We start from the raw sequence: 95,671 nt of genomic DNA, 5'->3' as shown, positions 1-95,671 counted from the left end.
TCTTCGGTGCTGACGCCGCGCTGTATTCGAAGATCACGCAATTCGGCACCGTGTACCACGTGGTTGATAGCGCGACTGTCGTCACGGCGTCGGCCAGGCTGGTTGACCTGAAGACTGGTGATGTGCTATGGCAGGGTAGTGCGAGCGCCAACAGCAATGAGGGCAACAACAATGCTGGCGGTGGCCTGATCGGCATGCTGGTCATGGCAGCGATCAAGCAGGTCGCGAATTCGCTGACGGACAGGGGGCACGATATTGCCGGAGTGACGAGCTATCGGCTTCTGCATGCCGGGCCGCCGAACGGGCTGCTTTACGGGCCACGGTCACCTCAATACGGCACTGATTGAACAATCCTCGATCAGCAGGGACTGGCTGTGGCGGCAGATGGCTCGTACGGTACTGGGTTGTCGACGGCACCGCATTTGTATTCCTGACGCAAAAGCTGCCGGTCCCTATGCAGGAGCTCTTCAATCGAGGGTTTTATGGTGCGTGTGGCTTTCTTGCGCGATCTTTCTCTGGAAGGCCATCTTGCTCTGGCAGTCTTTCGATCCGGGCACGGGACGGCAGAGACGATCGTGAGTCTGCTGCGGATGCTCTATATGACGTACTTCATGCTCGGAACCGCTTGCCCGGAAGCAGACGTCGCGCTTTTTCGCGAAGCGGAGACCGTGCTGGACAACAGTATCTCCGCTGCCGCACAGGGGCATGGCTGGCAGTGTCGACGGAACAAACCGTCACTGTCGGACAGGTCGCGTCGCGTTACGACGAGGTGCTTGGCAGTGTGCCGAAATATCGTTATATCGAATCGTGCGACCGGCTGTGCCGGTTTGTCCATTCGGCTGCACATCGCCGTTGCCGGGTAGTCAGTTGCCGCGTAGAAAGTAGGACCTGGTCGGACAGACGATGTCAGATCGTCGGTCTCAGTGCGGCCATGAAGGGTCATTTGATAGCGCCGCTACTAGGACATTCAGACGTCGGCTCCAGTCAAAAAAGCGGCCTTATTGCGCCCTCGTCCTCCTCGCTTTACACAAGCCTTCGATAGTACTGACCGACGCAGCCCGAAAGCCGGAGTGATGCAGGTCCGACCCGATATTGTCTGAGCGGCTGCGATTGCCTGTCTGTTGTCAGCAAAGGGTTAGGCGGTAAGACGCTCTATTTGGTCCAGACCGCTGTCGGAGCTTGCATTAGTTAATAATCTTTAGCGATCAAACGCGCTAGGCAAGCAGAACACACAAAATAAAACAACGCCCAAGCAAATGAAGGTGCTGGTTTTTCTACCCAGATTATCAAGGTTGGAAACACAAGGAATATTCCATGCGCTAGAGCTTCGAAAAGAAAAACTAGCTAGTCGTCCGAGCTTCTGCTCGACCCACGCGGGCCAATTCCGCGCTCCATGCCACACTGGTGAAGTTTCTTTGTTTGCGAGAGCGAGCACCTCCGCTTCAACGTATCGGAGTTGCTCCAAATAGAATCGATGCAAACGAGACTGATCGTTCGCATTTTTAAATAATGTGCTCTACAACCCCGCATTGGACGGGGTCGATAGCACGGGATTCGCGTTCAAACGTCTCATTATATTTTTCGTTTTTAATCGGCGGCGGCGCGCAGTTGCCGCCAAGGTCGAGCCCGTCTAGCACTACCGAGTCGCTGAGCGCGCGAAGCGCGCTCAGCTGGTTCATCTGGCCATATACGAACAGGTCATGTCGAGCGAGTGGCCGAAACGCATGGAACGCTGGATCTTCTCCCTTATCCGAACGTCCGTTTCAAGGTCGCTACCGAAACATGCGGCCATGCGAATTGTGGCTCTCCGGGAATATTGCGGGCGGGGAAGTTGAGCATGACCATCTGCGCGTACTGGAGTTGGATGATCGTGGGAAGCGTCGGGTGTGTGAGTCTTTCAATCCAGAACGTCGCGTAGACTAGGGTCGTCGTCGCATTTTGTTGCAGGAACGACAGATTCTCGGCCCCGCCGCCTGCTTGCACGAGACTGACGACAGAAGTGCTGGGAAGCGGAGAACCGAAGATTACAGGCGCGTCAAAGAACGAAATTTCCGGCGCAGTAGAAATATTCAGGGCCACGCCGCTGAACGAGTATCCTTGCTCAAGTTGCTTGGCGACTTTGTGCTGCAAGAAAATCACCGGATCATTCACCATATGTTGGTGAACATTCGGGATATCTGCTGACGGAGTTCTCGTATTCGTCGGGCTCACTGGGTTTGTGAGCGTATATTCGGGGAATCCCCCTCCAGGCTTCGACTGCGCCTCTGACGTGCCCGCCGAAAAGACAGGGGCTCCCAGAGGAACACCTGCCGCTAACGCAGGTGCTAGATCCATGGCAGTAGTGTTAAAGGAGGGGAAAAGCGAGAACGCCGGATTGCCTCCGGACTTCGATTCAGTTCCCGGAGAAAGAGTTGGCGGTCCATTAAAACGGGTCGCAACTCCTTGAGCCAGCAACGAATTACCGTGCGGAATATTTGCCATCCTGCTGACAAGCAGACCATTTGCCGGTGGGATCAAAGGCGGATCTGACGTCTGAGGTTGATTAATCCAGATCCCGGGTTCGATATGTAAGGCGCCGCCTGTCTCGGCGTCCTGTATCTTCTGCAAATAGGTCAGACCGAAAAGATTGATGTCAACTTGTCCGAAACCGCGATTCGGCACTGGCGATGAGATCGGTTCGAACTTCGTTGTTTCACTGGTGAGATTGAGTTCGAGAAATACGTTTGAGGTATCTTCGAAGTCCGGTCGGGCGACCAGATTGAACCCCTCTCCCTGCCAATTTCCAGCAAGGTCCGCCAACAGCCCGAGGTTTTCTAAAACCTCCTCGTTGCTGGGGCTGAAGCGTTCCGATGGGATTCGCTTCATTCCTTCACGTTTGTCATCCATGACTTACTCCTATGAGGCGCGTCTGCGCCCCCTCGAATTTAGGCGAAATCTAGGGGCATACCGCGACCGTTGACGTTACGTTGTTTCATTCGAATAACACTACACAATGTTTACAGGTGCGTTTGCGAAGCAAGCGATGAGAAAACGAGAGGCCGCCAGTACGGCCGGCTGTTCCGGTGTGTGAGGCGAGAAAGCCCACGCGTGGGCCAAAGTAATGAATGGAATTGCGATACGCTTCACCAAGCAGTCAATTTTCGCCTGGTGTCGGCAGGCACGTGCAGAAGGGATGCACGGAAGTCCGCACAATTGTGACTTCGTGAGTCAGCCATGCATTAAAGTCGCATAGCAAACAGTAGCGTAAACCACAATATTCGCAGATGCCAGATGAATATCGGACAAAAGGCAGGCGCACTCTGCACTCAAAGTCGCGCTCTGCGAATAATGCAGTATCGCTGGGGGAGAACAACTGCGAAGGCTTCGCAAATCGGCCAGCGCGTAGATGCGAATGACCGACGCACCCAGGAAAGCTGCCGTTGGCGTGGCCTCCCGGTCATTGTCCGAAACGGGTCGTGTGCTGACCCATAGCTGCGATGCAGGTCCAGGCGCGTATGCTCCTTGCATGAGGCAGTGACCGGCCAGCAGCGGCACTTCGCGATTCGCCCATGGATGTCTGTTTTGTGCAATGCACGTAAGCCGCCTCTCGACAGCCGCGTCTCATAATGGACGACGTTGCCCGAGAGGGCGAGTGGCTTTGCCTATTTGCTCGATATCCTTGTAGCCCGTTTCAACCTCACGATTTATGTGGTGGACATATCGCGCTTTAGAAGCCTGTGGGTAGAAGTCAAGATGGAACTGCGCTAAACGACGACGCCGCCCGACGACTTTGTTCACCGGCGCCCTCGCCGTTCTGTCCGGACGCGCCTAGATCCGCCAGCGCCGCTGTCCGCTTACCAAATCAATTTGATCTGACATAATCGCGAACAAAAATAAGCAGTCGCTTCCAACCAAACAAGAACTATTCATAAAGAGAGCAGACACTATTATGACGGATTCGTTACGCCGCAACTACAATGCGAAAACAACGGGGGTTTCACCTGTATCACTAACGAAACGCTTCGCCTGCATCGCGGCTGGCGCTTTGCTGCTGACACTGGCTGCCTGCGGCGGCGACGTTACGCCGAGTAGTCAATCGGCCACATCTCCAACGACGCCCCAGACATCACCAACGTCACCACTGGCGGCACCCAGCAACCCAGCGGCGCCGTCCACCCCTTCAGCGTCAACCTTCACAGTCGGCGGCACAGTGGCAGGCATGCCGAGCGGCGTAACGCTCCAACTTAGTAATGGCAGCAGCGATGCCGTAACGATTTCCGCCAATGGGTCATTTGCGTTTCCAACAGCACTGTCCAGCGGTGCCACGTATTCGGTAACGGTCGCAGTTCAGCCCGTTGGCGAGACGTGCGTCGTGACGAGCGGTGGGGGCGTGGTCGCGGCATCCAACGTCACAACGATTGCGGTCAACTGCGAGCAGACGGAATTTGCACTTGTGCCGAACCGCGCGGACGGGACGACGTCGGTCTATCGAATCGACCCCACGACCGGTGCGCTCAATCCGGTGCCGGATAGCCCGTTTCCCACCGGATCGGAGCCCAACGACATCACGGTCTCCGGGAACATTGCATATATCGCGCAACTTGGGTCAAACACGGTACAAGGTTTCGCCATTAATCCGTCTACCGGCTCGCTCACTGCTCTTGCCGGCGCCGTCGCAGTGGGGCTAGCTCCGGCATCGATCGTCAGTGATCTATCTGGTAGGTTCGTCTACGTGGCGGACACGGGAAGTGACACAGTGACCACGTTGAGCATCGATCCAACAACTCATGCGCTCACAACAATCGGTACCACCACAATCGGAGACGTACCGACAGCCCTGGCCATCTCTCCTACCGGGCAGTCACTGTATGTTGCAGACTGGAACAGCAACTTCGTTTCGAGTTTCACGATCAATACGGCGACCGGTGCACTGACGGCGACGTCCGGCAGCAGCTTTAGCTTTGTAGGTTTTCAGCCATTCGCAATCACCGTCGCACCATCAGGGGAGCAGATCTATACACTCTGTAACGGCGGCAATGACATTTTTTTCCAGAGTGTGGACCCGTCGACGGGTCAATTGGGCGTGGGCGCCTCCTATGTAAGCCCCGGCTCACACTCCATAGCCATTGCACCGTCTGGAAAGGTAGCTTATGTGGGCAACACAAGCAGCAGCACGATTCAGACCTATGACATCATCGCAACGAGCGGTTTTGACAACATCTTTCCACGCGGCACAGGCGGGCAGATATCGTCAGGCTCCGCAGCAGCGCACGTCACCATCGATCCGACCGGACGATGGCTGTACGCGCCAACAGTTTCAGGGACGATTGCCGCATTTACGATTGACGCAAACACGGGAGCATTGACGGCGGTCCCGGGCAGCCAGGTTCCAACCGGCAACGGGCCGACAACGCTTGTAATCGCGCGACCGGGGCCTTGAAAGCCTTGAACCTACTGGCGGCGATCGACGCCGCCAGCGGTCCCACATCAGTGCCTTCTGGCTTTCGGAGTAATAGATCCTCGGTCGCTGTTTCATTTGCAACACCTCCGCTGCTCACGCAGGTTCTAGTGTGTTGCATCGACCGGTTGAATCCACAGTCGGCTGCCGCCCTGCCTCGAACATGGCCGCTGGCGGCCGGATCGGACTGTGACTGTCAGGTCGCGTCTGGAGTTATGCATATAACGCCCATTCCATCCACGTGCTGCCCGAGCACGCCAGTATTGCTCCCGATATGCGAGTGTCGGTTTGTTCGGTCGCGTCCGAGGTAAGAGAACGTGATGCAATCAGCCATAGACGCCATGCTCAGCGCATGCGGCGGCGCGCCGAGCATCATTCCCGAGGTCATCGACGCGTGGAGGCATCGAAGCGATCCGGCCAACACGCTGGAACCTGCGAGACTCGACCTCGAGAAGACAAGGATCGAACTGGAAGGCCGGGTGGATTTCGACGCACCACGCGCCGACTATTTAGACGCACCAGCGAAACCCCTTGCGAACATCGGTCCAGCTGGTATCGCGCCGCTCGATGGCGTGAACCTTATGGTGCCCGTTATGACGCTCCGGTTACTCGCGCTATATTCGCTCGACAAGGCGCTCACGGTCTATATCGCACTCTCGCAGCACGCATCGCTTGCGGATGCGACGAATCTCATCTGGACGTCAAGTGACATGGAAATTTTTAGCGGGACGGTGACCTTCTGGTTCATCGACCGGGCATTCGCGGCGACGGTGCCGCGCGCGAACGTACTGGTATGCGAGGACCCGATAACAGCTCATTCGCCCGCCCCGCTCAATGCGATTCGATCGAGCCGTCGCTGTGCGGATACGTGACGATGCCCCACGCGAGCGGCAGCTCGCCGATCTGCTTGAGCGGCTGATAGCTCTTCGCATCGAGCACGTAGACCGCGTCGGAGCGACCACAAGCGACCATCAGCTTCGAGCCGTCCGGCGTGAAGCTGAAATGCCAGCAGCGCTGGCCGACCGGCACATCGGCGACATGTTCGTACGTGTGGCCGTCGAACACCTGCACCACCCTGTCGCGCGCGGCGGCCACGAAGAGCCGCTGACCGTTGGGACCGAACGCGACGCCATAGGGCCCGAGTTTGGTGTCGACGGTCTTGACTACCTCGAACGTGTGCGCGTCGATCACGACGAACTTGCTGAGCGACTCCAGCGTGACAACATAATGCTTGCCGTCAGGCGACAGCCGGATGCCGCGCGGCCGGCCGCCCGCCGCGAGCTTCACGGTTCGGATCGGCGCGCCGGTTCGAGCGTGATAGATCGACACCGTATCGTCGCCTTCGTTGGTGACCAGCATCATCTGGCCGTCGCGCGAGAATTCGATGCCTTCGGTTTCGTGGCCGCTCGTGACCGAACGGATCACGTGCCAGTTTTTCATATCGATGATCGCGATTTCGGCGGGCGGCTTGTTCGCGTCGTCGTCGTCGGCGCCGGGCTTGTTGCCCGCGTTCGCTTCGGGCTTATTGTCCCCCTTCGCGTCGGGTTTGGCTCCCGGCGGCCCGCCGTCCTCGCCGGGCTCGTAGGTCACGTACGCGTAGCCGTTGCGCACCCGCACATATTCAGGGTTTTTGCCGATCTTCACGCGCTGGACGACCTTGCCCGTGGCGGTGTCGATCACCGCGAGATCGTTCGTGTTCTTGTTGGCGACCAGCAGACGCGTGCCGTCGGCGTTCAGGCTCAGGCCGCGCGGGCCACCGGCGCCGACCGGAAAGGTCTGCGTGAGCGTCATCTGGTCGAGATCTATCACGCCGACGCCGGCCTTCTCGCTCGTCACGTAGGCGAGCGGCGCGGCCGCGGCATGCGCGGCGCTCGCGGCCAGCAGGAGCGCGCAGGCCAGCGCGAGGGAACGGCGTGGTGGTCGGGGGAAAATCCGTGTCTCCAGCATCGTTGTACTCCGGGTTGATATCGCGGCGCCGCGATGGTTCGCGTCATCGTTTCAAGGTAGCCCACCGGGCGATTGTTTGACAACGCGGATCGGCGGGAGATTTTCCCGAATTGTTTCGCACCGGCCGTCGCGGGTTTGAAAAGCGGGGTCGGCGGGGGACAATGAGCGCGGAGGTGGCGATGATGCTGCAAGTTGCCATGGTGAACCCGGGAAGTCCTACGAATGCCGCGGCCGGTTACCGTCGCGCGGCCATCGTGCTGGGCGCCGTGATCGTCGCGCATCTGATGCTGCTCGCCATCGCGTTGAGCGCGCGTAACCGGATCGTCGAGCGTCCGGTCGAGCCGCGCACGATCACCGCGTCGCTGCTGAGCCCCGAGCCTCCCGCTCCGGTGGTTTCACCTCCCGCGCCGCCCCCACCCGCCGCTGTCGTTCCGACGGCGCCAACGCCGCCGGTCACACACCCCGCCGGGCGCGTCAAACCGGCGCCGCAGTCTCGCGTGCAGGTGCCGCGCAGGGTGGAAAAACCTCTGCCGACACCGTCTCCGACACGCGAAAGCACCGCGCAGCCCGTCACGCAAGCCGCCGCGCCATCGGCGGCACCGCAGGCCGCCGTGCCAACAGCCGCCGCGCCGTCGGCGGCATCGGCTTCCGCCGTCCGTCCGGCGGTGCCCGCGTCGACCGAGCCGCGCAACGTGTCGCACGTCGACTGCTCGATTCCGAAGCCCGACTATCCCGACATCGCGAAGCGGCGCGGCGAGCATGGCACGGCGATCGTGCGTTTCGTCGTCGGGCTGAGCGGGCATATCGAAACGGCGCAGCTGCAAACCAGCAGCGGCTCCGCGCGGCTCGACGACGCGGCGCTCGCCGCCGTCCATGCGGGCGCCTGCCAGCCGTACACCGAAAACGGCACGCCGGTGCGCGCTGCGTACTCGCAGTCGTTCGTGTTCGGACTGACCGAGTGACGCGACAGGTTGAGCGCACCGCCAAACAGACCAGGGACACCAAACGAAGGAACTCGCCATGCAACACTACGGACTCGCAAACGTCTGGGATTCAGGTGATATCGTCACGCGCGGCATTCTGAGCGTGCTCGTGATCATGTCGGTGCTGTCGTGGACGGTGATCATCGTGAAGCTGTGGCAACTGATCCGCCTCAGGCGCGCAACCCGGAGCGACGCGCGCTTCTGGAGCGCGGACCGCTTCGACGACGGGCTGCGCAGCCTCGGTCATCCGGAATCGGGCGCGCACGACAACCCGCTGCTCGCGCTCGCGCTGGCGGGCCATGAAGCCGCGACGCACCATCGGCAGACGCAGCAGCATCTGCACGACCGCATCGACGTGTCCGACTGGATCACCCGGCGTCTGCAGGACACGATGGACGAGACGATCGCGCGCCTGCAAAGCGGCCTCGCGATTCTCGCGTCGATCGGCAGCACCGCGCCTTTCGTCGGGCTGTTCGGCACCGTGTGGGGCATCTACCATGCGCTGATCGTGATCGGCGAGACCGGTCAGACCTCGATCGACCATGTCGCCGGCCCGGTCGGCGAGTCGCTGATCATGACGGCGTTCGGGCTCTTCGTCGCGATTCCCGCCGTGCTCGGCTACAACGGCCTGACGCGCGCGAACCGCTCGATCGTCGCGCGCCTGAAGCGCTTCGCGCACGGCTTGCACGCGTACTTCGTGACCGGCTCGCAGTTGCCGTCGAGCGCCGGGCCGCAGATGCGCGTGGTGCCGCGCGGCACCAACGCGACGAACGCAAACCGCGACGGAGACCTCGAATGGCAATGAGCCCTTTCTCCGACGACGACGATCAAGGTTTGATGAACGAGATCAACATGACGCCGCTCGTCGACGTGATGCTGGTACTGCTGATCATTTTTCTCGTCACCATTCCGGCGCTGCAACACGCGGTCAGGATCGATCTGCCGCACGCGAGCAGTCAGCCGGAAGCGCTCAAGCCCGCGCACGTGGACGTCGCGGTGCAGGCGGACGGTACGGTGCTGTGGGACGGTCAGCCCGTGACCGACGACGCCTTGCGCGCGCGCATCGCGCAAGCCGCCCTCGCGACGCCGCAGCCGGAGCTGCATTTGCGCGCCGATCGCAAGGTGCCGTACGAGCGGGTGGCGATCGTGATGTCGGCGGCGCAGCGTGGCGGGCTGACGAAGCTGGGCTTCGTGACCGATCCGCAGTTGGGCAAATGACACGGCGCGGCGTGCGTGTTCGGTGCGTGCCGGCACACAAAGTCCCGCTTATCGGCGGCGAAAGAATCTCTGAATTTGAATCGGCGGACGGCTCGGCTATCGTGGTGCGTGTCTGAACGGCACCCCACCCTTGCGAGGACCGCCCGATGCAAGCCCTCATCTTCGACGTCGACGGCACGCTCGCCGACACCGAGACTGCTCATCTGCACGCATTCAACGCCGCGTTCGCGGAAGCAGGCCTCGACTGGTTCTGGGACGAAGCGCTCTATTCCAGCTTGCTGAAAGTGGCGGGCGGCAAGGAGCGTCTGCTGCATTACTGGCGCACGCTCGAGTGCGAGGAAGCCGGGGGCCCGCGAGCGCGAGAGGCCGTCGACGCGCTGCACGCGCTGAAAACGCGCCACTACACCGAGCGCATGCGCGAGCGCGGCGTGCCGCTACGACCCGGCATCGCGCGTCTGATCGACGAGGCGAACGAGGCCGGTCTACGCGTGGCGATCGCGACGACCACGACTCCCGCCAACCTTGACGCGCTGCTGCAAGCGCATTTCGGCGCCAGTTGGCGCCATCGCTTCGCGGCAATCGGCGACGCCGGCACCACGCCGGCGAAAAAGCCCGCCCCCGACGTCTATCGCCACGTGCTCGAACAGCTCGGCTTGCAGCCCGCGGCCTGTCTCGCCTTCGAGGACTCGCGCAACGGCCTGCTGGCAGCGCGCGCCGCGCGCGTGCCCGTCATCGTCACGCCGAGCGCTTTTACCGCGCGCGAGGACTTCGATGGCGCGCTGGCCGTGCTGCCTCATCTCGGCGATCCGCACGCGCCGATCGTTCCGATGGTGCGCGGCGAATGGCATCGCTGGGTGGATCTGGCGACACTGCGCCGCTGGCATCAAGACGCCACGCGTCGTCCCGATTCGGCCGCGCACGGCGCACTGAACGCGGACCAGGCGAAACCGAGCGCGTCATGGCAATGAACCGCGACTACCACGCTGTCCTGATCGATCTCGACGGTACGATGGTCGATACCGCGCCGGACATCGTCGCGGCTGCCGGCCTGATGCTGACGGACTTCGGCGCCACGCCGCTGCCGTACGACAGGGTGACCGGCTTCATCGGCAACGGCCTGCGCAAGCTCGTGCAACGCTCGCTGGATGCGGCGGGCCTCGGCGAGCACGTCGAACTGGAGCACGCGCAGGCCGTGTTCGAGCGGCACTACACGGCGACCAACGCGGCGCTGGGTCGGATTTTTCCTGGCGTGATGGCCGGGCTGCGCGCGTTGCAGCAGCACGGGTACCGCTGCGCGTGCGTGACCAACAAGCCGCAGGCGCTGGCGGCGGCGCTGCTCGACAAAACTGGGCTTGCCGCTTTTCTTGACGTGCTGGTCGGGGGCGACACCGTGGCGAGCATGAAGCCGTCGCCCGAGCCGCTTTGGCACGCGTGCCGGCTGCTCGACGTCGAGCCCGAACGTTGCGTGCTGGTCGGCGATTCATCGGTCGATGTCGCGGCGGCGCGCGCGGCCGGTCTGCCGGTCTTCATCGTCAGCTACGGCTATGGCAGCGCGAGCGGCGCCGACCTGCCGCCCTGCGACGCGCTGATCGATTCGTTCGAGGCATTGCCGGCGATTCTGGCGCAAGCGCGGCCGGCATTGCGTGCGTGATTCGAGCCGCTAACCCGCCGACAACAACCCCGCGACGCGCTCCGACTTCGTCTGCACCGCGATATCTTTCGCCGTCATCCCGCGATTGTCCTTCAACGACCGGTTCGCGCCGCGCGCGAGCAACAGCTGGGCGGTCTCCGCGCGATCGTATCCCGCCGCCCACATCAGCGCGGTCAGATCGTTCTTGTAGGTCCGGTTCACGTCGACGCCCGCATCGAGCAACTGACCGACGACCTTCGTTTGTCCCTGGCCCGCTGCGTATTCCATCGCGGTCTTGCCCACGCGATCGGTCGCGAGCGGCTCGGCGCCATGCGCGAGCAGCAGCGCGACGATCTCGTCGAAGCCGCCGTAGGCAGCGGCCATCAGCGGTGTATCGCCCGGCGCGTTCGCATGCTGCACGTTCGCGCCGCGCTCGATCAGCGTGCGCGCCATCGCCGTATCGCCCTTCTTGCACGCGGTGACGAGCGCGGTGTCGCCGATCCGGTTCATCGCATCGACCGACGCGCCGTGCTGCAGCGCCGCGACGACCGACTGCTGATCGTCGTCCTTCGCGGCCGCGAGCAGTTGGCGGTTGATTTCTCCCTGGTCCTGGGCGAGCGCCGGCACCCATGCGCCGAATGCGCTGGCGAGCAGAACGGCGGCGGCAAGCGGCCGAGCGAGCATGTCTGTCATGGTGTCTTCCCCGTGCTACTGCAGATTGTTGATATAAGCGGCCAGATGATGGATGTCGTCGTCGGTCAGATTACGCGTCACGCTGGTCATGTTGCCCGCATCGTTGGTGCGCGTGTGCGAGCGAAAGTCCTGCAACTGCTTGACGATGTACTGATAGTGCTGGCCCGCGACGCGCGGAATCTCGTTCTGCCCGGAAAAGCCACCCAGGTGGCACATCGTGCACAGCACCTCGGCGGCCTTCTTGCTGCCCGCCTGGATGCTCGCGCCATCCGCGTTGAACGGCACCGATACGGGCTTCTGCGCGGCGAAGTAGTCGGCGAGGTCCTGCATGTCCTCGCTCGACAGGTTCGCCGCCATCGGCGACATGCGCGGATCGCTGCGCCGTCCCTGCTTGAAGTCCTTCAGCTCCAGATACAGGTAGCGCGCGGTTTGCCCGGCCAGAATCGGATAGTCCGGACTGGTCGAATTGCCCATCGGCCCGTGACAGGCCACGCACACCTGCGCTTTCGCCTTGCCCGCCTCGGCGTCGGCGCGCGCGCCCGACGGCAGCCATGCGGCGATCAATCCGCCGCACAGCAGCGCCACCCATCCAGCGCGCGCCCCACCCGGCGCTCCCCGCAGCGCCGGCCGCCTCATGGCACCGCGAACACGACGACGCTATTGCCGCGCTTGAAGTCGATCTGGGTATTGCCGCCCGCCGCGACCGCGATGTACTGCTTGCCGTTGACCGTGTACGACACGGCCGGCGCGTTGACGCCCGCGCCGCACTGGAACTCCCACAGCTTCTTGCCGCTGGCGGCATCGAACGCGCGGAACAGGCCGTTGCCCTCGCCGTTGAACACGAGACCGCCCGCCGTTGCAAGTACGCCGCCGATCAGCGGCTGGTCGGTCTTGTAGTCCCACGCGATCTTGCCGGTGTCGACGTTGACGGCCGACAGCTTGCCCCATTGCGCCTCGGACGGAATCACCTTGAAGGCGCCGCCGAGCCACAGCTTGCTGCCGCCCGGATAGGCGGCGTCCTCGACCTGGTACGTCATCGGCTGATGCAGGTTGGCCGCGTAGACGAGGCGCGTTTGCGGATCGAACGCGATCGGCGACCACTCGACGCCGCCGTTCGCGCCCGGCAGCATGCGCGCGCCGGCTGCTGTCGGCAGGGTCCACATGTTTTCCTGCGGAATCATCGCCTGCGAGAAGCGGATCAGACGGCCGGTCGCACGATCATGCACGTACACGTGACCGGTCTTGCCCGCATGCACGATGCCGGGGATCATCTTGCCGTCGTTGTCGCGCACGTCGATCAGGATCGGCGGGCTCACCGCGTCGAGGTCCCAGACGTCGTGCGGCACGTACTGGTAGTGCCATTTGTACTTGCCGGTGTCGAGATCGATCGCGACGAGCGAATCCGTATAGAGGTTGTCTCCCGGCCGGATCGCGCCATACAGGTCCGGCGACGGGTTGCCGACCACGAAGTACACCGTGTGCGTTTTCCGGTCGACCGCCGGCGTCATCCACACACCGCCGCCGAGCGTCTTGTAGAAGTCGCCGCCCTTGTCGGCCAACTGCTTCTTCTCCGCGTCGATGTCGCGCTTCTCGTCGCGGCCGGTCGCGTCTTTGGTGGCCCACACGCCTTCCTGGCCGGTTTCCGGAATCGTGTAGAAGGTCCACAGCAACTGGCCGGAATTCGCGTCGTACGCCTTCACGAAACCGCGAATGCCGTACTCGCCGCCGTTCGTGCCGATCAGCACCTTGCCGTCGACGACCGTCGGCGCCATCGTTTCCGAGTAGCCCTCGTCGGGATTGGCAATCTGGCTTTGCCACAGCACGTTGCCGGTTTTGGCGTCGAGCGCGACGAGCTTGGAGTCGAGCGTGCCCATATAGAGCCGGTCACCCGAAATCGCGACGCCACGATTGTTCGGCCCGCAACAGAACGTCGTGACCGGACCCATCTTGTGCTTGTAATGCCAGAACTCTTTGCCCGTCGTCGCGTCGATCGCGTATACGTGATCGAACGACGTGGTCAGGAACATCACGCCGTCCTTCACGATCGGCGCCGTTTCCATCGACTCGTTGACGGCCGTCTGGAAGATGAACGCCGGCCTGAGCTTCGCGACGTTCGTCCGGTTGATCTGCGCGCCGGGGTAATAGCGCGTCTGCGCGTACGAGCCGTTCGGATGGAGCCAGACCGCCGTCATGCTGCCGGCGCGATCGAGCTGATCCTGGGTCACGGGCTGAAGCCTCGATGGCACCGGCGCGGCGGTGGTGGTCGAGCTGTTCTGTACTTCGTCGGCGGCATGAGCCGCGGGCAAGCCGAAGGCAATGGCGAGCAGTGGCAGGCCGACAATTCCCTGAATACGGTTGAATGGCATGAGCGTCTCCTAGCTTTTTATTGTTCCTATGAATTGCAGCGCAGGAGTGCGACATGGATCCACGCGGACGACAGCGTGAAAGAGCACGATGGCGCAACCCTCGCAGACAACAAAAGCGTACGACTTCGAATCGTTGTTAGCTTTGTCAGGACGGGTCGGCTTCGCAGAGAGGGGAGAAGTGATGCACGGGTCCGCGGAAAACCGGCTCGTTTAAGGGTAGGCGATGTGTTGTGGATTTTCTAGATTAAATCGTTAAGGAGTGGCGAGCGATCAGCGTGCACCGTTGTGGTCGCTGACCGCCGCCCTGGTCGTGGCGTTTTCACCTGGGTCGCTTCGCGTTGCCGCCGCTCGTTGAGCCGATCAGAACCGGCCGCCGCGCGAATCGGCCCCCTGCTGATAGTTCCGGTTGGTCTGTTCCGGATTCCGGTTCACCAGCGGGCGCGCGTAAAGTGGGTGATGCAGGCTCCGTACTTCGTGTTCGAGCCGGAAGCAACGCTCTCCGGATGACAGATCGAGCAGGTCGGCAAACCGGTATTGATGCGGCTCTTCTCCATATACCAGACCTTTTTCGGCGAGCCGTGTGAACGGCCCCGAAAAAGCAGCGGTGTAAATGGCGATGTGGTGTCCGTCGTATTCAGGAATGGGCTCGGTCGTTTCCGCGTACAGCAGTTGCTGATGCGTGCCGATATCGATCACCGCGCGGTGCAATCCATGCTTCTCTTCGATGTCGACGGTCGCATCGAACATATCGCGGTAGAAGCGCGCGATAGGCAACGCGCTGCCGACCGGCACGTCCATCTTCACGAACGCGAGGCCCAGATCGATTTCCGACCACGGAGCCGACGCGGATCGATTGAGAGGATCGAGGCACTCGTAGCGGTTGCCCCACGGACAGGTCACTTCGACACTGCCTGCGCGCTCCGTCCAGCCGAACGCGGTGCCGGCGAGCAGCGGTTCGACCGAGCGCAGCCGCCTCACCAGCGCTTCGAGCTCGCCGACCACGAGACCGACACTGCCGCGCAGACGTTGCGCCGCCCCGTGCGGCAAGTGAATCTGCGACCGGCCGACGTTGATCCACATATTCTCGACCCCGGTCATCACGAACGGATCGCGCGTGAGCCCAAGGCCGGTGACGTAGAAGGCGGTCGCGAGAATCTGGTTGGGGATTTTCAGGTTGACGTGTTCGAGCAGGACCAGATTGCCGGTATCGTCGTTAGCGTAAGAGTGTTCCATGTGTTTGCCTTGTGCATGAGCCGCGAAACGCTGGACAAATTATGCATCAACAGGGCAAATGGTTCGTGCTCGTGCAACTCGGGCGGCGTGGCGGCGCCGCCATGTTCAGAGGCGTATGAAGCGGCACGCATGTGCTTATTGCCGCAGAATCTTCCACGGCCCATTGCCGGTTTTGCAGACGATCGGCGTCCACGTTTGGGTCTGTCCTTTCGCGACCGCGGTCAGCGTCGCGGTCCGGCAGGTTCGATCGCCGTCCTTCGTCGTGTCCTGCGGCGTCACCGTGCCCTTGATCGACACGGAATTGCCGGTGCCCGCATTGCTCCACTCGTACGATTCGCCATCCTTTTTTGTATCGAGCGCCTTTTGCGCCGCGTCGTTGAGCGCTTTACGGTCGGCCTCGCGCATGTAAGTAACGGGCGTGTCTTTCAGAAAGTTCAGGTTCGCTGCGTAACACAACATTGGGCTGGCGAGCAGCGCCGCTGCCGCAAGCCACTGCCGGATCGTGTGGGCGTACGCGGCGTCGAGTGCGGGCGCGCCTGCGCCAGGACGAAATTGACGTGACATGGGTTTCTCCTCGAGTTCATCCGCGATTCGCGTCGTCCGCGAAATCGCCGTTTTGCTGGAATGCGTCGACGACGTCGGCCACCGAGCCGCGTCGGCCGATGTGGCCGACACGAACTTCGAGCCCCTCGGCGCGCAGCATGTCGCGCACGTCCGCGTGCGCGCCGACGACCTTCATCGCGGCGCCCGCGGCCTCCAGCGCGCCGTGCATCGCTTCGAGCATGCGCGCGCCCGCCAGATCGACGACCGCCGATGCGGACAGGTCGCAAATCACGAGCCGGACCGGTTCGGGTGCGGTGTGGATCATGCGCCAGATCGTCTCGCGCACGTGCTCGACGTTGAAGTACAGCAACGACGCCTCGACACGCACCGCCAGCACATGCGCAATCGTCTCGTTCTCGGCATGACGTTCGAGATCCGAGAAATAGCGCGTGCCGGGAATACGCCCGAGCATCGCGACATGCGGATGCGCGGCGCGGTGGATGATCAGCAGCATCGACACGAGCACCGCGACGATGACGCCCTTCAGGATGCCCAACAACAGCACCGCCGCGAACGCCACCATCGAAATCGCGAATTCGAAGCGGCTCACGCGCCACACATGACGCAGTTCGCCGACGTCGACGAGGCCCTTCACGGCCACGAGCACGATCGCCGCCAGCACGACGTTGGGCAGATTCGCGAGCAGTCCGGTGAGGAACATCAGACAGAAGCCGATCGCGAGCGACGCGAATACCAGCGCAAGCGCGCTTTTCGCGCCGGCCTTGTCGTTCACCGACGATTGCGAAAGCCCTCCCGCAACCGGGAAGGCCTGGAACAATCCCGCGGCCAGATTGGCTGCGCCAAGACCCAGCAATTCCTGGCGGGCGTCGATCTCGTCACCATGTGCCCGCGCGAGCGCGCGCGCGGCCGAAACGCTCTCGACGTATGCCAGCAACAGGCACGCGAACGCCAGCGGAACGATGCCGTCGACATCGCGCAGCCGCAGCCCTGGCAGACGGAATTCAGGCAAGCCTTGAGGCAGCGCGCCCACGAGCGTGAAGCCGCGGCTGGCCAGCGGCGTGACGGACAACACGACGATCGAGGCCGCGACGACGGCGAGCGCCACCGGACGCCCCGGCAAAAACTTTTCGCCGAGCAGCAGCAACGCGATGCAAACCAGGCCGAAACCGAGCACGCCGAGGTTGGTCAGCGGAAGCTGCCCCCACAGCACGGCGATCCGTTCGAAGAAGAATTCGCCCCCGCCTTTCACCCCGAACAGCTTCGGTAGCTGGGTCATCGCGATCGTCAGCGCGGCGCCCGCCTTGAAGCCGAGCAGGATCGTCTCGCTGATGAAGCTGACGAGCGAACTCAGACGCAGCAGCCAGCCGATCACGCACATGCACGCGATCAGCACGGACGTGAGCGCCGCGATCGAAGCCCAGCGCGACGGGTCGCCCCCGGCCATCGGCACGAGCGTCACGCCGACGAGCATCGAGATCGCCGAGGTCGGGCCGATCGCGAGCTGGCGCGACGAGCCGAACAGCGCATAACAGAGGCCGCCGACCAGATAGCCGTAGATGCCGTATTGCGGCGGCAAGCCGGCCAGCGACGCATAGGCGAGCGATACCGGAATGCCATAAGCCGCGAGCGTCACGCCGGCGACCGCGTCCTTCGCGAGCCATTGAGGCTGATAGTTTCGCAGCCACTGCGCGGGAGGAAACGCGGAGCGCCACCCGCGCGCGGGTGGCGTGGAAGACGCGCGGCCGGTGACGCTGGGTGGATGGTTCAACTTAGCGCCTCGAGTACGGAAGCGGACCTGACGGAAGCACGGGCGCGCTGTACGGCCATCGCCTCAGCCAACCCGGAGCGGCTCAGAGCGAATCCTTGACCCGCTGCCACGTGTGATCCGGATTGAACTCGGTCACAGGCGGCGCGTGCGCGCCACGGTCCTTCTGGTAGATGACGCCGTTGTTGCTGACCACGAAGGTCATCACGCCGCTCGTGCCGTACTGCGCCGGATAAGCGACCATCGCGAAACCCGCGATCATGTGGCCGTTGATCACGTAGCTGAACGCGCCGCCCGGCGCGTTCTTGCCCTGCCGCGTCAGGATGTGGAAATGGTAGCCCCGGTAAGGATCGCCCGCCGCGTGGCCTTTCAGATATTCGGAACTCGCGGCGACGAGCGGGCCGAACGGACTCTCTTCTTCGTCGCTGTTTTCGTCGGAGCGCCAGTAGAGACCGTCCTGCTTGCCGGGTGTGCTGGCCAGCTTCTGCGCGTATTCGAGCAGGCCGTCGTGGTTGCGGTCGCGCGACGCGTATTGACGCTGCGCGTCGATATAAGCGTGCAGCACCTTGATCGCTTCGAGTTCGTTGGCGCCGATCCGTCGATTGATCAGTTCTTCTTCGCCCTGCTCGGTGGCGAAGCGCCAGGTGCCGTCCTCTTTGACGATCGGTATCGGCATCGGCCACGCCTCGTCGCCGACCAGCAGAATCCGCCGGTTCGGTCCCCTGTCGTCGAGCACGTGATAGGCCTCGAGCTCCTTGCTCGCCTTGGCCCAGTTCGCCTCGTTCTCCGCCTGATCCGGCGATACCACGAGGCTCTTGTGCGCTTCGCCGAAGATCGCGACGAGCGACGCTTCGTCGTCGGTCTTCAGTGCGCTGGACAGCGCGGCGACCGCGTCCTCCGGGGTGGCGAAAGTGCGCTGCCCCGCGGCGAGCGCGGCCAACGGAATCGACAGCGCGAGCACCATCGCGCACAGCCGGCGCGATGTGGCCACACGTCGCCGCGAATCGTCGCGTGCGCGCTTTCCGGTGATGCTTTGCCCGCTCATGGCTGCTCCTTATCGCCGTCCGCCGCCGCGGCCGCCACCGCCACCGCCGCCCCGCGGCGAGACTCCGCCGCCGCCACCGCCACGGCCGCCACCGCCGGAGTATCCGCCGCCACGCGTCGATTGACGGCTCGCCGCGCCGCGCGCGCTGTTGGCTTGCGCGTCGCGCGCCGAGCCGTAGCCGCTGAACGCATCGCCGCCGCCCCCAGGCGCCGCGCGCTGATTCGCCTCGCGTGTGCCCGCCGACGCCGTCGGACGCTGGGACGGCTGCGGCCGCCCTTGCGCGCCAGTACCGCCGCCTGCGAAGTTTGCGCCGGCGCCCCCACCCGCGCCGCCACCTGCATAGTTTGCGCCGCCGCGGTTGCCGCCCGCCAACCCACCGCCCGCGCCCGCGCCTGCACCCGCGCCGCCGCCGCGCGACGGCGGATCGCCGACCCGTTGCGTGCGCGCCGAGCGATCCGAGATACCGCTGACCTGGCCCGGCTTCTTGTCCGAGGTCCACGCGGAGGTGCCCCCTCCCTGCCCGCGACCACCGCCGCGGTTGATGTCGCCCGTGTTGATATTGCCGCGCTCGACGTTCCTATCTCCGCGCTCGACGGTTCTATCGCCGCGTTCGACGTTTCTTTCGCGGTTGATGTTGATGTTGTTGTTGCCGCCGCCTCCGTAATGCGTTTCATAGTGCCCGCCGTTCCAGGCGGCGGTAATCGCCGCGCCCCAGATCAGCCCCGTCGCGAGCGCGGCGCCGGGCGCGTACGGATAGTAGTAGGCCGGATAGGGCGTGGGCGCGTAGGCGTAGGTCACGGGCGCACTGGCCACCACGATGGTCTGCGGGTTGTACTGCGGCACGTAGATCACCTGCGGATCGGCCGGCTGGATCTTGATCACTTCCTTCTCGACGACCACGACCTGCTTGTCGTCGGATTTCAGATGCCCCGCCGACTGCGTTTGCCGCCGAAAGCGCTGAATCGCTTCGAGCACCGAGCCCTGGTCGGCAACGACGGCCTCGCCGAGATTGATCGTCCAGTCGAGATCGGTGCTCATGTTCTTGACGATGCTGGGGTAATTCAGCAGCGCCTTCACCGGATCGTGCCACGCGTCGTTGAGCTTCAGCGACTTATCGTTTTTGTACTGGTCGAGAAAGCGATCAGCCTGCACGATTTCCACGGGATAGGTGGAGGCAGGAAGAATGATCGCGATCAGATCGTCCGGATATAGCGCGATCGGTCCGACGAGCTTGTCGAGCGTCGCCGCGGAAACGGGTGCGTTCGGGGCCGCGTTCGCCGGGGCGTTCGCGGCCGGCGCCTGCGCCAGCGACACCGCAGTGGAGAACGCGCCGCAGCACGCCAGAAGCGCGGCGCCCAGTACATGGCTGATGCGTCGCGCGCGCTTCGCCTCGTCGTCGAGCGCCGTTGCAAACGGGATGATGCGTGTACGAGCACGCGAATCGCGGTCCATCGATGCTTCCCCTTGCGCTTCGTCAGCGGCCCCGGGCTGCATGGCCAGGCGGCAGTCCACGGCCATGATCTTTGACAGACAGTTGTCCGAAGCAATGAAAACGACCTGCACCTGTTGCATGAATACAGTTTGGAAACCATGGACGAAATTGCAAATACGACCTTGGTCCGATTGCGCGCGACAGGCCCGCGACACCATGATGAAAGCGAACCTGCCATTGCTGCGCATCCACCGCGCGGCAACCGGTCCCACCGGAATTCCCATTCACGGGTGCCGGTGGCGCCCTCACGCCTGAGCAAACAGGCAGCCGGCGACTCGCACCCGCGTGTACCCACGCAAGGAGCTGTCGTGAACAAGTCTACGAAATATGCCGTGATCGCCGCGTTGAGCGCGTCGCTATCGCTGGAAGGCCTGGCGCAATCGAGGCCGATTGCCTATCCGGCCCGAGGGCAAAGCCCGCAGCAACAGCAGCAGGACGAAGGCGCCTGCTATTCGTGGGCGAAGAGCAATACCGGCATCGACCCGACCATGGTCGCCAATGCCCCGCCCCCGCCTTCCGGCCCCGCGGTGGGCGGTGGCGAGCGCGTGCAGGGCGCGGCGCGCGGCGCGGCCGGCGGCGCGATCATCGGCGCGATTGCGGGCGACGCCGGCAAGGGCGCGGCGATCGGCGCGGCGACCGGCACGATGGTCGGCGGGTCGCGCGCGCGGCAGAACCGGCGCGCCGCCGCGACACAATCGCAGGCGCAAACGCAGGGCTCGATGGACACGTTCAATCGCGCTTTCGCCGCCTGCATGTCGGGGCGGGGTTACACGGTCAATTGATCGCGCAAGGAGAGCAGCATGATTAACCGCAAACTGATCATCGCGGCGGCGCTCGTGTGTCTCGCGAATACGGGGTTCGCTCAGACGGAGGCACCCGTCACGGTCAAGAGCGAGCCCGGCAAAGTCACCGTGTCGGGCACGGTCAAAACGACCGCGACGGTCGTCGGCATCGAGCCGGCAACGCGCACCGTCTTGCTCAAGGACCCGAAGGGCAAGGTCGTGCAGGTCGTGGTCGGCGAGGAAGCGCGCAACTTCGATCAGATCAAGGTCGGCGACGTGGTCAAGGCCGAGTATTCGCAGGCTCTGACCATCATGCTGAAAAAAGGCAACGCGCCGCTGACCGCCAACGAAACGCAGACGCTCGCTCGCACACCGGCGGGCGCGAAACCCGGCGGCTCGGCCTCGCGCGAAGTCACGATCATGGCTAACGTCATCGCGGTCAATCACCAGAGCGGCGTGGTCACGCTGAAAGGCCCGCAAGGCAATACGGTGGATCTGGTCGTGCAGGATCCCGAACAGCTCAAGCGGATCAAAAAAGGCGACCAGATGCAAGCGGTCTATACCGAGGCCGTGGCCATCTCCGTGGAGCCGGTCGCCGGCAAATAGCGAGCATGGCTCGCGTCAGATCAGGCGGTGCGCTTGCGCGAGGCCGCTGAGGGGAGGCGTAAAGTCCGCGCGTCGAAAACGCACCGTCGAGAAAACCCGTATCGCATTGGGACTCGCCGGCAGACGCGCAAGGCGAAACTCGATTTCGTGCGCGGGCCGCGTATCTCCCTCTTCCAGGACGACGTTCATCCGGTCGAGCCGGTACATGCTTTTGCGCACGTAGAAATGCGCATCCGGCGCCCCCAGTACACCGCACATCACGTCGAGATGCCGCTCCAGCGCCTCTGTCTTCAGGCCCAACTGCGCCAGAGCCTGATCGTTCTCTTCGATCTGCGCCTGCAGCTTCGCCACTTCCGCGTAATTCGACGTCGCGTCGCTACCAAGCAGCGAGCGCACGCCCGCCCCTTGCCGTTCGAGAATCGTCAGGCGCGTTTTCAGCAGCGCCCTTTCGCGTTGCAATTCGTCCTGCCGCGAGGTGTCGGCCTCGATCTTGCCGAGGGCTTCGAGCACGAGCTGATCGACGATCCGCAACACGATTTGGCGCCGCAACGCGGCTTCGGATTCTTCGCACACGCGCACCTGGTGATCGCTGAAGTTGATGGTCGTCTGCACGAGATCGGTTTGCGTCGTTTCGCCGTGTTGCCCGACGCCGAAAATACGCCGCTCGTCCATGGCCATGCCGAGCACCGCGAATACCTGATCGGCAGCGGGATGGTCGCTGAAGAACGTGTTCAGCTCGTGTGAGCGGTTGAAGACCGGGCAGACGTCGTCGGGTGTGGCGAAAAAGGCGTGGATATACGGGTCTGTCGCCCACGCCGCCGCGTTCGCTTCGCGCGCCGGCGGCACTTCATCGGCGAGCCGGAGCAGATAGGCGGTCGTGTGTTGCACGGCGGGCCGCAGGCGCGACGCATAATTGCGCGCGAGCCGCAACGACGGACAGAGCCCGACGATCCGCTCGACGATTTCCTTCGTCTGCTGATCGTCGCTCTCTTCGGAAGCGTTGCGCCTGGTCAGCCACCGCGACAGCAGACCCATGCCCGGCTCCCGTCGCCCGTCACGATTCGTCGCGCTCCGGCAGCAGCTGCGCGACGATCGTGTGGTTCTTCCAGAACAGGTTATGGACGCGGTTTTGCAGTATGCGCAGCCCGTCCGTGGGCACGTCGTCGAAGACGACCACCGCGCCTGGCCGCGAGCCCGTGCCGTGCACCCGCTGGATCGAGCTGAAGCGCGGGAACCCGTAGCGAATCAGGAACTCGCCGATCTCTTCGTCGGAGACGCTTTCCTCGACGTTTCCAAGAAACAGTTCAGCCATGATGCTTACTCCTCCAGACCATAGGGCCTGTTCACGCTAATAACGGGCTTGCGAACGTGCCTTTGCGCGCGTAGTGCAAGGAGAGAGGAGCGCCGTTTGGCCGAGCCAAACAAGCGACGACCGACGCCGCAATACGGGCGGAAAGGCACGTTCCCCTGTTTTAAAAAAACCTTCAAGGGGCTGGCCGCCAGAAGGGCCGATCGCCGCGTCATGCTCCTTGCGAATACGTCGAGTATTCGTTGCGTCGCAATCCTCGCGCTCGGCCCTTCTGGCGGCCAGCGCAAGCCCGTTATTAGCGTGAACAGGCCCTATGCCACGATGTTCAATCCGCCGTCGATATACAAGGTAGAACCGGACACCCGCCGCGCATACGGCGTGGCCAGAAACGCACAGGTATAGCCGACATCCATGATGTCGACGAGTTCGCCGAGCGGCGCGCGCTGCACCGCTTCGTTGAGCAGCAGCTCGAAATCCTTCAGGCCCGAAGCGGCGCGGGTCTGCAGCGGCCCGGGAGAAATCGCGTGCACGCGGATGCCCCTCGGTCCCAGCTCGAACGCCAGATAGCGCGCGCAGGCTTCGAGCGCCGCCTTGACGGGGCCCATCAGGTTGTAGTTCGGCACGACCTTGTTCGCGCCGTAGTAGCTCATCGTCAGCATGGTGCCGCCGTCTTTCATTAGCGGCGCGGCGAGGCGCGCCATCCGCACGAACGAATGGCAGGAGATGTCCATCGCGCTCAGGAAGCCCTCACGCGACGATTGCAGCAAGCCGCCCTGCAGATCCGCTTTCGGCGCCCATGCAACGGCGTGAACGAGAATATCGAGGCTTCCCCATGTCTTCTCGATCCGCTCGAACACGGCCTCCATTTCGTCCTCGCCCGTTACGTCGAGCGGCATGAAGATCTCGGCATCGAGTGCTTTGGCGATCGGTTCCACATATGGAGCCGCCTTGGCGTTCGCATAGGTGAGCGCAACGCTCGCGCCGAGGTCGTGAAACGCCTTCGCGCATCCGTACGCAATCGAATGCTCGTTGGCGACGCCGGTCACGAGGGCCTTCGCTCCTCGCAGAATCAAACCCGGTTGCTCGACAGACATGGTCAAACTCCTCTATGGGGCGACAGCGCGCGTATGGCGGGCGATCATCAGTTCCTCGTTGGTGGGCACGACCCAGACCGGCAGCCTGCTCGAGGCGCGGGTGATCAGCGGGCCGCCCGCCCGATTGGCCGCTTCGTCGAGTTCGGTGCCGAGCCACGCGGCATCGCGCACGATGCGCTCGCGGATCGCGACGGCGTGCTCGCCGATGCCGGCCGTCAGCACCAGTGCGTCGAGACCTTGCATCGCCGCGGCGAGACTGCCGAGTTCGCGCCCGATGCGGTAGGCGTAGACGTCGATCGCAAAGCGGGCACGCGGGTCGTCGCTGTCGAGCAGCACGCGCATGTCGCCCGAGATGCCCGACATGCCGAGCAGCCCCGAGCCCTTGTAAATGAGGTCCGCGATCGACTGCGTATCCATCTTCAGCTCGTCGAGCAGATAGAGCATCACGCCGGGGTCGAGGCTGCCGCAACGCGTGCCCATCGGCAGGCCTTCCACCGCCGTGAAGCCCATCGTGCTCGCCACGCTCTTGCCCGCGACCATCGCACACATGCTCGCGCCGTTGCCCAGATGCGCGACGACGGTGCGCCCCGCCGCCGCGGCCGGTGCGATCTCCGGCAGCACGCTCGCGATGTATTCGTACGAGAGCCCGTGAAAACCGTAGCGCCGCACGCCGTGGTCGGTAATCGAGGGGGGCAGCGCATAGGCCTGCGCGGTCTCGGTCTGCGTGCGATGAAACGTGGTGTCGAAGCACGCGACCTGTGGAAGGTCGGGACGCAGCTGCGCGAGGATGCGGATCGGGGTCAGGTTATGCGGCTGATGCAGCGGCGCGAGCGGGCTCAGGCTGTCCAGCTGGTCGATCACCTCGGAGGTCGCGAGGACGGGACCGGCAAAGCGCTGCCCGCCGTGCACGACGCGATGCCCGACCGCCTTCAGTTGATTGCCGCCACCGTGGTCGTGCAAAAAGCCGCCCAGATATTCGATCGCGCCCTGATGGCCGAGCCGATGGCCATCGCCCCATTCGTGCGAGCTGGCATTACCGTCGCGGTCCGTCACGCGAAAACGCGGGCTCGTGTAGAGCGCTTCGATCTGACCGCGCAAAATGAGCTCGAGTTGCGCTGGTTGCGCGTCGAAGGCGCTGAACTTGAGGCTCGACGAACCTGCGTTCAATACGAGGATCACATCCGCCATGACGTCACCCGACCACCTTGCCGGCCTCGCGCCGTGCCTTGGCCACCAACGCGGCGACCGCGCACGACGCGAGACGCGTCGATAGGGAATCCGCGCGGCTCGTCAGAATGATCGGCACGCGCGCGCCGAGCACGATGCCCGCCGCGTCCGCGCCGGCGAGAAACGACAGGCTTTTCGCGAGCATGTTGCCCGCTTCGAGGTCCGGCACCATCAATACATTGGCGCGACCGGCCACCCTCGACTCGATCTGCTTGATGCGCATGGCTTCGATGCTGATCGCGTTGTCGAGTGCGAGCGGACCGTCGACGAGCCCCCCGGTGATCTGCCCGCGGTCCACCATCTTGCACAGCGCCGCCGCTTCCACCGTCGATGGAATTTTCGGATTGACGCTCTCGGTCGCGGACAGGATCGCCACGCGGACTTCGTCAAGTTTCAGCGCGTGCCCGAGATCGATCGCGTTCTGCAGGATGTCGACCTTCTCTTCGAGCGTCGGCAAGATGTTGATCGCGGCGTCGGTGATAATCAGCGCGTTCTCGTACCCGGGCACGTCCATCACGAAGCAATGGCTGATGCGCCGCTCGGTGCGCAGGCCGGTGTCACGGCGAATCACCTCGGCCATCAGCTCGTCCGTATGCAGGCTGCCTTTCATCAGGGCCTCCGCCTTGCCTTCGCGCACCAGTTGCACGGCTGCTGCCGCGGCGGCATGGCTATGCGGCGCATCGACGATCGTGAAGTTCGAAATGTCGATGCCGTGTTCGGCGGCAATCGCTTCGATGCGCGCGCGCGGCCCGACCAGCAGCGGCGCGATCAGTCCCATCCCGGCTGCTTCGACCGCGCCATTGAGCGAACTCTGGTCGCACGGATGCGCGACCGCTGTCGGCATCGCCGGCAGCGTCCGGCAGAAATCGATCAGACGCTGATACTTCGCGTGCTTTTCCATCTGCGTATTCCTCGTGTGTACGGTGCGTTGGATTCGTGACGCGTGGCACGCCATGCTGACGGGCGCCGTGCATACGGGCGCCGTGCGCACGGTTCCGTCACGCTTGCGTCCTGCCGCGCATCGCGCCAGTTGCTCACGTGCGAGTAGAGTCAGGCAAACGTGCGTTGCGCTTGCGGCTCTCGCCCGAACCCAGCACCGCGCGGATGCGTTCGAACGCCTCCTTTTGCGCGGCGTCGGGCGCGGTGTTCAACACGCGCTCGTCGCTCGCCAGCTTGTCGAGCAGTTGTAGAAAGCGCTCGCGGTCCTCGCTGTGGGAAAGCAGCTTCGGCAGCGTGGCTATCGCCTCGTCCGGTTCGAAGCTGACGATGATTTCCTGCTCGCCCCGGATCCGCCGCCAGTGATCGGGGCTGATGTCGGGCAGGTACTCCGCGTAACTTTCGACGATCTCCTTGCGCATCTCCAGGCGCGCGAGCGGCAACGACCCGCCCTTGCGCGACAACAGATAGGCCGCGCGCGCGAGCGCCTCCGTGTAGCCGCCGTCGCCGATCGCCTGCAACGCCGTGCGCACGAACGGCAGCTCGCGCGGATCGATCGCGCCGGCTTGCGCGGCCACGCCATCGGCGGCCGGCTTGCTCAGATACGTCGCATACAGATTCGCGTACACGCTGAAGAAGCTGGCCTCGGTCCCCGCGTCGCGCATCGCGCGGTAATAGTCCAGCGACGCGCTGATCATTTGCGAGCCGTTGTGTTCGAGCTTGCTCCACGGGTTATCGGCGGCGGCCCGCTGGCGATTCTCACGAACCGACTGCGCGGCCACCGGCAGCCAGCCAAGCCACGGGTTCATCGCGGACACGGCCCAGCGCTGCCAGCGCAGCGGATGAAACTGGCGCAGCAGGCGGGCGCTCGTTTCGTTCGACATCGCCTGCACGAACGGCTGCGCGAGCAGTTCATACATGCGCTGATTCAGATTGGACACCGCGGCGACTGCTTCGAACGGCTTTTCGTCGATGCGGCCGAAGCGGTTCAGACGCGCGGCTATCTCCTCGAGCCGCCGCTCATGAAATTCGACTGCGTATTCGATCTCCCCGGCCGCGTTCCTGGCCTCGTTGATGGTCATGCCGTAGAGTCCCGGCGGGAAGGTTTCGATGGTCTCGAGCACGGACATGATCTGCTTGTGCTCCTTCTTCGCGACTTTCCCGGACACGAAAATGCCCAGATGCCCGATGTTCTGGTGCGTCAGACCGACGATCACCTGGCCGCGCGACTTGATCTCCTCGGTGCTGCCGTACAGGTCCGCCACCCAGTTGAACGCCTGTTGAGGCGGCGTGATGTTGTCCCCCATCGACGCGAACAGGATGATCGGCGAGCGGATTTCACGCAGATCGAAAGCCTGGCCGCTGCTGTTCGTCACTCCGCCCGACCACAGCTTGTTGCCGACGAACAGGTTGCGCGTGATCCATTCGATCTCCTCGCGATTCATCAGGTAGTAGCTGCCCCACCAGCGCTCGAATTCCAGAAAGCGTGGCGGCTCGGTATCGACGTTCGAGAACAGGTGGTAGTACTTGTCCCAGAACGTGTTGGCGGGATTCAGGTTCTCGAAGTTCTCCACCAGATACGCGCCGTCGAACTTGCCGTTGCCGAGATCCGCCGCGTACGACGCGAGCCAGGCGCCGCCCAGCATGCCGCCCGCGTAACGCATCGGGTTGTCGCCCTCGCCTTCGCTCCAGGCCGCGCTCCAGTACGACATCGGCGCACCGTTGATGACGATCGGGCCGGTCTCCTCGGGGTCGGAGCTGGCGAGCATCATCGCCGCCCAGCCGCCCTGGCAATTGCCGATGATCGCGGGCTTCGGACTGTCGGGATGCAGCGCGCGCACCTTGCGCACGAATAGCTGCTCGGCGTTGCACACGTCGAGCAGGGTCTGACCGGGCTCTGGGTCGCGAAAGAACACCACGAAGTAGACGGGATAGCCCGCGCGCAGCGCGATGCCCGCCTGCGAATCGTCCTTGAAGCCGCCAATGCCGGGGCCGTGCCCCGCGCGCGGATCGATGATCAGATACGGGCGTTTGCGCACGTCCACGCCCACGCCTTCGAGCGGACGAAGTTGCAGCAGCGCATAGTTGACCGGCCGTTCAAACGTGCGGCCGTCCAGCACCATGTCGTACTCGAAATGCAGCACGGGCGTGGGACCGCTGACGCTGCGTTCGACGAATTCGTTGCCGCGCCGGTACAGCGTGTCCCAGAACAGCAGCGAGCGCTGCGCGGCGTCCACCGTGTATTGCCACGCACTGAGCGGATCGAATGGCGCGGACATCGCGCTTGCGGTCGGGGCGCCATCGTGATCGAGCCCCAGCGTTTCGGTGACCCGTTCATTCAGATGCCGCTGGGCGATTTGCGTGCGCTTCTGCAGCACGTGGTTGATTTTTGAGGCAATGTCCTGGCTTTGTGACAACAGCGTTTCAGCGTCCATCGGAAGACTCCTGAAAGGTGCGCGTCACGATCGGTGCCGAGGCACGCGCCGTGCATCGATTGAATCGTGGAGTTGACCCAGAGCTCTAGCAATCGGACCAAGGTCTTATTATGCGCGCGACCCGGTGCAGCGCACGGGTTCGGGCGCGGCGCGTGTCGACGTGACGCAGCGCGACGTCTCATTGAGCAGGTTTTGCCTGCACCGCTGCGGCGATATCGCGGCTCACCGAGGCGAGCGCGCGATCGTGGGCGGCGATGATCGGCTCGAATCCGGGACCGGATACGCTCTCGCGCGCGACCGAGCGACCGGTGACGGCGCGGACCTTGCCGGGCGGCCGCACGGCCCACAGCACGTCGACGGTGACGTCGCGCCCCGGCACGGACTCGAAGCGCATCACGTCGATCCGCACGCGCCAGACGACGGACGGATCGCGTACCGCATCGAATACCGAAATCTGCTGCGAGTTCAGCAGCGCGCCGAGATCGGCCGCGATCACGCGGCCGATGTCGCCACCGAGCGGCTGCGCCCAGCGGTCGAATTCGTTGACCGCGACCTCGTTGTTAGCGATCCGCGTGACGATCTGCGGCCGGTCCACGATCTCGGGTATCGTGACCGGACCGATCACCGCCGTAATCGGCTGGCTCGCGCCGGTGCTGCTCAACGAATCGTCCGGGCTCAGCGTGTAGAAGTTCGTCGCCGGCGACTTGCAGGCGCCGAGCAGAGCGCCGGCGAGCACGAGCATCAGGCCGGCCGCGAGGCGGCTTATAAAGCGGCCCATCGCATCTGTCATGGCTTCTTGTCCTCGGACTTGCCGCGCACGAGCGATTCCGGATGCTGCGCCAGATAGTCGGCCAGCGTGCGCAGCGAGGCAGCGGTGCGAGTCAATTCACGCATTGCGTCTTCCGTCGATTGCTGCAGCGACGAGTCCGGCTGCAGCGCGGCATTCGCGGAATCGAGCGTCGATTGCGCGGACAGCAGCGTGTCGCGCGCTTTCGGCACGACCTGCGTGTTGAGCTGCCCGAGCATCGCGTTGGTGGTGCGCAGCGTCGAGCGCGCGTCCTTGCCGATATCCTCGAACGGTATGTTGTTGATCTTGGCGAGCAGTCGCGTGACCGATTCCTGCAGCGATTGCAGCGTGCGCGGAATCGCGGGCATTTCGGGCGGCGTCTTGCTCCAGTCGATCGACGCCTTCGGCGCGTCGGGGAAATAGTCGAGCGCGAGGTACTGTTGGCCAGTCAGCAGATTGCCGCTTCTCAACTGGAAGCGGAAGCCGTGCTCGACCAGATAGTTCGCGAGACCGCGCGGGTCGTTGGTGAGGTGTCCGCCGGCGCCGTCGTTCTGATATCGCGACGTGAACCGCTCCGGATAGATATTGATCTCGACCGGAATGCTGAAGCGGCGCGTCTGCGGGTCAAAGCGCGTGTAGATCGCCGTGACTTCGCCGATCTCGACGCCGCGGAAATCGACGGGCGCGCCTACTGCCAGACCGCGCACCGAATCCGTGAAGTTCACCGCGTATTTGACAACGATGCGATCGTGCAACTTCATCGCGTCAGCGCGCGTGCTGTAGAGCTGGAACGTGGTGCTGGTATCGGCGCTCGTCTCTACCTGCGAATCGGGCGGCGATTCGAACGCGATCCCGCCGATGATGATCGATACGATCGACTGCGTTTCGACGCGCAAGCCGCTGCTGTCGAACGCCATATCGACACCGCTGGCGTGCCAGAAGCGCGTGTCGGTTCTGACGAAGCGGTCGTAGGGCGCGTTGACGAACACCTTCACCGTGACGCCGCGGCCGTCCGGGTCCAACTGGTACGACGCGACCTGGCCCACCTGAATTCTGCGGAAAAACACGGGCGTACCCACGTCGAGCGAGCCGAGTGCCGTGCCATGCAACGTGTACTCGTGCCCCGGCACGTCGCTGGCGATCACGGGGGGCTCCTCGAGGCCGACGAAACTGCGGCGCGCTTTTGGCGAATTGCCGACGTCGACGTCGATATACGAGCCCGACAGCAGCGTGCCGAGCCCCGACACCGTGCCACCCGAAATGCGCGGACGCACGACCCAGAAGCGTGTGTTGTCGACCAGCAGGTCCGCCACGTCGCGCGTCACCTCGGCCTTGGCCACCACGCGCTTGTGGTCCGGCGTCAGCGAGACCGCTCCGACCACGCCGATATCGACGTCCTTGAACTTGAGCTTGGTCTTGCCCGCTTCGAGACCGTCGCCGGTCTTGAAACTGATGCTGATCTGTTCGCCGCGCTCCAGCACCGCCTTCACCGCCAGCCAACCGCCGATCAGGATCGCCACGATCGGCACGAGCCAGACCAGTTGCATCCGCCAGCGCGAGCGCGGCACCGGCTCCGCGGCGGGCAGTTCGGGCTCTTCAGTCGGAGTGGACACGTTCCGTCTCCAAAGCGTCCCACATCAGGCGTGGATCGAACGCCATCGCGGCGAGCAAGGTCAGCACGACGACCGCGCCGAACGCGATCGCCGCCGGCCCGGCCTTGATCGTCGCCAGCGCCTGGAATTGCACCAGCGCGACCAGCATCGTGATCACGTAGATGTCGAGCATCGACCAGCGACCGATCAGCTCGATCAGGCGATAGATCCGCGTGCGCTGCCCGGGCAGCCATTGCCAACGAAGCTGGGTCGACAGCGCGAGATACCCGATGCCGAGAATCTTCAGCATCGGCACGACGATGCTCGCGATGAATACGAGCACGGCGAGCGGCCACGAGCCCGATACCCACAGATACACCACGCCGCTCATGATCGTGTCCGTCTGCGAGCCGAACAGCGAACTCGTGTCCATCACGGGCAGCACGTTGGCCGGAATGTAGAGCACCATCGCGGCCACCAGATACGCCCACGTACGCGACAGGCTTGCGGGCTTGCGCTGGTGCAACGACGCCTTGCAGCGCGGACAGACATGCTTGACCGCGCCGCTGGGCTGCTTGAGCAGCAGGCCGCATTCTTCGCACAGCACGAGCCCGTAGGCAGACGCCGTGATGGCGTCGCGGTGCACGCGGATCGGCGGTAATCGCCATGGCTGCGCGCCACGCGTTGCCGTGATGCGCGCCCACACCTCGCGCGGATCGAACGTCGCCGCCGCGGCCGCGATCAGCAGCATCAGCGCGATGAACGACCACAGCGCAGTGCCCGGCACTACTTTGGCGATATGCGCGAGCTTGACCAGCGCGACCAGCAAGCCGAGGATCAGCACCTCCGTCATGCCCCACGGCCGCGCGAGCTGAAACAGACGAAAGCACTCGGCCGGCCGCCACGGCACGCGCCCGAAGCGCAGCGGCAGCAGCAGCCACAACATCGCTGCGGTTTGCAGCACCGGCGTGACGATCGTCGTCAGGGCGACCAGCAAGGCGAGCGGCCACGAGCCGTGGCTGTACAGCATGCGCACCGAACCCGCGAGCGTCGTCTGCACGACATGGCCGTTCAGCGACAGACCGACGATCGGAAACACGTTCGAGATCACGAGCAGCACCGCGGACGCGCACGAGAATGCGAGCGCATACTCCGGCCCGTTCGAGCGTCCGCGCCTGAGCTCCGCGCGGCACCGCTGGCAGCGCAACGCATTGCCGGCGGCGGGCGGCGCGCCGAGTTGAAGCAGGTCGCACTCTTCGCACGCGATCAGCTCGTTACCCGTCATCTCGCCTCCTCAGCACCCGACGTTCCAGCCGGCGCGGGCGCGTTCTGCGAGACCGGCGCCATCGCCGGCGAGTTTTGCGGCGCGGGCGGCGGCGCCGTCAGTTTTTCCGCCTCGGCCACCCAGCCACCGCCCGTCGCCTTGTAGAGCGTGACGTACGAGGCCAGCACCGCGCCTTGAGTTTGCGCATAGTTCAGTTGCGCGTTGAACAGGCTGCGCTCCGCATCGAGCACTTCGATGTAGCTCGTATAGCCGCCTTCGTAGCGCTGCCGCGCGAGGTGCGCATAGGTGTGCAGCGCCTCGACCTGGAGGTTTTGCGCATCGAGTGCCTGATGCGTCTTCTGCACGGAGATGAGCGCGTCCTCGACCTCCTGGAACGCTACCTGGATCGCCTTTTCGTACGAGTACAGCGATTCCTGCTGGCGCGCTTCGGCCTGGTGCACCTGGCCGGTGATGTTGCCCGCCGTGAAGATCGGCTGCGTGACGCTACCGGCAAACGACCACACGCGCGCCGGGCCGGTGAACAGATTCGAGAACTGCGCGCTGACCGAACCGAACAGCCCGGTCAGCGAAATCGACGGGAAGTACAGCGCGCGCGCCGCCCCGATCAGCGCGTTTTGCGCGACCAGCGTCTGCTCGGCCTCCAGCAGGTCGGGACGGCGTTCGAGCAGATCGGACGGCAGCCCCTCGGGAATCGGCGGCGTGCCCATCTGCGACAGCTCACGGCCGCGCAGTATCGCGCCGGGATTCCTGCCAATCAACACCGACAACGCGTCTTCCTGCTGGGCGATCTGCGCTTCGAGCTGCGGAACCGTGACTTGCGCGGCTTGATACTCCGACTGGCTTTGCGCGAGTTCCATCTGCGAGACCTCGCCGTAGCGGAAGCGCGCCTCGAACACGCGCACCGATTCCGCGCGGCTTTGCACGGTCTCCTTCGCGATCACTAGCTGCCGGTCCAGACTGCGCAGATTGATGTAGGCCGACGCGACCGAGCTCACTAGCGTCAGAATCGTGGCGTGGCGACCCTCTTCGCTTGCGAGCAGATTCGCGCGTGCCGCCTCGGTTTCCCGGCGCACCTTGCCGAACAGATCGACTTCCCAGGACACCGCCAGCGTCGCGTCGAACTGGTTGTAGATGGGGCTCACGCCCTTCGGCACCGGCACGCCTTCGTCCTGCGAGACCCGTTGACGCGACGCGTCGGCGCCTGCCGAAAGCTGCGGGAACAGCCCGGAGCGCGTGGTCACGAACTGCCCGCGAAACTCGTCGACCCGCGCGGCCGCGATCTTCACGTCGCGATTGTCCTGCAGCGCGGCGGCGATCAGTTGATCCAGCACCGGGTCCTGAAACTGCTCCCACCATACGGCGTTGGCGATGCCCGCCGCCTCGCCCTGGGCGAAACGATAAGTGGCCGGCACGTCGACCGCCGGGCGCTGGTAGTTGGGGCCTAGCAGGCATCCGCTCAGCGCGAGCAGCATGACGGATGCGAGCAAACGCGCCGGTGCCGTGCCGTGCATGTCATTCACCTGCCTGCGGCGCGGACGGCGCCTCGCTCGACGCACCGGGCCCCGGCACCGCCGAGGGTTCGCGTCCTACGCCGCCGCTGGGCTCCACGCCCGGCGTCGGCTTTTTGCCTCCCTTCGAGCGCGACGACATGGTTTCGAGCAGGTAATAGAACATCGGGATGAAGAATACGGCGATCGCCGTCGCGCCCAACATGCCGCCGATCACACCGGTGCCGATCGAATGACGGCTGTTGGCCGATGCGCCCGTCGCGATCGCGAGCGGCACGCAGCCGAGAATGAACGCGAGCGAGGTCATCACGATCGGGCGCAGCCGTTCTTCCGCCGCGGTCATCGTCGCGTCGAACACCGAGGCGCCGCTCTCGCGATTGAGCACCGCGAATTCGAAGATCAGGATTGCGTTCTTCGCGGCGAGCGCGACCAGCATCGTCAGCCCGATCTGGAAGTAGACGTCGTTGGACAGGCCGCGCAGCATGATCGCGAGCAGCGCGCCGAACAGCGCGAACGGCACCGCCATCAGCACGCCGACCGGCAGCGACCACTTCTCGTACTGCGCGGCGAGGATCAGGAACACCATCACGAGACCGAACACGAAGACGAGCCCGGAGGTGCCGCCCGACTGCCGTTCTTCGAATGCCTCGCCGCTCCATGCCACGTCGTAGCCTTCCGGCATCTGCGCGGCGATCTGTTCCAGCGTCGAGATCACCTGTCCGGAGCTGTAGCCCGGCGCGGCATTCGCCGTGACCTTGATGGCCGGGAAATTATTGAATCGCGTGACGAGGTCCGGGCCCGTCGTAAAGCGGTAGCTTGCCACCGACTTGATCGGCACCATCGTGCCGTTCGTGCTGCGCACGAAGATCTGATCGAGATCAGTAGGCTTCAGGCGATACCGCGGGTCCGCCTGCAGGATCACCTGCCACAGCCGGCTCGAGCGGTTGAACTGCGATACGTACAGCGAGCCGAACATCGTCTGCATCGCGCTATAGACGTCTTCGACCGGCACGCCGAGCGTCTCCGACTTGTCGCGATCCACGTCGACCAGCAGTTGCCGCGACGCCGCATTGAAGGTCATCGTGACGCCGGTCAGCTCCTTGCGCGCCCGCGCTTTCTGCACGAACTGGTCGGCCACGCCCGCGAGCTGTGCGATGGAAGCATCCCCCTTGCTCTGAATCCACACCTCCGTGCCGCCTGTCGTGCCGAGCCCCGGAATCGACGGCGGGTTGACCGGCAGAATAATGCCCTCCTGGACGTTCGCGAAGTAGCGATACGCGGCGAGCAGAACCTGGCGCGCGTTCTGCGTCGCGCGGTTGGCCCGCGTATAGCGTTCGTCGAAGCTCTTCAGACCGACGAAGAAGGTGCCGGCATTGTTCTTGTTCTGGCTGTCGAGCAGGCTGAAACCATCGACCGTGGTGATGCTGCCGACCGCCTCCTGTTTCATGAAATAGTCAGTGATGACTTGCGACACCTGGCCGGTGCGGTCGAGGCTAGCCGCGTCCGGCATGATGACCGCGCCGAGCAGATAACCCTGGTCTTCAGGCGGCAGGAACGCCGACGGAATCGAGCGCACCATCAGCACCGCCAGCACGATCATCGCCGCGAAGAACACGAGCCCCATGACAAAGCGCTTGATGATGAGCTTGACCGCGCGTGTATAGCCCGACGTCATGCGGGCGAACTGATTGTCGAACCAGCGGAAAAAGCCCTTCTTCTCGTGGTGCGTGCTTTTCAGCAGCAACGCGGCGAGCGCCGGTGACAAGGTCAGTGCGACGATGCCGGACAGCACCACCGAAATCGCAATCGTGATCGCGAACTGCTTGTACATCTGGCCGGTGATGCCGCCGAGAAACGCGACCGGCACGAACACCGCGCACAGCACCAGCACGATCGCCACGACCGGGCCGGCGACTTCGTCCATCGCCTTCTTCGAGGCCTCTTTCGGCGAGAGCTTGTGCACCGTGATGTTGCGTTCAACGTTCTCGATCACGACGATCGCATCGTCGACGACGATACCGATCGCGAGCACCATGCCGAACAAGGTCAGCATGTTGATCGAAAAGCCCAGCAGCAGCATGAACATGCAGGTGCCGACGATCGACACCGGCACCGCGATGATCGGAATCAGCGTCGCGCGAAGGCTTTGCAGGAATACGAACACGACGATCACGACGAGCACCAGCGCTTCGAAGAACGTATGGATCACGTCTGAGATCGACGCTCGCGTGAACTCGGTCGTGTCCATCGCGATTTCGTAGGTCATGCCTTCCGGAAACGACTTCTTCAGTTCCGCGAGTGTCGTGCGCACCTGCTTCGCCACGTCGAGCGCGTTGGCGCCCGGCTGCTGATACACGGCGAGCACGGTGGCCGGCTTGCCCTGGAAGCGGCTGCGAATCGAGTAGTCTTTCTGGCCGAGCTCGGCGCGGCCGATGTCCTTGAGCCGCACGATCGCCGCGCCGCCGCTCGCGGCGCGCACGATGATGTTGTCGAACTGCGAAGGCTCGGCGAGGCGCCCCGTGGTCGTGACCGCGAACGATTGCTGGACCGCTCCGCTGGTCGGCGACTGTCCGATACTGCCCACCGCGAACTGCTGGTTCTGATTCGCGACGACCCGTTGCACGTCGGCGGCCGTCACGCCCAGCTGCGCCATCCGGTCGGGCTTCAGCCAGATCCGCATCGCGTAGTCTGGCGTGCCGAAGATACTCGACTGGTTCGCGCCCGGAATCCGCTTGATCGCGTCAAGCACGTAGATGTTCGTAAAGTTCGCGATATACGTCGAATCGTAGCGGTTGGTGGGCGAATAGATCGCGATCACCATCATGAACGCCTGTGACTTTTTCTGTACCTGAATGCCCTGCGCCTGGACCGATTGCGGCAGTTGCGGCAGCGCGAGATTCACGCGGTTCTGCACGTCGACCTGGGCCAGTTCGGGGTTCGTGCCGATCTGGAAGTACACGTTGAGCGTCATACTGCCGGTCGACGAACTCGACGAGTTCATGTAGATCATGTTGTCCGCGCCATTGACCTGCTGCTCGATCGGTGCGGCGACATTGTTCGCGACGACCTCGGCGCTGGCGCCCGGATAGGTGGCGGACACCGTGATTTGCGGCGGCGTGATGTCGGGGTACTGCGCGACCGGCAGCGAGAACATCGCCAATGCGCCGCCGAGCGTGATGACGATCGAAATGACTGACGCGAAAATCGGCCGATCGATGCAGTAGCGCGAAATGTTCATGGCGACTGCCCCGTCACTCGGCGGCGGGCGCTGCCGCGGCGCCTTGCGATGCAGCCGTCGCCACCGCCGCCTGGCTTTTCCCGCCGGCCGCCAGGGTTTTGATGATTTTCAGCTGCGAATCCGCGGTAACGCGCAGCGCGCCGTCCACGACGATGCGCTCGCCCGCCTTGAGTCCGTCGGAAACAAACCAGTTATTGCCCTGCCAGTCGCCGACTTCGACGACGCGCTGATGCGCCTTCGAGGCGCTATCGACGACCCACACGAAGTGGCTCTTCGCGCCCTGCAACACCGCGCGCTGCGGCACGAGCGTCGCATTGGGCCGGATCGCGCCGGAAACGCGGGCCCGCACGAACTGGCCGGGGCGCAACGTGCCCTCCGGGTTTTTGAAGGTCGCGCGCACGAGGAAGGTTCCCGTTTCGGTACTGAACGCCGGGTTCGCGAAGTCGATCTGACCTTGCTCGGCATAGGGCGAGCCGTCGGCGAGAATCAGATGCACGGAGAAATCGTTGTGCGCGGGAAATCGCAGATGTCCTGCCGCGATGTCATCCCGGTACTTCAGCATCTCGTTCTCGGAGATGCTGAAGTTCACCCACATCGGATCGAGCTGGTACACGTAGGTCAGCAAACCGTTCGAGGTCGCCGTCACGTAGCTGCCATCCTGCAGACGCGCGAAGCTCGACAGGCCGTTCAGCGGAGACTTGATCGTCGTGTAGCCGAGGTTCAGCAGTGCGGTGTCGACTTCGCCCTGGGCGGCGATCACCGCGGCGGCGCTCTGCTTCTCGTTGCCGACCGCGTCGTCGAGATCCTTCTTGCTCAACGCGTTCTGCGCCGCCAACGGCACCACGCGCGCGAGATTGGCCTTGGCGACTTCGAGACGCGCCTGCTGCTGGGCCAGTTGACCTTTCGCGGTCCGCAGCGCGGCCTCGAACGGCTTGCGGTCCATCTGGAACATCGTTTGTCCCGTCTTGACCAACGCGCCTTCGGTGTACATGCGCTTGTCGAGGAAGCCGTCCACCCGCGCGCGGATCTCGACTTCACGCGAACTCTGCGTTTGCGCGGTAAATTCGAAGTCGACCGGCGTGTCCTGCTGCGTCACCGTCATCACGGTCACTTCCGGCGCGGCGACGACCGGCGGCGGTGGCGCCTTCTTGCACGACGCGAGCAACGTGAGCAGCGTCAGCGCCGCGACGACGGCGAGCAATGGGAGAGCGCCGCGAGAATCTGGCCGCGGCGAGACCAGGGACACGGGTACGGTTTTCATCGCGCACTCCGCCTGATCACAAAGGCGTGCAGTTGCCGAACAGCACGAAGGCATCGTTTCTGTTGGCGATCGTCAGCGTCATCTCGCCGTCCGTCGAATCGACGACCAGCGTCCAGCCAAAGCCCAACTCATTGCCGAGGATCAGGAGCTGATCCGCCTCCTTGGTGACCGACAGCATCGGCGTCGTGCGCGCGGGACCGACGACCGCGCGTTTGTCGAAGTCGAGAGTCAGGAATTTCGGCAGACCAAGATCCGCGGGCAACGCGCGCGTGCAGGCGATGCCCGGATCGCAGGCGTGCGCGTCGATCGTCGCGCAGATCAGCCGTTTGCTGCCGTCGAAGTCCGCCGCGCCCACCTGCATCGCAGCGGTACCGAGAAGAATCGCGAGACAAACCGAAATTGATTTCATCACGTGCGCTCCCGCTTTTATCCTTGAACGCTGCCGCACTCCGCGCGGCGCATCGCACGCGCAAAGGCACGCAAGCGCCGCAACCTGTCCGGTTTCGAGTTCGGTGCGGCGCAGCCGGCGTTCGGTTCGACGCGTTGACTGAGTTCAGTTTGGTGGTCCGAAGAAACGGCGACAATCGGACCTTGGTCTCATATCGTCCGGCGCGAAGACGCGCGTTCAGGGTGTCGGCGGACCACCGATGGCCACCTCGACCGCCTTGAACAGAATCGCGCTGGTGAAAGGCTTGCGCAGATACGCGGCCGCGCCGGCCGCGAGCGCGCTCTGGCGGACGGAGAGATCGTCATAGGCGGTAATCACGATGACCGGCACGCCCATTTGCGCGAGCTGACGCTGGACTTCCAGGCCGTTGGTTCCCGGCATCTGGACATCCAGAATCACGCAGGCAGGCCGATACGACGGAATTGCCATAAGCGCATTCAAGAACTCGTCACCGCTGCAAAACGTCTCCGCCCTGATACCTTCGGAATGCAGCAAACGCTTGATGGCTCGGCATACCGACTCGTCATCGTCGACCACCGCAACGAATTGGTTAGGGTTGACCATATGACAGCGCGAACGCGCAGTCGCTCCGGAAAGTGGACCACTGATGCCTTAGCGTACTGGTTGAAACCCCGATGAGATATAAGACTTTGGTCCACTAGCGGTGTCGGCCAGCACCGCTGAAAGTGGCGGCGCAACGCGGGAGTCGGCGCCTGGTTCGGGCGATTATTCTTCGTCGGCCGTACAAACGCCGCCCTTTCGCACCAGATGAACGAGTTCGACGATCGATCGGGCCTTCATCTTCTCCATCACGCGGGCCCGATGAATCTTGATCGTTTTTTCGGCCGCGCCCAGATCGCTCGCAACCTGTTTGTTCAGGCGGCCAGTCACGACGAGTTCCATGACTTCGCGTTCGCGGCGGGTCAGATGCCGCATCCGCTCTTCTATTTCCTCGCGTTCGTGGCGCCGCCTGCTTTCCACACACGCGCGCGCGAGCGCGCGATCCACCGCGGCGAGCAACAGCGAGTCGCGCACCGGCTTGGGCAGAAAGTCGACCGCTCCGCCTTTCATCGCGTCGACGCTCGAGCCGATGTCGCCGTGCCCGGTCAGGAATACGATCGGCAGCAGCTGATCGAGCTTGCGCTGCACTTCGAGTCCCGTCATGCCCGGCATCTGCAGATCGAGAACGAGGCAGGCTGGCATGCTCGTCAAATCGGCTCGTTCGAGAAAGGCCTCAGGACTGTCGAAGCATTCGACCTGGTAGCCGGAGGCGCGCAGCAAGCGGGCGAGCGCGCTGCGCACGCTGTCGTCGTCGTCGACGATGAAGACGCGAGTGTTGATCTGGTTCATGATGATCGGGGCGCGAGTCTCTGTCGGATATCGGTCGCGACGGGAAGCGTGACGTGAAACGATGCCCCTTTGCCCTCGTTGTTTTCCGCCCACAGCCGGCCGCGGTGCGCCGTGACGATCGTGCGGCTGATCGAAAGACCCAGTCCGAGCCCCTGCGGTTTGGTGGTGAAAAATGGCCGGAAAATCCTTTCCATGCTGTCGACGTCGAGGCCCTGGCCGCGATCTTTTACCGTTATCCGTATCAGTCCGTCCGATTCCTCACGCGCTGTCGTTTCGACGAGACGGTCCGCGGCAGGGCAATCCTTGACCGCGTCGAAAGCGTTGAGCAGCAGGTTCAGGATCACCTGCTGAAGCTGAACCTTGTCGCCGCAAATCAGCGCCAGATTCTCCGGAATGTCGAAGCTCGTGCGCACGCCGCGCGTCAACGCATCGCTGTGCACGAGCGTCGCGATGTCGCGCACGACGTTGCCGACGTCCAGCAACTGCAATTCGACATCGCCTTTGCGTACCAATGCGCGAATCTTTTGCAGCACCTCGTTCGCGCGGCAATTGTCGGCCACGATGTCTTCGAGCGCTTCGCGCAGCTCCACTACGTTGGTCGTCTCCGCATCCATGAATTTGCGTGCGGCTTGCGCGTTGAACAGGATCGCGGTAAGCGGCTGCTTCAACTCGTGCGCGAGCGATCCGGCGAGTTCGCCCAATGAAGAAACGCGCGCGAGATGCGCGAGATCCCTCGTATTTCCATCGACTTCGCCGCACGCACTGCAATCCGATATCGCGGTGATCCGCAATTCCTGATTGTGCACGCGGCATCGCGTGGTTTCCGCCTCCGCGTGAAAGCCGCCGCCATCGCGACGCCGCGCGATCAGAATCTGCGTGGTCGTGACGCCGGGGATTTGTATCTTCGCGCCACGATTGCCTGGGCCCGACCGATCGGCATTGATGCCGTCGATCGGAAACAGCTTGGCGGTCGGCGCGCCAATCAGCTCTTCCCTCGTGTAGCCGAACAGTTGCGCCGCCCGCGCGTTCGCGAAGATGATCTGGTCCCGCTGGTCGACCGTGACGATCGGAATCGGCAACATTTCGAGCGTCTCGCACAGCGGCATGCTCGCGTCGAGGATGCGCCGCGTGCTGCTATCGCCTTCGCCTCGCAGCCACGACGCGCAAGCGGTGACACAGCGCCGCCATGCCGGCAACGCGTACGGCGGCTCGTGGGTATCGCGGGTACTCTGTCGGCTCGACACGCCGGGGATATTGCGAGCGCGCTGAAACCGGTGATGCCTGGGTGAAAACTGTCTGGAACGGTCGTGCCCGGATAGTGGAGGACCGTCGTTGCGCGCATTGTCGATCTGTGACGGGCCGCATTGACCCATGTGGCGCGGTTGCGCGTACAGCGCCGTGAGAATTCCCGCTACCCCGATCGCCAGGTGTCTGCCGTACACGATCAGATTAATCATTGGCACCTCCGGGTCCAGTGCGAACGGATTCCGTACAACTGCGACGTCTTTATCTTTGGGCTTCGAACCACATAATTGACTTCACAATCGGTACTTCGCACGTCGGGTGGCTGGAAGTCAGTATAGGCTATCCAGAATCACTTACCGAAGGGTTACCTTAATTTATGCCGCTTACTCGGGAAACTACTCAATAGTGTTCTGCGTTGTCCGCCATCAATCGGAAAATGGCGACAGCGTTTGTTAGGCAGTTAATTATTGCCGGGCGGGGCAGTGTCCGTGCCGTCCGTTTGCACGCACAGGAAAGTTAGCAAACTGGCAACGTCGCAGTAGGAGCCGCAATGTTCTCCTGCCCCGTGGCGGATTTGCGCTAGCCCGTGAAGCCCGGCGAGATAGCGCTTTCAGATGGAAACTTCAACCGTAAAGCTTTCATGCATCGCGAATCACAGAGTCAGCGGGTATACCGAACGCTAATTCTCCAATTTAATTTAATTTGTCGGCGAGAGGTTTTTTTGACGCAAGTCAACGTTTTTATCGCCCGCTATTCCAGTGCGAATCATTTGCATTCGCCGACCACAAAAAAATAAATTTATGCCAGCCAGATGACTAAACGCAGCACCGCGGCGAGAACGCGTGTTTCGGCTTCGTCTTTTCTACCGGTATTGAATAAACAGGAAGGTCAGTGCAGATTACAAGCAGCGTCGCTGCGCGTCGCGAGCGCATCTGGCTCGCAGCGTTTCGTGGGAACAACGGGAGGGATGATAGGGAGGCCAAGGGGTGAGTCCGCCAAAAACTATCCGCTGCGCGTCGCCGTGCCAAAGCACGCGTAGCGTGTCGCGCGGCCTGGCTGTAACGAAACCGCGCAACACGCGATAGACGCGCCACCGTGTGACAGCGCCATGACGATCGATCGAATGCCGCTGCTTGCCGCGCCCTGTTACAGATTCATGCGCGTAACCTTGGTGCCGGCCAGCGACAGGTCGGCCATCAGGCCCGTATTGGTCAAGACCATCGCGACGACGTCGGCGGTCGCCGACGAGGTATCGACCGTGCCGGTAGCTCCGACTTTCAGCAGTGAAACCGAAGCATCGGCGCCCACCGACCAGCCCTTCGCGTTGCGGAATTTCTCGAGCGAATCTTTCGTCATGAACAGGAAGAACACGGCGGTCGACTGCGCGCCGGCCTGCAATCCGAACGAAGCCGCGGCGGTGCTGTAATAACCGACCGTCGCTCCCCCGACGCGCAATGCGCCTTCACCGTACTGGCCACCGACGATGAACGCCGCCTTCTTCACCGAAGGAAACACCAGCACGCCCTGCGCCTTCGCTACGAGCTCGTGCGAGCCTTGCACCGTATCGAACAATTTCGACAGCGCACCGTTCACGGCCGCGTCGATCTCCTGCCGTTTGGCGGCGTCGGTAGTGGCGCTCTGGCCACTGCCTCCGGTCGTCGTGCAACCCGCCAAAGCCAGACTCGCGGCCATGGATGTAAGCGCGAGCGTGTGCACAAAGTTCCGTCTGTTCACTATCGACTCCGTTCTGGTTACGATCCGAGTCGCCAGTCCTGATGGCTGGAAGCCTCGATCTTTTTTCTCCGCCGTGAAGCGGCATAGCCGCCCAAGGAACCATCAATGCCATCGCCGCCCGTCGATTTTCTTCGGTATCCGGATGCGACGACTACAACGCTTGCAGATACATGATGTCACGCTGAAACCGCTGCGGAATCGGACCTTGGTCTTACAGGAAGCGCGGTGTCGATGATGAATGAAACGCGAAGCCAGCGAAGCTGATTGGCGGGGCCGACCTCGATCATCCGCCGAGCGCGATGATCGCCACGGTGAGCAGGACGCCGACCGCCGCCATCGCAAGGCCGGCCTGCCAGCCGCGAAATCCCGCGTAATGCCCCAGCGCCATGCCGCTGCCGAATAACATCGCGATGGTCAAGACACGGGAGACGATCAGCGCCGTCGGAACGTTCGCGAACAGCACGAAGGGCAACGCGACCGGGAATGTTGCGGCTACTACGAGCACAAAGATAGCCGCGGCGGCGGTGAAATCGTCGCGCACGAATACTGCTCGCTGCGGCAGATCCGGCCGCGCCGCAACACGCCTGCGGATGGATTCGAGCTCCGTATCGCCGATCAACGGTCTGAGCCACGCGGCCATTGCGTCGTGAAGCGTCCGAACGCCCGCGGCCGCATCCGGCTGGCTTCGCACGGAATGCGCAAGCGTCACACGCCTGCCGCGAGCCACCAGCGTACGCACGAGGAACATCACCGCGTCCGCGAGGCCCCATGCGAGATTGCAGCCGAGCGCGGTGTAGAACATCTTGTGCCCCGCGTCGGCACCCGCGCCGACGGCCGAGACGGTGCCGACGAACGTCAGCGCCATGAAGAGGCCGAAACATGACTCGCACACTCGATCGACGACATCGAGAACCGGCTCCCTATCGCCGAAGTTTTCCTGCTCCGTGTGACCCGTGGCATCCATGAGGCCTCCTGTGGCGATGACGTGAACCGAACCCGCCCTTTGCTGGCATACGGATGAGGCGTGACGAGGACAGTCGGATCGGGCAGGCGCGAGCGGACGCCCGCAGCATACAGCGCGCCCTGTACCGGCGATATTGGACCAAGGTCGTATGGCCCTGCTTCGCGTCGCGCTCTACCGTGGGAATGGATCATTGCGTAGTACGCTGGAACAGTCCGCGCTGGGGAGAAGAGAATGGCCAAAACAAAGTCGGAAAACGAGCAGCCCGAGCAAGACAGGGCGCTGTCGTACAAGGAATATCGCAAGGCGCTTTTCGACCTGCATGTCGAGCTGGTCAAGCTGCAGGAATGGGTCGTGCAAACGGGAAGCAAGGTCTGCGTCGTCTTCGAGGGACGTGACGGCGCGGGCAAAGGCGGCACGATCAAGGCGATGACCGAGCGCGTCAGTCCGCGCGTCTTCCGCGTCGTTGCATTGCCCGCGCCTAGCGAACGTGAAAAAAGCCAGATGTATGTGCAGCGCTACGTGCCGCACTTGCCGGCCGCGGGCGAGATCGTCATTTTCGACCGCAGCTGGTACAACCGCGCGGGCGTCGAGCGCGTGATGGGTTTCTGCTCCGAGGAGGACGTGCAGACGTTCTTCAAGGCCGTGCCGCTCGTCGAGCGGGCGATCGTCGACTCCGGGATCATCCTGCTCAAGTACTGGCTCGAGGTCAGCCCCGAGGAACAGACCCGACGTCTCGAGGCACGCATCCACGACGGTCGCAAGATCTGGAAACTGACCGAGATGGACCTGAAATCCTATAGCCGCTGGTATGACTACTCGCGTGCCCGCGATGAGATGCTCGCCGCGTCGGACACCGACTATGCTTCGTGGTTCATAGCGAATTCAAACGACAAGCGGCGCGCGCGACTGAACATCATCAGCGACATGCTTCAGAGGATTCCCTATAAGCAGCCTGCCCGCAAGAAGGTCTCGCTGCCGAAACGGCAAAAGCCCGACGGATACAAGGAACCAGACTATCCGTTTAAATACGTGGCCGAGCGGTATTGACCAGGCAGGTGTTGCTCGAGCTGACTTTCAAACGTACGGCAGCGTTGCCTCGCAACCGGCTTCAACGAGGCTGCGGCGATAAGCGAAGGCCGCGAGCGGGTAGTCGAAGAAGAAGCGGCCCGTCTCCCGCTTCTCCACATAGAACGTTTCCGCCTCGCATTGCGGCGTCGCAATTCGCAGCGTGCGCGCCCATGCGAACGCCAGCAGCATCCAGCCAAGCATCGCGAGATAGTCGTCCGCGACCCGGTATGCCGTCTCCGGGTCTTGCGCGTGGCGTGCCTTGATCGACCGTGTCGTGCTCTCCACTGTCTGTGCTAGCTCTGCGAGCTTCACGCCGGCGGCACGAACCGGCGGATCGGACTCCTGGCACAGCCGCGCTTCCGCGCGCACGTGGCGAAGCAGCACATCGAACGCCACCGCCCCATCGGGCAACACCTTCCGAATCAGCAGATCGATCGCCTGAATTTCGTTGGTGCCTTCGTACAACATCGACACGCGACTATCGCGCAACGTCTGTTCAATGCCGTACTCGTGGATGTAGCCGTAGCCGCCGAACACCTGCAGCGCGTTCGATGCAGCGCCAAAACCGTTGGCCGTAAAAAACGCCTTTGCAATCGGAGTCAACAGCGATGCGAGCTGCGCCGCCTGTTCCCGTTCAGCGGCATCGGCATGACGTGCGGCGATGTCGAGCCAATGCGCGGTCCAGTAACCGATCGCGCGCTCGCCTTCGACGATCGCGCGCAGCTCCATCAGAATCCGCCGCATGGCCGGATGAAACGCGATCGGCGCAGCCTTTCCCGGTGCGACGTTCGCACCGGGCGGCACGCTCACTGCACGCATCTGCGCGCGTTCCTGCGCGTAAGCGTGCGCGCGTTGCCACGCGGTGTGCGCATGCCCGAGGCCCTGCATCGCAACCTGCAGCCGCGCCGCGTTCATCATCACGAACAGGCACGCGAGACCGCGATGCGCTTCACCGACGAGCCAACCGAATGCGCGTTCGAAGCGCATCGTGCAGGTCGGGCTGCCTTTCAGGCCCATTTTCTTTTCGATGCCTTCGCAATAGACACCATTGCACGAGCGCCCACCGTCGCCGTCTTCCAGCCATTCCGACACGACGAACAGCGACAACCCTTTCGTGCCGGGCGGCGCATCGGGCATTCGAGCGAGCACCAGATGAACGATGTTCTCGGTCAGATCGTGCGCGCCGCCGCTGATAAAGATCTTGCTGCCGTCGATGAAATACCCGTCGGTGCCCGGTGCTTCAGTCGCGCGCGAACGGATCAGGCCGACATCGCTGCCGGCCTGGGACTCGGTCAGACACATCGTCGTTAGCCACTCACCACTCGCGACTTTCGGCAGCAATGCCTTTTTTACGCGTTCGCTGCCATACGTCTGCAAGCATGCCGTCGCGCCGTGCGTGAGCCCGGGCGACATCAACCATGCATGGTTGGCGCCCGCGAGCATTTCCTGAAGCGCGACGTCCAGAAGCTGCGGCAGGCCCTGTCCGCCGTGCCCGGTGTCGAGCGATAATGTCGGCCAACCCGCTTCGACGAATTCCGCGTAGGACTCGCGAAAGCCCGCGGGCGTCGTCACCTTGCCCGCGTCGAAACGACATCCTTCGAGATCGGCGCTCGCGTTGAGCGGCGCGATGCGCTCCTCGACGAAACGCGCCGCTTCTTCCAGCACCTGCTGCGCGGTCTGCGAGTCGAGGTCTTGCCAGTCGGGCACGTCGCGCCACCACGAAGTGGCGTCGAGCCACTCGTCTATCACGAAGCGCATGTCGCGTAGCGGCGCCTTATAAGTCAACGTCATTTGTTCCTGTCCCTGGACTAGCTGCCTCTGCGCGCATGGATCACGGTCGCGTCGGCGGCGTCGGCTTCGTGCATCGCTTCCACGAGCGCGGCCCGGTGCTGGAGCACGGCGCGCTGATTGATCGAGCCTTTGTCGGTGATCTCGCCGAGGTCGAGCGACGGCGGCACGCTCAGCAGGTGCATGCGGGCAATGAACGAGGCACTGCCTGTCGCACTCCGATTCAGCCGCGCGACGAGCTCGCTGAAGAATGCGCGCACGGCGGCCGTGTTGAGCACGTCCTCGGCGCTCGCATCGGCGGGCGAACCCGCCAACGAGCGACACGCGTCGAGGCGCGGAAAAATCATCGCGCCTACTTCGTCGCGATTCATCCCCGTAATGACGGCATCCTGAACGTAGGGCGCCCCTTCGCTGATGATGCGCGCGCGCATCGGCCCGACGCTGACGAACGTTCCCGACGCAAGCTTGAAGTCCTCCGCAATGCGGCCATCGAACATCAGGCCCAGTTCGGGACGTTGCGGGTCGACGAAACGCACGGCGTCTCCTGTGCGGTAGTAACCTTCGTCGTCGAACACGCTGCTCTGAAGCGCCTGCGATGCTCGCCAGTAACCGCCCATCACGTGAGGGCCGCGAAAGCGCGCTTCGAATTTGCCATCGACGGGCGCGACCTTGGCCTGGCACCCGGGCGGCGGCAAGCCGATATAGCCGGCGCACGATACCGGTCCCGTCGTGAACAGACACGACGGCGCGGTCTCGGTCATGCCGAGCCCGGCCATGATGCGGATGCGTTCTCCGCAATGTTCGAGCGTTACGCGCTCGAGACGCTCCCACGCCGCCTGCGACAGACCGGCGCCCGCGAAGAAATACATCTTCACGCGCGAGAAAAACCGCTCGCGCAGCGCCGCATCCTTTTCCAGGGCGATGGTCAGTTCTTCCCAACCCTTCGGCACGTTGAAGTAGATGGTCGGCGCGACCTCGCGCAGATTGCGCAGCGTCTCGTCGAATTTGCCGGCCACGGGTTTGCCGTCGTCGATATAGAGCGTGCCGCCGTTGTACAGCACGATGCCGACGTTGTGGCTGCCGCCGAACGTGTGATTCCACGGCAGCCAGTCGACGAGGACCGGCGGCTCGATGCCGAACTGCGGAAAGGTTTCGAGCAGCATCTGCTGGTTCGCGCCCAGCATGCGATGCGTCGTCGGCACGGCTTTCGGCAGGTTCGTCGAGCCGGACGTGAACAGGAACTTCGCAATCGTGTCGCCGTTCACGCGCGCGTTGGCAGCATCGACGTCGCGCGGGGCCGTGTCGAGCAATGCGTCGAAGCGCGTCACTCTCGACGCGTTTGGCGCGGGCACCGCGCTGACACGTTCGACGTCGCTTCCCAGCGCGGCATCGAGCGCCGCTGTGTATGCGCCGATATCGTCCGCGTAGACCAGACCCGGTTTGAGCAGTTCGAGGACATGGCGCAGCTTTCCGTAATCGCCCGACATCAACGAATAGGCCGGCGAAACGGGTGCATAAGCGATACCCGCCCACATCGCGCCGAGCGCGAGTTGCATGTGTTCGACGCTGTTGCCCGACAGGATCACCAACGGGCGTTCCGCGCTGAGATCGCGATCGAGCAGCGCCTGCCCGATCGCACGCGCGCGCTCGAGCATCTGCGCATACGTGATGCCCTGCCACGCGCCACCGGCATCGCGTCGTGCGACGAGCAGCCGGTCGGGATGCGCGCGTGCGCCGCTCAGCAGGCGGTCCGTAAAGCGCTCCGGAAACGGACCCAGAGGTTCAGGTGTCTCGAGGTACCAGCAGTCGCCGCGTTTCTCGATCCGCGCTGAAGGCGCTCCGATGGCGACGCTCCGGTATCCGGTCGCCAGAGAGCTTGCGTGGCTGTGCTCCGATTCCAAAACCTGTCTCCTGATTGTGCCATTTCATGCAAGGATGCGGTGGCCGCAATCGTTGCGGCCGGGAGCCGACGCCTAGATCGGATAATGACGCGGACTCGTCTGCACCGTGATCCAGCGCAACTCGGTGAACTCGGGAATCGACGCCTTGCTGCCGAAGCGCCCATAACCACTCGCCTTCACGCCGCCGAACGGCATCTGCGCCTCGTCGTGCACGGTCGGGCCGTTGATGTGGCAGATGCCCGACTCGATGCGTTTCGCGACGTTCATCGCGCGCGCGATATCGCGGCTGAACACGGCGGCCGACAAGCCGTACTCGCTATCGTTGGCGACCGTCAGCGCCTCTTCGTCGCCGTCCACGCGCTGCACCGTCACCACGGGGCCGAACGATTCATCGGCATAAAGCTTCATCTCGCGCGTCACGTTCTCCACGATCACCGGCTGCATGATCGCGCCTTTCACCTCGCAACCGAGCGGCAGCTTCGCACCCTTTTCGCGGGCGTCTTCGACCAGCGCGCGAATGCGCCGCGCGGCGGCTTCGCTCTCGAGCGTGCCGAGGATCGAGCCCGGCTGTGTCGGATCGCCTGCCTTCAGCGTGCGCGCTTTCGCGACGAGCTTTTCGACGAACGCATCGGCAACCTTGCGATCGACGATCACGCGTTCCGTCGACATGCAGATCTGCCCTTGATTGAAGAACGCGCCGAACGCGATGCCCTCGACGGCGGCGTCGAGGTCCGCGTCGTCGAGCACGAGCACCGGCGCCTTGCCGCCCAGTTCGAGCAATGCGGGTTTCAGATGGCGCGCGGACAGCTCGGCGACGATGCGGCCGACACGCGTCGAACCGGTGAAATTCACACGCTTCACGGCAGGATTCGCGACCAGACGCTCGACGATCGCGGGCGCGTCTTCCGGCGCATGCGTGAGCACGTTGACGACGCCTTCGCCGAGACCCGCGTCGTTCAGCGCTTCGCCGATCAGCGCATGCACGCCGGGACAACCTTCCGATGCCTTCAGCACGACCGTGTTGCCGCACGCGAGCGGCATGGCGAGCGCGCGCGTCGCGAGGATCACGGGCGCGTTCCACGGCGCCATGCCAAGCACGACGCCGCACGGCTGGCGCACGGCCATTGCGAGGCTGCCCGGCACGTCGGACGGAATCACCGCGCCGTCGATCTGCGTCGTCATCGCCGCGGCTTCGCGCAGCATGTTGGCCGCGAGCATGACGTTAAAGCCGTACCAGTTCGCCATCGCACCCGTTTCGGCCGCGCCGATCTCGATGAACTCGGCCGTACGCGCGTCCATGCGCTCGGCGGCGGCGAGCAGGCGTTTGCGGCGCTCCGTCGGCGTGAGCGCCGCCCATGCCGGGAACGCGCGCGCCGCCGCGGCGACGGCCGCATCGGCATCCTCGACGGTGGCCGCCGCGGCGCGGGTGGCAACCGCGCCCGTCGCCGGATTGATGCGCTCGAAGGTCTTGCCGTTCGAGGCGGCACGTTTCGCGCCGCCAATCAAAAGGTTCGTTTGATGCATGTGTTCGTCTCCTCGGTCGTCCCGCTGAAGTGCGCCGCTTAGCGCTTGTAGGTCTGCAAGCCCGGCTTGATGCTCTTGTCGTCGAGGAACTGCTTGAGGCCCTGTTCGCGGCCGCCTTCCGGATCGCGATAGTTCGCCTGGTCGAGCTTCGCGTACAGGTAGTCTTCGTTCTGCTCCCACGTGAGTTCGCGCGAACGCTTGAAGCCATGCTTCGCGTTGCGTAGCACGACCGGGTTCTTGTTCAGCAGCTTCGCCGCGAGAGCGATCGTTTCTTCGCGCAGTTGCGCGAGCGGCACGCTTTTGTTCACCAGACCCATCTTCGCGGCTTGCGGACCCGTGAAGGTGTCGCCCGTCATGATGTAGTACAGCGCTTCACGATGACCGACGGTATCGGCCATCGCCTTGCTCACGAGGTTGCCCGGCGGAATACCCCAGTTGATTTCGGACAGGCCGAACACGGCTTCGTCCGCGGCGATCGCGAGATCGCAGGCGACGAGCGGAGAGAAGCCGCCGCCGAAGCACCAGCCGTTGACCATGGCGATCGTCGGCTTCGAGTACATGCGCAGCAATTGCCATTGCCAGCGGCTCGCGTCGCGGCGAATCCGCTCCTGCAGCACGTCCGGGCCCGCGTCCACTTCGCGGAAATATTCCTTCAGGTCCATGCCGGCCGTCCATGCACTGCCTTCGCCGGTCAACACGAGAACCTGGGCTTCGGCGTCGAGTTCGAGCGTCTCGAGAACGTCGATCATTTCCTTGTTCAGCGTCGGGCTCATCGCGTTGCGCTTATCCGGACGATTGAACGTGACCCAGGCGATTCCGCCTTCCACCGCGACCTTGACCGTTTTCCAGCGTCCTTCGTAACTCATCTGCTTCTCCGTATCAATGCCGCCCTCGCGGCCTGAGCTCAATTTAATATCAGGTGACCTGATAAGTAAAGTACAATATCGAAGTCTTGGTACAAACCCCTAAGCGCCTATGCCGACGATCTCGAGAAAGCCGTCAGGGTCTGAAACGACACCGCGCGCCACGGCGCGGCGCAACCTGCGCGATCGAAGGCACGCTGCCGCTCCGGTGCGTCTCAGCTACCTGGCCGGGCAGCTCGACAAGATTCTCACGCGGCAGCTTTCCGAAGCGCTGGCCTCGCATGGTCTGACGTTGCCGCAATACACCGCGCTGTCGGTGCTGCGGGCGCGCGCACGTTCGTCGAACGCACAACTCGCGCAGCGCTCGTTGATCACGCCGCAAGCGGCCAGCGCGGTCGTCAAATCGATGGAAGCGAATGGATGGGTGACGCGCGTGGCCGGTCCGCTCAACCGCCGCGTCGGGCTGCTGTCGCTGACGAAGGCCGGCGAAACATTGCTGGCTCAGTGCGACAGTGCCGCAGACAGGGTCGAGCAATCGATGCTCGGCGAAATCGATGAACACGATTCACAGATGCTGAAAAACCTGCTGTTGACGTGCGTGCGCAATCTTCGCGCAGCCTGACGCATCAGCTTTGATTACACATAGGAGACCCCATTGAACATCGATCAACTGAAGGCCATCGACACCCACGTGCATGCCGAGGTGTCGTGCTGCCAACCGCCGGACCTGTTTGCCAAAGAATTCGACGAAGCCGCCGACAAATACTTCGGCACCGTGCTCAAACAAGGGCGCCGCCCAACCATTCCCGAAACGATCGAGCACTATCGGGAGCGCAATATCGGCTTCGTGATGTTTACCGTCGACTGCGAAGCGAACATCGGGCGCCGTCGCATTTCGAACGAAGAGGTCGCGGAGTTCGCGCAGAACAACCGCGACATCATGATCGCGTTCGCGAGCATCGATCCGCACAAAGGCAAGTTCGGCGCGCGCGAAGCGCGGCGGCTCATCGAGGAGCACGGCGTGCGCGGTTTCAAGTTTCACCCCACGATGCAGGGTTTCTTCGCCAACGACCGCATGGCATACCCGCTCTACGAAGTGATTGCCGAGTACCGGCTGCCGGCGGTTTTTCACAGTGGACACTCGGGCATGGGCTCGGGCATGCGCGGCGGCGGCGGTTTGCGCCTCAAGTATTCGGAGCCGATCTACCTCGACGATGTCGCCGCCGACTTCCCTGACATGAAGATCGTGATCGCGCATCCCTCCTGGCCATGGCAGGAGCAGGCGCTGTCGATCGCGCTGCACAAGCCGAACGTGTATATCGATCTGTCGGGCTGGTCGCCGAAGTACTTTTCGCCGGAGCTGGTCAAATATGCGAACACGCTGTTGCGCAACAAGGTGCTGTTCGCGTCCGACTTCCCACTGATCCGCCCGGACCGCTGGCTCGAAGACTTCGATACGCTCGACATCAAGCCCGAAGTAAAGCCGCTCGTTCTGAAGGAGAACGCCGTCCGGTTGCTTGATCTGCGGGCCCGAGGCACGACGAATCACGAATGACGCATGAAAAATGGCCCGGCGCGAAAACGCCGGGCCAGCTGGGTCCATCAACGAAGAGTTAGCGTTTCGCGGCGTTGGAGCGAATGACGAGCAATGCTGTAATCGCCGCGATGATCGTCACCGGCACGCTCGCGCCGATGACGAGCGCCGAGCTCTTTCCCATCGCAAGCAATTGCCCGGCGGCTACGGGGCCGACAATCGAGCCGACGCGTCCCACCGCCACCGCGGCGCCGACTCCCGTACCACGCACGCTGGTCGGATAGCTGGCGGCGGACAGCGAATACAGCATCGACTGCGCACCGACGACGCCCATCCCGGCAAACAGCACGGCAACGGACAGCGTCTCGATGCTGGCGACTTGCGAAAGCGCGACCAATGCGCCGACGATGCACGCATAGATTGCCGTGACTGACAGGCCTTGTCTGAAGCGGTCCATCAGCAGACCGATGCCCAGTACGCCGATCACACTGCCGACGTTGAAAAAGATCTGGGCAATCCCGGCCTGCGAACGGCTCATGCCGCGCCCCACGGTCAACGAAGGCAGCCAGTTCAGCAGGAAGTAAAGAACGATCAGCGTGCAGAAGAAGCTGATCCAGATACCGATCGTCGCGGCGGCGCGCCCCTCGCCGAACAGGACTTCGCGCGTCGAAAGGAGCGGCTTGTCCGCCGTCGTGAATTCCCGCGATTCGGTGGCGAATTCGCGCGACTCAGGCAGCAATGCCATCAGCAGCGGAATGATGATCAGCGGTCCGACTCCGCCCACGTAGAAGATATGACGCCACGCGGTAGCACCCGCGCTCAGTACGGCGATCAATGCGGCAAGCGCGCCGCCGAGCGGCATACCGCAATACATGACGCTAACCGCCGTGTTGCGGTGACGCGCATCGACCGCCTCGGACGACAACGCGATCAGGTTCGGCATCGCGCCGCCGAGCCCGATTCCCGTCAGCACGCGAGCAATCAGCAGACTTTCGAAACTCCAGACTTGCGCGGTCGCAATCGAGAAGATGCCGAATATCGCCATCGAGATCATCAGAACGCGCTTGCGGCCGATCCGGTCGGCGAGTCTGCCACCGATCATCGCGCCCGGCAAAAGCCCCAACATGCCGGCGCTAAAAGCGAGCCCCAACTGGCTGACCGACAAGCCGAACTCGTGCGCCATTCGAGGCGCCGCAACGCCAGTGGACTGCAGGTCGATACCCTCCAACACCGCGACGAGAAAGCACAATGCCAACGTTAGTGCAGTACTGGAGCCCACCGCACTCGACCGATTAGCAACACTTGACATGACGTCTCCTTCACCTTTGATTGAATTGCCAGAGGCGAGCCACGCTTCGTTCTTCGACGAAGCGGCCATGGGAAGGAGAAGATTTCTGACAATGATCTTGCGCCACTTATCAGACTCCTTCCCACAGCGCCCGCGGAATTGATGATGAGTCTAGTCTCAGGAGGCCTGATATTGAAAGTAGAATATGATATGCCTGGTAGAAACACCTAAGGCAACCTGATAATGATCAAGACAATGGAGAAGCGGCGAACGCCCCTTGCCAAACAGGCCGGTTCAACGAAAACCGGTGCGCCACCTTCCCGCGTTTCCTATGTGGTCGGCCAACTCGACCGCCTGCTCAAACGCAGTTTGATCGATGTACTGGGTGAATTCGGGCTGACCTTGCCTCAGTTCACCGCGCTCTCCGTCATCAGCGCAAGCGGCGCGATGACCAATGCGAAACTCGCCGAACGCTCGTTCATCACGCCGCAGTCGGCCAACGAAGTTGTCAAGACGATGGAAGCCAACGGTTGGGTCGGACGCGTGGGGCATCCTACCCACGGTCGACTGATTCATCTGTTTCTGACCGACGAAGGGCGTCGGGTACTACAGGAATGCGATTCGGCGATCGACGCGCTCGAAGCGTCCATGCTGGACGGAGTAACGGAAATCCCGGTCGATACGCTGCGCAAGGTGCTGCAGCGATGTGTGTCGAATCTGCGCGGTTGAATGGACGTTCCCAATGATAAAAGAGTCGCACTCGAATGGAGCGCGACTCTTTTTCTTTGCTCCACCTACCGCGATCGTCTGCCGCATTCGGGCTGAATTCCGGTTCAGCTCAGTGAAATCCCTGGTCGGCATTTAGCCGCGTATTACCTGGCCCACTGCGTCGATCGCTATATTGCTTCTCAACGGCCGCCGCCTTCACACCGCGATAGCGCGTCCGCCTCGCCATTTCCCACCCCATTCGAGAGGAGACGAAGCATGTCAAAGCGAATTCTTATCATCGCCGGCGATTTCGTCGAAGATTATGAGCTGATGGTGCCGTTTCAGGCACTGGCGGCAGTCGGGCATTCGGTGGACGTCGTCGCGCCCGACAAGCGCGCGGGCGACGCGATTCGCACCGCAATCCACGACTTCGAAGGCGATCAGACCTACACCGAAAAGCGTGGACATAACTTCACGCTGAACGCCGATTTCGCGTCGGTGAACCCCGCGCAATATGACGCGCTGCTCGTGCCCGGCGGCCGCGCCCCCGAATATCTGCGGCTCAACGACGAGGTGATCGGCTGGGTGCGCCAATTCGCCGAAGCGAAGAAGCCGATTGCCGCGGTCTGCCACGGCGCGCAACTGCTGGCTGCGGCAGGTGTGATCGAAGGCCGGCGCATCTCGGCGTATCCGGCCTGCGCGCCCGAAGTGAAGCTCGCGGGCGCGCAGTACGTGGCGCTCGACTGGCCTGATGCGATCACGGACGAGAACTTCGTCACCGCGCCCGCATGGACCTCGCACGTGAACTGGCTCGCGCAGTTCCTTGCGCTGCTGGGCACGCGCATCGCGCATTGAAGGAGCGCGCTTCGACCGAGGCGCGGCATCGCGGGCGACCAACCGTGTTACGCTCGATCACGACGGCATGAGCGCCCGCGCCGCGCGCTTCGCGTCCTGCGACATCATCATTCGCGAGAAAGGCTGAACGTATGTGCAACGTCTATGTCAACGCTGATCCGATCCTCTACGAGTCGCGTACGCGCGCGCTGCGCATTCATGGCGTCGTGACCACGGTGAGGCTCGAAAATCTCTTCTGGGACGTGCTTCGGGAAATCGCCAACCGCGAGAACGTGACGACGACCCAGTTCGTAGTGAAGCTTCACGACGAACTGGTCGCCTTGCGCGGCGAAGAGCCGTTGAATTTCGCGTCTTTTTTGCGCGTGTGCTGTTTGCGCTATCTATCGACGAGCGCCGCCCGCAACGAGGCCGCTGGCGACGTGTCGCTCAACGCCCCGTTTCAACCCAGAGTCGTGAAGACGGCTGTTTGACGGATTCGGTCGCCTGGCGGTCGCCACAGTTGGCTAGCGCGGTGCGGTCCAGTCACGCGACGTACTGTCTCGACGCGTCAGTCAACCGACGCATCGCAGGCGCAATCAAGGGAAGCCGCCGTGGCCGGCCGTTCCAATACAGCAAGCCGTTGCAGTGCCACGAGGCCCAGTAGCGCGAGTCCAAGTCCCAGCGTGAAGTCAGCGTGAACGCCCGCACGGTCGACAATGGTGCCCCCCACTGCCGAGCCCACCGCAATCGCCACCTGGATGATGCTGACGAACATGGCCGACCCCGCTTCGGGCAGGTCTGTCGTGCCGCGCTGAATCCACACGCTGAAGCAAAGCGGAAGCGCTCCGAACGCGATTCCCCACAGCAGCATCCCCGCGGTCTCGCCGATCGGCGAATGTTCGAGCAGCAACATCGACGAAAACGCGCCCAATAGCAGCAGAACCATCGCGGCGACGGATTTCTTTAGATGGTCCGAAATCACCATCGATGTCAACGCATTGGAGAAGAAGCCGATCAGACCGAATCCGAACAGCAACAGCGTGATGGCGCTCAACGAGAAGTCGTGTTCGAGCAGCGGCGCAATATACGTATAGGTCGAGAAATGCGCGCCGAAGACGAGCGCGACCATCACCATGCTCAACCTCGTATGAGGCCGGCCAAGCAGGGTTTTGAAATCGGCGATCCGCAACGCCGATGCCGACGGCAACGAAGGCACGAGGAACGCCTGCGCCAGTAAGGCGAGCGACACGAGGCCCGCGGTGGCGGCGAACGCCATGCGCCACGATGCAAACGACGCGATAAACGTCCCGAGCGGCACGCCGATCACGGTTGCGCAGGTCACGCCGGTCAGAATGGTCGCGGTCGCTTTGGCGGCATCCTTTGCTTGCACGAGTCGAGGAGCCGCCGCCGTCGCCAGAGTCCAGAAGCCACCCAGCGCGCCGCCAAGCAGAGCCCGTCCTACGAGCATGATCGCGAGGTTCGGTGCGATGGCACACACGATGTTCGCGATCAACAGTACCGCAGTGAGGAGCAGGAAAACGTACCGGCGGTCCATGCGGCCCGCGCTGACTATCAGCGTCGGCGCCAATATCGCGGCCATCACGCCGGGCGTGGTGACCATGAGGCCAGCGACACCGGTCGACACGCCGAGGTCGTGTGCGATTTGCGGCAACAGCCCGACAGGCAAAAACTCGGCCGTGACGAAGGCGAATGCGCTTACCGCTACCGCTATGACGGAGAGCCATTGACCCGCGGAGGTTGAATGTCCTTCCAACGATGCCGGGATTGCAGGTGTATCGATTTGCATGACGACCTTGATGCCAGATTGAAGTCTCGTACTTTAGGCTGGGTCTCATGTCGGAAAAAGAGTCGTCCGATGAAAAGACTAGAAGGTGTGGCTGAACAATGCCTCTGCGGCGATATCTCGCTATGAGTCAGCTAGTCTCGCGAAACGACCGCGTACGGCTCTTCCATATGCGTCGGCACGGAAGCGTTCGCCATCAGCAACCTGATGCGCATTGGCCAAACCATCGACGCTCCTACTGTTTTCTTGACAGTCTTCCACAATGTTACGAGGTCTCGTAAGTCGCGCCGCCGTGCGTTCTCCGGGCCGCCATAGAGGTATTGCAGCGTTCGCGGCGGTTTGAGGGCTTCGTTTTTTGCAGCGTGCAATGGAGCCCCCGTGATAGGTATACCAACTGATCTGATCGCACGAGGGAGGCGGATGGCGATTGACTTGAAAGTGGGGGCCCGTCGGGGCTGCACGCTCTACACGCGGCACGAATATCGCGGCAACACGTCCAGCGACGAAGTGCGCACCGGCCGCCAGTTCATTACTTCGGCAAGTTCATGGGAGCTCACGCGCGACGCGAGCCAGCTAGCCCGGCTCGCCAGGTTCATGCGCCATGCCCAGGGCGGCGCATATGCAAGCGGCCCCGCGCCTGAGCAACTCGTTCGAGCGCTACAGTGCGCCGTCGAGAGCGGCGATGTGATTGCTGTCGTGCCTAAGCCGCGAGCCTCGGGCGCACGCAGTTCGCCCATTGAGCAGACGGTCAGGCCGTACTATGCGACCGTCACGCCGTCGCAGCTCTTCCGGCGCGCGCTGGCCGCCGTGCCTGCCGCGCGGTCATTCGAGCGTCCCATACTGCCGCGGCTGGCCGCCGACGATGGTCTCGCGATCTGGCACGCTCGCCCCGGCGACGTGCTACCCGATGGGACCATCGCCACGCCGGTCTCAACGCCGCTGGGCGATGCGCAGCCGTTCGAGTACTCGCCCAACCAGGTTGACGAAGGTTCATTCGATGTAGCCAGGACTCCGAACCTCGGAGACCCGGGAACCTGGTACACAAACCCAGGTAGCGGGCAAATGCGGCTGTACGGGGATGATAGAAAGCCGGTCGTTGATCTCGACTTTGACCATGTACACAACGGATTGAAGCCCCACGCGCACAATTGGGACAACGGTGTGCGAGATGGCGGCGATTATGTTGTTCCATTCAGCCCCTGGAGTCCCTGAAGGAATTACGCGATGGACCTTATCAAGAAATTCAATGCGTTCCATGACTGGTATTTGATGGGCGTATCCGCGGACCGTGAGGCAAGCATCGTTGAGCTTGCCTTGATGTTCGACAACAGGAAAGACCGGGTTCGCGTTCAATTCAAGGGCGCGACGCGCTGTCTTGCGAACGATTTCCTCATCCAGAACGTTATTTATGAAGTAAAGGTACTCACGGATTTCCAGTCCCCTGATTATCAGCGCGCCCTCCATGCGCTAGAAAAATCATATTTCGGGAAAGAGAACCGCCCCAATATGCCGATTGCATCAGTAGGCGCCTCGTTGGGCGCGGAATTGTTCATCGAGTTCGATACGGTGGATGTCGTCACGGATCTACTCTGAACAGCAAGGGTGAGCGCGTTGTCGGGCCGCCGCCTTTCGCTAAACGGATAAAACACAGATTAATGAACGCGTCACACGCCAATTAATAAAGACCCTCCATCTCCCGCCAGGAAATTGCAAATTTCAGGCGTTCCCGTCCGAAATCGTCTTGTCTTGCAATCTGCGCTCAGTAACATATGCTCTTTTTCAGAGCGCTTTCCGGGTCCTTTTTTCCGGGACCAAGGTGCAAAAGGTTGCGCACGGGTGCGAGGCGGCCCGGCAAACGCAAACAGCGCCGTCGGAGCGCGCCTGACGTTTCTCCATTCATCCCGGTCGAGGCTGCCCGGGCGCACACGGGCGACGTGCGCGACCTTGTCTGGTTTCCCGAGTTTTTGTCACCGACGCTTTTGTAACGTGCGCCGCTCACAAGTGGGTGAGCGGCGTGAGCGGCGTGAGCGGCGTGAGCGGCGTGAGCGGCGTGAGCGGCAATGGTGCCGACCGCAGGTGTGAATGTCGCGCCCATGCGGCTCGAGTCGAGCCACCTGAGGCGAGCGTCAATGTACAAGGAGTCCTGGCGATGAAAGCTCCTCAGCGTCCTCAGCGCATCGGGTTGATGGCACCACTGTCGGGCGTACTGGTTCCTCTCGAGAGCGTGCCCGATCCGGTCTTCGCCCAGAAGATGGTCGGCGATGGCGTGTCGATCGATCCGACCTCGGATGAACTGCTGTCGCCGCTTGCCGGCAAGGTCACGCAACTCCATAGCTCTGGCCACGCCACGACGATCACCGGCGACAACGGTCTGCAAGTGCTGCTGCACATCGGGCTCGACACCGTGTTGCTGCGCGGCGAGGGCTTCATGCCGTTGGTCAAGGAAGGCGACGCCGTCGCGACGGGCACGCCGCTGATCCGCTTCGACCCAATCGCGGTCGGCGCAAAAGCAACCAGCCTGCTCACGCAAATGGTGATCGCCAATGGCGATCTCGTCACGCGCTACGTTCCCGCGAAAGGGCTCGTCGTCGCCGGCACCGACGTGGCGCTGTACGTCGAGCTGGTCGGCAGCATGGAGGACAAGGACACGGCCAGCGCCACCGGCGCGATCTTCTCCGACGAGATCACGCTGCCGAATCCAGCGGGCCTGCATGCACGGCCCGCCGCGGTCGTCGCGGTCGAGGCGAAGAAATTCAAGTCCGAGATCCGGCTGCTGCGCGGCGATGCCAGCGCAAATGCCAAGTCCGTCGTCGCGATCATGGGGCTCGCAACGAAGTTCGGCGACAAGCTGCGCATCGAGGCCCGCGGTCCCGACGCGGCGGAGGCGGCCAGCACCGTCGCGCGTCTGCTTGGCGAGGGATCGGGCGAAAAGCCCGGCGATGCGCCCGCACCCGCGGCGGCTGCGCCGGTGCCAGCACCGACAGAAGCGGCTCCCGCCGACACCAACGAATTCATCGGCGTATCCGCTTCGCCAGGGCTTTCGGTCGGCAGGATCGTGCAGTTCCGCCAGCAGGTCATCGAGGTGAACGAAGCGGGCGAGTCGCCGCAACGCGAACGGGCGCAACTCGAAGCGGCCCAGCATCAGGCGCGTCAGCAGATCGACGCGCTCAAGGCGACGCTCGCCGATCCGTCGAAAGCGCAGATTCTCGACGCGCATCTCGAACTGCTGGACGATCCTGACCTCAACGACGCCGCGATCAGCAGCATCAGCGCGGGAAAGGGCGCGGGGTTCGCGTGGCGCGATGCGTTCCAGAACCAGGCAAGCACGCTCGAAAAGCTCGACAATCCGCTGCTGCGCGAACGCGCCGGCGATATCCGCGACGTCGGCCGCCGTGTGCTCGCGCTGCTCGCCGGCGTGAAGCAGGCGCGGATCGACGTGCCGGACGAATCGATCCTGATTGCCGAGGAACTGTCGCCGTCCGACACCACGTCGCTCGATCGCAGCAAGGTGCTCGGCTTTTGCACGACGAGCGGCGGCGCAACGAGCCACGTCGCGATCCTCGCGCGCTCGCTCGGCATTCCGGCGATCTGCGGTATCGACGCGCGCGCGCTGCAACTCGCCGACGGCACGCCCGTCGTGCTCGACGGTTCGCGCGGCAGCTTGCGGCGCAACCCGAGCGCCGAGGAACTCGAGAAGGCGCGCGAACGCATCAGCCGCCAGGCCGCCAAACGCGAAGACGAAAAGCTCGCGGCAACCAAACTCGCAATGACGGCCGACGGCCACCGCGTCGAGGTCGTCGCGAACATCCGCAATGCGCAGGAAGCACGCGATGCGGTCGCGGCCGGCGCCGAAGGCGTGGGCCTGTTGCGCTCCGAGTTCCTGTTCGACGCGCGAGACACCGCGCCAACCGAAGACGAACAGGCCGCCGAATATTGCGCCGTCGCCGAAGCGCTTGGCCGCGAGCGGCCGCTCGTGGTCCGCACGCTCGACGTCGGCGGCGACAAACCGCTGTCGTATCTGCCGCTGCCGAAGGAGGACAACCCGTTTCTCGGCCTGCGCGGTGTGCGCGTGAGCCTGGAGCGTCCCGACATCTTCCGCACGCAACTGCGCGCGATCCTGCGCGCGGCGCCGCTTGGGCATCTGCACGTGATGTTCCCGATGATCGCCGCGATCGAGGAGGTGCGGGCAGCGCGCAAGATCCTGCTCGAAGAAGCCGGCGATCGCGCGGCGAGCGTGAAAGTCGGCGTCATGATCGAAGTCCCCGCGGCCGCGCTGATCGCCGAGCCGCTCGCACGCGAAGTCGACTTCTTCTCGATCGGCACGAACGATCTCACGCAATACACGCTCGCGATGGACCGCGGCCATCCGCAACTCGCGAAGCAGGCCGACGCGCTGCACCCGGCGGTGTTGCGTCTGATCGGCATGACGGTCGACGGTGCGCACAAGCATGGCAAATGGGTGGGCATTTGCGGCGGCATCGCGTCGGATGCGATGGCGGTGCCGGTGCTCGTCGGCCTTGGCATCGACGAGCTGTCGGTAAGCATTCCGGCGGTCGGTTCGATCAAGGCTCAGCTTGCACGCGTGACGACCGAAGAAGCCAGGAAGCTCGCCGCCGAGGTGCTGTGTCTGGGCACCGCCGCGGAAGTCCGCGCGCATCTGTCGCGCTTTGCCGAGTGAGCGGATCAACAGGAGATCAGCCATGTTCTCGCATGCCTTCGGAGTCTTGCAGAAGATCGGCAAATCGCTGATGCTGCCCGTCGCCGTGCTCCCGGTGGCCGGCCTGCTGCTCGGTCTCGGCGCCACCGACTTTCACGGTTACGTGCCGGTCGTCGTGCTCGCGCTGATGAAGAACGCGGGCGACGTGATCTTCGGCAACCTGCCGCTGATCTTCGCGATCGGCGTCGCGCTCGGCTTCACCGAGAACGATGGCGTCTCGGGCATCGCCGCAACGATCGGATATCTGGTGATGACGGCCACGTTGGGTGTGATCGGCAAGCTCCAGGGCGTCGAAACCGACACGATCATGGGCATACCGTCGATCCAGACCGGCGTGTTCGGCGGCATCCTCGCCGGTGGTCTTGCGGCATGGATGTTCAACCGCTACTACCGGATCACGTTGCCGCCCTATCTCGGCTTCTTCGCCGGCAAGCGCTTCGTGCCGATCGTGACCGCGATCGGCTCGATCGTGCTCGGCGCGATCCTGTCTTTCGTGTGGCCGCCGATCGGCAGCGCAATCAAGGCTTTTTCGCATTGGGCGGCGGTTTCCGACCCGCGCACCGCCGCGACGGTCTACGGTTTCGTCGAACGTCTGCTGATTCCGTTCGGCCTGCATCACATCTGGAACGTGCCGTTCTTCTTCGAAATGGGCAGCTACCTCGACCCGACGACCGGCAGGACGGTTCACGGCGACATCACCCGTTTTTTCGCGGGCGACCGGACCGCGGGCATCCTGGCGGGCGCGTTCCTGTTCAAGATGTTCGGCCTGCCGGCCGCGGCGATCGCGATCTGGCATTGCGCGAAGCCGGAGAAGAAGGTGGCCGTCGGCGGCATGATGGTCTCGGCCGCGCTGACTTCTTTCCTCACCGGCATCACCGAGCCGATCGAATTCGCGTTCCTGTTCGTCGCGCCGGTGCTTTACCTGATTCACGCATGCCTCGCGGCGTCGGCGCAGTTCGTGGCGAACACACTGGGCATGCGCATGGGCTTCACGTTTTCGCAAGGCGGCATCGATTTTCTGATGTTCAACCTGATCGGTGGGAAGGCCACGCACGCGTGGTACGTTTTCATCCTTGGTCCAATTTACGCGGTGATCTATTACGGCGTGTTCCGCTTCGTCATCACGCGCTTCAACCTCAAGACACCCGGTCGCGAGGACGACGCGGCGGAAACAGCGGCGGTTGCCGCGAGCGGCGCGGGAGGACGTTCGCGCGAACTCGTACTCGCCTTTGGCGGTCGCTCCAATATCACGAGTCTCGACGCTTGCATCACGCGGCTGCGCATCTCCGTGAAGGACCCGGCGGGCGTCGACGAACACAAGCTCAAGGCGCTCGGTGCCGCGGGTGTGGTGCGCATGGGCAACGGTGTGCAGGCAATCTTCGGGCCGTTGTCGGAGAACATGAAAACCGACATGCAGGACTATCTGAAGACAGCGGGCGCCGAAGCGGATTTGCCGGCGGCGGGGGTGCCTGGTGTGGAAGGCGCAGCGGCGGCGGCTCCAGCGGCTGTGGCCGCGTCGGTGCAAAACTCGCCGCAGGAAACGGAGCGCGCGGAAAAGATTCGTGCGGCGCTGGGCGGCGCGGCCAACATCAGGAAGCTCGACGCGCTGGCGGCCACGCGGTTGCGTGTCGAGCTATCGGACGCGTCGCGCATCGACGCGGCCGCATTGAAAGCGGCGGGCGTGGTCGCGACGCAAGCGTTGAAGAACGGCGCACTCGATCTGATCGTGGGTCTCGGCTCGGGCAACCTCGCAGGCGCAATGCGATAGCAGCAACGAATATCGTCAGCAACTGCCGCGCGTCGAACGCGAGGCCTGCCCGGTGGAAGCGCTCAGTCGCGTTGCTTTGTCCACCTATAGGGGGCGGCATGGAAGCAGCCAGAACTTTCCTCGAAACTCAGCCGCTGTTCGCGCTTTTTCTGACCATCGCGCTTGGCTACCTGGTCGGCGAAATCACTATCAAGGGCGTGGCTCTAGGCTCGGGGGCCGTGCTGTTCGTTGGACTGGCGCTCGGCGCGTTCGCGCCGAAATCCGCGCCGCCGGCGTTGCTGGGCACGCTCGGTCTGCTGCTGTTTCTGTATGGCATCGGCATTCAGTACGGCGCGCAGTTCTTCCGCGGACTCACGAGCCGGGAAGGCGTGAAGGCCAACGCGGCCGCATGTCTGGGCGTGATCGTTTCGGGTCTGGTGGCGTGCGCCTTCATCCATTTCGGCATCACGCTCGCCGATGCGCTCGGCATGTTCGCCGGCAGCGGCACCAGCACGGCGAGCCTGCAGGTTGCCATCGCATCGATGAAAAGCAGCGATGCCGCCGTGGCTTATAGCGTCACCTATCCGTTCGGCGTGGCCGGGCCGATCCTATTCCTCTATGTGCTGAACTCAGTCCTGAAAGCCAAAATACCGAAACCGCCCGCGAAGGTGCTGGAGACCGCGGAAATCGCGCTGCGCAATGCCAGTCTCTTCGGTCTCAGGCTGTCGGAGCTCTCGACTCGCCTGCCTGCCGGCGTAGTGATCGCGGCCGTGCGGCGCGCGCATCACAATCAGTTGCCCAGCGACGACTTCACGCTGCGCGCCGACGACGTCCTCCTTGCCACCGCCACCGAGCGCCGCCCGCTCGACGAAGCAACGGCGCTCTGCGGCGAGCTACAGCCCGGGCGTATCTCGAGTCATCGGGAAGACCTGGACTATATGCGCGTGTTCGCGTCGAGTCCGTCGGTCGTCGGCACGGCGCTCGGCAATCTGCGCTTTCCGGATGGCGTGACCTGCGCGGTCGCGCACGTGCGGCGCGGCGACGCCGATCTACTGTCGACGCCAGAGCTCATTCTCGAAGCTGGCGACCGCGTCGGCCTGCTCGTCAGTAGCGCGCATCGCGCGAGGGTCCGCGCGTTTTTCGGCGATTCGATCAAGGGCACGGCCGACCTCAGTTTCATCTGTCTGGGCATCGGCGCGGCAGCGGGGCTGCTGGTCGGCGCGATCCCGCTGCGCGCGCCCGGTCTCGGCGTGTTCAGCCTGGGTCTCGCGGCGTTGCTACTGGTCGCGCTGTGCCTCGGCAAGGCGCGCCGCAGCGGACCGTTCGTGTGGGTGATGCCGCTCTCTGCAAATCTCGTGCTGCGCAATCTCGGGCTGACGATTTTTCTCGCGCAGGTGGGCCTGTCTTGCGGACCGAAGTTCGTCGCGACCGTCGGCACTGCCGGACCGCTGCTGCTGCTTTATGGCGTGATCACGCTGCTGGTGCTCGTCGGCGTCACGGCTGTGTGCTGCCTGTGGGTCTTCAGACTGTCTTTCGATACATCGGTCGGCGTGATCTGCGGGGCGACCGGCAATCCCGCGATTCTCGCCTTCGCCAACCGCATCGCGCCAACGGATCAGCCCGACGTCATGTACGCGATGATTTTTCCGTCGATGACCATCGTCAAGGTGCTTTTCGTGCAGATCGCCATCGCGATCGCAGCCGGCTAGGCGAGACCGTTATCGCGACCTGCCGCTGTTCGACCCTAAAGCTTCCGTCCTCGTAGACAGCGGCCAACCGCGGAGCGGCGGACAGCCGCAGACTTCCGCGAATATCAGGAACGCCGCTTGCGCCACCTGGAGCCGCGCGGCGTAGTCTGGAACCATGATGCGGACGGCTTGGCGATGGAGGCTAGATGAAAGGACGGGTGGCGAGTGCAGGCGTGGCCGTTGTCGTGGTTGCCCTCATGGCCGCATACGGCGGACCCACCGCGCATGCTGGGGAGCCCGCGCCGGTTGCCGTGACCGCGCCCTTCGCGGCCGGCAGCGATACCGCGGCCGCGGCGCGCGGCGCGAAGCTCGCGGCCGTTGGTAATTGCGTCGCGTGCCACACCGCGACGGGCGGCCTGCCCCTCGCGGGCGGACTGCCACTGCGAACACCCTTCGGCATCATTTACTCGACCAACATCACCCCGGACAACGAGACGGGTATCGGGGGCTGGTCGCTCGACGCGTTCGCGCGCGCGATGCGGCGCGGCGTGTCCAGCGACGGCCATCTGCTCTATCCCGCGTTCCCCTATCCGCACTTCACGCACATCAGCAATGCCGATATGGGCTCGCTGTATGCGTGGCTGATGAGCCGCGCTCCCGTCAAGGCGCCTGCGCCGCACAACGACCTGATCTTCCCGCTCGGCTTCAGGCCCCTCATCGCCGTGTGGAATCTTTTTTACCTGCATACCGGTACCGAAGCAGCGCCGGCCCTGCCCGAAGCGCCGGATGTCGCACGCGGACGATACCTGGTCGAAAGCCTCGGTCATTGCGGTGCGTGCCACACGCCGCTCGACCGCCTCGGTGCCGAACGCCGCGACCGCGCGCTGCAAGGCGGCACGATCGACGGATGGGATGCGCCCGCGCTGACGGACCTCACTTCACGCCCCACGCCCTGGACGCAGGCACAGCTCGTCAGCTATCTGCGCACGGGCCTCGCGAGCGCCCATGGGGCGGCGGCGGGTCCGATGCGCCCCGTCACGCGCATGCTCGCCGACGCGTCCGCCTCCGACGTAGAGGCGATTGCCGCGTATCTGCTGGCGTTGCCGTCCGGGAGCCCAGGCGTGCCGGAGCATCCGGTCGCCTCGCCCTCCGCTTCCGCCGCGCCCGTGTCCACCGCGCCCGGCGGCGGCGCGAATCTATTCTCCGCGGCCTGTGCATCGTGCCATGCCGAAGGCGCGCCGATGTCGAGCGGGGGCGCTCGACCGTCGCTGTCCCTTTCCACGGCCGTCAACGCCGACAGCCCGCGCAACATGGTCCGCATCATCCTCGATGGAATCGACTGGCACGAAAGCGATAGCGCGCCCTTCATGCCATCATTCGCCAACACATTCACGGATGCCCAGATAGCGGAGCTCGCCAACTACACGCGCGAACGCTTCACCGCACGCGACGCGTGGCCCTCGCTCGACGCCGGCGCGGTCGCGCATTTTCGCAAGGACGGCCTGCCACGATGATCACGCTCAACGTCAACGGAGTCAGTCATACGGTCGATGTCGACCCGTCAACGCCGCTGCTCTACGTGTTGCGCAACCAGTTGCAGCTCGATGGCGCGAAGTTCGGCTGCGGTCTCGGTCAATGCGGCGCATGCACGGTCAGCGTCGGCGGCGAACCGGTGTTCTCGTGCCTCATGCCGGTCGTGGCCCTTGGCGACCGGCCAGTGCGAACCGTCGAAGGACTGGGCAGCGCGGAACATCCGGGACCACTTCAGCAAGCCTTCATTGACGAGCAAGCCGCGCAATGCGGCTATTGCATCGCCGGTATGATCATGCGCGCGCACACGCTGCTGGAGCAAACCCCGCACCCAGGCGATGAACAGATCCGCCGCTACATGCAGCCGAACCTGTGCCGCTGCGGCACGCACATGCGCATTCTCGCGGCGATCCGGCAAGTCGCCACGGGTTCGCCGCGAACGGACGAGGGAGCGCAGTCGTGAGCGACGGCCGCCCGTCCTCCGTCGCTCACGGCAGCGGCCCCAATGACCCCGCGCGGCGCCGCTTCCTCGTTGGCGGCTCGCTGATGGTGAGCTTCGCGATCGTGCCCGGCATGGCCGCGCTTGCGCAAACCACCACCGAAGCGGGCACCTTCAACGCGAGCGCCCCGAAGCTGCCGGGCAGTCTCAAGAGCACGCCGTTGCTCGATGCGTGGATCAAGGTCGCCCCTGACGGCCACGTGAGCGTATTCACGGGCAAGGCGGAGCTTGGCACGGGCATTCGCACCGCGCTGCTGCAGGTCGCCGCGGAAGAGCTGGATCTCGCGCCTCATGCGATCGAGCTGATCACCGCCGACACCGCCGCAACGCCGAACGAAGGCTACACCGCAGGCAGTCACACGATGGCGGACAGCGGCACCGCGATCCTCAACGCCGCCGCTCAGGTACGCGCGCTGCTGGTCGCGAGCGCGGCGTCGCAGTTGGGCGTCGACGCAGCGGCCCTGACGACGCGCGACGGCGCCGTCATTGCCGCCGACGGAAGACGCGTGAGCTATGGCGAAGCCGCGCAATACGCGGACTTCCATCAGAACGCGCAGCCCGACGCGCCGAAAAAGCCGCCATCGGCCTACGCGCTGATTGGCCATATGCTGCCGCGCGTGGATATACCGGGCAAGGTGACGGGCGGCGCGAGCTATGTTCAGGATCTCCGGCCGCACGGCATGCTGCATGCCCGCGTCGTGCGGCCGCCGTCTTATGGCGCGAGCCTCGTCGCAGTCGATAGCGGGCGCGTCGAAGCGCTGCCCGGCGTCATCAAGGTCGTGCGCAACGGCAACTACCTCGCGGTGGTCGCCGACGACGAATGGCGCGCGATCCTCGCGATGCGTGAGCTTGCGCTTGCAGCGCAATGGCAGGGCGGGCCGCCACTGCCCGATCCGGCGAACGTTCACGCGCTGCTGATGAGTCTGCCTTCACAGGAAATCGAGGTGGCCGATCAGGGCGCAGCGACGGGCGCGGCCGCGCCTGTGGCGACGCTGCGGGCGCGCTATTCGAGGCCGTATCTGACGCATGGCTCGATTGGGCCATCGTGCGCTGTCGCGCAGCTCGACAACGATGTGATGACCGTGTGGACGCACACGCAAGGCGTCTATCCGCTGCGTGCGGGCATCGCCGAAATGCTCGCGATGCCACCCGACAAGGTGCGCTGCGTCCATGTGGAAGGTTCGGGCTGCTACGGACACAACGGCGCGGACGATGTCGCGGCCGACGCCGCACTCGTTGCACGCGAGCTGCCTGGCCGCCCGGTGCGCGTGCAATTGATGCGCGAACAGGAACACATGTGGGAGCCGTTCGGCCCGGCCATGACAGTCGAGGCGAATGCAACGCTCGATTCGGCAGGCACGCTTGCCGACTGGCGTTACGAGCTATGGAGCAACACGCATAACAACCGCATCGAGAATGCGGGCCGCCTGTTGCCCGCGCAGCTCCTTGCGCAACCGTTCACCCCCGCGCCGCCGAAGCCGATTCCGATGCCGGAAGGCGGAGGCGACCGCAACAGCATTCCGCTTTACCGCGTGCCCAGCCTGCACGTGCAGCATCATTTCGTGCCGACGATGCCGATACGTGTCTCTGCCATGCGCTCGCTCGGCGCGCACATGAACGTGTTCGCGATCGAGAGCTTCATCGACGAGCTCGCCAGAGCCGCGCACGCCGACCCCGTGGCGTTTCGCCTCAAACATCTCGATGATCCGCGCGCGCATGGCGTCATTAGCGCCGTAGTCGATCAATTCGGCTGGCGAGCCCGCAGCGCGCGAACGGGCGACTCGAGCCCGCGCTCGCACGGTACCGGCTTTGCGTTTGCCCAATACAAGAACCTGATGGCCTACCTTGCCGTCGCGATGGACGTGACGGTCATGCGCGATACCGGCGAGCTCAGCATCGAGCGTGTCGTAGCAGCCGTCGATTGCGGACAGATCGTGAATCCGGACGGCGTGCGCAATCAGATCGAAGGCGGCATTTTGCAAACCACGAGCTGGACGCTCTATGAAGAAACGCATTTCGACCCGCAACGCATCACGAGCTATGACTGGAGCACTTATCCGATCATGCGCTTCTCGTCCGTACCCAAACGCGTGGACGTGCTGTTGATCGACCGGCCGGGCCTGCCATTCCTCGGGGTCGGAGAAGCGGCGCAAGGCCCGGCCGCCGCGGCGCTCGCGAATGCGATCGACGACGCGACCGGTGTGCGGATCCGCGACTTGCCGTTGCTCGGGACGAAGGGGAAAAACGTGCTCAAGGCATGAGGCTTTCGTTCCGCAAAAGTACAGATACTGGCGTGTAAAAGCCAAACAAGCCTATAGCTGGGTCCAGGCCCCTGGTCAAACGAACGCGACGCGCGCGACCTTCGGCGCGGCGTCGGGACCGCGCTCAGTGGGTGGACGGAAACGCGAACGTCGCACGCGCGCTGCCATTGCCGCGGACGTTCACGGTCTCCCTTCTGGTCACGCTGCCGTAAGTGGCGTTGACCGTATAGCGCCCTTGAGGCAGCCGCACGAGCATGTACGGCCCCTTCGACGTGGCCTCGAACACGGTCGCGCCGCCAACTTTGGCAATCTTCACCTGGACGTCGGCCACATAGCTCGCCCCGGGACCGGTGAACTGCAGAGACAACGGCCACTGCCTTCGTGCCTGCCGCAGCGCAGTCGACTCGTCGCGACCGACTCCGCCGGTCACGAACGATATGTCGCCCTGCTGCTGTGTCTCGGGCATGCCGGTCCTATGGATCTCGCTGGCGCTCTGCGGAGCAGCCGTCTGCGACACTGCGACGCCTGCCTGAGCCAGTGTGAATGCCGCGGCGAGCATCATGGACGCGATCCGGGGAGCGTTTCGTTGCATTTTCATCTTGACTGCTCCTTACAGTATTGCCGACGGTTCGTCGGACGGAAGAACGCTTGCAATAGGTTGGAAACACATCGCGCGCCGGGTATCGGCCACGAGCGAGGGTGCCTCACGACTCGAGTAAGAATACCCGTCAATTCTGTTTGGCGTCTTCATGGACCGGAGTTGGGGGGCCGCCTGCCGTTGAGGTCCCGGCCTGGGCTGGAGGGACGCGTGGCATGCGGATACCCGCGTAGGCGATCGCCACCGTCAGCAGCGGACTTACCACGCAAAATACGGCATAGGGCGCATAACTGAGTGTCGGCACGCCAAGGGTCACCGCCATAAACGCGCCGCAACTGTTCCAAGGGATCAGCGCGCCTGTGGTCGTGGCCGAATCACCAACGGAACGCGATAACACGATGGGCGCGTAGCCGCGTGCCGCGAATGCATTTCTGAACATCCGGGCCGGCAGCACGACTGCGATGAACTGGTCTGCCGTAACGATGTTCGTCGCGATAGTCGCCAGGACCAGGGAGCCGACCAGCGCCCCACCGCTCCTGGCCCAATCGACTACCGGGGCAATGAGGCGTTCTATCGCACCGCACTTCTCGACCACCCCTCCGAATGCCAGTGCCGTGATGATCAGCCAGATAGTATTCAACATGCTGTCCATACCGCCGCGAGTGAGGAGCGTATCAAGCACTGGATTTCCAGTCGTGGACCTGTAGCCGCTCCCAAGCGCAAGCCATACGCCTTTGAGCATCGCAATCGGGATCGGCACGCCCTCTCGCGCGGCGGCAAATGCGAGGACTCGCGCTGGCTCGACGAAAACGGCAACCACGCCACCCGCCAATGCGCCAAGAAAGATGGTGGTAAATGGCGGAAGCCGGAACAGCGTCAGCACGACGACAAGAATGAGCGGCAGGAACAGCACGGGCGATATGTAGAATGCGCTCTGCATTGCAGCAACCTCCGCGCTCGCATCGAAGGCGCCCGGGCGGCGAAGCAGATAAAACACGGCCAGCGTGATGACAATCGCGACGAGTGATGTCAGCAGCGTCTCTCGCACGTGTTGATACAGGTCGACACCGGCGGCAGCGGCCGCAAGATTCGCGGTGTCCGAGAGCGGCGAAGACTTGTCGCCGAAATAAGCGCCGGAAATCACTGCACCGGCCGTTATGGCGGGGCTTAGGCCCATGCTGTGCGCAATGCCCATCAGGCCGATTCCGATCGTACCCACGACAGTCCACGAGGTCCCAATGGCGAACGAGATCACCGCGCAGATTGCAGCCGCCGAGACGTAAAAGTAGTCCGGGCTCAGCAATTTCAGCCCGTAATAGACCATGGCGACGATCGTGCCGCAGAGCGCCCACGTGCCGATCAGCGCGCCGACTGCGAACAGGATGAGAATCGCGCCGATACCGGAACTGACACTGGCATTCGCGGCCTCGCCCAGCGAAGCGAGCGAATGACCGCGACGCCAACCGACGAATACGGCCAGCATGGTCGCCACGACGAGTGCCACCTGGTTCGGCCCGTTCGCACCACCATCGCCGAACAGGTAGAAGGACAGACTGACGAGAAAGACGAGGCCAGCGATCGGTATCAGTGCTTCGAGCATCGTGACCGGCTGGGGTGACTCGCTCCGCTTCATCGCCACGCTCCGTTCGTTTGCTGGGTAGTCCAAACGTCGCCATCCAGACCGCCGGGTAGCCGGTGAATCATCGAAACATGCGCGAACGGCTGCTTTGATTCGATGTCACGGCGCAGGCGTGCGGCCCTCGGTCCTGCGACTCGGCAATGGCAGCTCCGGCGGGCTCGTCGTTGCTTAAAGCATAGGAAAGAATCGTTGCTGCGTGAAGAATTGCAGGATTCGTGCCGAGCTTCCCGCCTGCGGTTACAGGCTGCCGTACCTACTCTCGCTCAGCGCGAGACCTGCAGTCAACGGCAGCTCACCAGGCGTAGCGGAAACCGACGTCGCCCCAGACGCTCCAGGACCGCTGATCTCGAGCGAGCTCGTCCCCGCGATGGCGCCGACAATCGTCTTCCCGCTGATCGTCACAGTGCCGTTGGACTTGATCTGCAAATCCGCAGTGCCGCTCGAACCGATCACGAGGAGCGGTGACGTGAGCAACCCACCACCGTTCGACACCACGATTGTTCCTGCGGACGGCGGCAGGCCGCCCGAGGCACCATTGAAGGCGAGGTAAGTCCCGCTGCCACTCGTCGGCCTGCCACCGTCAGTGATCGTCAGCATGCCTACACTGCCCGGACTGACACCGACACCGAGACAGGTTCCGGCGGAAAGCGTGCTGCCGGCGCCACTGACGACGGCCGTCGCCGTCGATCCGCCCCCGATCTGCAGAGTCCCGCTCGAACTGGAAACGGCGCCCCCATTTGTCACGCTCAGTTGCGCAGGTCCGCTGTTCCCAACAATAAAAAAGCCCGCGTTCGTATACATCGAACCTTCACCGGCAACTGTGAGTACTCCGCTGCTGCCCGGGTTGTCACCGACGTGGCTCTGAGAGGCGCTGAAGACCGTGCCGCCGGCGCTGACGTTCAGCGTTCCCGATCCGTTAAAACCGATGTAATACTGCGACTGCGGGTTTGTCGTCGTAATGTTCCCGCCATTCACGGTGATGAGGCCACTACTGTTGGCTGCAAAACCAGCAAAAAGGCCACTCAGTGTAACGTTCGCACCTGTCGGCACAATGACGGCCGCAGACATAAACGGTATTTGCGGACTCCCTTCCGACTGCAAGTCCAAGGCTTGCCGCCGCTACACAACCCAGCCGAGGTTTCAACTTTTCATAACCGATCGTGGTTATTCATGCCTTGCAAGGATTATGGTTTTTCGTTAATTAACTGTGCGCTGATTGGGTGGGTCTACCCCGCATAGACCGAACAACGATGGAAGGATCCGACACTAATTCGAGAAAAAACGCCCGTTTTTTCCCCAGGCAGAAGTGAATATCCATCGGGTAACCGCAAAATTCCAGGTCAGTGAAATCCCATTTTCAATGATCTGCGGCGGCAGAAAAACTCGAACTGGTCAATCGTTCCGGCCAGTAACAACTCGCCGGTTTCAATGGCGCGATTCATTTGGCATAAAGCGGCCGGATTGGGTTAATCGGCCGTCCCGCGAATTGGTTGGCGGCGCATCCGCGTTCGCAGCGAGGTCACCAAAACACCAAATCGATTAACTTCCAGACGGAAGTTTTATGATTATCCGGTTCAAGTCGATGACTCTCACCGGTCGACGTATCCAATATAGTCAACGGGGTGCGGCGGACTTGCGCTGCTGCTTTGGTAAGAGCAAAGCGGGCGAGCGCAATGCCGCAACCATGTCGCCCGACCGCCCACGTGTTGGACGCAGACTGTAGTCGAACAGGCAGCGAGCGCTACCTGGGTATGCCGCTTGCGAAACCCCAATAGGATCCTTCCACCATGTCGTGTCATGTCCACCGTACTGCTCATCGACGATGACCTTGAAAACCGATGCGCGCTGCAACTGGCGTTGGAGAGTCGCGGACACCGTGTTGTGCTCGCGGAGAACGGATGGGACGCACTGCAAAAGGCCCACACGGATTTTCCGGAACTCGTCATCACCGATTTGGAGATGCCGGAAATGGACGGCAAGGAGCTTTGCCGGCGTCTGAAGTGTCAGGCGGTGTTTTCCGGCTTACCGGTGGTGCTGCTGTCGGCTATGCCGGAACCTACGGAAGAGATTCGCTGCTGGACAGCGTTCCTGCGAAAGCCGGCCTCGATAGCGGCGTTGCTTGACGCCGTCGACAGGTTCATTGCAGCGCGCCTGACCTATGCGCGGGCGCCACGCGACTCCGAGTACCCCACCGCGGCGCGCTGGCGAGCCATCGATTCGCGATGCTGGCCGTAAAGCCCAAGCTGTTGGAATGCGAAGCCACAGGTTACACACGCAGCCAGGCGGTGTTTGCTGGACGGCCGGTCCCGTTCTTAGCGGACGGCCTGCAAAGCGGCGAGATTACTGAAACCCGGGTTGAGTCATCCACCTGGTTTTTCAGATTTGACTGGAATGATGCACCGGTCGTGACCCATCACATCGTCAGCAATGAGCCCGTACAGGAACCGTCGCTACAGCGCAGCGCCTGCGCGCTGACACAAGGTAAAAGATGGCAAGAGATCGTCCCCCTTCTCGCGGGCGGCAACAGCGCACGCCTATTGTTTGCCACTTCCTCCGGGCATGCCTCATGCTGCACGCAGGTCAGAGAAAGCAGTTCCCGAACGGGAGACGATCATGAAGTTGATAATGGCAGGAATCAGCGCAATTTCCATCATCGCTAGCGCTTGCGCATTTGCGCAGACCAACACCGGCAACGCTGCGCCAGCACACCGTGATACTCAAAACGCGCAGCCGGGTGCCGCTGGCCAGAGCATGGGCCGTGCTGCGGACGCCGGCAACAGCAAGCCCGCCAGTGGCACATTGATGCAGAAGCGTGAGCACGCGATGTCGCCTCAAGGCGCCTCAAACTCGAACGCAACTGGCGCGATGAAACAATAATGGCGACGCGAGACCCCGATGGCGTGCACGAGCGCGTTTTCTCGATGAGATCTGACCGGGTTCTAATGGTCGAGGCTGATCGCGCGCATGGAGCAGCACGAGCCGAATAGGTAATCGGGGCGTGCACCCTTTCTGTTGCGACGATGCTGCGGATTTGCTTCATGCAGTCGGGGTCGGTCTGTGAGGACCGGCGATGGAATAGGCGCGTCTCGGCAGGTGTAAAACCACCAGCAGATCCCCACATAATTCGTTGCATGCCCGTTACCAAGCCGGGCTCCCCTGCTACGCCCGGCGCGGCAGACGTACGGCGAATGCGGTCTCTTCTTTATCTGACCGCGCCTCGATCGCGCCGTGATGCGCCTTGGCGATTTCGCTCGCGATATACAGCCCGAGCCCAAGGCTGCCTTGCGCGTCCTCGTTGATTTTTCGCTCTGGACCTCGCTGAAGAGGATCAAAGATGCGCTCCAGCAACAGTCCCTCGATGGTTGGTCCGCTATTGCAGACTTCGAAGCGCACCTCGGCCTCCTCGCCAGTCACTACGACGCGAACGGGCGCGTCTCGCGCGCCATATCTGAGCGCATTCAGGACGAGATTGCCGAGCAGTTGCTGCAGACGCGGACCGTCCCAGACACCCTGAACGTCACCGTGCACCTCGAGCTCGATCTGCCGGTCTGGATGGACTGCGCGCAACTGGTCCAGCTCATCAGTGAACACGTTCGTCAGATCAACGGGAGCAGGTATGACGTTAATACCTAGCCCGAGCCTTGTTCGGTTGAAATCGCACAGATCATCCAGAAGTGCCTGCATCCGGGCGCCGCTGCGCACCAGACGGGCTGCAGCTTCTGAAACGCGCTCCCCCGCGTTGAGCGCGGACAGATATGAAGCTGTCACCTGGATCGTCTGCAGCGGGCTCCGCATGTCGTGTCCGAGCATCCCAAGCAACAGATTGCGAGCCTGATCGACTTGTGTGCTGAAAAACCCGAGTGATTCGGCCAGCGCCTGATCGATGGCCTCATTGAAACGGACGATGTCATCCAGATGAGGCGCATCGGGCTGACACTCATCCATCCACAGACGCAGCACGCTTGCACGCAAAGCGCGGTATTCCGCGGCCAGCTGGTTGATGTTGAAACCGCCTCGAGCGCGCAGGACCGCATGGGATTGCGCAGCTGTCTCCGGCGCATCCGTCAGCCGGGGTGCCCGCCCCAAGGATTTTTCGTGCTGCGCTTCCCTGGTCTGCGAAGTCTGCAAATCCCTGGCTACTGCTTCCAGAATCTGCTGCGCGTGGTCGCGCAACGCGAGGGAGCCCATGTTTCCAGCGGCTGGCAGCAGCGTGGCGGCAAACGCCTCCCACTGCGCCAGAATGGGCTCCATTTCCTGCACGATAAAATCGGACAGTCGCATGCCTACTCCGGCGAAGAAATTGAGGAGATTTTTAGCCGAACCGATATTACGCGCCAGTTCGTCGCGGGATCCATCGGGTTTACACCGTCTTGGACTACCTGGAGGTAGTCCATGTACTTGTAATGAACCGCCTGGATTTTCTGGACAGCGGTGAGCGTTCGTGTCCGGCCTTTCATGAAACGCCACAACGATTCGCCGCACGCCCCTGAGCGGGGAGAAGTGGAGCGCCAGGTCGAATCGCTTCGACGCGATATCCGCCAATGGCAGCTTGAACACGACATCCGGGAGAAGACGTCGCTGGCCGGAGTGGCTCTCACGTACGCGCGACGCGAAGCTGATTCGGTCGATGTCGCGCAAAGGGTGTTCGCCCGACAATGCGGCCCACGCAATCCCGCCGATACGCTGTGTGCTCGCTCTCTATCCGACGGCTCTTTCTCTTTAGACCTGACGCTTAGGTGATCCGATGTCCGTACGGCCCCCTGCTTTTCGAGTTCTACTCTCTCGGGTACTGTGGCCGTCAAGCAAAGGCACCGGTTTACCAGAACCGATGGGCAAGCGATTGGATCGAAACGCGTGACCAACACCCCGCTGCATCTTCCTCTGATGGCGAATGGCCGGCCTGCACGCCAATCCCTCTCTCGTTGCGTCCGAAGGTGAGACGTCTGTCACCCGAAGCGCGCGTGCAGCCAGTCCTGCGCCCAGTTCTTCGCATAGGCTATCGCGTCCTCGCGTGCGTCGAAGCCTGCCAGATCGCCACTCGAATGAATCTCGTACCCGGTGCCGTCGGCACGGCTGCCGCTGATGCGTGCGTGGGCCATGTACTCGCCGTCGGCCCGCCGGGGGGTCGGGTCGATAACGATCAGGGTGGAATTGAAGCGCATGGTATTCCTTTGGGGTTATCGCTCGATTGCGACTGTCGCAGAGGGGCGTCGAAAAGCGCGACCTAAGTGCTCAGCATGGCCATGATTTGTCCGGCCTCGCGATCCGAATCGCAGCTTTCCATGCCGCGTTCGCATAGAAGCGCACGAATCGACATGAACATCAGAAACGCGCCCGCATCGATCTCGTGACGGTGGTCATGGATGAGGCCATCCAGTTCGCCCTGCGCGCCGGGCGGCAGAAACCGATCGACGATGTCAGCGCCATTGCACCGAATCCATTTCAGCAGGTCGTTTCTTTCCATACCAGACTCCAATGTTTGCAACGGCTCTGAGTCAACCACCAGCGCATGAAGTTCGAGCCCGCGGTAGAGACGGGAACCGGTTGTGATCGGTACCTTTGAGGCCATCTCATTGTGTAGCGGAAAAGACGGAGCGTAGCGACGTGGGCCACTGCGTCCGCTGCCCTTCAGGAGGTCGGCCACGTTTCGGTTTTGGGTGAAAGCGGATCTCCGGTTCCGTCGGGTAAGCAGCTTAGGGACGCGAGGAACGGTCGCAGATCGAGTGACGATTTCATGCTACGCCCATTGATGGATTTGTACAGATAAACTCGTGCTCCAGGCGCCGTCAGAGAATCACAGGGACCATGCAAGTCAACCCGGCACTTACGTACCGCAGCGCCGGTAGGCGGCGGCGATCCGAAGATCCACATCGGACTGCCTCTCTCCTCAGGCTCATCATGTGGCGACGCAGAGTGCGCCTCCGACATGCGTGGCAAGCAGTCTCGACGTCAACAATTCAACGACGGCGAAACGAAGCGCGCGAAACTGCAGTGCAGCCCCGTTCGCCCCTTTTTGGCGGAAATCGATTCACCCTTTCGTCAGGTCATAAGGCGTTCCAGCGTTATCCGGCCGCCTGCGAGGAGACCGATACGATGTTTGCGCCTCTGGCACGACGCGGACGCACCCGCGACCACGCCATTGCCTAGCGTGACACGCAACGGCTATCCGGACCGGCTTTATTTCGGGGGTACGTGTTCGTCGCGGAACAGCCGGGAACGCTTGGCCCGATTGGGCGACGAGACGGCGTGAGCCAGCGACGCCAATTGCTACTCGACTTGCAGGTCTGCGGTACGTTTTTGCAGCCGGCCACATCGAATCTTCGGGGATGGCCAAGTCGCGAATCGTTCGGGAGGATGATCGCCGGCGAGCGTACCGAGCAGCACCTCGATCGCAGCCCTGTCCCGCTATTGCGGCAATGAGGTATGCTCACCGCCGGGTAAAGGGTCCGTTGCGCAGCGGAATGCGGCCATACCGGTCGCCAAAAGCTGGAGGTGCTGGCCGCCTTTTATGTGGGAGCGACGATCGGATCGGCCATCAGGCAGACAGCAATTCGTCGCACGATCGAGCACATCGATGGATGCTGTCCGTCAGCGGCGTTTTCATATGTCGATGACCGAAGCGCCGCTCACCTTTCCGTCGACGATGTCCTTTCCCTGCTGCCGGGCGGCTCGCCTTGCCGTACCGAAGTCAGAGAATGTATGCGTTTGGTTCAGCCTGAAGACCCGGCTTGCGGAGGGAATTGCTGTCGCCGCCGGACGACATATCCGTACTGCAATTTCGTAACCTTCCGCGTAACGGGAATGTCCGTCAAAGCGGCTGAATGTGCGGGGAAAGACAAGGGGATGAAGTTCGTACCCCTTGTAGAGAAGAATCGGGTGTGTCGACATGTTGGTCACTCCGCAGGGTATGGCTCACTATACGCTGGAACGGGTTACATCGGGCGGCGCAGACGCGGAGACTGTTACCAGAATTGTATTGACCGATAGTACTGTCGCGCGTACCTTGAAACGTGGGGTCGGCAAAGCGGGGCACTGCCCGGATTGTCATAGCGTTGGCTTAGATGGCCGGCGACGGCTGCCTGCCTGGTTCCACCTCTGCGCTTACGTTGCAAACCCTTCAAGAACACCACGATCAACAGCGTCTGCTTGCCACGCGCGATGAGGCTGGCCAAGGATACGGGAGCGACCCACTTCGTGAGTTCGGGACAGTGTGGTGCCCGATCGGACAAACGTGAGCGGAATGCCGGGTGAGGGAACGCTTGCGGATGTTAAGCACGAAGCTCGGGTATCCGCGTACCGGACAGCTAGCCAGGAAACTTCGTTCCGGTCGCCTCGTCGGTGTGGCTCGGGGGCGTATCTCCTTCGGCCAAACCTGCACAACGATCAAAAACGTGCTGCTTGCTGCGGCCAAAAGGAGTGACCTGATGACAACCATTCGCCATTATCGCGGTCTCGATATCTCCCTACTCGTGTATCCGCATCGCACGACACAACCGGGATATGGTCACAATTACGAGGAAGGATTCGATGCGTCGATTCGCATCAGCGACCCGGATTCCATGACGGACAACCCGCGAAGTCGCTTATTCCGTGTGCCCGGCAAGAGGCCCTTCGTGAATGCCGGCGACGCAAGGCGCGCGTCGGTGGCCTACGCCGAAATGCTGATTGATACCGACGGCTTTGATCGCACCATCCTGGAGTCCCCCTGAGCGCTAGAGCCAGAACCTGAGTCTATGCAGAAGGTACCCGTGTTCGCGCGCGCCAGCGGCACGCCATCAACAATGCGTGTGATAAAGAAGTTGACCTTCTGATCGTCAGTCGCCACATGCTCGGCAGGCTATGCCGGTGCGACCGCATTGCTGCCAGTTCCGGTCATCGCCTCCTCAGGCGTCGACCACGAAGTAGATACCGTCATGCCCGAAGGGAAGCCATGTCCATTCCATCTCGGCCGCATAGTGACCGATGGGTGATTGCCGTCCGCCCGCGCCTGCGTTCACACTTCGACCCATTCTGAAAGGTCAAAGATGTTCGCACTGAGCGCCCCGCTCAAATCGGAAAGTAACCGATCGATCGCGCGTGATGTTGGCGCGCGCCTTATTGCACGCGTCCTGACGCCTGAGATGCGTTGAGCGTGCAGAACTGGCGCGTCGCCGTTAACCGCGCGTGTCGACCCAGTTGCGTGCCCAGCGTGTCGAGTGCTGCAACGCCTGCTCCTCACTCGTGAAGTAATCGAGCGAATAGAACTGGTAGCGGCCGTCCGCGCGCTCGCTATCGGCGCGTTCTAGCAGCAGGTTGGAGGAAAAACTGCCGTCGGGCAAACGATGCGCCGAGGGCTGTACGGCATAGCCGTTGTATTGTTGAGTTTGTTTGTTCTGCATTTTAGTTTTAATAATGTCGAGTGCGCGCGTGCCTTGCGAAATGTGCACAGGTACGCCGATTCAAAGGCATCTCAGGCCGAATCTGAAGCAGTCGGAAAGCGAAGACGTGGCGCTAATGCCAGAGGGGAAAATGAGCGCAATGAGACGTATGGCGCTTGGCAAGCTGCCGGCGAAACCGATGCAGCCAGGAGCGAACACGCCACTTCAGGAAACAACGCTCCGTAAGGATGTCCCTGCAACCCGGCGTCCGTTGCGGAACGCCGGGCTCTTCAAACTTTACAGCGGCTTGATGTTAGCTGCCTGCAGACCCTTCGGGCCTTGCTTCGTTTCGAAGCTCACCTTCTGATTTTCAGCCAGCGTCTTGAAGCCGTCGCCGCTGATTTCGGAGAAGTGAGCGAAAAGGTCGTCACCGCCCTTGTCCGGGGTGATGAAGCCAAAACCTTTGCTATCGTTGAACCACTTAACGGTACCGGTATCCATGAAGAATCCTTGAGAAAAAACGGGAAAATGTGCTCCGTTGAAGAGCGTATGAAGCGTCAAGGAGGGAGAGGACAACGAATACCGCTGAGGAGCGAGCAATTGATGAACAGCAATCGAACTTCTTGAACTTCATGCGGCACCTTAACCGCCGAGTGGTACCAGCGTCAATACTTATCTTGTAACTGTTTCACGGGGCGGGGCCGTTTTGCAGACGAAGCGATCCAAAGACCGGGTGCGCTGCTCGAAGCTGCGAACCGGCACGCCTCGATCGATTTACGGATTGGCATACGATTTCGCTGTGCCTGTATGGCCGACACGCTTTATATGCAGAACGGACGCCATATTGTCGCAATCGCAGTTAGCACAAGACACGCTCCCGAGCAAATTGAACAGGCGCTATCGTTGAAGGGCTGTCCCCCCACCCGTTACGGCTTGGCAGCAGAAATCTGCGAACGTCCCAAGCTGGACACAACGCATACACCTTCCGAATTTTTGAATTCGTGCAGTCACAGCTACTGCGCCATCTGCAGATCCACGATCGCCGCGGCGAGAAACCGTGCTGCTTCGCCGCCCGTGACGACCCGATGGTCGAACGTCAGACTAAGCGGCAAGATCCGATGCACGGCCGGAACGCCACTTACCGCCACGACCTGCTCGTGAATGCGCCCCGCTCCGAGGATCGCGACAGTGGGCGGCACGACCACGGGAGCTGCGTATTTGCCGGCGATCATGCCGAAGTTCGACAACGTGATCGTATTGCCGCGCAGTTCCTCCGGTGGAATCTTGCGTGCCCGGATGTCGACACGCATCCGGTCGAGGCCGCCGCGCAGATCCGCTGCGTTGCGGTGCGCAACGTCGCGCAATACCGGTACAAAGAGGCCATCCGGTAGATCGACGGCGATGCCGAGGTCGATCTTTTCCAGTACGTGGCGCCGTCCCGCATGTCCGTCGAACCATGCGTTGAGCCCGGGTTCGGCGCTGCATCCTGCTACCAGCGCACGGATCAGGCGGATCGTCACATCGGTATGTGGCGGCCACTCGTGAATGTCGGCGTCGTCGATGACGGTCGCGGCCGCCACTTCGCTCTGCGCGCGCGCCATGTTCTGCGCCATCGCGCGCCGCACGCCGCGCAGCACTTCGGGCGGACCGAGCTGAGCGAGTATCTTCGCGACGCGCTGCACGTCAGCCGCCGTGATGACACCCTCCGCCCCCGACGGTGTCACCATCGCAAGATCGACATCAAGCTTGCGCGCGAGCGCCCGCACCGCCGGGATCGCCTTGATTGTGCCGACACCCGTGCCCGGGCTGCCGCCGAGCGCCGCCGGCGCTTCGTGCACCACGTGCTGGCCGACCTCCATATGACCGACCACGGTACCGGCATCGGCTTCGTCGGCCGCTCCTTCGAATGCGACGAGCGGCGCCCCCAGATGCACGATATCGCCGGGCTGGCCGAACAGCTTCGCGACTCGGCCGGATTGAGGCGACGGAATATCGACGATCGCCTTCGCCGTTTCCACCGACAGCAGCCGTTGATCCGCGCGAATGTCTTCGCCGCTCCTGACGTGCCACTCGACGATCTCCGCTTCCTGCAATCCTTCGCCGAGATCAGGCAGTTTGAAGATTTTCATGGCATCCCTACGCTTCCAGCGCCTGCCTGACCGCGCCAACGATGCGCTCAGTGCCTGGCATGTATTGATTCTCGAGTCTGTACAGCGGCACCACCACGTCATAACCGGTGACGCGCTGCACTGGTGCGAGCAGCGAGTACAGTCCGCGCTCGGCGATGTTGGCGGCGATCTCCGCGCCGACCCCTCCGGCATGCGAGCCCTCGTGCACGATCAAGCAGCGTCCGGTTTTCGCCACCGACGCGAGAATGGTGTTCATGTCGAGCGGCTTGAGCGTCGCCACGTCGATCACCTCGGCCATTACGCCTTCCTGCGCGAGCAGATCGGCCGCGGCCTGCACGTCTTGCAACGCCCCGCCCCAACTCACCAGTGTGACGTCTGCCCCATCGCGCAACGTAAAGCAACTGTCGAGCGGCAGCGCTTCGCCGTCATCCTCCACCGGCTGCCTGAAGAGCCGGTACAGCCGCGTCGGCTCGAAGAAGATCACCGGGTCCGGGTCCCGGATCGCCGCCAGCAGCAAGCCGTACGCGCGTGCTGGCGACGATGGCGTCACGACGCGCAGCCCGGGTATGTGGGTGAACAGCGCTTCAGGGCTTTCGGAATGGTGCTCCGGTGCGTGAATGCCTGCGCCGCATGGCGCACGGATCACCAGCGGACACGTCAGTCGTCCGCGCGTTCGATGCCGCAGACGCGACGCATGATTCAGGATGTGATCGATGGTCGGATAGACAAACCCGGCGAACTGGATCTCCACAACGGGCTTAACGCCCATCGCCGCCATGCCGATCGCGCAGCCGGCGAGGGCGGTTTCGGCCAGCGGCGTGTCGATCACCCGCCGAGCGCCAAAGCGCGTCTGCAACCCGACGGTCGCGCGAAATACGCCGCCGTTCACGCCAATGTCCTCTCCGAGCAGCACAACGGCAGGGTCGTGCGCCAGTTCATATGCGAGCGCCTGATTGAGGGCCTCGACCATGTTGAGGTCAGCCATCGCCGTGCCCCTTAGCCGGCGCGAAACGTTGCGCCATCGCCAGTTGCTCACGCATCGCTGCGGGCAACGCCTCATACAGGTGATCGAACATCGCGGATGGGCCCGGAGGCGGTGTCGCCAGGTACGCGTCGACGGCCTGCTCGACCTGCGCACGGCACGCCTTACCGAGTTCCTCGTCCTGCGCCTTGGTCCAGACGTTCACGTGCATCAGGTAGGTGCGCAAACGAAGCAGCGGTTCGTATTCCCATTGCTTGCCGATGACCTCGGCGTCGCGATAGCGGGTCGCGTCATCGGCCGTCGTGTGATCACCAAGGCGATAGCTGAGCGCCTCGATCAGCGTCGGGCCATCGCCGCGGCGAGCCTTGGCGAGCGCCGCGTGGACAACCTGATGCACGGCGATCACGTCGTTGCCGTCGACCTGCAGCCCCTCTATTCCTGCAGCGATCGCTTTTTGCGCGAGCGTTTGCGCAGCGCTCTGGTGGCTGCGTGGTACCGAAATCGCCCACTGGTTGTTATTGACGACGAGCACAAGCGGCGCCTGCCAGACGCCGGCCATGTTCATCGCCTCGTAGAAATCGCCCTTGGATGTGCCGCCGTCGCCGAAGATCGCCACCGCAACGCGCGGCTCGTGACGCAGCAGGAACGCGTAGGCTGCGCCGGCCGCATGGCACACCTGTGTGCCGATCGGCACACAGTTCGGAAAATCGTTACGGGGCACGCTGAAATCGCTGCCGCGCTCGTCGCCGCCCCAATACAGGAGACTTTCCGTCATCGTGACGCCGCGCAGCAATTGCGCGGCGTGATCGCGGTACGAAGGGAACAGCACGTCGCCGGGCTGCATCGCGCTGGCGACACCGACACCGATCGCCTCCTGGCCGACCGACGACGCAAAGGTGCCGAGCTTGCCGGTACGCTGCAGCGCGACCGCCTTCGTGTCGAACGCCCGTGTCAGCACCATCGCTCGATAGAGCGGAATCAGCGCCGCCGGGTCACGTGCGAAGGCTGGCAATGACTGGACAGGCTCGCCATCGGGGCCAAGGTATTGCGTATAGCCGATATGAAAGCTGACAGCCGTCGTCATGTCCGCCCCCCATGTTCTTTCAGATTTCAAATACGTGCCGGAGTTCGCGCGCGAGCGCTACCGCGCTTGTGCCGTCAGAGTTCGGCGCGTACCAACTTGAGTTTAGGCAAGGGAAACACGTACAGGGGGCCAATTCCTCGCCGCCTCAACCACACGCGGCACGGCAACCAGGAATACGAACGCCCGATTGTCGCAATGCAGCAGCGGGTGGCCGGTTGCGCGGCCCCGGAAGCAGACGGGAATTGGGCCGGCATCCCGCCGGCCGCGGCCGCTCCAGGCGAATATCGGCCGGGCAGAATCGGACGAAGACCGGAACGCGCTCGCTCAAAGCACCTTGCATCCAGCGAGGAAGATGCGGACCGCCTCACGCGCGATTCTGTTGCGCTCCGATGCGCCGGGGCGCCTCCTGGTGGCGCCAAGCAGCAGCCGCGCGCGGACCCCGCCGAGTACCAGGTGTAGAAACTGCTCGGTAGCCAGCGCAACGTCATCGAGTTGCAATGCGCCATCGGCGACTGCCGAACGAAGATAGTCCGAAAGCGGCTCCATGCCGCGTAGTCCACCCGCCTTGTTGTAATACCCGCTGATGAGTTCGGGAAAACGATAGGCCTCGGTCAGAAGCAGGCGATGCAATGCGATCATGTCAGGCCGCGTGCCCACATCCAGCAGATGGAGCGCGACCTTCTCGAGGACGTGCTCCGGACGGCGCGCATCGAGCACGATATCGCCGAGCTGCGTGATCCATGAACGACGCAGCGTCTCGACGATTGCGCTGAACAGGCCCGCCTTGCTGCCGAATCGATCGTACAGCGTTTTTTTTGCAATACCCGCCTCTCGCGCGATGCCTTCAAGGCTGGTCTCGCGATATCCAGCGGCAAGAAAATGGCGCTGCGCAACATCGAGCAGGCGCTGCAGACGAATTTCGGACTCTCGCAGCGTAGGACGCCCGCCTGATCGGATAGGTTGAGTCTGTGTTTCGCGCGTCACGATCCAGGCCTATTGACAATGTCTACCGACGGCGGAAACTATACCGGCGCGTTTCCGTCAAGCTACCTGGGACTCGGGGCGAGGTCAATGGTCGATTTCTTTATCGAGCGTCCGATCTTCGCATCGTCGATCGCCATCATCATGGTGCTCGCGGGGCTCATTGCCTGGTTCAACCTGCCGGTGGAGCGGTTTCCGCAGATCACGCCGCCACAGGTTCTGGTCAAGTCGACCTATACGGGTGCGAGCGCGCAGGTCGTGGCGGACACCGTCACCGCGCCGCTCGAAGAGCAGATCAACGGCGTGCCGGGTATGAGCTACCTGTCGTCGGTGAGTGCCAACGATGGCACGTCCACGATCACCGTCACGTTCAACGTCGGCTACAACATCGACATCGGCGCGGTCGATGTGCAGAACCGCATCTCGCAGGCGACGGCGCAGCTTCCCAGCATCGTCAATCAGGCCGGCATCACCATCCAGAAGCAGAACCCGAACTTTGTTCTGGCGGTGAATCTCTATTCGCCAGACGGCTCGATCGATCCCGTCACCCTCAGCAACTACGCTTATCTCCAGCTCGTCGACTCGCTCAAGCGCCTGCCCGGCGTGAGCGATGTCACGATCTTCGGCGAACGCCGCTACTCGATGCGCATCTGGCTCGACCCCAACAAGCTCGCCGCGCTCGGCATGACAGCCACCGATGTCCAGCATGCGATCGCCGAGCAGAATGTGCAGGTCGCCGCAGGCAAGTTCGGCGAGGCGCCGGCGCCGCCGGGCACGACGTTTCAATACCAGATCAACACCCACGGCCAGTTGGCGGACGCGCAGCAATTCGGCAATATCGTGCTGCGCGCCGGCACGGCGAGCGACGCAACTGTGTATCTGCGCGACGTGGCGCGCATCGATCTGGGCGCACTTCAGTACACCTCTAGCGCCTCCGTGAACGAACACCCGGCGGCGCTGCTCGCCGTCTTCCAGTTGCCGAGCGCTAATGCGCTCGACCTCGACCAGCGTGTCAAGGCCACGATGCAGACGCTTGCAAAGCGCTTCCCGAAAGGGATGGCGTGGGGCATCACCTACGACACCACCATGTTCGTGTCCGCCTCGATGGTCGAGGTGATGAAGACGCTTAGCTTTGCGCTGCTGCTGGTGCTGGGCGTCGTGTTCCTGTTCCTGCAGAGCTGGCGGACCACGTTCATTCCGATGATCGCCATTCCAGTGGCGCTCATCGGCACCCTCGCGATCATGCTGGTGCTCGACTTTTCGCTGAACACGGTCAGCCTGCTCGGCATGGTCCTCGCTATCGGCCTCGTCGTCGACGATGCGATCGTCGTGGTCGAGAATGTCGAACGCCAACTCGAGAGCGGGCTTACGCCCATGGCTGCGGCCAAGGCGGCGATGCGGGAAGTGACGGGGCCGATCGTTGCCACCTCGGCAGTGCTCGGCGCCGTGTTCGTGCCGATCGCCTTCCTGCCGGGCGTGACGGGCCGTCTCTACAATCAGTTTGCGTTGACCATCGCCATTTCGGTGGCGCTCTCGGCGTTCAATTCCCTGACGCTCAGTCCGGCGCTCTGCGCGTTGCTGTTGCGACGGGACAGGCCGCCACGCTTCATCCTGTTTCGCAAGTTCAATCAAGGCTTTAACTGGGCGCGCAGCCACTACGCGAATTCGCTGCGCGGCTTGATCCGGCTGCGCTGGCTCGCGCTGACGGTCTTCGCGTGCGGCCTGGGTGTGACCTGGCTGCTCCATTCGACGATCCCTTCCGCCTTTTTGCCGGTTGAAGATCCCGGCTATTTCTATGTGATTACGCAACTCCCGTATGGCGCTTCGCTGCAACGCACCGAAGCCGTGGTGGAGAAGACCCGCGCGATCCTGAGGGCGACACCCGGCGTGGCGAACGTGCTGTCCATCAGCGGTCTGAATTTCATCACTCGCAGCACGACGTCGAACAGTGCGGCCCAGTTCGTGATCCTGAAGCCGTGGGACGAGCGAGGTGCGAAGCAGAGCGTCGCCAAGCTCATCGCCACGGTACAGCCGAAGCTCAATCAGATTCCGGAGGCGGTGGCGCTTGCACTGATTCCACCGACTATTGCCGGCCTCGGCACCTTCGGCGGCTTCGATTTCGAAATCGAGGACCTGAGCGGCCGGGGCAGTGCCGCACTCGGCGAGGCGACCCAGGCCTTTCTCGCCCAGGCGCGGCAACAGCCCGAACTCGAGCGGCGCACCCTGCTCACCAGCTTCAACACGTCGACGCCGCAATACGATTTCAATCTCGACCGCGTGAAGGCGAAGCTGCTCGGGCTCAACCTGAGCGATGTGTTCAATATGATGCAGATCTATCTCGGCTCGCTGTACGTGAACAATGTGACGCTGTTCGGCCGCACCTTCGAGGTGTTGCTCGAGGCCGACGACAACGCCCGCGGGAACCGCAGCGACCTGTCGCGGCTCTACGTGCGCAACGCCGCGGGAAGCATGGTGCCGCTGGGCACGCTCGGCCGGCTCGAACCGACGGTGGGGCCGGACACGGTGCCTCATTACAACCTCTACGGTGCCGCGGAGATCACCGGCAGTGCGGCGCCGGGCTACAGTTCGGGCCAGGCGATCGCGGCGATGGAGCGCGCGGCGCGCGTTTTGCCGGCGGATTTCGGCTATGACTGGACGGGCATTACCTATCAGGAGCTGCAGGCCGGCTCGGTCGCGGGCATGGTCTTCGCGCTCGCGCTGTCCTTCGTGTTCCTGTTCCTCGCCGCGCAATACGAGAGCTGGACGTTGCCGTTCACCATCATCCTCACGGTACCGCTAGCCCTGTTCGGCGCGCTGGGGCTGCTGTGGCTGCGCCACATGCAGGTCGACATCTATGCGCAGATTGGTTTCGTCCTGCTGATCGGGCTGGCGGCGAAGAACGCGATCCTGATCGTCGAATTTGCCAAGCGGCGCCGCGAAGCCGGCCTCGATATCGTCGCGGCGGTGACCGAGGCGGCCCGCCTGCGTCTGCGCCCGATCCTCATGACCGCGTTCGCGTTCATCTTTGGCGCCGTCCCATTGATGATCGCCTCCGGCGCGGGCGCCGCGAGCCGCCGCTCGATCGGGACGACGGTGGTAGGCGGCATGCTCGCCGCCACCCTGCTCAGCCTCGGATTCGTGCCGATCTTCTACACGGTGATCGAGCACTTGCGTGAGGCCGTGCTCAAACGTATCGGTCGCGCGCCTCGCGATGGCGGCGAGGCGGCGTCCGGGGATTGATCGGGGAGCAACGGCGCAATGAGAGTCGGCAAACTTCGCGTTGTAGCCACAGGCCTGGCGATCGCCGTAGTCGTCTGCGTCCTGTCGTTCACAGGTGGGGGAGCGCGACAGGCTACCGGCAGCCCGCCCGCGCCGGACCCAGCCGCCCCTACCGAGGTGCCCGTAACCCCGGTGGTCGAGCATACCGTGCCGGTTTACCTCGAATATGTCGGCACCACGGACGCGATCCGCACCGTCACGCTTCAGGCGCAGGTGACCGGCTACCTGGCGAAGCAGGGGGTGTCCGACGGCTCGGACGTGAGCAAGGGCACACTCCTGTATGAGATCGATCCGCGCAGTTATCAGGCGGCGCTCGATCAGGCGAGGGCGCAGGCGGCAAAGGATGCGGCGGCGCTCGAATATGCCATCGCCAGCCATCGCCGCAATACGCTGATGAGCGAGACGGGCGACGTGTCGATCGATACGCTGCAGCAGTCCGCGAGCACCGAGCATCAGGACCTGGCCGCGCTCGCGGCGGATCGTGCGCTCATCGAGACGGCACTGCTCAATCTCGACTTTACGAAGATCCGCGCGCCGTTCTCCGGGCGTCTCAGCCTGAGTCAGGTGCATGAAGGTGCGCTCATCAGCAGCACGGGGACCCAGCTCAACACCCTCGTGCAGCTCGATCCGATCTATGCCACCTTCAATCCGCCGGACACCGATCTCGCCACTATCCAGCACGACCAGGCGAAGGGGACCATCGCGGCCGAGGTCATCGTCGGTCAGGGCGCGAGCCCGCAGTACCGTGGCAGGCTCACGTTTCTCGACAACAACGTGGGGCGCAGCAGCGGCACCATCACCGCGCGCGCGACCGTCGAGAACCCGGATCACACGTTGCTGCCGGGGCAATTCATCCGCGTGCGCCTGCACGTCGCGGACGCACCCAACACGCTGCTGGTGCCACAAGTGGCCGTCGGCTCCAACCAGCTTGGCAAATACGTCTACGTCGTCGGCGCAGACAAGCGGGTCGAGCAGCGCTACGTGACCCTCGGCTCGGACTACGGGCCGCTTGTCGCGGTCAGGAAGGGCGTCGTTCGGGACGATTCGGTCGTTGTCGGCAATCTCCTCAAGCTCAGCCCCGGCATGGCCGTGAAACCGGTTGCGGCGAAGCCTTCGTAAACGGCCCGTAACATGAGGAGCGCGCAGCAATGACATCGAACCCCGGCTTTGCGCGTCACCGCCGGGCAGCATGTTGCCGCAGCGCCGCCTGCGCGGCGCTTTCGGCGGCGACGCTGCTTGGCGGCTGCGAAGTCGGACCTGACTTCGCGCCACCCGGGCCACCGCAGGTCAGCGGCTATACGCGGGAGCCGCTGCCGGAGCGAACGGTCGCGTCGGACGTCCACGGCGGCGAGGCGCAGCGCTTCGTGCAAGCTCTCGACATTCCGGGGCAATGGTGGACGCTATTCCACTCGGCTGCGCTGAACGCACTCGTAGAACGTGCGCTTGAGGCCAACCCGAGCCTGCAGGCGGCGCAGGCCACCCTTCGCGAGGCCAACGAAGCGCTTTACGCAGCACAAGGGGCGCTGTTCCCGACGGTGAGTGCGGACATCTCGACTGCTCGCGAGAAGATTTCGGGCTCGCCGTTCGGGATCTCGACCGCGGTGCCGGTCTTCAGGCTCAACAACGCCTCGGTGAGCGTCACCTACCTGCTCGACATCTGGGGCGGTACGCGCCGGCAGATCGAATCGCTCGCCGCGCAAGCCGAGTACGAACGCTTCGAACTCGAGGCGAGTTATCTGAGCTTGACGTCGAACGTCGCCACGGCCGCCGTACAGGAGGCTTCGTTGCGGGCGCAGATTGCAGCCACAGAGGAGATCGTCGACATCGAGACGCAGCAACTCGCGGGATTGAAACGGCAATTCGCGATCGGCGCCGTCGCCAATGCGGCGGTACTCGCGCAGGCGGCCACGCTGGCGCAAACACGCGCGCAGTTGCCGCCGCTGCAAAAGCAACTGGCGCTGACCCGCAATCAGCTCACGGCCTATCTTGGCCGCTTCCCGAGTGACGAGCTGGTCGAGACGTTTGATCTCGCGTCGCTGCAGTTGCCCGACACGTTGCCGGTCAGCCTGCCGTCGACACTCGTCGAGCAGCGTCCGGACATTCGCGCATCGAAAGCGCAACTGCACGCCGCAAGCGCAGAGATCGGCGTCGCGACCGCCAATATGTTGCCGCAACTCACGCTCAGCGCCGCCTATGGCAGCGAGACCAACGATGCGCTGTTTTCGCCGGGAAGCGCGATCTGGAACCTGGGAGCGGGCCTCACGCAGCCCCTCTTCGAAGGTGGAACTTTGCTGCACCGGCGCCGCGCCGCAATTGACGCTTTCGATGCAGCAGCGGCGCAGTATCACAACACCGTCATCTCGGCCTTTCAGAACGTGGCTGATGCGTTGCGAGCGCTGCAATCAGATGCGGACGCAGTGGTGGCCGAGGCCGCAGCCGAGCGGGCGGCGGCGGACAGCCTCGCTGTGTCCCAGCGCGAGTTCCACGTTGGCGCGATCAGCTATCTTGCGCTGCTCGACGCGCAGCGGACGTACCAGCAGGCCCGCATCAGCCTCGTCCAGACTCAGGCCACCCGGTATTCCGATACCGTCGCACTCTTTCAGGCTGTCGGCGGCGGATGGTGGAACCGCAGCGATGTGGTGCGTGACCGCGGCTAGTGATCCTCATCGCGGGCATGCCCTCCCGTCGCCCGGAACCATGCGGCACAGTCATGGACCTGGCAAGCCATTCCGGACGGCTGGGATTGTCATCCTGTCGGCCCGCAAACAGACCGTGGCAATCTGGTTCGAGTGGTTCAGAGTGGCCGTAAGTGGAGGGTCGACGTTCCGCAACGGGGCGCCGGGTGCTTTCCAAGGCAGCCCCGTTCAAGCCTGGCGATCCGGGAATCAAACCTCAATCGGCGTTTGTGCCATCAAACTCCACGAGTTCAACCCAGTTCGCGCCCTTGCCGACCGGATACTGTCCGATCGCACTCAACTTGCCAGTCTTATGATCGATGTTGTAAACGCTAAGGCTCGTCGATAATTGCCCGACAGCCAGCAAGTACTTGCCGGACGGATCGATATTGAATCCACGCGGTTGCTTTTCCGTCTGGTATGTACCGATACGCGTCAGCCTGCCAGAGGCAGCGTTCACCTTGTACGCCGCGAGCGTGCTCGATGTGCGCTCCGATGCAAACAGGAATCGCCCGTCCGGGGTCAGGTGGAGATCGGCCCCCCATGGCTTGTCGCCGGAGAAATCGGGCGGCAGGATCGAGACTGTTTCGACCGGCTTGACGGTGTCGCGGGTGCTATCGAAGGCGAGTACATGCAGCTTGCCGTCGAGTTCATCAATCAGGTACGTGAAGCGATGATCCGGCGAGAATACGAAGTGACGTGGTCCCGATTTCGGCGGCAACGAATAGGCGGGCGCGGTGTCCTCGGTCAACTGCCCATTCGAGGCGTCGAACTTGAGACGAAGCCAGGCGTCCGAGCCGAGAACCGACGCGAATACGAAACGGTTGTCCGGAGCGTTGCGGATCGCATGAGCCATCGGGCCGGTCCTGACGGTCTGCTGTACGTTGCCGACCACGCCATCCGCGCCGATCTGGTTCACCGCCAGAAGGTTGCCGCCATATGACGCGGAAAAGAGGTAACGGCCGTTTGCGTCCGTCGAGATATACGCCATGCTATCCGCAAGCGGCGCCCTGCCGAGTTCGATCAGCCGGCCATCGAGCGGATTGACCGCAAAGCTCACCACGCGATAAGGCTTCGAGCGCAGTCCTGCGTAGAGCCGGAGGTGATCCGGCGAAAACGCCATCGGCATCACCGTTGCACCGACAGACACAGTCTCCACCGGCGCAAGCGAGCCGTTCGACTTGTCGAGACTGAAAACCGAGATATCCTGGCTATCTGCATTCGATACATATGCGTACGTCGCGGCCTGTGACACGCAGGAGAGGGAAGCACCGGCAATCAGAATTGCGGTGGCGCCCAGCACGCCTTTAACGTTCATGTTCATACCCCAGTTAGAAATGGTTTAGATTGTCTGAATCGACCAGCGCTTTGCGTCGGTCAATCGGAGCTTCTATTGCGCGGCGAGACGGAATGCCGAGACTGCATTCGTCATTGACTGCGCCTGCTGTTCGAGCGCACTCGCGGCAGCGGCGGCTTCTTCGACGAGTGCCGCATTCTGTTGAGTCACCTGGTCCATCTGCGTAACCGCCTGGCCGACCTGTTCGATGCCCGTGCTCTGCTCGATCGTTGCCGCCTTGATTTCATTCATGATGGTGGCCACGCCGCGCACGGCGCTAACAATCTCCTTCATCGACTGACCCGCCTGCGCGACCAGGCTATTGCCGTTAGCCACGTCCTCGACCGAGGCGCCGATCAAGGTCTTGATCTCTCGGGCGGCGTCCGCGCTGCGCAGAGCTAGACTGCGAACTTCGCTTGCGACCACGGCGAAGCCGCGTCCCTGCTCACCGGCCCGTGCCGATTCGACCGCCGCATTCAGCGCAAGGATATTGGTCTGAAATGCGATGCTGTCGATCATCCCGGTAATCTCGGCGATCCTACGCGAACTCTGGCTGATTGAATTCATTGTCTGGATGGCGCGCTCGACCACTTCGCCGCCCTGCTCGGCGACATCGGCTGCGCTCGAAGCCTGTGCGCTTGCCTGCTGCGCGTTATCCGCGTTCTGTTTGACGGTGGACGTCAATTGCTCCATGCTGGCCGCGGTTTCTTCCAGTGCCGCTGATTGCTGCTCTGTGCGGCTCGACAGATCCACATTGCCTGCGGCAATCTCGCGCGCGCCGCCGTAAATGGCCTCGCAACTGTTGCGCACGTTCGCCACTGTCTGAGCCAAACCACGCTGCATCCGCTGCATCGCCGCGAATAGCTGACCGATCTCGTTGCCGCTCGCCTCGGGGATGCGCGCTGTCAGATCATTCGCCGCGATTCGATCGAGCAGATTGGCGGCGTCGTTCAGCGGAGTCGTCACGATGCGCCGCAGCGCGAAATGCGCAGCGACGATCAGGACCAGCGCCGCGCTCACTCCGAAAATGACCAGGCTGACGACCCACGTATATTCGCGATCGACCTGCGCGATGGCATCGTTCGACAACGTGTTAGCCATGCTCTGGAATTTCTCGACATTCACCGAATACGCCACACCGGTTGACGTAATGTCGTGATCGTTGATAGCGGCGTAGGCGTTCGTATCGCCGGCACGCAGAGCATCGGAGGCTTTCTTCAGAATCGCGGCGAGGTTGACTGACGATTCGATCAACTGCTGCTTCAACCCGTCGTCCTGGCCACGAAAAGCGGCGGCGCTTCGAAACGACTCGGTTTCCGCAGCCGCCCGGTTCATCGTCGTTTCGGCGCTCTTCAATGCCGAGTCTCGCGTCGTCTCGTCGTTGCGCTCCTTTAGAGCTGAGTAGGCTCGTGTCAACGCGGCTCGAGTGCGTGTGGAGTCCTTGTATGCGTCGTTGACGAGAATTTCCTGCGTCGCAATCTGATGGATGCGGTTGAGATTGGCATTCGCGCGGCTGAGCGTGGTGACACCGATCACGCCGCCCAGCAAAATCATCGCCGCAAAGATCAGGAAGACAGTCAGGAGACTATTTCGAACCGATACGTTTCTCATGCCGCTTTTCAACCCGGTGTTGTACGATGACCTCTTTATCGGCAGATTCCGCGATCTCTTTAGAAAATGGGCATGCAGATAGGCTTTATGCCGGGACATCAGACTTCTGGTGGGGCGTTTCAAGGGTCTTCGTTGCCCCCGTGCGGCGCTTTGACCAGCGGACCGATGACAGTGCGGCCCTCCGCGTGACACCTTGAAACCCGCTCGCCCGGGTATTGGGAGGATTGACAGGCTCAGACATGGGAAAACTTCTTCAGATACCGTCCTCAACTAACGTATGCAGTTCGTGGGAAACTGCAATGGCGATAGTCAGATACTCGTTCTCTCGTACCTGCGCAATTGCTACGCCTGATTCGCCTCGCCAAATCGACGCGAAGGGTTGCCCTGCCAATACAGGTAGCTTGTAAGCCGAGATGCGCCGTATCCCTTCGCCACTCGGCCCGCTTTTCAGCCCACCATTTAGCGCTTATCGAATCAGGATTTCATAGCCGACATGCGAAACGCGCCATACATCAAAAGCCGATTGCTGATCGTCGCGGCGTTCGCATTGCCAGCGTTCGTGTTCACCAGCGGCTGTAAGTCCACGGTGACGCCGCCCTTGACAGCGCCGGGGAAGATCGCCGCTGACGACGCTGCGCTCGCCGCCCGGGTGAAGCAGGCGCTCGTCGCGAACCCGGAACTGAGATCCTTGCCGATGAGCGTCGCGACGTATCGAGGCGTCGTGCAGTTGTCAGGATACGTGGATTCGGAGGCACAGATTCAGAAAGCGCTTGCCGTGACGCGCGGCGTGCCGGGGGTGCAATCCGTGAGCAACGATCTGCACCTCAGGCCGCAATGACGCGCGTTTGCCGGAAAACAGACGAACCAGGCGCGGACGACCTGGACGAACATCGACAGATCGTTCGGATCGAGCGCGATATTTATCCAGGGCCGAGCAAAGGGGCGATTGGCATGAACCGCAATTCGACGGCCATGCCAGTGCCAGACAGGTGCCGTTTCCTGTCACGCGGGTCAAGTTCGCCCCCGCTAAGTTACGAGAAAATTTGGCCGGGAAAGCACAGCGGAAAGTGAC

At 63.1% G+C, this 95,671-nt stretch carries 81 protein-coding genes and 1 pseudogene; 32 read left to right on the top strand and 50 right to left on the bottom strand.

Features of this window, described 5'->3' with window-relative positions; genetic code table 11:
• Positions 1 to 347, top strand: a 347-nt coding sequence (locus F6X39_RS15915) for a GNA1162 family protein (protein ID WP_187617294.1), incomplete at its 5' end; no start/stop codon positions are given.
• Between the two features lie 1,399 nt (positions 348 to 1,746).
• Here F6X39_RS15915 and F6X39_RS15910 read toward each other — a convergent pair.
• Positions 1,747 to 2,886: a heme-binding protein gene (locus F6X39_RS15910; RefSeq protein ID WP_187617293.1), complete on the bottom strand. Its 1,140-nt coding sequence runs from the start codon at positions 2,884 to 2,886 to the stop codon at positions 1,747 to 1,749.
• Positions 2,887 to 4,198: 1,312 nt separating this feature from the next.
• On the opposite strand from F6X39_RS15910, the gene F6X39_RS15905 reads away from it, so the two are divergent.
• Both F6X39_RS15905 and F6X39_RS15900 read left to right on the top strand, forming a co-directional pair.
• Positions 4,199 to 5,419 carry a lactonase family protein gene (locus tag F6X39_RS15905; protein WP_187617292.1) on the top strand — a complete coding sequence of 407 codons (1,221 nt, stop codon included), beginning with the start codon at positions 4,199 to 4,201 and terminating at the stop codon, positions 5,417 to 5,419.
• Positions 5,420 to 5,757: 338 nt separating this feature from the next.
• Positions 5,758 to 6,309: a hypothetical protein gene (locus F6X39_RS15900; RefSeq protein ID WP_187617291.1), complete on the top strand. Its 552-nt coding sequence runs from the start codon at positions 5,758 to 5,760 to the stop codon at positions 6,307 to 6,309.
• On the opposite strand, the gene F6X39_RS15895 is transcribed toward F6X39_RS15900, so the two are convergent.
• Entirely contained in the window at positions 6,269 to 7,384 is a 1,116-nt protein-coding gene (locus F6X39_RS15895) for a beta-propeller fold lactonase family protein (protein ID WP_262414724.1), read from the bottom strand. The two genes, F6X39_RS15900 and F6X39_RS15895, sit on opposite strands and share 41 nt — an antisense overlap.
• Positions 7,385 to 7,563: 179 nt before the next feature.
• On the opposite strand from F6X39_RS15895, the gene F6X39_RS15890 reads away from it, so the two are divergent.
• The 5 genes from F6X39_RS15890 (at position 7,564) to gph (ending at position 11,236) form a co-directional block, all read left to right on the top strand.
• Positions 7,564 to 8,346 (top strand): TonB family protein, encoded by a 783-nt coding sequence (locus tag F6X39_RS15890; RefSeq protein ID WP_262414723.1) that lies wholly within the window; start codon positions 7,564 to 7,566, stop codon positions 8,344 to 8,346.
• Between the two features lie 58 nt (positions 8,347 to 8,404).
• On the top strand, positions 8,405 to 9,172 hold the full coding sequence (locus tag F6X39_RS15885) for a MotA/TolQ/ExbB proton channel family protein (protein ID WP_090809011.1): 768 nt from the start codon (positions 8,405 to 8,407) through the stop codon (positions 9,170 to 9,172).
• Positions 9,163 to 9,585 carry an ExbD/TolR family protein gene (locus F6X39_RS15880; protein ID WP_018424565.1) on the top strand — a complete coding sequence of 141 codons (423 nt, stop codon included), beginning with the start codon at positions 9,163 to 9,165 and terminating at the stop codon, positions 9,583 to 9,585. Before F6X39_RS15885 ends, F6X39_RS15880 begins: the two co-directional genes overlap by 10 nt.
• A gap of 146 nt (positions 9,586 to 9,731) precedes the next feature.
• Positions 9,732 to 10,553: an HAD family hydrolase gene (locus tag F6X39_RS15875; RefSeq protein WP_187617289.1), complete on the top strand. Its 822-nt coding sequence runs from the start codon at positions 9,732 to 9,734 to the stop codon at positions 10,551 to 10,553.
• The gene (gene gph, locus F6X39_RS15870; RefSeq protein ID WP_187617288.1) at positions 10,544 to 11,236 is read left to right on the top strand and encodes a phosphoglycolate phosphatase; all 693 of its coding nucleotides are present in this window, start codon (positions 10,544 to 10,546) and stop codon (positions 11,234 to 11,236) included. Before F6X39_RS15875 ends, gph begins: the two co-directional genes overlap by 10 nt.
• A gap of 9 nt (positions 11,237 to 11,245) precedes the next feature.
• Here the strand turns inward: gph and F6X39_RS15865 are convergent, their stop codons facing one another.
• From F6X39_RS15865 to F6X39_RS15830, 8 genes are all read right to left on the bottom strand, one after another.
• Positions 11,246 to 11,908, bottom strand: a complete 663-nt coding sequence (locus F6X39_RS15865; RefSeq protein WP_187617287.1) for an ankyrin repeat domain-containing protein — start codon at positions 11,906 to 11,908, stop codon at positions 11,246 to 11,248.
• A gap of 15 nt (positions 11,909 to 11,923) precedes the next feature.
• The gene (locus F6X39_RS15860; protein WP_187617286.1) at positions 11,924 to 12,544 is read right to left on the bottom strand and encodes a c-type cytochrome; all 621 of its coding nucleotides are present in this window, start codon (positions 12,542 to 12,544) and stop codon (positions 11,924 to 11,926) included.
• Positions 12,541 to 14,274, bottom strand: coding sequence for a pyrroloquinoline quinone-dependent dehydrogenase (locus tag F6X39_RS15855; protein ID WP_187617285.1), 1,734 nt, complete (start codon positions 14,272 to 14,274; stop codon positions 12,541 to 12,543). The genes F6X39_RS15860 and F6X39_RS15855 overlap by 4 nt, the downstream gene beginning before the upstream one ends.
• Positions 14,275 to 14,634: 360 nt before the next feature.
• Positions 14,635 to 15,507, bottom strand: a complete 873-nt coding sequence (locus F6X39_RS15850; protein ID WP_187617284.1) for a VOC family protein — start codon at positions 15,505 to 15,507, stop codon at positions 14,635 to 14,637.
• A 135-nt stretch (positions 15,508 to 15,642) separates the two neighbouring features.
• The gene (locus tag F6X39_RS15845) at positions 15,643 to 16,071 is read right to left on the bottom strand and encodes an RT0821/Lpp0805 family surface protein (RefSeq protein ID WP_184032431.1); all 429 of its coding nucleotides are present in this window, start codon (positions 16,069 to 16,071) and stop codon (positions 15,643 to 15,645) included.
• 16 nt (positions 16,072 to 16,087) lie between these two features.
• The gene (locus F6X39_RS15840; RefSeq protein ID WP_187617283.1) at positions 16,088 to 17,839 is read right to left on the bottom strand and encodes a SulP family inorganic anion transporter; all 1,752 of its coding nucleotides are present in this window, start codon (positions 17,837 to 17,839) and stop codon (positions 16,088 to 16,090) included.
• Positions 17,840 to 17,921: 82 nt separating this feature from the next.
• A complete protein-coding gene (locus F6X39_RS15835; RefSeq protein ID WP_187617282.1) occupies positions 17,922 to 18,881 on the bottom strand; it encodes a DUF2950 domain-containing protein in 960 nt (319 codons plus the stop codon).
• 9 nt (positions 18,882 to 18,890) lie between these two features.
• The gene (locus tag F6X39_RS15830; protein ID WP_262414722.1) at positions 18,891 to 20,333 is read right to left on the bottom strand and encodes a DUF3300 domain-containing protein; all 1,443 of its coding nucleotides are present in this window, start codon (positions 20,331 to 20,333) and stop codon (positions 18,891 to 18,893) included.
• Between the two features lie 348 nt (positions 20,334 to 20,681).
• Here F6X39_RS15830 and F6X39_RS15825 point away from each other — a divergent pair, with 348 nt between their 5' ends.
• Both F6X39_RS15825 and F6X39_RS15820 read left to right on the top strand, forming a co-directional pair.
• The gene (locus F6X39_RS15825; RefSeq protein WP_090810400.1) at positions 20,682 to 21,155 is read left to right on the top strand and encodes a glycine zipper family protein; all 474 of its coding nucleotides are present in this window, start codon (positions 20,682 to 20,684) and stop codon (positions 21,153 to 21,155) included.
• 18 nt (positions 21,156 to 21,173) lie between these two features.
• Positions 21,174 to 21,761 carry a hypothetical protein gene (locus F6X39_RS15820; protein WP_187617280.1) on the top strand — a complete coding sequence of 196 codons (588 nt, stop codon included), beginning with the start codon at positions 21,174 to 21,176 and terminating at the stop codon, positions 21,759 to 21,761.
• 15 nt (positions 21,762 to 21,776) lie between these two features.
• Here F6X39_RS15820 and F6X39_RS15815 read toward each other — a convergent pair whose 3' ends face one another.
• The 18 genes from F6X39_RS15815 to F6X39_RS15730 all read right to left on the bottom strand — a co-directional run bounded on the left by F6X39_RS15815 (position 21,777) and on the right by F6X39_RS15730 (position 44,174).
• The gene (locus tag F6X39_RS15815; protein WP_187617279.1) at positions 21,777 to 22,796 is read right to left on the bottom strand and encodes a hypothetical protein; all 1,020 of its coding nucleotides are present in this window, start codon (positions 22,794 to 22,796) and stop codon (positions 21,777 to 21,779) included.
• A gap of 19 nt (positions 22,797 to 22,815) precedes the next feature.
• Positions 22,816 to 23,073 carry an RNA-binding protein gene (locus F6X39_RS15810; protein WP_184006824.1) on the bottom strand — a complete coding sequence of 86 codons (258 nt, stop codon included), beginning with the start codon at positions 23,071 to 23,073 and terminating at the stop codon, positions 22,816 to 22,818.
• Between the two features lie 308 nt (positions 23,074 to 23,381).
• On the bottom strand, positions 23,382 to 24,164 hold the full coding sequence (gene fabI / locus F6X39_RS15805) for an enoyl-ACP reductase FabI (protein ID WP_187617278.1): 783 nt from the start codon (positions 24,162 to 24,164) through the stop codon (positions 23,382 to 23,384).
• Positions 24,165 to 24,176: 12 nt separating this feature from the next.
• On the bottom strand, positions 24,177 to 25,352 hold the full coding sequence (locus F6X39_RS15800) for an acetate/propionate family kinase (protein WP_187617277.1): 1,176 nt from the start codon (positions 25,350 to 25,352) through the stop codon (positions 24,177 to 24,179).
• A 4-nt stretch (positions 25,353 to 25,356) separates the two neighbouring features.
• Positions 25,357 to 26,346 carry a phosphate acetyltransferase gene (locus F6X39_RS15795; RefSeq protein ID WP_187611551.1) on the bottom strand — a complete coding sequence of 330 codons (990 nt, stop codon included), beginning with the start codon at positions 26,344 to 26,346 and terminating at the stop codon, positions 25,357 to 25,359.
• Between the two features lie 79 nt (positions 26,347 to 26,425).
• Positions 26,426 to 28,762 (bottom strand): DUF3141 domain-containing protein, encoded by a 2,337-nt coding sequence (locus F6X39_RS15790; protein ID WP_187617276.1) that lies wholly within the window; start codon positions 28,760 to 28,762, stop codon positions 26,426 to 26,428.
• Between the two features lie 178 nt (positions 28,763 to 28,940).
• A complete protein-coding gene (locus F6X39_RS15785) occupies positions 28,941 to 29,552 on the bottom strand; it encodes a membrane integrity-associated transporter subunit PqiC (protein ID WP_262414721.1) in 612 nt (203 codons plus the stop codon).
• Entirely contained in the window at positions 29,549 to 31,162 is a 1,614-nt protein-coding gene (locus tag F6X39_RS15780) for an intermembrane transport protein PqiB (RefSeq protein ID WP_187617275.1), read from the bottom strand. The genes F6X39_RS15785 and F6X39_RS15780 overlap by 4 nt, the downstream gene beginning before the upstream one ends.
• Positions 31,146 to 32,426, bottom strand: a complete 1,281-nt coding sequence (locus tag F6X39_RS15775) for a paraquat-inducible protein A (protein ID WP_187617274.1) — start codon at positions 32,424 to 32,426, stop codon at positions 31,146 to 31,148. The genes F6X39_RS15780 and F6X39_RS15775 overlap by 17 nt, the downstream gene beginning before the upstream one ends.
• Entirely contained in the window at positions 32,423 to 33,937 is a 1,515-nt protein-coding gene (locus F6X39_RS15770; RefSeq protein ID WP_187617273.1) for an efflux transporter outer membrane subunit, read from the bottom strand. Before F6X39_RS15770 ends, F6X39_RS15775 begins: the two co-directional genes overlap by 4 nt.
• Before the next feature lies 1 nt (position 33,938).
• Positions 33,939 to 37,172: an efflux RND transporter permease subunit gene (locus F6X39_RS15765; protein WP_187617272.1), complete on the bottom strand. Its 3,234-nt coding sequence runs from the start codon at positions 37,170 to 37,172 to the stop codon at positions 33,939 to 33,941.
• A gap of 13 nt (positions 37,173 to 37,185) precedes the next feature.
• Complete coding sequence (locus tag F6X39_RS15760) at positions 37,186 to 38,433, bottom strand: efflux RND transporter periplasmic adaptor subunit (RefSeq protein WP_187617271.1); 1,248 nt, start codon at positions 38,431 to 38,433, stop codon at positions 37,186 to 37,188.
• Positions 38,434 to 38,449: 16 nt separating this feature from the next.
• Positions 38,450 to 38,842 (bottom strand): hypothetical protein, encoded by a 393-nt coding sequence (locus F6X39_RS15755; RefSeq protein ID WP_090808966.1) that lies wholly within the window; start codon positions 38,840 to 38,842, stop codon positions 38,450 to 38,452.
• A gap of 216 nt (positions 38,843 to 39,058) precedes the next feature.
• Positions 39,059 to 39,445 carry a response regulator transcription factor gene (locus tag F6X39_RS15750; protein ID WP_187617270.1) on the bottom strand — a complete coding sequence of 129 codons (387 nt, stop codon included), beginning with the start codon at positions 39,443 to 39,445 and terminating at the stop codon, positions 39,059 to 39,061.
• 162 nt (positions 39,446 to 39,607) lie between these two features.
• Positions 39,608 to 40,231 (bottom strand): response regulator transcription factor, encoded by a 624-nt coding sequence (locus F6X39_RS15745; protein ID WP_187617269.1) that lies wholly within the window; start codon positions 40,229 to 40,231, stop codon positions 39,608 to 39,610.
• Positions 40,228 to 41,688: a PAS domain-containing sensor histidine kinase gene (locus F6X39_RS15740; protein ID WP_187617268.1), complete on the bottom strand. Its 1,461-nt coding sequence runs from the start codon at positions 41,686 to 41,688 to the stop codon at positions 40,228 to 40,230. Before F6X39_RS15740 ends, F6X39_RS15745 begins: the two co-directional genes overlap by 4 nt.
• 934 nt (positions 41,689 to 42,622) lie before the next feature.
• Positions 42,623 to 43,210: a YSC84-related protein gene (locus F6X39_RS15735; protein WP_410450206.1), complete on the bottom strand. Its 588-nt coding sequence runs from the start codon at positions 43,208 to 43,210 to the stop codon at positions 42,623 to 42,625.
• A gap of 283 nt (positions 43,211 to 43,493) precedes the next feature.
• Positions 43,494 to 44,174 (bottom strand): hypothetical protein, encoded by a 681-nt coding sequence (locus F6X39_RS15730; protein ID WP_187617267.1) that lies wholly within the window; start codon positions 44,172 to 44,174, stop codon positions 43,494 to 43,496.
• Positions 44,175 to 44,405: 231 nt separating this feature from the next.
• On the opposite strand from F6X39_RS15730, the gene ppk2 reads away from it, so the two are divergent.
• Positions 44,406 to 45,221 (top strand): polyphosphate kinase 2, encoded by an 816-nt coding sequence (ppk2, locus tag F6X39_RS15725; RefSeq protein WP_187617266.1) that lies wholly within the window; start codon positions 44,406 to 44,408, stop codon positions 45,219 to 45,221.
• Positions 45,222 to 45,248: 27 nt separating this feature from the next.
• Here the strand turns inward: ppk2 and F6X39_RS15720 are convergent, their stop codons facing one another.
• The 4 genes from F6X39_RS15720 to F6X39_RS15705 form a co-directional block, all read right to left on the bottom strand.
• Positions 45,249 to 47,033 (bottom strand): acyl-CoA dehydrogenase family protein, encoded by a 1,785-nt coding sequence (locus F6X39_RS15720; RefSeq protein WP_187617265.1) that lies wholly within the window; start codon positions 47,031 to 47,033, stop codon positions 45,249 to 45,251.
• A gap of 17 nt (positions 47,034 to 47,050) precedes the next feature.
• Complete coding sequence (locus tag F6X39_RS15715; protein ID WP_187617264.1) at positions 47,051 to 48,931, bottom strand: feruloyl-CoA synthase; 1,881 nt, start codon at positions 48,929 to 48,931, stop codon at positions 47,051 to 47,053.
• Positions 48,932 to 49,003: 72 nt separating this feature from the next.
• Complete coding sequence (locus F6X39_RS15710) at positions 49,004 to 50,455, bottom strand: aldehyde dehydrogenase (protein ID WP_187617263.1); 1,452 nt, start codon at positions 50,453 to 50,455, stop codon at positions 49,004 to 49,006.
• A gap of 38 nt (positions 50,456 to 50,493) precedes the next feature.
• A complete protein-coding gene (locus tag F6X39_RS15705) occupies positions 50,494 to 51,321 on the bottom strand; it encodes a p-hydroxycinnamoyl CoA hydratase/lyase (protein WP_187617262.1) in 828 nt (275 codons plus the stop codon).
• 205 nt (positions 51,322 to 51,526) lie between these two features.
• Here F6X39_RS15705 and F6X39_RS15700 point away from each other — a divergent pair, with 205 nt between their 5' ends.
• Both F6X39_RS15700 and F6X39_RS15695 read left to right on the top strand, forming a co-directional pair.
• Positions 51,527 to 51,940, top strand: coding sequence for a MarR family winged helix-turn-helix transcriptional regulator (locus F6X39_RS15700; protein ID WP_316251692.1), 414 nt, complete (start codon positions 51,527 to 51,529; stop codon positions 51,938 to 51,940).
• A 33-nt stretch (positions 51,941 to 51,973) separates the two neighbouring features.
• Positions 51,974 to 52,873: an amidohydrolase family protein gene (locus tag F6X39_RS15695; RefSeq protein WP_184061884.1), complete on the top strand. Its 900-nt coding sequence runs from the start codon at positions 51,974 to 51,976 to the stop codon at positions 52,871 to 52,873.
• 58 nt (positions 52,874 to 52,931) lie between these two features.
• Here the strand turns inward: F6X39_RS15695 and mhpT are convergent, their stop codons facing one another.
• Complete coding sequence (gene mhpT / locus F6X39_RS15690; protein WP_184061885.1) at positions 52,932 to 54,161, bottom strand: 3-(3-hydroxy-phenyl)propionate transporter MhpT; 1,230 nt, start codon at positions 54,159 to 54,161, stop codon at positions 52,932 to 52,934.
• A 222-nt stretch (positions 54,162 to 54,383) separates the two neighbouring features.
• On the opposite strand from mhpT, the gene F6X39_RS15685 reads away from it, so the two are divergent.
• The 3 genes from F6X39_RS15685 (at position 54,384) to F6X39_RS15675 (ending at position 56,173) form a co-directional block, all read left to right on the top strand.
• Positions 54,384 to 54,869 carry a MarR family winged helix-turn-helix transcriptional regulator gene (locus F6X39_RS15685; protein ID WP_090808939.1) on the top strand — a complete coding sequence of 162 codons (486 nt, stop codon included), beginning with the start codon at positions 54,384 to 54,386 and terminating at the stop codon, positions 54,867 to 54,869.
• A gap of 255 nt (positions 54,870 to 55,124) precedes the next feature.
• Positions 55,125 to 55,703, top strand: coding sequence for a DJ-1/PfpI family protein (locus F6X39_RS15680; RefSeq protein WP_184032364.1), 579 nt, complete (start codon positions 55,125 to 55,127; stop codon positions 55,701 to 55,703).
• Between the two features lie 131 nt (positions 55,704 to 55,834).
• Positions 55,835 to 56,173: a ribbon-helix-helix domain-containing protein gene (locus F6X39_RS15675; RefSeq protein ID WP_184052147.1), complete on the top strand. Its 339-nt coding sequence runs from the start codon at positions 55,835 to 55,837 to the stop codon at positions 56,171 to 56,173.
• A 77-nt stretch (positions 56,174 to 56,250) separates the two neighbouring features.
• On the opposite strand, the gene F6X39_RS15670 is transcribed toward F6X39_RS15675, so the two are convergent.
• Positions 56,251 to 57,489 carry an MFS transporter gene (locus tag F6X39_RS15670; protein ID WP_187617260.1) on the bottom strand — a complete coding sequence of 413 codons (1,239 nt, stop codon included), beginning with the start codon at positions 57,487 to 57,489 and terminating at the stop codon, positions 56,251 to 56,253.
• A 417-nt stretch (positions 57,490 to 57,906) separates the two neighbouring features.
• Here F6X39_RS15670 and F6X39_RS15665 point away from each other — a divergent pair, with 417 nt between their 5' ends.
• The 8 genes from F6X39_RS15665 (at position 57,907) to F6X39_RS15630 (ending at position 69,928) form a co-directional block, all read left to right on the top strand.
• Entirely contained in the window at positions 57,907 to 58,698 is a 792-nt protein-coding gene (locus F6X39_RS15665) for a hypothetical protein (RefSeq protein ID WP_187617259.1), read from the top strand.
• A gap of 12 nt (positions 58,699 to 58,710) precedes the next feature.
• A complete protein-coding gene (locus tag F6X39_RS15660; protein WP_184032352.1) occupies positions 58,711 to 59,079 on the top strand; it encodes a hypothetical protein in 369 nt (122 codons plus the stop codon).
• Between the two features lie 556 nt (positions 59,080 to 59,635).
• Entirely contained in the window at positions 59,636 to 62,164 is a 2,529-nt protein-coding gene (gene ptsP, locus F6X39_RS15655) for a phosphoenolpyruvate--protein phosphotransferase (RefSeq protein ID WP_187617258.1), read from the top strand.
• 22 nt (positions 62,165 to 62,186) lie between these two features.
• On the top strand, positions 62,187 to 63,971 hold the full coding sequence (gene ptsG / locus F6X39_RS15650; RefSeq protein ID WP_187617257.1) for a PTS glucose transporter subunit IIBC: 1,785 nt from the start codon (positions 62,187 to 62,189) through the stop codon (positions 63,969 to 63,971).
• A gap of 98 nt (positions 63,972 to 64,069) precedes the next feature.
• Positions 64,070 to 65,659, top strand: a complete 1,590-nt coding sequence (locus tag F6X39_RS15645; protein ID WP_187617256.1) for an aspartate:alanine exchanger family transporter — start codon at positions 64,070 to 64,072, stop codon at positions 65,657 to 65,659.
• Positions 65,660 to 65,844: 185 nt separating this feature from the next.
• Positions 65,845 to 67,152: a c-type cytochrome gene (locus tag F6X39_RS15640; protein WP_187617255.1), complete on the top strand. Its 1,308-nt coding sequence runs from the start codon at positions 65,845 to 65,847 to the stop codon at positions 67,150 to 67,152.
• Entirely contained in the window at positions 67,149 to 67,631 is a 483-nt protein-coding gene (locus F6X39_RS15635) for a (2Fe-2S)-binding protein (protein ID WP_187617254.1), read from the top strand. The genes F6X39_RS15640 and F6X39_RS15635 overlap by 4 nt, the downstream gene beginning before the upstream one ends.
• Positions 67,628 to 69,928: a xanthine dehydrogenase family protein molybdopterin-binding subunit gene (locus F6X39_RS15630; protein ID WP_187617253.1), complete on the top strand. Its 2,301-nt coding sequence runs from the start codon at positions 67,628 to 67,630 to the stop codon at positions 69,926 to 69,928. Before F6X39_RS15635 ends, F6X39_RS15630 begins: the two co-directional genes overlap by 4 nt.
• A gap of 124 nt (positions 69,929 to 70,052) precedes the next feature.
• Here F6X39_RS15630 and F6X39_RS15625 read toward each other — a convergent pair whose 3' ends face one another.
• The 3 genes from F6X39_RS15625 to F6X39_RS15615 form a co-directional block, all read right to left on the bottom strand.
• Positions 70,053 to 70,526: a carboxypeptidase regulatory-like domain-containing protein gene (locus F6X39_RS15625; RefSeq protein ID WP_187617252.1), complete on the bottom strand. Its 474-nt coding sequence runs from the start codon at positions 70,524 to 70,526 to the stop codon at positions 70,053 to 70,055.
• Between the two features lie 130 nt (positions 70,527 to 70,656).
• Positions 70,657 to 72,159, bottom strand: a complete 1,503-nt coding sequence (locus F6X39_RS15620; RefSeq protein ID WP_187617251.1) for a Na+/H+ antiporter NhaC family protein — start codon at positions 72,157 to 72,159, stop codon at positions 70,657 to 70,659.
• 243 nt (positions 72,160 to 72,402) lie between these two features.
• Positions 72,403 to 73,233 carry a hypothetical protein gene (locus F6X39_RS15615; RefSeq protein ID WP_187617250.1) on the bottom strand — a complete coding sequence of 277 codons (831 nt, stop codon included), beginning with the start codon at positions 73,231 to 73,233 and terminating at the stop codon, positions 72,403 to 72,405.
• 729 nt (positions 73,234 to 73,962) lie between these two features.
• Here F6X39_RS15615 and F6X39_RS15610 point away from each other — a divergent pair.
• Both F6X39_RS15610 and F6X39_RS15605 read left to right on the top strand, forming a co-directional pair.
• Entirely contained in the window at positions 73,963 to 74,400 is a 438-nt protein-coding gene (locus tag F6X39_RS15610; protein WP_187617249.1) for a response regulator, read from the top strand.
• A complete protein-coding gene (locus F6X39_RS15605; RefSeq protein ID WP_187617248.1) occupies positions 74,388 to 74,825 on the top strand; it encodes a hypothetical protein in 438 nt (145 codons plus the stop codon). The genes F6X39_RS15610 and F6X39_RS15605 overlap by 13 nt, the downstream gene beginning before the upstream one ends.
• A gap of 499 nt (positions 74,826 to 75,324) precedes the next feature.
• Here the strand turns inward: F6X39_RS15605 and F6X39_RS15600 are convergent, their stop codons facing one another.
• Positions 75,325 to 76,446 (bottom strand): sensor histidine kinase, encoded by a 1,122-nt coding sequence (locus tag F6X39_RS15600; protein WP_187617247.1) that lies wholly within the window; start codon positions 76,444 to 76,446, stop codon positions 75,325 to 75,327.
• Between the two features lie 174 nt (positions 76,447 to 76,620).
• On the opposite strand from F6X39_RS15600, the gene F6X39_RS15595 reads away from it, so the two are divergent.
• Positions 76,621 to 76,905 carry a hypothetical protein gene (locus F6X39_RS15595; protein ID WP_187617305.1) on the top strand — a complete coding sequence of 95 codons (285 nt, stop codon included), beginning with the start codon at positions 76,621 to 76,623 and terminating at the stop codon, positions 76,903 to 76,905.
• 206 nt (positions 76,906 to 77,111) lie between these two features.
• Here the strand turns inward: F6X39_RS15595 and F6X39_RS15590 are convergent, their stop codons facing one another.
• The 4 genes and pseudogenes from F6X39_RS15590 to F6X39_RS15580 all read right to left on the bottom strand — a co-directional run bounded on the left by F6X39_RS15590 (position 77,112) and on the right by F6X39_RS15580 (position 79,053).
• Complete coding sequence (locus F6X39_RS15590) at positions 77,112 to 77,327, bottom strand: hypothetical protein (RefSeq protein ID WP_018424494.1); 216 nt, start codon at positions 77,325 to 77,327, stop codon at positions 77,112 to 77,114.
• Between the two features lie 62 nt (positions 77,328 to 77,389).
• The gene (locus F6X39_RS36820; RefSeq protein ID WP_262414720.1) at positions 77,390 to 77,809 is read right to left on the bottom strand and encodes a hypothetical protein; all 420 of its coding nucleotides are present in this window, start codon (positions 77,807 to 77,809) and stop codon (positions 77,390 to 77,392) included.
• Positions 77,810 to 78,122: 313 nt separating this feature from the next.
• Positions 78,123 to 78,321, bottom strand: a pseudogene (locus F6X39_RS36815) (translation initiation factor IF-1); the annotation flags it as partial.
• A gap of 444 nt (positions 78,322 to 78,765) precedes the next feature.
• Positions 78,766 to 79,053: a hypothetical protein gene (locus F6X39_RS15580; RefSeq protein WP_090810393.1), complete on the bottom strand. Its 288-nt coding sequence runs from the start codon at positions 79,051 to 79,053 to the stop codon at positions 78,766 to 78,768.
• Positions 79,054 to 79,589: 536 nt separating this feature from the next.
• Between F6X39_RS15580 and F6X39_RS15575 the strand changes: the two genes are divergently transcribed.
• Positions 79,590 to 79,874, top strand: a complete 285-nt coding sequence (locus F6X39_RS15575) for a hypothetical protein (RefSeq protein WP_184032543.1) — start codon at positions 79,590 to 79,592, stop codon at positions 79,872 to 79,874.
• 444 nt (positions 79,875 to 80,318) lie between these two features.
• Here F6X39_RS15575 and F6X39_RS15570 read toward each other — a convergent pair whose 3' ends face one another.
• The 6 genes from F6X39_RS15570 to F6X39_RS15545 form a co-directional block, all read right to left on the bottom strand.
• Positions 80,319 to 80,543, bottom strand: a complete 225-nt coding sequence (locus F6X39_RS15570; protein WP_090808905.1) for a hypothetical protein — start codon at positions 80,541 to 80,543, stop codon at positions 80,319 to 80,321.
• A 276-nt stretch (positions 80,544 to 80,819) separates the two neighbouring features.
• A complete protein-coding gene (locus F6X39_RS15565; protein WP_012428559.1) occupies positions 80,820 to 81,023 on the bottom strand; it encodes a cold-shock protein in 204 nt (67 codons plus the stop codon).
• Positions 81,024 to 81,535: 512 nt separating this feature from the next.
• Positions 81,536 to 82,651 carry a dihydrolipoamide acetyltransferase family protein gene (locus tag F6X39_RS15560; protein WP_090808903.1) on the bottom strand — a complete coding sequence of 372 codons (1,116 nt, stop codon included), beginning with the start codon at positions 82,649 to 82,651 and terminating at the stop codon, positions 81,536 to 81,538.
• 7 nt (positions 82,652 to 82,658) lie between these two features.
• Positions 82,659 to 83,636 (bottom strand): alpha-ketoacid dehydrogenase subunit beta, encoded by a 978-nt coding sequence (locus F6X39_RS15555; protein WP_187617246.1) that lies wholly within the window; start codon positions 83,634 to 83,636, stop codon positions 82,659 to 82,661.
• The gene (pdhA, locus tag F6X39_RS15550; protein WP_187617245.1) at positions 83,629 to 84,717 is read right to left on the bottom strand and encodes a pyruvate dehydrogenase (acetyl-transferring) E1 component subunit alpha; all 1,089 of its coding nucleotides are present in this window, start codon (positions 84,715 to 84,717) and stop codon (positions 83,629 to 83,631) included. The genes F6X39_RS15555 and pdhA overlap by 8 nt, the downstream gene beginning before the upstream one ends.
• Positions 84,718 to 85,041: 324 nt before the next feature.
• Positions 85,042 to 85,701, bottom strand: coding sequence for a TetR/AcrR family transcriptional regulator (locus F6X39_RS15545; protein ID WP_316251690.1), 660 nt, complete (start codon positions 85,699 to 85,701; stop codon positions 85,042 to 85,044).
• 87 nt (positions 85,702 to 85,788) lie between these two features.
• On the opposite strand from F6X39_RS15545, the gene F6X39_RS15540 reads away from it, so the two are divergent.
• Genes F6X39_RS15540 through F6X39_RS15530 form a run of 3 tightly spaced genes read left to right on the top strand, consistent with a single transcriptional unit; the run spans position 85,789 to position 91,634 of the window.
• Positions 85,789 to 88,938 (top strand): efflux RND transporter permease subunit, encoded by a 3,150-nt coding sequence (locus tag F6X39_RS15540; protein ID WP_187617244.1) that lies wholly within the window; start codon positions 85,789 to 85,791, stop codon positions 88,936 to 88,938.
• An 18-nt stretch (positions 88,939 to 88,956) separates the two neighbouring features.
• Complete coding sequence (locus tag F6X39_RS15535; RefSeq protein ID WP_187617243.1) at positions 88,957 to 90,096, top strand: efflux RND transporter periplasmic adaptor subunit; 1,140 nt, start codon at positions 88,957 to 88,959, stop codon at positions 90,094 to 90,096.
• A gap of 29 nt (positions 90,097 to 90,125) precedes the next feature.
• On the top strand, positions 90,126 to 91,634 hold the full coding sequence (locus F6X39_RS15530; RefSeq protein WP_187617242.1) for an efflux transporter outer membrane subunit: 1,509 nt from the start codon (positions 90,126 to 90,128) through the stop codon (positions 91,632 to 91,634).
• 235 nt (positions 91,635 to 91,869) lie between these two features.
• On the opposite strand, the gene F6X39_RS15525 is transcribed toward F6X39_RS15530, so the two are convergent.
• A complete protein-coding gene (locus tag F6X39_RS15525) occupies positions 91,870 to 92,976 on the bottom strand; it encodes a lactonase family protein (RefSeq protein WP_410450205.1) in 1,107 nt (368 codons plus the stop codon).
• 66 nt (positions 92,977 to 93,042) lie between these two features.
• On the bottom strand, positions 93,043 to 94,599 hold the full coding sequence (locus tag F6X39_RS15520) for a methyl-accepting chemotaxis protein (RefSeq protein ID WP_187617299.1): 1,557 nt from the start codon (positions 94,597 to 94,599) through the stop codon (positions 93,043 to 93,045).
• Positions 94,600 to 95,092: 493 nt separating this feature from the next.
• Between F6X39_RS15520 and F6X39_RS15515 the strand changes: the two genes are divergently transcribed.
• A complete protein-coding gene (locus F6X39_RS15515; protein ID WP_090808886.1) occupies positions 95,093 to 95,437 on the top strand; it encodes a BON domain-containing protein in 345 nt (114 codons plus the stop codon).
• The last annotated feature ends 234 nt before the right edge of the window (positions 95,438 to 95,671 follow it).

Origin of the sequence: Paraburkholderia sp. UCT2 (genome assembly GCF_014397665.1) — a bacterium.
Taxonomy (GTDB): Bacteria; Pseudomonadota; Gammaproteobacteria; order Burkholderiales; family Burkholderiaceae; genus Paraburkholderia; species Paraburkholderia tuberum.
This window is presented reverse-complemented; position numbering and strand designations above follow the sequence as displayed.

Bases quoted from the DNA above. Each gene is read 5' to 3' on its own strand.
- F6X39_RS15615 (WP_187617250.1), bottom strand. From the start codon at position 73,233: ATGTCTGCGGCCGTCATTGTGCCGACAGGTGCGAACGTTACACTGAGT.
- F6X39_RS15540 (WP_187617244.1), top strand. From the start codon at position 85,789: ATGGTCGATTTCTTTATCGAGCGTCCGATCTTCGCATCGTCGATCGCC.
- F6X39_RS15625 (WP_187617252.1), bottom strand. From the start codon at position 70,526: ATGAAAATGCAACGAAACGCTCCCCGGATCGCGTCCATGATGCTCGCC.
- F6X39_RS15745 (WP_187617269.1), bottom strand. From the start codon at position 40,231: ATGAACCAGATCAACACTCGCGTCTTCATCGTCGACGACGACGACAGC.
- F6X39_RS15860 (WP_187617286.1), bottom strand. From the start codon at position 12,544: ATGAGGCGGCCGGCGCTGCGGGGAGCGCCGGGTGGGGCGCGCGCTGGA.
- F6X39_RS15605 (WP_187617248.1), top strand. From the start codon at position 74,388: ATGCTGGCCGTAAAGCCCAAGCTGTTGGAATGCGAAGCCACAGGTTAC.
- F6X39_RS15730 (WP_187617267.1), bottom strand. From the start codon at position 44,174: ATGGATGCCACGGGTCACACGGAGCAGGAAAACTTCGGCGATAGGGAG.
- F6X39_RS15520 (WP_187617299.1), bottom strand. From the start codon at position 94,599: ATGAGAAACGTATCGGTTCGAAATAGTCTCCTGACTGTCTTCCTGATC.
- F6X39_RS15555 (WP_187617246.1), bottom strand. From the start codon at position 83,636: ATGGCTGACCTCAACATGGTCGAGGCCCTCAATCAGGCGCTCGCATAT.
- F6X39_RS15765 (WP_187617272.1), bottom strand. From the start codon at position 37,172: ATGAACATTTCGCGCTACTGCATCGATCGGCCGATTTTCGCGTCAGTC.
- F6X39_RS15895 (WP_262414724.1), bottom strand. From the start codon at position 7,384: ATGCTGGAGACACGGATTTTCCCCCGACCACCACGCCGTTCCCTCGCG.
- mhpT (WP_184061885.1), bottom strand. From the start codon at position 54,161: ATGTCAAGTGTTGCTAATCGGTCGAGTGCGGTGGGCTCCAGTACTGCA.
- F6X39_RS15760 (WP_187617271.1), bottom strand. From the start codon at position 38,433: ATGAAAACCGTACCCGTGTCCCTGGTCTCGCCGCGGCCAGATTCTCGC.
- F6X39_RS15710 (WP_187617263.1), bottom strand. From the start codon at position 50,455: ATGCATCAAACGAACCTTTTGATTGGCGGCGCGAAACGTGCCGCCTCG.
- F6X39_RS15635 (WP_187617254.1), top strand. From the start codon at position 67,149: ATGATCACGCTCAACGTCAACGGAGTCAGTCATACGGTCGATGTCGAC.
- F6X39_RS15820 (WP_187617280.1), top strand. From the start codon at position 21,174: ATGATTAACCGCAAACTGATCATCGCGGCGGCGCTCGTGTGTCTCGCG.
- F6X39_RS15685 (WP_090808939.1), top strand. From the start codon at position 54,384: ATGATCAAGACAATGGAGAAGCGGCGAACGCCCCTTGCCAAACAGGCC.
- ptsG (WP_187617257.1), top strand. From the start codon at position 62,187: ATGTTCTCGCATGCCTTCGGAGTCTTGCAGAAGATCGGCAAATCGCTG.
- fabI (WP_187617278.1), bottom strand. From the start codon at position 24,164: ATGTCTGTCGAGCAACCGGGTTTGATTCTGCGAGGAGCGAAGGCCCTC.
- F6X39_RS15815 (WP_187617279.1), bottom strand. From the start codon at position 22,796: ATGGGTCTGCTGTCGCGGTGGCTGACCAGGCGCAACGCTTCCGAAGAG.
- F6X39_RS15850 (WP_187617284.1), bottom strand. From the start codon at position 15,507: ATGGAACACTCTTACGCTAACGACGATACCGGCAATCTGGTCCTGCTC.
- F6X39_RS15855 (WP_187617285.1), bottom strand. From the start codon at position 14,274: ATGCCATTCAACCGTATTCAGGGAATTGTCGGCCTGCCACTGCTCGCC.
- F6X39_RS15705 (WP_187617262.1), bottom strand. From the start codon at position 51,321: ATGAGTTACGAAGGACGCTGGAAAACGGTCAAGGTCGCGGTGGAAGGC.
- F6X39_RS15595 (WP_187617305.1), top strand. From the start codon at position 76,621: ATGAAACGCCACAACGATTCGCCGCACGCCCCTGAGCGGGGAGAAGTG.
- F6X39_RS15670 (WP_187617260.1), bottom strand. From the start codon at position 57,489: ATGCAAATCGATACACCTGCAATCCCGGCATCGTTGGAAGGACATTCA.
- F6X39_RS15575 (WP_184032543.1), top strand. From the start codon at position 79,590: ATGACAACCATTCGCCATTATCGCGGTCTCGATATCTCCCTACTCGTG.
- F6X39_RS15530 (WP_187617242.1), top strand. From the start codon at position 90,126: ATGACATCGAACCCCGGCTTTGCGCGTCACCGCCGGGCAGCATGTTGC.
- F6X39_RS15775 (WP_187617274.1), bottom strand. From the start codon at position 32,426: ATGACGGGTAACGAGCTGATCGCGTGCGAAGAGTGCGACCTGCTTCAA.
- F6X39_RS15535 (WP_187617243.1), top strand. From the start codon at position 88,957: ATGAGAGTCGGCAAACTTCGCGTTGTAGCCACAGGCCTGGCGATCGCC.
- F6X39_RS15845 (WP_184032431.1), bottom strand. From the start codon at position 16,071: ATGTCACGTCAATTTCGTCCTGGCGCAGGCGCGCCCGCACTCGACGCC.
- F6X39_RS15810 (WP_184006824.1), bottom strand. From the start codon at position 23,073: ATGGCTGAACTGTTTCTTGGAAACGTCGAGGAAAGCGTCTCCGACGAA.
- F6X39_RS15885 (WP_090809011.1), top strand. From the start codon at position 8,405: ATGCAACACTACGGACTCGCAAACGTCTGGGATTCAGGTGATATCGTC.
- F6X39_RS15800 (WP_187617277.1), bottom strand. From the start codon at position 25,352: ATGGCGGATGTGATCCTCGTATTGAACGCAGGTTCGTCGAGCCTCAAG.
- F6X39_RS15570 (WP_090808905.1), bottom strand. From the start codon at position 80,543: ATGCAGAACAAACAAACTCAACAATACAACGGCTATGCCGTACAGCCC.
- F6X39_RS15905 (WP_187617292.1), top strand. From the start codon at position 4,199: ATGCCGAGCGGCGTAACGCTCCAACTTAGTAATGGCAGCAGCGATGCC.
- F6X39_RS15790 (WP_187617276.1), bottom strand. From the start codon at position 28,762: ATGGACGCTGAAACGCTGTTGTCACAAAGCCAGGACATTGCCTCAAAA.
- gph (WP_187617288.1), top strand. From the start codon at position 10,544: ATGGCAATGAACCGCGACTACCACGCTGTCCTGATCGATCTCGACGGT.
- F6X39_RS15680 (WP_184032364.1), top strand. From the start codon at position 55,125: ATGTCAAAGCGAATTCTTATCATCGCCGGCGATTTCGTCGAAGATTAT.
- F6X39_RS15890 (WP_262414723.1), top strand. From the start codon at position 7,564: ATGATGCTGCAAGTTGCCATGGTGAACCCGGGAAGTCCTACGAATGCC.
- F6X39_RS15835 (WP_187617282.1), bottom strand. From the start codon at position 18,881: ATGAGCGGGCAAAGCATCACCGGAAAGCGCGCACGCGACGATTCGCGG.
- F6X39_RS15580 (WP_090810393.1), bottom strand. From the start codon at position 79,053: ATGTCGACACACCCGATTCTTCTCTACAAGGGGTACGAACTTCATCCC.
- ppk2 (WP_187617266.1), top strand. From the start codon at position 44,406: ATGGCCAAAACAAAGTCGGAAAACGAGCAGCCCGAGCAAGACAGGGCG.
- F6X39_RS15795 (WP_187611551.1), bottom strand. From the start codon at position 26,346: ATGGCGTGCCACGCGTCACGAATCCAACGCACCGTACACACGAGGAAT.
- F6X39_RS15525 (WP_410450205.1), bottom strand. From the start codon at position 92,976: ATGAACATGAACGTTAAAGGCGTGCTGGGCGCCACCGCAATTCTGATT.
- F6X39_RS15770 (WP_187617273.1), bottom strand. From the start codon at position 33,937: ATGCACGGCACGGCACCGGCGCGTTTGCTCGCATCCGTCATGCTGCTC.
- F6X39_RS15740 (WP_187617268.1), bottom strand. From the start codon at position 41,688: ATGATTAATCTGATCGTGTACGGCAGACACCTGGCGATCGGGGTAGCG.
- F6X39_RS15665 (WP_187617259.1), top strand. From the start codon at position 57,907: ATGGCGATTGACTTGAAAGTGGGGGCCCGTCGGGGCTGCACGCTCTAC.
- F6X39_RS15910 (WP_187617293.1), bottom strand. From the start codon at position 2,886: ATGGATGACAAACGTGAAGGAATGAAGCGAATCCCATCGGAACGCTTC.
- ptsP (WP_187617258.1), top strand. From the start codon at position 59,636: ATGAAAGCTCCTCAGCGTCCTCAGCGCATCGGGTTGATGGCACCACTG.
- F6X39_RS15875 (WP_187617289.1), top strand. From the start codon at position 9,732: ATGCAAGCCCTCATCTTCGACGTCGACGGCACGCTCGCCGACACCGAG.
- F6X39_RS15620 (WP_187617251.1), bottom strand. From the start codon at position 72,159: ATGAAGCGGAGCGAGTCACCCCAGCCGGTCACGATGCTCGAAGCACTG.
- F6X39_RS15600 (WP_187617247.1), bottom strand. From the start codon at position 76,446: ATGCGACTGTCCGATTTTATCGTGCAGGAAATGGAGCCCATTCTGGCG.
- F6X39_RS15880 (WP_018424565.1), top strand. From the start codon at position 9,163: ATGGCAATGAGCCCTTTCTCCGACGACGACGATCAAGGTTTGATGAAC.
- pdhA (WP_187617245.1), bottom strand. From the start codon at position 84,717: ATGACGACGGCTGTCAGCTTTCATATCGGCTATACGCAATACCTTGGC.
- F6X39_RS15565 (WP_012428559.1), bottom strand. From the start codon at position 81,023: ATGGATACCGGTACCGTTAAGTGGTTCAACGATAGCAAAGGTTTTGGC.
- F6X39_RS15560 (WP_090808903.1), bottom strand. From the start codon at position 82,651: ATGAAAATCTTCAAACTGCCTGATCTCGGCGAAGGATTGCAGGAAGCG.
- F6X39_RS15515 (WP_090808886.1), top strand. From the start codon at position 95,093: ATGCGAAACGCGCCATACATCAAAAGCCGATTGCTGATCGTCGCGGCG.
- F6X39_RS15785 (WP_262414721.1), bottom strand. From the start codon at position 29,552: ATGACAGATGCGATGGGCCGCTTTATAAGCCGCCTCGCGGCCGGCCTG.
- F6X39_RS15645 (WP_187617256.1), top strand. From the start codon at position 64,070: ATGGAAGCAGCCAGAACTTTCCTCGAAACTCAGCCGCTGTTCGCGCTT.
- F6X39_RS15610 (WP_187617249.1), top strand. From the start codon at position 73,963: ATGTCCACCGTACTGCTCATCGACGATGACCTTGAAAACCGATGCGCG.
- F6X39_RS15865 (WP_187617287.1), bottom strand. From the start codon at position 11,908: ATGACAGACATGCTCGCTCGGCCGCTTGCCGCCGCCGTTCTGCTCGCC.
- F6X39_RS15755 (WP_090808966.1), bottom strand. From the start codon at position 38,842: ATGAAATCAATTTCGGTTTGTCTCGCGATTCTTCTCGGTACCGCTGCG.
- F6X39_RS15720 (WP_187617265.1), bottom strand. From the start codon at position 47,033: ATGACGTTGACTTATAAGGCGCCGCTACGCGACATGCGCTTCGTGATA.
- F6X39_RS15660 (WP_184032352.1), top strand. From the start codon at position 58,711: ATGGACCTTATCAAGAAATTCAATGCGTTCCATGACTGGTATTTGATG.
- F6X39_RS15900 (WP_187617291.1), top strand. From the start codon at position 5,758: ATGCAATCAGCCATAGACGCCATGCTCAGCGCATGCGGCGGCGCGCCG.
- F6X39_RS15750 (WP_187617270.1), bottom strand. From the start codon at position 39,445: ATGGTCAACCCTAACCAATTCGTTGCGGTGGTCGACGATGACGAGTCG.
- F6X39_RS15640 (WP_187617255.1), top strand. From the start codon at position 65,845: ATGAAAGGACGGGTGGCGAGTGCAGGCGTGGCCGTTGTCGTGGTTGCC.
- F6X39_RS15830 (WP_262414722.1), bottom strand. From the start codon at position 20,333: ATGGACCGCGATTCGCGTGCTCGTACACGCATCATCCCGTTTGCAACG.
- F6X39_RS15675 (WP_184052147.1), top strand. From the start codon at position 55,835: ATGTGCAACGTCTATGTCAACGCTGATCCGATCCTCTACGAGTCGCGT.
- F6X39_RS15590 (WP_018424494.1), bottom strand. From the start codon at position 77,327: ATGCGCTTCAATTCCACCCTGATCGTTATCGACCCGACCCCCCGGCGG.